Source organism: uncultured Dechloromonas sp., from assembly GCF_945957265.1.
Classification (GTDB): Bacteria; Pseudomonadota; Gammaproteobacteria; order Burkholderiales; family Rhodocyclaceae; genus Azonexus.
The window spans coordinates 1-111,586 of sequence record NZ_CAMFKO010000008.1; the positions used below are offsets into that span (position 1 = coordinate 1).

102 protein-coding genes are annotated in these 111,586 nt (G+C 63.2%); 58 read left to right on the forward strand and 44 right to left on the reverse strand.

The features are described from left to right. Positions 1-723: MFS transporter (locus Q0P59_RS06125; RefSeq protein ID WP_295004663.1), on the reverse strand; the 723-nt coding region annotated here is incomplete at its 3' end. Between the two features lie 98 nt (positions 724-821). Here Q0P59_RS06125 and Q0P59_RS06130 point away from each other — a divergent pair. Then, positions 822-1,760, forward strand: a complete 939-nt coding sequence (locus tag Q0P59_RS06130; RefSeq protein ID WP_295004665.1) for a LysR family transcriptional regulator — start codon at positions 822-824, stop codon at positions 1,758-1,760. On the opposite strand, the gene dgt is transcribed toward Q0P59_RS06130, so the two are convergent. Continuing rightward, positions 1,735-3,087, reverse strand: coding sequence for a dGTP triphosphohydrolase (gene dgt, locus Q0P59_RS06135; RefSeq protein ID WP_295004667.1), 1,353 nt, complete (start codon positions 3,085-3,087; stop codon positions 1,735-1,737). The two genes, Q0P59_RS06130 and dgt, sit on opposite strands and share 26 nt — an antisense overlap. Positions 3,088-3,122: 35 nt before the next feature. Beyond that, positions 3,123-3,533 carry a thioesterase family protein gene (locus tag Q0P59_RS06140; RefSeq protein WP_295004669.1) on the reverse strand — a complete coding sequence of 137 codons (411 nt, stop codon included), beginning with the start codon at positions 3,531-3,533 and terminating at the stop codon, positions 3,123-3,125. Between the two features lie 87 nt (positions 3,534-3,620). On the opposite strand from Q0P59_RS06140, the gene Q0P59_RS06145 reads away from it, so the two are divergent. Together Q0P59_RS06145 and fabI are read left to right on the forward strand one after the other, a co-directional pair. Then, entirely contained in the window at positions 3,621-5,264 is a 1,644-nt protein-coding gene (locus tag Q0P59_RS06145) for an electron transfer flavoprotein-ubiquinone oxidoreductase (protein WP_295004671.1), read from the forward strand. A gap of 102 nt (positions 5,265-5,366) precedes the next feature. Next, positions 5,367-6,167, forward strand: coding sequence for an enoyl-ACP reductase FabI (fabI, locus tag Q0P59_RS06150; protein WP_295004673.1), 801 nt, complete (start codon positions 5,367-5,369; stop codon positions 6,165-6,167). Between the two features lie 119 nt (positions 6,168-6,286). Here fabI and Q0P59_RS06155 read toward each other — a convergent pair whose 3' ends face one another. Both Q0P59_RS06155 and Q0P59_RS06160 read right to left on the reverse strand, forming a co-directional pair. Further along, on the reverse strand, positions 6,287-8,173 hold the full coding sequence (locus Q0P59_RS06155) for a SurA N-terminal domain-containing protein (RefSeq protein WP_295004675.1): 1,887 nt from the start codon (positions 8,171-8,173) through the stop codon (positions 6,287-6,289). Between the two features lie 86 nt (positions 8,174-8,259). Then, complete coding sequence (locus Q0P59_RS06160) at positions 8,260-9,690, reverse strand: PLP-dependent aminotransferase family protein (RefSeq protein ID WP_295004677.1); 1,431 nt, start codon at positions 9,688-9,690, stop codon at positions 8,260-8,262. Positions 9,691-9,834: 144 nt separating this feature from the next. Here Q0P59_RS06160 and Q0P59_RS06165 point away from each other — a divergent pair, with 144 nt between their 5' ends. Further along, entirely contained in the window at positions 9,835-10,194 is a 360-nt protein-coding gene (locus Q0P59_RS06165) for a DUF2917 domain-containing protein (RefSeq protein WP_295004679.1), read from the forward strand. On the opposite strand, the gene Q0P59_RS06170 is transcribed toward Q0P59_RS06165, so the two are convergent. After that, positions 10,148-10,360, reverse strand: coding sequence for a hypothetical protein (locus Q0P59_RS06170; protein WP_295004681.1), 213 nt, complete (start codon positions 10,358-10,360; stop codon positions 10,148-10,150). The genes Q0P59_RS06165 and Q0P59_RS06170 overlap by 47 nt on opposite strands. 157 nt (positions 10,361-10,517) lie before the next feature. On the opposite strand from Q0P59_RS06170, the gene Q0P59_RS06175 reads away from it, so the two are divergent. From Q0P59_RS06175 to Q0P59_RS06185, 3 genes are all read left to right on the forward strand, one after another. Further along, a complete protein-coding gene (locus Q0P59_RS06175; RefSeq protein ID WP_295004683.1) occupies positions 10,518-10,679 on the forward strand; it encodes a hypothetical protein in 162 nt (53 codons plus the stop codon). Between the two features lie 128 nt (positions 10,680-10,807). Beyond that, positions 10,808-11,359, forward strand: coding sequence for an O-acetyl-ADP-ribose deacetylase (locus tag Q0P59_RS06180; RefSeq protein ID WP_295004684.1), 552 nt, complete (start codon positions 10,808-10,810; stop codon positions 11,357-11,359). Between the two features lie 110 nt (positions 11,360-11,469). Further along, a complete protein-coding gene (locus tag Q0P59_RS06185; RefSeq protein ID WP_295004687.1) occupies positions 11,470-11,817 on the forward strand; it encodes a CZB domain-containing protein in 348 nt (115 codons plus the stop codon). A gap of 131 nt (positions 11,818-11,948) precedes the next feature. Here Q0P59_RS06185 and Q0P59_RS06190 read toward each other — a convergent pair whose 3' ends face one another. Next, positions 11,949-12,764, reverse strand: a complete 816-nt coding sequence (locus tag Q0P59_RS06190; protein ID WP_295004689.1) for an AraC family transcriptional regulator — start codon at positions 12,762-12,764, stop codon at positions 11,949-11,951. Positions 12,765-12,872: 108 nt separating this feature from the next. Between Q0P59_RS06190 and Q0P59_RS06195 the strand changes: the two genes are divergently transcribed. Together Q0P59_RS06195 and Q0P59_RS06200 are read left to right on the forward strand one after the other, a co-directional pair. Next, on the forward strand, positions 12,873-13,406 hold the full coding sequence (locus Q0P59_RS06195; protein ID WP_295004691.1) for a carboxymuconolactone decarboxylase family protein: 534 nt from the start codon (positions 12,873-12,875) through the stop codon (positions 13,404-13,406). 42 nt (positions 13,407-13,448) lie between these two features. Next, the gene (locus tag Q0P59_RS06200; RefSeq protein WP_295004693.1) at positions 13,449-13,991 is read left to right on the forward strand and encodes a cytochrome P460 family protein; all 543 of its coding nucleotides are present in this window, start codon (positions 13,449-13,451) and stop codon (positions 13,989-13,991) included. Positions 13,992-14,057: 66 nt separating this feature from the next. Here Q0P59_RS06200 and purL read toward each other — a convergent pair whose 3' ends face one another. Together purL and Q0P59_RS06210 are read right to left on the reverse strand one after the other, a co-directional pair. Next, complete coding sequence (gene purL / locus Q0P59_RS06205) at positions 14,058-17,987, reverse strand: phosphoribosylformylglycinamidine synthase (protein WP_295004695.1); 3,930 nt, start codon at positions 17,985-17,987, stop codon at positions 14,058-14,060. A 64-nt stretch (positions 17,988-18,051) separates the two neighbouring features. Beyond that, positions 18,052-18,651 carry a DUF4202 domain-containing protein gene (locus Q0P59_RS06210; RefSeq protein WP_295004697.1) on the reverse strand — a complete coding sequence of 200 codons (600 nt, stop codon included), beginning with the start codon at positions 18,649-18,651 and terminating at the stop codon, positions 18,052-18,054. A 248-nt stretch (positions 18,652-18,899) separates the two neighbouring features. On the opposite strand from Q0P59_RS06210, the gene Q0P59_RS06215 reads away from it, so the two are divergent. The 6 genes from Q0P59_RS06215 to Q0P59_RS06240 are packed head-to-tail and all read left to right on the forward strand — an operon-like array spanning position 18,900 to position 24,881. Further along, entirely contained in the window at positions 18,900-19,667 is a 768-nt protein-coding gene (locus Q0P59_RS06215) for a DUF3348 domain-containing protein (protein WP_295004699.1), read from the forward strand. Next, positions 19,664-22,144: a DUF802 domain-containing protein gene (locus tag Q0P59_RS06220; protein ID WP_295004701.1), complete on the forward strand. Its 2,481-nt coding sequence runs from the start codon at positions 19,664-19,666 to the stop codon at positions 22,142-22,144. Before Q0P59_RS06215 ends, Q0P59_RS06220 begins: the two co-directional genes overlap by 4 nt. A 2-nt stretch (positions 22,145-22,146) precedes the next feature. After that, the gene (locus Q0P59_RS06225) at positions 22,147-22,791 is read left to right on the forward strand and encodes an OmpA family protein (protein ID WP_295004703.1); all 645 of its coding nucleotides are present in this window, start codon (positions 22,147-22,149) and stop codon (positions 22,789-22,791) included. Beyond that, positions 22,784-23,437 (forward strand): DUF2894 domain-containing protein, encoded by a 654-nt coding sequence (locus Q0P59_RS06230; RefSeq protein WP_295004705.1) that lies wholly within the window; start codon positions 22,784-22,786, stop codon positions 23,435-23,437. The genes Q0P59_RS06225 and Q0P59_RS06230 overlap by 8 nt, the downstream gene beginning before the upstream one ends. 20 nt (positions 23,438-23,457) lie before the next feature. Next, complete coding sequence (locus Q0P59_RS06235; RefSeq protein WP_295004707.1) at positions 23,458-24,252, forward strand: hypothetical protein; 795 nt, start codon at positions 23,458-23,460, stop codon at positions 24,250-24,252. Positions 24,253-24,299: 47 nt separating this feature from the next. Further along, a complete protein-coding gene (locus tag Q0P59_RS06240) occupies positions 24,300-24,881 on the forward strand; it encodes an HD domain-containing protein (protein WP_295004708.1) in 582 nt (193 codons plus the stop codon). A 41-nt stretch (positions 24,882-24,922) separates the two neighbouring features. Here the strand turns inward: Q0P59_RS06240 and Q0P59_RS06245 are convergent, their stop codons facing one another. From Q0P59_RS06245 to Q0P59_RS06275, 7 genes are all read right to left on the reverse strand, one after another. Beyond that, positions 24,923-25,360, reverse strand: a complete 438-nt coding sequence (locus Q0P59_RS06245; RefSeq protein ID WP_295004710.1) for a DoxX family protein — start codon at positions 25,358-25,360, stop codon at positions 24,923-24,925. Positions 25,361-25,373: 13 nt separating this feature from the next. Further along, positions 25,374-26,027 (reverse strand): 3-oxoacid CoA-transferase subunit B, encoded by a 654-nt coding sequence (locus tag Q0P59_RS06250; RefSeq protein WP_295004711.1) that lies wholly within the window; start codon positions 26,025-26,027, stop codon positions 25,374-25,376. A gap of 3 nt (positions 26,028-26,030) precedes the next feature. Further along, positions 26,031-26,687 (reverse strand): acetate CoA-transferase subunit alpha, encoded by a 657-nt coding sequence (atoD, locus tag Q0P59_RS06255; protein WP_295004712.1) that lies wholly within the window; start codon positions 26,685-26,687, stop codon positions 26,031-26,033. A 32-nt stretch (positions 26,688-26,719) separates the two neighbouring features. Further along, a complete protein-coding gene (gene maiA, locus Q0P59_RS06260) occupies positions 26,720-27,367 on the reverse strand; it encodes a maleylacetoacetate isomerase (protein WP_295004713.1) in 648 nt (215 codons plus the stop codon). 59 nt (positions 27,368-27,426) lie between these two features. After that, positions 27,427-28,443 (reverse strand): fumarylacetoacetate hydrolase family protein, encoded by a 1,017-nt coding sequence (locus tag Q0P59_RS06265; protein WP_295004714.1) that lies wholly within the window; start codon positions 28,441-28,443, stop codon positions 27,427-27,429. Between the two features lie 71 nt (positions 28,444-28,514). Then, entirely contained in the window at positions 28,515-29,861 is a 1,347-nt protein-coding gene (locus Q0P59_RS06270; RefSeq protein ID WP_295004715.1) for an MFS transporter, read from the reverse strand. A 141-nt stretch (positions 29,862-30,002) separates the two neighbouring features. Further along, positions 30,003-30,542, reverse strand: coding sequence for a VOC family protein (locus Q0P59_RS06275; RefSeq protein ID WP_295004716.1), 540 nt, complete (start codon positions 30,540-30,542; stop codon positions 30,003-30,005). A gap of 130 nt (positions 30,543-30,672) precedes the next feature. Here Q0P59_RS06275 and Q0P59_RS06280 point away from each other — a divergent pair, with 130 nt between their 5' ends. The 6 genes from Q0P59_RS06280 (at position 30,673) to Q0P59_RS06305 (ending at position 38,177) form a co-directional block, all read left to right on the forward strand. Beyond that, a complete protein-coding gene (locus Q0P59_RS06280; RefSeq protein ID WP_295004717.1) occupies positions 30,673-31,578 on the forward strand; it encodes a LysR family transcriptional regulator in 906 nt (301 codons plus the stop codon). A 109-nt stretch (positions 31,579-31,687) separates the two neighbouring features. Next, positions 31,688-33,172 (forward strand): protein adenylyltransferase SelO, encoded by a 1,485-nt coding sequence (locus Q0P59_RS06285; protein ID WP_295004718.1) that lies wholly within the window; start codon positions 31,688-31,690, stop codon positions 33,170-33,172. A 554-nt stretch (positions 33,173-33,726) separates the two neighbouring features. Continuing rightward, positions 33,727-34,140 (forward strand): peptide-methionine (R)-S-oxide reductase MsrB, encoded by a 414-nt coding sequence (gene msrB / locus Q0P59_RS06290; protein ID WP_366090380.1) that lies wholly within the window; start codon positions 33,727-33,729, stop codon positions 34,138-34,140. Between the two features lie 61 nt (positions 34,141-34,201). Continuing rightward, positions 34,202-35,710 (forward strand): glycerol kinase GlpK, encoded by a 1,509-nt coding sequence (glpK, locus tag Q0P59_RS06295; protein WP_295004719.1) that lies wholly within the window; start codon positions 34,202-34,204, stop codon positions 35,708-35,710. Continuing rightward, on the forward strand, positions 35,707-37,275 hold the full coding sequence (locus Q0P59_RS06300) for a glycerol-3-phosphate dehydrogenase/oxidase (RefSeq protein WP_295004720.1): 1,569 nt from the start codon (positions 35,707-35,709) through the stop codon (positions 37,273-37,275). The genes glpK and Q0P59_RS06300 overlap by 4 nt, the downstream gene beginning before the upstream one ends. Before the next feature lie 92 nt (positions 37,276-37,367). Then, positions 37,368-38,177: a hypothetical protein gene (locus Q0P59_RS06305; protein WP_295004721.1), complete on the forward strand. Its 810-nt coding sequence runs from the start codon at positions 37,368-37,370 to the stop codon at positions 38,175-38,177. Between the two features lie 6 nt (positions 38,178-38,183). Here Q0P59_RS06305 and nudC read toward each other — a convergent pair whose 3' ends face one another. After that, on the reverse strand, positions 38,184-38,987 hold the full coding sequence (nudC, locus tag Q0P59_RS06310; RefSeq protein ID WP_295004722.1) for an NAD(+) diphosphatase: 804 nt from the start codon (positions 38,985-38,987) through the stop codon (positions 38,184-38,186). A 54-nt stretch (positions 38,988-39,041) separates the two neighbouring features. Between nudC and Q0P59_RS06315 the strand changes: the two genes are divergently transcribed. From Q0P59_RS06315 to Q0P59_RS06325, 3 genes are all read left to right on the forward strand, one after another. Then, positions 39,042-40,421 carry a 3'-5' exonuclease family protein gene (locus tag Q0P59_RS06315; RefSeq protein WP_295004723.1) on the forward strand — a complete coding sequence of 460 codons (1,380 nt, stop codon included), beginning with the start codon at positions 39,042-39,044 and terminating at the stop codon, positions 40,419-40,421. 88 nt (positions 40,422-40,509) lie between these two features. After that, the gene (locus tag Q0P59_RS06320) at positions 40,510-41,529 is read left to right on the forward strand and encodes a patatin-like phospholipase family protein (protein WP_295004724.1); all 1,020 of its coding nucleotides are present in this window, start codon (positions 40,510-40,512) and stop codon (positions 41,527-41,529) included. Further along, a complete protein-coding gene (locus tag Q0P59_RS06325) occupies positions 41,526-42,008 on the forward strand; it encodes a CreA family protein (RefSeq protein WP_295004725.1) in 483 nt (160 codons plus the stop codon). Before Q0P59_RS06320 ends, Q0P59_RS06325 begins: the two co-directional genes overlap by 4 nt. Before the next feature lie 11 nt (positions 42,009-42,019). Here the strand turns inward: Q0P59_RS06325 and Q0P59_RS06330 are convergent, their stop codons facing one another. Next, positions 42,020-42,502 (reverse strand): nucleoside 2-deoxyribosyltransferase, encoded by a 483-nt coding sequence (locus Q0P59_RS06330; RefSeq protein ID WP_295004726.1) that lies wholly within the window; start codon positions 42,500-42,502, stop codon positions 42,020-42,022. Between the two features lie 169 nt (positions 42,503-42,671). Here Q0P59_RS06330 and Q0P59_RS06335 point away from each other — a divergent pair, with 169 nt between their 5' ends. Beyond that, positions 42,672-43,028 carry a hypothetical protein gene (locus tag Q0P59_RS06335; protein WP_295004727.1) on the forward strand — a complete coding sequence of 119 codons (357 nt, stop codon included), beginning with the start codon at positions 42,672-42,674 and terminating at the stop codon, positions 43,026-43,028. 168 nt (positions 43,029-43,196) lie between these two features. Next, a complete protein-coding gene (locus Q0P59_RS06340) occupies positions 43,197-44,813 on the forward strand; it encodes a hypothetical protein (protein WP_295004728.1) in 1,617 nt (538 codons plus the stop codon). A gap of 218 nt (positions 44,814-45,031) precedes the next feature. On the opposite strand, the gene Q0P59_RS06345 is transcribed toward Q0P59_RS06340, so the two are convergent. Then, the gene (locus Q0P59_RS06345; protein WP_295004729.1) at positions 45,032-45,724 is read right to left on the reverse strand and encodes a UPF0149 family protein; all 693 of its coding nucleotides are present in this window, start codon (positions 45,722-45,724) and stop codon (positions 45,032-45,034) included. Between the two features lie 72 nt (positions 45,725-45,796). Next, on the reverse strand, positions 45,797-46,633 hold the full coding sequence (locus tag Q0P59_RS06350; protein WP_295004731.1) for a helix-turn-helix transcriptional regulator: 837 nt from the start codon (positions 46,631-46,633) through the stop codon (positions 45,797-45,799). An 83-nt stretch (positions 46,634-46,716) separates the two neighbouring features. Here Q0P59_RS06350 and Q0P59_RS06355 point away from each other — a divergent pair, with 83 nt between their 5' ends. After that, positions 46,717-47,925, forward strand: coding sequence for an MFS transporter (locus Q0P59_RS06355; RefSeq protein WP_295004733.1), 1,209 nt, complete (start codon positions 46,717-46,719; stop codon positions 47,923-47,925). Here the strand turns inward: Q0P59_RS06355 and Q0P59_RS06360 are convergent. The 3 genes from Q0P59_RS06360 to Q0P59_RS06370 form a co-directional block, all read right to left on the reverse strand. Next, complete coding sequence (locus Q0P59_RS06360; RefSeq protein ID WP_295004735.1) at positions 47,922-50,585, reverse strand: ATP-binding protein; 2,664 nt, start codon at positions 50,583-50,585, stop codon at positions 47,922-47,924. The genes Q0P59_RS06355 and Q0P59_RS06360 overlap by 4 nt on opposite strands. A gap of 104 nt (positions 50,586-50,689) precedes the next feature. Further along, positions 50,690-51,580: a radical SAM protein gene (locus Q0P59_RS06365; RefSeq protein ID WP_295004737.1), complete on the reverse strand. Its 891-nt coding sequence runs from the start codon at positions 51,578-51,580 to the stop codon at positions 50,690-50,692. Next, positions 51,577-52,005, reverse strand: coding sequence for a thioesterase family protein (locus Q0P59_RS06370; RefSeq protein WP_295004739.1), 429 nt, complete (start codon positions 52,003-52,005; stop codon positions 51,577-51,579). The genes Q0P59_RS06365 and Q0P59_RS06370 overlap by 4 nt, the downstream gene beginning before the upstream one ends. 74 nt (positions 52,006-52,079) lie before the next feature. On the opposite strand from Q0P59_RS06370, the gene Q0P59_RS06375 reads away from it, so the two are divergent. The 5 genes from Q0P59_RS06375 to Q0P59_RS06395 all read left to right on the forward strand — a co-directional run bounded on the left by Q0P59_RS06375 (position 52,080) and on the right by Q0P59_RS06395 (position 58,176). Continuing rightward, positions 52,080-52,517 (forward strand): YajD family HNH nuclease, encoded by a 438-nt coding sequence (locus Q0P59_RS06375; RefSeq protein ID WP_295004741.1) that lies wholly within the window; start codon positions 52,080-52,082, stop codon positions 52,515-52,517. Positions 52,518-52,760: 243 nt separating this feature from the next. Next, positions 52,761-54,023, forward strand: coding sequence for a hypothetical protein (locus Q0P59_RS06380; RefSeq protein WP_295004743.1), 1,263 nt, complete (start codon positions 52,761-52,763; stop codon positions 54,021-54,023). Then, positions 54,016-55,737: a hypothetical protein gene (locus Q0P59_RS06385; protein ID WP_295004745.1), complete on the forward strand. Its 1,722-nt coding sequence runs from the start codon at positions 54,016-54,018 to the stop codon at positions 55,735-55,737. The genes Q0P59_RS06380 and Q0P59_RS06385 overlap by 8 nt, the downstream gene beginning before the upstream one ends. Next, a complete protein-coding gene (locus tag Q0P59_RS06390; RefSeq protein ID WP_295004747.1) occupies positions 55,734-57,767 on the forward strand; it encodes a hypothetical protein in 2,034 nt (677 codons plus the stop codon). Before Q0P59_RS06385 ends, Q0P59_RS06390 begins: the two co-directional genes overlap by 4 nt. Further along, the gene (locus tag Q0P59_RS06395) at positions 57,751-58,176 is read left to right on the forward strand and encodes a hypothetical protein (protein WP_295004750.1); all 426 of its coding nucleotides are present in this window, start codon (positions 57,751-57,753) and stop codon (positions 58,174-58,176) included. The genes Q0P59_RS06390 and Q0P59_RS06395 overlap by 17 nt, the downstream gene beginning before the upstream one ends. Positions 58,177-58,345: 169 nt before the next feature. Here Q0P59_RS06395 and Q0P59_RS06400 read toward each other — a convergent pair whose 3' ends face one another. The 3 genes from Q0P59_RS06400 to Q0P59_RS06410 all read right to left on the reverse strand — a co-directional run bounded on the left by Q0P59_RS06400 (position 58,346) and on the right by Q0P59_RS06410 (position 62,621). Continuing rightward, positions 58,346-60,697, reverse strand: a complete 2,352-nt coding sequence (locus Q0P59_RS06400) for a hypothetical protein (protein ID WP_295004752.1) — start codon at positions 60,695-60,697, stop codon at positions 58,346-58,348. A 512-nt stretch (positions 60,698-61,209) separates the two neighbouring features. Continuing rightward, positions 61,210-61,887, reverse strand: coding sequence for a restriction endonuclease (locus tag Q0P59_RS06405; RefSeq protein ID WP_295004754.1), 678 nt, complete (start codon positions 61,885-61,887; stop codon positions 61,210-61,212). Positions 61,888-62,195: 308 nt separating this feature from the next. Further along, on the reverse strand, positions 62,196-62,621 hold the full coding sequence (locus tag Q0P59_RS06410) for a hypothetical protein (protein ID WP_295004756.1): 426 nt from the start codon (positions 62,619-62,621) through the stop codon (positions 62,196-62,198). A 144-nt stretch (positions 62,622-62,765) separates the two neighbouring features. On the opposite strand from Q0P59_RS06410, the gene Q0P59_RS19670 reads away from it, so the two are divergent. After that, positions 62,766-62,993 (forward strand): helix-turn-helix transcriptional regulator, encoded by a 228-nt coding sequence (locus tag Q0P59_RS19670; protein ID WP_366090367.1) that lies wholly within the window; start codon positions 62,766-62,768, stop codon positions 62,991-62,993. A gap of 11 nt (positions 62,994-63,004) precedes the next feature. Here Q0P59_RS19670 and Q0P59_RS06415 read toward each other — a convergent pair whose 3' ends face one another. Beyond that, the gene (locus tag Q0P59_RS06415) at positions 63,005-63,385 is read right to left on the reverse strand and encodes a YajD family HNH nuclease (protein WP_295004758.1); all 381 of its coding nucleotides are present in this window, start codon (positions 63,383-63,385) and stop codon (positions 63,005-63,007) included. A 198-nt stretch (positions 63,386-63,583) separates the two neighbouring features. Here Q0P59_RS06415 and Q0P59_RS06420 point away from each other — a divergent pair, with 198 nt between their 5' ends. Beyond that, complete coding sequence (locus Q0P59_RS06420; protein ID WP_295004760.1) at positions 63,584-63,712, forward strand: hypothetical protein; 129 nt, start codon at positions 63,584-63,586, stop codon at positions 63,710-63,712. Between the two features lie 15 nt (positions 63,713-63,727). Here the strand turns inward: Q0P59_RS06420 and Q0P59_RS06425 are convergent, their stop codons facing one another. Both Q0P59_RS06425 and Q0P59_RS06430 read right to left on the reverse strand, forming a co-directional pair. Further along, entirely contained in the window at positions 63,728-65,113 is a 1,386-nt protein-coding gene (locus tag Q0P59_RS06425; RefSeq protein ID WP_295004762.1) for a sensor histidine kinase, read from the reverse strand. Then, on the reverse strand, positions 65,100-65,780 hold the full coding sequence (locus Q0P59_RS06430; RefSeq protein ID WP_295004764.1) for a response regulator transcription factor: 681 nt from the start codon (positions 65,778-65,780) through the stop codon (positions 65,100-65,102). Before Q0P59_RS06430 ends, Q0P59_RS06425 begins: the two co-directional genes overlap by 14 nt. A 124-nt stretch (positions 65,781-65,904) precedes the next feature. On the opposite strand from Q0P59_RS06430, the gene Q0P59_RS06435 reads away from it, so the two are divergent. From Q0P59_RS06435 to Q0P59_RS06450, 4 genes are read left to right on the forward strand one after another with little or no spacing between them, the layout of a single operon-like run. After that, entirely contained in the window at positions 65,905-67,086 is a 1,182-nt protein-coding gene (locus Q0P59_RS06435) for a TolC family protein (protein WP_295004766.1), read from the forward strand. Then, positions 67,083-68,210, forward strand: a complete 1,128-nt coding sequence (locus Q0P59_RS06440; RefSeq protein WP_295004768.1) for an efflux RND transporter periplasmic adaptor subunit — start codon at positions 67,083-67,085, stop codon at positions 68,208-68,210. Before Q0P59_RS06435 ends, Q0P59_RS06440 begins: the two co-directional genes overlap by 4 nt. Continuing rightward, positions 68,207-71,296 carry a CusA/CzcA family heavy metal efflux RND transporter gene (locus tag Q0P59_RS06445; RefSeq protein ID WP_295004770.1) on the forward strand — a complete coding sequence of 1,030 codons (3,090 nt, stop codon included), beginning with the start codon at positions 68,207-68,209 and terminating at the stop codon, positions 71,294-71,296. Before Q0P59_RS06440 ends, Q0P59_RS06445 begins: the two co-directional genes overlap by 4 nt. A 7-nt stretch (positions 71,297-71,303) precedes the next feature. After that, the gene (locus tag Q0P59_RS06450) at positions 71,304-71,864 is read left to right on the forward strand and encodes an SRPBCC family protein (protein WP_295004772.1); all 561 of its coding nucleotides are present in this window, start codon (positions 71,304-71,306) and stop codon (positions 71,862-71,864) included. On the opposite strand, the gene Q0P59_RS06455 is transcribed toward Q0P59_RS06450, so the two are convergent. Next, positions 71,854-72,816 carry an RtcB family protein gene (locus tag Q0P59_RS06455; protein WP_295004774.1) on the reverse strand — a complete coding sequence of 321 codons (963 nt, stop codon included), beginning with the start codon at positions 72,814-72,816 and terminating at the stop codon, positions 71,854-71,856. The two genes, Q0P59_RS06450 and Q0P59_RS06455, sit on opposite strands and share 11 nt — an antisense overlap. Before the next feature lie 316 nt (positions 72,817-73,132). Next, complete coding sequence (locus tag Q0P59_RS06460; RefSeq protein ID WP_295004776.1) at positions 73,133-75,421, reverse strand: ATP-binding protein; 2,289 nt, start codon at positions 75,419-75,421, stop codon at positions 73,133-73,135. Positions 75,422-75,595: 174 nt separating this feature from the next. Between Q0P59_RS06460 and Q0P59_RS06465 the strand changes: the two genes are divergently transcribed. Further along, complete coding sequence (locus tag Q0P59_RS06465) at positions 75,596-77,893, forward strand: response regulator (protein ID WP_295004778.1); 2,298 nt, start codon at positions 75,596-75,598, stop codon at positions 77,891-77,893. 148 nt (positions 77,894-78,041) lie between these two features. Here Q0P59_RS06465 and Q0P59_RS06470 read toward each other — a convergent pair whose 3' ends face one another. The 5 genes from Q0P59_RS06470 to nfsB all read right to left on the reverse strand — a co-directional run bounded on the left by Q0P59_RS06470 (position 78,042) and on the right by nfsB (position 83,122). Further along, a complete protein-coding gene (locus tag Q0P59_RS06470) occupies positions 78,042-78,461 on the reverse strand; it encodes a hypothetical protein (RefSeq protein WP_295004780.1) in 420 nt (139 codons plus the stop codon). Beyond that, positions 78,458-80,341 (reverse strand): tyrosine-type recombinase/integrase, encoded by a 1,884-nt coding sequence (locus tag Q0P59_RS06475; RefSeq protein WP_295004783.1) that lies wholly within the window; start codon positions 80,339-80,341, stop codon positions 78,458-78,460. The genes Q0P59_RS06470 and Q0P59_RS06475 overlap by 4 nt, the downstream gene beginning before the upstream one ends. Further along, positions 80,338-81,720 (reverse strand): hypothetical protein, encoded by a 1,383-nt coding sequence (locus Q0P59_RS06480; protein WP_295004785.1) that lies wholly within the window; start codon positions 81,718-81,720, stop codon positions 80,338-80,340. The genes Q0P59_RS06475 and Q0P59_RS06480 overlap by 4 nt, the downstream gene beginning before the upstream one ends. A 239-nt stretch (positions 81,721-81,959) precedes the next feature. After that, positions 81,960-82,562, reverse strand: a complete 603-nt coding sequence (locus Q0P59_RS06485) for a tyrosine-type recombinase/integrase (RefSeq protein ID WP_366090382.1) — start codon at positions 82,560-82,562, stop codon at positions 81,960-81,962. Then, the gene (gene nfsB / locus Q0P59_RS06490; RefSeq protein WP_295004787.1) at positions 82,520-83,122 is read right to left on the reverse strand and encodes an oxygen-insensitive NAD(P)H nitroreductase; all 603 of its coding nucleotides are present in this window, start codon (positions 83,120-83,122) and stop codon (positions 82,520-82,522) included. The genes Q0P59_RS06485 and nfsB overlap by 43 nt, the downstream gene beginning before the upstream one ends. Positions 83,123-83,244: 122 nt before the next feature. Between nfsB and parE the strand changes: the two genes are divergently transcribed. The 7 genes from parE (at position 83,245) to argC (ending at position 90,345) form a co-directional block, all read left to right on the forward strand. Then, positions 83,245-85,194: a DNA topoisomerase IV subunit B gene (parE, locus tag Q0P59_RS06495; protein ID WP_295004789.1), complete on the forward strand. Its 1,950-nt coding sequence runs from the start codon at positions 83,245-83,247 to the stop codon at positions 85,192-85,194. A gap of 113 nt (positions 85,195-85,307) precedes the next feature. After that, positions 85,308-85,817, forward strand: coding sequence for a Spy/CpxP family protein refolding chaperone (locus Q0P59_RS06500; RefSeq protein ID WP_295004791.1), 510 nt, complete (start codon positions 85,308-85,310; stop codon positions 85,815-85,817). Positions 85,818-86,090: 273 nt separating this feature from the next. Next, the gene (locus tag Q0P59_RS06505; RefSeq protein ID WP_295004793.1) at positions 86,091-86,639 is read left to right on the forward strand and encodes a sigma-70 family RNA polymerase sigma factor; all 549 of its coding nucleotides are present in this window, start codon (positions 86,091-86,093) and stop codon (positions 86,637-86,639) included. A 13-nt stretch (positions 86,640-86,652) separates the two neighbouring features. After that, a complete protein-coding gene (locus tag Q0P59_RS06510) occupies positions 86,653-87,036 on the forward strand; it encodes a hypothetical protein (RefSeq protein WP_295004795.1) in 384 nt (127 codons plus the stop codon). A 108-nt stretch (positions 87,037-87,144) separates the two neighbouring features. Then, entirely contained in the window at positions 87,145-88,323 is a 1,179-nt protein-coding gene (locus tag Q0P59_RS06515; RefSeq protein WP_295004797.1) for a metallophosphoesterase, read from the forward strand. A gap of 112 nt (positions 88,324-88,435) precedes the next feature. Next, positions 88,436-89,323 carry a patatin-like phospholipase family protein gene (locus tag Q0P59_RS06520; RefSeq protein WP_295004799.1) on the forward strand — a complete coding sequence of 296 codons (888 nt, stop codon included), beginning with the start codon at positions 88,436-88,438 and terminating at the stop codon, positions 89,321-89,323. A gap of 71 nt (positions 89,324-89,394) precedes the next feature. Further along, positions 89,395-90,345: an N-acetyl-gamma-glutamyl-phosphate reductase gene (gene argC, locus Q0P59_RS06525; RefSeq protein WP_295004801.1), complete on the forward strand. Its 951-nt coding sequence runs from the start codon at positions 89,395-89,397 to the stop codon at positions 90,343-90,345. Between the two features lie 65 nt (positions 90,346-90,410). On the opposite strand, the gene Q0P59_RS06530 is transcribed toward argC, so the two are convergent. After that, entirely contained in the window at positions 90,411-91,271 is an 861-nt protein-coding gene (locus Q0P59_RS06530; RefSeq protein ID WP_295004803.1) for a type IV pili methyl-accepting chemotaxis transducer N-terminal domain-containing protein, read from the reverse strand. 121 nt (positions 91,272-91,392) lie between these two features. Here Q0P59_RS06530 and Q0P59_RS06535 point away from each other — a divergent pair, with 121 nt between their 5' ends. From Q0P59_RS06535 to Q0P59_RS06555, 5 genes are all read left to right on the forward strand, one after another. After that, positions 91,393-91,848 (forward strand): hypothetical protein, encoded by a 456-nt coding sequence (locus Q0P59_RS06535; RefSeq protein ID WP_295004805.1) that lies wholly within the window; start codon positions 91,393-91,395, stop codon positions 91,846-91,848. A gap of 2 nt (positions 91,849-91,850) precedes the next feature. Next, a complete protein-coding gene (locus tag Q0P59_RS06540) occupies positions 91,851-92,135 on the forward strand; it encodes a DUF1330 domain-containing protein (RefSeq protein WP_366090375.1) in 285 nt (94 codons plus the stop codon). A gap of 70 nt (positions 92,136-92,205) precedes the next feature. Further along, positions 92,206-93,240, forward strand: coding sequence for a patatin-like phospholipase family protein (locus Q0P59_RS06545; protein ID WP_295004809.1), 1,035 nt, complete (start codon positions 92,206-92,208; stop codon positions 93,238-93,240). Positions 93,241-93,281: 41 nt separating this feature from the next. Continuing rightward, on the forward strand, positions 93,282-95,195 hold the full coding sequence (locus Q0P59_RS06550; RefSeq protein ID WP_295004811.1) for a radical SAM protein: 1,914 nt from the start codon (positions 93,282-93,284) through the stop codon (positions 95,193-95,195). Between the two features lie 2 nt (positions 95,196-95,197). Continuing rightward, a complete protein-coding gene (locus Q0P59_RS06555; RefSeq protein ID WP_295004813.1) occupies positions 95,198-95,566 on the forward strand; it encodes a hypothetical protein in 369 nt (122 codons plus the stop codon). 103 nt (positions 95,567-95,669) lie between these two features. On the opposite strand, the gene Q0P59_RS06560 is transcribed toward Q0P59_RS06555, so the two are convergent. Then, a complete protein-coding gene (locus tag Q0P59_RS06560; protein WP_295004815.1) occupies positions 95,670-96,041 on the reverse strand; it encodes a DUF3597 domain-containing protein in 372 nt (123 codons plus the stop codon). Positions 96,042-96,273: 232 nt separating this feature from the next. Here Q0P59_RS06560 and Q0P59_RS06565 point away from each other — a divergent pair, with 232 nt between their 5' ends. Together Q0P59_RS06565 and parC are read left to right on the forward strand one after the other, a co-directional pair. Continuing rightward, positions 96,274-96,771 (forward strand): hypothetical protein, encoded by a 498-nt coding sequence (locus tag Q0P59_RS06565; protein WP_295004817.1) that lies wholly within the window; start codon positions 96,274-96,276, stop codon positions 96,769-96,771. A gap of 78 nt (positions 96,772-96,849) precedes the next feature. After that, a complete protein-coding gene (gene parC, locus Q0P59_RS06570) occupies positions 96,850-99,279 on the forward strand; it encodes a DNA topoisomerase IV subunit A (protein WP_295004819.1) in 2,430 nt (809 codons plus the stop codon). Positions 99,280-99,326: 47 nt separating this feature from the next. On the opposite strand, the gene Q0P59_RS06575 is transcribed toward parC, so the two are convergent. From Q0P59_RS06575 to Q0P59_RS06600, 6 genes are all read right to left on the reverse strand, one after another. Beyond that, positions 99,327-99,506 (reverse strand): hypothetical protein, encoded by a 180-nt coding sequence (locus Q0P59_RS06575; RefSeq protein WP_295004821.1) that lies wholly within the window; start codon positions 99,504-99,506, stop codon positions 99,327-99,329. A gap of 102 nt (positions 99,507-99,608) precedes the next feature. Continuing rightward, positions 99,609-100,163: a phasin family protein gene (locus Q0P59_RS06580; protein WP_295004823.1), complete on the reverse strand. Its 555-nt coding sequence runs from the start codon at positions 100,161-100,163 to the stop codon at positions 99,609-99,611. Between the two features lie 149 nt (positions 100,164-100,312). Beyond that, positions 100,313-101,104: an NAD-dependent deacylase gene (locus Q0P59_RS06585; RefSeq protein WP_295004825.1), complete on the reverse strand. Its 792-nt coding sequence runs from the start codon at positions 101,102-101,104 to the stop codon at positions 100,313-100,315. A gap of 16 nt (positions 101,105-101,120) precedes the next feature. Continuing rightward, positions 101,121-101,522, reverse strand: a complete 402-nt coding sequence (locus Q0P59_RS06590; protein ID WP_295004827.1) for a flagellar basal body-associated FliL family protein — start codon at positions 101,520-101,522, stop codon at positions 101,121-101,123. Between the two features lie 83 nt (positions 101,523-101,605). Further along, a complete protein-coding gene (locus Q0P59_RS06595; RefSeq protein WP_295004829.1) occupies positions 101,606-103,618 on the reverse strand; it encodes a cache domain-containing protein in 2,013 nt (670 codons plus the stop codon). Further along, positions 103,597-104,961, reverse strand: coding sequence for a sigma-54 dependent transcriptional regulator (locus Q0P59_RS06600; protein ID WP_295004831.1), 1,365 nt, complete (start codon positions 104,959-104,961; stop codon positions 103,597-103,599). Before Q0P59_RS06600 ends, Q0P59_RS06595 begins: the two co-directional genes overlap by 22 nt. Positions 104,962-105,270: 309 nt before the next feature. On the opposite strand from Q0P59_RS06600, the gene Q0P59_RS06605 reads away from it, so the two are divergent. From Q0P59_RS06605 to phnE, 5 genes are all read left to right on the forward strand, one after another. Beyond that, complete coding sequence (locus Q0P59_RS06605; RefSeq protein WP_295004833.1) at positions 105,271-106,146, forward strand: putative selenate ABC transporter substrate-binding protein; 876 nt, start codon at positions 105,271-105,273, stop codon at positions 106,144-106,146. A 55-nt stretch (positions 106,147-106,201) separates the two neighbouring features. Continuing rightward, on the forward strand, positions 106,202-106,861 hold the full coding sequence (locus Q0P59_RS06610; RefSeq protein ID WP_295004835.1) for a 4Fe-4S dicluster domain-containing protein: 660 nt from the start codon (positions 106,202-106,204) through the stop codon (positions 106,859-106,861). Further along, positions 106,858-109,431 carry a molybdopterin-dependent oxidoreductase gene (locus Q0P59_RS06615; RefSeq protein ID WP_295004837.1) on the forward strand — a complete coding sequence of 858 codons (2,574 nt, stop codon included), beginning with the start codon at positions 106,858-106,860 and terminating at the stop codon, positions 109,429-109,431. The genes Q0P59_RS06610 and Q0P59_RS06615 overlap by 4 nt, the downstream gene beginning before the upstream one ends. Continuing rightward, positions 109,428-110,252, forward strand: coding sequence for a phosphonate ABC transporter ATP-binding protein (locus tag Q0P59_RS06620; protein WP_295004839.1), 825 nt, complete (start codon positions 109,428-109,430; stop codon positions 110,250-110,252). Before Q0P59_RS06615 ends, Q0P59_RS06620 begins: the two co-directional genes overlap by 4 nt. Next, positions 110,243-111,586, forward strand: a 1,344-nt coding sequence (phnE, locus tag Q0P59_RS06625; RefSeq protein ID WP_295004841.1) for a phosphonate ABC transporter, permease protein PhnE, incomplete at its 3' end; no start/stop codon positions are given. The genes Q0P59_RS06620 and phnE, both read left to right, overlap by 10 nt.

The following is a 111,586-nucleotide window of genomic DNA, read 5'->3' on the forward strand; positions in this document are numbered from 1 at the left end:
TTCGCCCGGTAGGTGGGTGACGAGGAAGGCGATGTGGAAGCCGCAGGTGAAGAAACCGGCATGCAGCAACAGGTAGCTGCGGTCCTGCATGGCCGTGCCGAGCGCCTTCAGCACCCCGCCATCGTCGTCCTGGATGTGCGCGGCATGCGTCGATTGCGTCAGCTTGCCGACCAACGGCAAGGCCAGCAGGGCCGTGGCCGCCATCGCCCACATGGCATTCACCCAGCCCAGGCCCTGGATCAGCTTCTGCAGGATGGGGGCAAAGACGAACTGGCCGAAGGAGCCGCCGGCGTTGATCAAGCCGGAGGCGGCACCGCGCGCCTCGGCCGGCATGCGCTGGGCGGCAGCACCGAGCAGTACGGAGAAACTGCTGGCGCCCGAACCCATCGCGCAGAACAGGCCGAGCGACACGGCCAGCCCGAAGCCGCTGCCCATGTACGGCGTCAGCGCGCAGCCGACGGCGAGCATGACGATGCCGGCGATCAGCACGACACGCGGCCCGTGACGGTCGGCGATGGCCCCCGCCAGCGGCTGGATGGCGCCCCAGGTGAATTGCCCGATGGCCAGCGCGAAGCTGATGGTGGCGATGCCCAGGCCGGTCGTGTCGTTGAGCGGCGCCACGAACAGACCTTGCGATTGACGGATGCCCATCGAGATCATCATGATCCCGGCGGCGGCCAGGGCGGTGATAAGAATGTCGGGACGGTTCAGTGCGCGAAACATGTTGTTATGCCTGTTGGTTGTTAGCCCGAACTATAGTCGCCAAATCAGCGACCAAATAGCCCATAATTCGCACCATATCGTCAACGGAAAATTGACAAATGAACTGGCTCAGCAGTTGGGAAAGCTTTGTCCGGGTGGTCGAAACCGGCAGCATGGCCGGCGCCGCCCGCCGGCTGGATTGTACGCGGGCGCAAGTGAGCAAGCAGATCGCCGAACTGGAGCGTAATTTCGGCGTCCGGCTGTTCGAGCGCTCGACGCGCAAGCTGGCCCTGACGCCTTCCGGCGAAGTCTTCTACCAGCATGCGCTACGCGCCCTGGATGCCGTGGCCAGCACCGAAATCGCCGTGCGCAACCTCGGCGATACGCCTTGCGGCCTGCTGCGCATCAGCGCTTCGCTGGCCTTCGGCCGCCTGTACATCGCCCCGCTGCTGCCGCGCATCACGGCGCAGTACCCGGAACTGGAGTGCGAACTGATTCTGTCCGACCAGCTGGTCGACCTGTTCGACGACAACATCGATCTCGCCCTGCGCCATACCAAGGCGCCCCCCGAGGATGCCGTCGCCCGCCGGCTGTTTGCCCTCAAGCGCGTCATCTGCGCGACGCCGGACTACCTGGCGACGCACGGCAGGCCGGAACACCCGGGCGACCTGGCCTGGCATGCCTGTTTCGGATACCTGCAGGCCGAAGCCAGCAACACCCTCGACCTGCTCGGGCGCAATGGCGAGCAGGCCAGCATACCGATTTCCAGCCGCTTTCGTTTCAACAACCTGGATTGCATCTTCGATGCCGTCATGGCCGGACACGGGCTGGCCATCCTGCCCACCTACATGGCCGGCCCCGAGATCCGGCGCGGCCACCTGGAAACCGTGCTCGACGATTACGAGCCCCTGACCGGCTTCGGCCGCGATCTTTACGCCTGCTACACCCCGAGCCGGGTACGCCTGCCGAAAGTCCGCGTTTTCCTGGAGGAGCTGGAGCGCCAGTTCTCCCCGGTACCGCCCTGGGAAAACTTCAGGTCGGCAGATCGAAACCCTTGAGCTTTCGGTACATGTCGACCGCGTAGGAGTCGGTCATCCCGGCAACGAAATCGGCCACCTGCAGAAGGCGGATGTAGGGGTCGGGGTCCGGCTCGCCGTCGTGCCCCAGGAACTGGATCGGCAGCAGTTTCATCAGCATGCGTTCGCGGGTCGTGTAGCGGGCACCCGGCGCTCCGGCCCGGGCTTCGACGGCGTTGGTGAATAGCCCGAGCAAGGCCCCCAGTACCTCGAAGCCGGCGGTTTCGATCTCCAGCGCCGGGCGCGCCGTGTAGATGGTTTCCTTGGCCAGCCTGAGGACAGCCTGCAAGGGACGGGCAACCGGCGAGTTTTCCAGCAGCTCGTCATCGAACTCGCCGCTCAGGATCGCCGATTCATTGGCGAGGAAAACCGCCGCCGCGCCATTGATCAGGCAGCCGATGGCCTTGGCGCGCAGGTATTCCAGGCGCTCCTTCGGGTCGTGCAGATGCGCCAGGCGCCCGCCATTGACGGCATTGCCGGCGAGGTCGCCGAGCAGGCATTCGGCGTCCTTGTAGGGCACGAAGCCGAGACGCGCCGCATCCTCGAGATCGACGATCAGGTAGCAGGTATCGTCCGCCACCTCGACCAGCGAGGCCAGCGGGTGGCGGCGCCAGGCCCGGCCCGGAATGCGTTCGACCATGCCGGTCGAGCGGGCCACCTGGGCAAAGTTATCCGCATCCTGCTGGAAAAAGCCGAATTTCTTGCTGCTCTTGCCGTCCAGTTCGCAGTCGATGTGGGAGGGGCGCGGATACTTGGTGAAGGTGGCGAGCACCGCGCTGGTCAGCTGCAGCCCACCGGGGTTGGCCGGGCTTTGCAGGCGGCTGACGATACGGAAGCCCTGGGCGTTGCCCTCGTAGCGCTCGAAATCGGCCCGCTGCGCGGGCGTGAAGGCGTGCCGTTCGAGCAGACCGGAATTGCGGAACCACTCGCGAATGGCATCCTCGCCGGCGTGGCCGAAAGGCGGATTGCCGATATCGTGAGCCAGACAGGCGGCGGCGATAATCGCGCCGAAATCGCCGGATTCGACATCCTTCAAGCCATGGCGGGCAATGATTTCGCGGCCGATCACCGCGCCCAGCGAGCGGCCGACGCAACTCGCCTCCAGGCTGTGCGTCAGGCGGGTGCGCACGTAATCGCTTTTGGACAGCGGGAAAACCTGCGTCTTGTCCTTCAGGCGGCGAAATGCCGAGGTGAAGACAATGCGGTCGTAGTCCTGCTGGAAAGCCGTGCGCTCAGCCGACTCCGGCGCCTTGCCGGCACCGAGGCGTTCGCTCGACAGCAGTTTTTCCCAGATTTTTCGTTGGCCCATGCGCGTCGGATTCGTGGATGCAATGGGCTGCGAGTTTACTCTGCTTCGAGCAGTGCCCGCACGTGATCCGGCAGGGGAACCGATTTACCGTTCTGGGTATTCATCCACACCACCTTGGCCGCGCCTTCGGCATAGACCCTGTCGTCGCCTTCGATGCGCATCTCGACATAGGTCTGGCAGCTGGAGCGGCCGATGGAGCCGACATAGGTCCGCACTTCCACGGTGCCCGGGTAGTTCATCGGGATCAGGAAGGTGCAGCTGGCGTTGATGATCACCGGGCCGTCGCCGCCGGGGCGGACCTGGACCTTCATGTCCTCGATCCACTCCACCCGCGCCTGCTCCATGAAGCGAAAATAGACGGTGTTGTTGACGTGCCCGTAGGCATCCATGTCGCCCCAGCGGATGGGCAAACGGGTGACATGAATCAGCTTTTTCTTGTGTTCCATGAGTGCGAATACTAGAGTGGGGTTGATCAAAAATTTTCCATACTGTACCGTATTGAAAATAAGCTCACAATAAATCTAGGAGACATCATGGAACGGGAATCCATGGAATTCGACGTCGTCATCGTTGGCGGCGGTCCCGCGGGTCTGGCCTCGGCCATTCGACTCAAGCAACTGGCAGCAGAAAAAGGTACGGACGTGAACGTCTGCCTGATCGAGAAAGGTGCCGAAATCGGCGCCCACATCCTGTCCGGCGCCGTCATGGACCCGCGCGCCCTCACCGAACTGCTGCCCAACTGGCAGGCGGACGGCGCCCCGCTCAACGCACCGGTTTCCGAAGACCGCTTCTTCATCCTGTCGGAAACCGGGGCCACCCAGGTGCCGAACAGCATCCTGCCCGGCTGCTTCCACAACGAGGGCAATTACGTCATCTCGCTCGGCAACGTCTGCCGCTGGCTGGGCGAACAGGCCGAGGCGCTCGGCGTCGAGATCTACCCCGGCTTTGCCGGCGCCGAGGTGCTGTTCGACGAGCAAGGCGCGGTCAAGGGCGTCGCCACCGGCGACATGGGCCGCCTGCACGATGGCTCGGAAGGCCCGAACTTCCAGATGGGCATGGCCCTGCTCGGCAAATACACCTTTTTCGCCGAAGGCTGCCGCGGCCATCTCGGCAAGCAGCTGATCGAGAAATTCAACCTGAATGCCGACGCCGATCCGCAAACCTATGGCATCGGTCTCAAGGAACTGTGGGAAATCCCGCCGGAAAAGCACCAGCTCGGCCTGGTCGTGCATAGCGGCGGCTGGCCGATGCAGCCGGACACCTACGGCGGCGGCTTCCTCTATCACCTGGAGAACAACCAGGTCGCCGTCGGCTTCGTGGTCGGCCTCGGTTACGAAAACCCCCACCTGTCGCCCTACGAGGAATTCCAGCGCTACAAGACGCATCCGGAAATCCGCAAGTTCCTCGAAGGCGGCAAGCGCATCGCCTATGGCGCCCGCGCGCTGACCGCCGGCGGCCTGCAATCGCTGCCCAAGCTGACTTTCCCGGGCGGCGTGCTGGTCGGCGACGATGCCGGCTTCCTCAACGCGGCACGCATCAAGGGCTCGCACTGCGCGATCAAGACCGGTTCCCTGGCCGCCGAGGCCTGCTTCGACGCACTGGCGGCCGAGCGCCAGAATGACGAGCTGACCGCCTATCCTGAATCTTTCAAAAACAGCTGGTTATACGACGAACTTCACAAATCACGTAACTTCAAGCCGTGGATGTCCAAGGGCCTGAAACTGGGTTCGCTGATGTTCGGCATCGACCAGATCGTCTTCGGCGGCAAGGCGCCGTGGACCCTGCGCAACAAGACGGCCGACCACCTCAAGCTGAAGCCGGCCAGCGAGTGCCCGAAGATCGACTATCCGAAGCCGGACGGCGTGCTCACCTTCGACCGGCTGTCCTCGGTCTTCCTGTCGAGCACCAACCATGAGGAAGACCAGCCCTGCCACCTGCAGCTGAAGGATGCCGGCGTGCCGATCAGCGTCAACCTGGCCAAATACGACGCTCCGGAGCAGCGCTTCTGCCCGGCTGGCGTCTATGAAATCCTCGGCCAGGACGAAGGCCGGCCGCGCCTGCAGATCAACGCGCAAAACTGCGTCCACTGCAAGACCTGCGACATCAAGGACCCGACCCAGAACATCAACTGGGTCGTCCCGCAGGGCGGCGAAGGACCGACCTACCCCAATATGTAACCACCAACCCCCGGCATGCCACAGTTCTCGTCCGCAATGGGCGCGAATTGTGGCTTATCGGTTTATAATCCTCGGGCTTAACCCCCCTAGGGAGAACAACACATGGGCTTTCTCGCCGACAAGAAGATTCTGATCACCGGTCTGCTCTCCAAGCATTCCATCGCCTATGGCATCGCCAAGGCCTGCCATCGTGAAGGCGCCCAGCTGGCCTTCACCTACCAGAACGAGCGCTTCGAAGACCGCATCAAGAAGTTCGCCGCCGAATTCGGCAGCGACATCACCATTCCGGTCGACGTCAGCAGCGACGAGCAGATCGACAACCTGTTCGTCGAACTCGCCAAGCGCTGGGACGGTCTCGACGGCCTGGTCCATTCCATTGCCTACGCCCCGACCGAAGCCATCGAAGGCGACTTCCTGAACGGCATCACCCGCGACGCCTTCCGCATTGCCCACGACATCTCGTCGTACAGCTATGCCGCGCTGGCCAAGGGCGCCCGCCCGCTGATGCAGGGCCGTCCGAACGCCTCGATGCTCGCCCTGTCCTACCTCGGCGCCGAGCGCACCATGCCCAACTACAACACCATGGGCCTGGCCAAGGCCAGCCTGGAAGCGGCAACCCGCTACCTCGCCTTCTGCCTCGGCCCCGAAGGCATCCGTGCCAACGCCATCTCCGCCGGCCCGATCAAGACGCTGGCCGCCTCCGGCATCGGCAACTTCGGCAAGCTGCTCGCCTACAACTCGCACAACGCCCCGCTGCGCCGCAACGTGACCATCGAGGAAGTCGGCAACGCCGCCGCCTTCATGCTCTCCGACCTGGCCAGCGGCATCACCGGCGAAATCATGTACGTCGATGGCGGCATGAACACCGTCGCCCTGGGCAACGCGGACCCGCTGCCGGCCTGATCCATCCGGTCCTGCGCAGCAAAAACGCCGATCGGTTCGATCGGCGTTTTTTTTGGTCCGGATTTCGGCAACAAAAAAGCGGGCCGCAGCCCGCTTCCTGAAGATTGCCTCGAGGAGGCCTACTTGTCCTTGGCTTCCAGCGCCGCCTGGTTGATGTCGACCTTGTAGCGGGCGCGCAGGGCCGCCAGGTAGAGCTGGATTTCTTCCTTGGCCATCAGGTTGCCCAGTTGCTGGGTCATGCCCTTGCGGGTGGCGTCGTCGATCTTGTCGCCCGGAACGACCTTGTTCAGCCTGACCAGCGCGTAGCCGGAACCGGGCAGCTCGACGCCGGTGTAGGCCGGCAGCTTGGCGGTTTCGAGGCGGAACACTGCTTGCGCCTCGACCGGCGAAATGGCGCGGAAATCGAGGCGGGATACGGTCTTGGCGGCACCCCAGTTGAGCTTGTCTTCGCCCTTGTTCAGCGCAGCCAGACGCTCGGCGCCGTCCTTGGCGGCCAGCGTTTGCGCTTCCTGGCGCTTGAGCAGGGTTTCGATGCTGGCCTTGACGCCTTCGAGCGGCTGCAGAGCGGCCGGCTTGTAGTCGATGATGCGGGCCGCAACCAGGGTATTGGCGGCAACCTCCACCGCTTCCGTGTTGCGCTTGTTCTTGACCGAATCGCCGGAGAACAGCGCGGCAAGGATCTTTTCGTTACCCATCACGCCGTTGGCGGGGGAAGCCTGGCGGCCCAGCCAGTCGGTCTGCTTGACGCCCAGCTTGAACTTTTCGGCGACCGGCCCGAGGCTGTCGGCCTGTTCGTAAACCATGTTGCTGAAGGCTTCGGCGGCTTCGGCAAACTTGCGCGAGGCGGCGGTTTTCTTCAGTTCGGCTTCGATTTCGCCGCGGACTTCGGCCAGCGGCTTTTCCTTGGCGGCGTGGATGCCGGTGAGCTTGATGATGTGGAAGCCGAAATCGGATTCGACGACGCCGGAGATCTCGCCTTCCTTGAGGCCGAAGGCGCTGTCCTCGAAGGACTTGACCATCATGCCGCGACCGAAGAAACCGAGGTCGCCGCCCTTGGCAGCGGAGCCCGGGTCGTCGGAGTTCTTTTTGGCCAGGTCGGCAAAGGCGGACGGTGTCTTGCGGATCTCGGCCAGCAACTGGTCGGCCCTGGCTTTGGCCTTGTCCTTGCCGAGCTTTTCGGAGGCCACCAGGATGTGGCTGGCGCGGCGCTCCTCGGGCTGCTGGAAGCGATCCTTGCGGCTGTCGTAGGCGGCCTTGATCTCGGCTTCGCCGACGGTCAGCTGGGCGCCGATGGTTTCCATCGACAGGACGACGTATTCGGCCTTGGCCAGTTCCGGCGTCTGGAACTGCTTGCTGTTCTCGTCGTAGAACTTCTTGGCGGCATCGTCGGCCAGCTTGACCTTGTCGAGATAGGCATCGACATTCAGGCGGTATTCGACGATTTCGCGCTTTTCGGTTTGCAGGGCCAGCAGGCGATCGCTGACCGAGTGGGCGACCAGGCCGGATTGGCCGAGGGCGCCGGCCAGTTGCTGGACGGTCAGATCCTGGCGCAGCTGGGCTTCGAAGCCTTGCGGCGACATGCCCTGCCCGCGCAGCGCGGCTTCGTAACGTTCGACCGAGAACTTGCCGTCGACCTTGAAGGCCTCGACCGAGCCGACCATCTGGCGCACCGCGTCGTCGCTGGCGAACATCCGGTTCTTGCCGGCTTCGATGAGCAGCAGGCGCTGGTTGATCAGGTCGTCGAGAATGGCCTTGCGGGCCTCGGGGTTGTCCAGCATCTTGGGATCGAACTGCGCGCCGAGCTGGGTGCGCAGGCGTTCCTGCTGCTCGCGCAGGGTTTGCTGGAACTGTTGCTGGGTGATCTTGACGTCGCCGATGGCGGCCACGTCGCTGCCGGCCCCGGAGTTGCGGACGTAGGAATCCACGCCGAAAAAGGCGAACGGCAGGGCGATCAGCGCAAGGAAAACCTGGACGATTCTTTTGTTGTTGCGGACTGCGTCGAACATGAGCAGAAAAATCCTTCGGATGCGTTCAGAAAGGCAAAAAGCAGCTTGCCCAAAAAGGGGCAATCATACCGTAGTTTGCCCCCGCCCTATTTGATTTGGGCGCTGGAAAACAGGAGGCCGAGGCGCCGCACGGCATCCTCGATTTCCGGCGTGTGCGGATTGCCGCAATTCAGGCGCAGGCAATTGCGGTACATGCCGCTGGCAGAAAACAGCTCACCCGGCACGTAGGCGAGGTTGGCGGCGACGGCTTGCTCGTACAGCGCCGTCGTATCGACGCCCTCGGGCAACTCGATCCACAGCACATACCCGCCCTGCGGCCGCGAAATCCGGGTGCCGGGCGGAAAGTGAAGGGAGACGGCCAGGCTCATCGCATCGACCTGCGACTGGTAGCAACGCCGCAGGGTACGCAGGTGACGTTCGTAGGCACCCGATTCGAGGTATTCGGCCAGCACGCGCTGGGTGATCGGGTTGGTCGCGCCGCTGCTGATGGTTTTCTGCAAGGCGATGGCGCTCCGGCGATGCCCGGCGGCGACGTAACCGATGCGCAACGACGGCGACAGGCTCTTCGAAAACGACGCGCACAGCATGACGTTGCCGCTGGTGTCGAAAGCCTTGATCGGCCACGGACGCACCTCGGCGAGGTGGAGATCGCCGTAGATGTCGTCCTCGATGACGGCCACGCCGCGCTCGGCGGTCAGCTGGGCCAAGGCCCGCTTGCGCTCGTCGGGCATCTGGGAGCCCAGCGGATTGCTGCCGTTCGAGACCAGCAGGCAGGCGGCGACGCCGCCGTTGCGCGTGGCCAGGTCGAGCGCCTCGACCGACATGCCGGTGCGCGGATCGGTCGGGATCTCCAGCGCGCGCAGCCCCAGCTTTTCCAGCAATTGCAGCATCAGGTAATAGGCCGGCGATTCGACGGCCACCGTGTCGCCGGGCTTGGTGACGGCGCGCAGGCAGAGGGCAAGCGCCTCGGTACAGGAATTGGTGATGACGAATTCCTCGGCCGCCAACGGTCCGCCCCAGGCCAGGGAACGCCTGACCAGCTGCCGGACCAGCAGCGGATCGTCCATGTTGATGTGGCTGCCGCTGCACAGCAGGTCGGGATGGCGGCGGGCCACGCCGGCGTAGAGACGGTGCAGCGCCGCGACCGGCATCAGTTCCGAGGCCGGCAATGCCGCCGCCAGCGGCGCCACGCCGGGCCGGACGCCGGCCTGCATCACGCGCACCAGGCGCTGCGAGATATCGACCGCCAGCGGCATGTCGGGCGTCGTCCGGAGCAAGGGCTCGGCATGCGCCATCCTGGTCCGGCGGACGTAGAAGCCGGATTGCGGGCGGGCCTCGATCAGCCCCCGGTTTTCGAGCTGGCGCATGGCCTGCACGACGGTGCTGACCGATACGCGCCGCTCTTCGGCAAGCCGGCGTACAGAGGGCAGCCGGTCACCGTGCTTGAGCACGCCGCCGGCCATCATCCCGGCCAGTTCGTCGGCCAGCTTTTCATATCGCAGGAAGTCTTCGGACATGGCGCACCAATACAATAAAGGTCAAAAACAAGCAGTACAGTTCAGTTTTTCAATGACTGTATCGATCACAATTTAATTTTATTGTGACTGTATCAGTTATTGCCGGCCGCCTACACTCTTCACAAACAAAGCGTGGAGAGCGAAATGAACATCGAATGGCTGAACAGCGAACTTTTCCTGAGCGAAAACAGGCCGCTACGGGTCACCGGCGCGCACGGCATACGTGTCTGCTGCCTGCAGGGGACGGTGTGGATCACGACGGCCGGCCGGGCCGAGGACGTCTTCCTTCGCAGCGGCCAATGGCATGAAATCGACAGCGGCGCGCTGACGCTGATCGAAGGCGTCGGCCAGGCGCAGATTCGCTTTGAACGCCCGGCGCTCGTTCGCGTTGCCTCGAGACGGTGGCGGCGCCTGGGCGACGAACTGGCGACGGGGCTGCGCGAAGGCGCGGCGCGGATCAGTCGAACAGGCAGGGTTGCATCGGGGCGAGATTCTCCCGCTTGACGGTCAGCCGGACGGGAACCCCCTGGCGACCGATCGCCTCGACCACCATCCGTCCGCCCGAAGCCTCGGCGATCACCCGGACATTGCGCTCCGCCTTGCTGCTGCGCCCGCGGTAGGCCACAAACGTACCGGCAGCGGGAAACGAGGAGAATTTGTCACGGGGCATCTTGGCTTGTCCTGTCGATCTAGACAGCCAGAGGCTACCTCCGAACAGGATTTTAACGAATACTGTACATCCATACAGTTATCGTTTAATGTGCACCCATGGCCAAACAACTGGCTATCCATACAGTCAATCGCACATCCTTCCGGAGGTCCCCATCATGGAACGCATTCAGAAACTCTTTGAACTGCTGGCCGGCATTTCCGCCGAAGAAGACGCACGCCTCGCCCGCGCCAAGGCCATCTTCGCCGACAACCGCTGGGACGTGACGGCGCTGCACATCCCGGCCTGCTGGCGACGCCGGCAGCGGAGCGGCATGTAACGACAAGGCGGGGGCTGCCGGTTGCCATGGCACGGCATGGGAAGCCCTCTTCCCTGCCCCTCTCCGGCGTGATAGCTTTCTTTCGCTGAACCGGACGGCCATTCGCGCCTCCTCAATCGAGAGAACCGATGCCACAAGCTGCACACAGCTATCTGGAAGGTCGCGTCAGGCTTTGCGTGGGCGATCTGACCGAGCAAGCGGTGGACGCCATCGTCAATGCCGCCAACAGCACCCTGCTCGGCGGCGGCGGGGTGGACGGCGCCATACACCGCCGGGGCGGCCCCGCGATCCTCGACGCCTGCCGCGCACTCCGCGCGAGCGCCTGGCCGAATGGATTGCCGACCGGCCAGGTCGCGCTGACCGAAGGCGGCAGGCTCCCGGCGCGCTATGTCATCCATGCAGTTGGTCCGATCCATGGACGGCACGGCGGCAAGGAAGCGGCGTTGCTGGCCGCCTGCTACGGCAATGCCCTGTCGCTGGCCGCCGGCCTGGTGCTCCGAACGATCGCCTTCCCGGCGATCTCCACCGGGGTGTACGGCTACCCGCCCGACGAAGCCGCCGTCGTCGTATCGACGACCTTGCGCGAGCAACTGCCCCGTCACGCAGCCATTGACGAGGTTCGCCTGGTGTTTTTCGACAGCGGGCAACTTGAGATATTTGCAGCAAACCAGCGCTTCTAGGCACAATCGTCGCCTTCCCCCATTTGCCCCGGCGCCACGCTGCGGCATAATCCGGCCTACTACCGGACTTGCTTAGCTTTCCGGTCATTTTTACCCGGAGAAAACGACGCATGAAGCGTATCGACATCGACAGCGCCATACGCTTGCACAACCAGTGGCGACGACAGTTCCTCAACGCCTTTGCCGGCGGGGATTATGCCGACATGCCCCTGTCGGAGCACCGTTGCTGCTCGCTCGAGCAGGAACTGTCGCCACGTGTCGCCAATGGCAACAACAGCGTGCTGGCTGCCCTGCTCGCCGCCGACCGGCATTTCCACGCCCTGGCCAACGAGATCATCGACTTGAGCAACAACGGCCTGGGCGACTCGGCCGACCTGCTGCTTCCCGACCTGAACGAAGCCGCGCATCGCCTGATCGCCCACCTCGACGATGCACGCGCCGTCCTCGCCGACGGATAGGCGATCGGCTCAACGGCCCTCGTTCGCACTCACCGAAAAAGCAGCTTGAAGGCTGCTTTTTTTATTGCCCAGGCTGATCGCTGAGGTGCATCGCCATGATGCGCACCGCTTCCCGTGCGCTCAATGCGGCACTATTCAGCCGTCTTCAGCCATTGCCCCGGCGCTAGTCCTTTGTTGACGCGGAAAGCCCGCGCCAGGGCCGCTGCGCTACCGTACCCGACGGCATCGGCGGTCCATGCCACCGATTTTCCCTGACGCAGGTGCTTGCCTGCCAGATTGATCCGCCATGCCGCGAGATAAGCGCCAGGGGTACAGCCGATAGTTTCCCGGAATACGGTTGCAAAGCGCGCCCGCGACATCCCGGCGACATCGGCCAATCCCTCCAGCGTCCAGGCATCCGCCGGTTGTTCGTGCATCGCCGTGATTGCCTTGGACAAACGCTTGTCGGCCAGGCCGGCAAGCAATCCCGTCGACATCGATACGCTGTTCATCAGGTAGCGCAAGAGATGAATCAGGAGCAGTTCGGACAAGCGGTTCATCGCGGCCTGGCGTCCGCACAACGAAGCGTTGGATTCCTGAACCAGCAAATCCAGCGTCGCCTTCATGTCCGGCACCTTGGCCAACGGAACATGGAGGACATCCGGCAGGGCGTGCGCAATCGGACTTCCCGCCACCGAGCCGAGATCGATCCGGGAACAAATCAGATCCGCTGCTTCCCCTTCCGGCGCGATGAAGACATGACGTGCCTGGCGTGGATATAGCAACAAACACGACTCGTTCAAATGCAATGGCGGGTGCCGGTCGGAAGTCACCCGGACAGCCCCGCTCCGCAATAGATGCAGAAAACCATGCGTACCGTCGTAAACCGCCTGGCCGCAGAACTGGCCGGTATGAAAGACCTCGGTGCTCAGGGTGTAGTGCTGCAGCAGTACCGCAAGCCTGTCCATGAATGATACTCCTAGTATGTATTTCGATACGAATCGATTCATATCGTATCAAAAAAATACCGATCATCCATCCCATGCATTTTTGCATGACAGCACAAGGAGATCGAAATGCCTTTTATTCACCCCATCAATCCGGCAAATGCCAATTCCGAAGTCGCCGGCACGCTTTCCGCCGTCAAAGGTAAATTGGGCATGCTTCCCAATCTCTTTGCCACGCTTGCCCAGGCACCGACGGTGCTGAAGGGCTATCTGGGTCTCGCCGAGACGCTCAGCGGAGGGCGCCTGACGCCGGCACAACGGGAAATCATTGCGCTGGCCGTCGGCCAGGCCAATGCCTGCCAATATTGCCTGAGCGCGCATATCTTGCTCGCTCAGGGCGCCGGCCTCGATTCAAACGATATCGTCCTGGCTCGCAGCGGCAATGCCGCAACCCGGCTGGATGCGGCGCTTGCCGGACTGGCCAGGAAGCTGACGGAACAGCGTGGCAAGCTGGACTCGTCCGACCTGGAAGCGTATCGCCATGCCGGCGTCGATGACGGACTGATGCTGGAAGTGGTGGCGGCAGTCGCCCTGAACACGCTGACCAACTACGTCAATCACGTCGCGGGCACCGAGGTCGATTTCCCGGCCGTCCAGCTCTAATTCATCAGCATTGCCGGATACCGAGGCAAAAGGAGCCTAACCATGAAAACAAAACTCGCCATCGCAGCAATCGCATCGACACTCGCCATGCCGCTGCTGGCAGCGGACCCATTCTCACCCTACGTCGATGACAAGGGGCAGATCAGTCTGCCCAAGAATTTCCGCAGCGACTTCGTTCACCTTGGCTCGTGGGCCGTGACCGATGACAAATCGGCTGCTCGCGGCTTCCACGATGTCTACACCGAACGCAAATCGCTGGATCACTATCGCAAGACCGGGAGATTCCCGGACGGTGCGACCCTGGTCAAGGAAATCCGCCAACTTGAAACCGGCCCCCTGACCACGGGCAACCCGGTTCATTGGGCTGGAAAGCCGGCGGTGTGGTTCGTGATGATCAAGGACTGGAAAGGCCGCTTTCCGGGCAACCCCCTCTGGGAAGACGGCTGGGGCTGGGCCATGTACAAGGCCGACAAGCCCTTGGAAAACGCCGCCGCCAGCTACAAGGCGGACTGCCAGGCTTGTCACGTTCCGGCTACCCGGACCGACCGTGTGTTCACGCAGGGCTACCCCCTGCTGAAACACTGAATCGGCTTTGGCTGAACGCTAAAAAAAAGGAACGCCTCGGCGTTCCTTTGATCAGTCCAGTCGGACTCACCCCACCCAGCGGCGGGCGTTGCGGAACATGCGCATCCACGGCGAATCCTCGCCCCAGTTTTCCGGGTGCCAAGACATCTGCACGGTACGGAAGACGCGCTCCGGGTGCGGCATCATGATGGTGAAGCGGCCGTCGGCCGTGGTCACCGCCGTCAGGCCGCCCGGCGAACCGTTCGGGTTGTACGGATAGGATTCGGTCGGCTCGCCCTTGTTGTCGACGTAGCGCACGGCCGACAGGACCTTGCCCTGGTCTTCGGTATTGTCGAACACCGCCCTGCCCTCGCCGTGCGACACGACGATAGGCACTTGCGAGCCTTCCATGCCGGCGAAGAAGATCGACGGCGAATCCAGCACCTCGGCCATCACGAAGCGGGCTTCGAACTGCTCGACCTTGTTGCGGCGGAAGGCCGGCCAGTGCTCGGCGCCCGGGATGATGGACTTCAGCGCGCTCATCATCTGGCAGCCGTTGCAGACGCCCAGCGCGAAGGTGTCCGGACGCTTGAAGAAGGCGGCGAACTCGTCGCGGCAGCCGTCGTGCATCAGGATGGTCCGCGCCCAGCCGAGGCCGGCGCCGAGCACGTCGCCATACGAGAAGCCGCCGCAGGCGACCAGGCCCTTGAAGTCCTTGAGGCTGACGCGGCCGGCCAGGATGTCGCTCATATGCACATCGACCGAGGCGAAACCGGCGCGGTCGAAGGCGGCGGCCATTTCGTAATGGCTGTTGACGCCCTGCTCGCGCAGGATGGCGACGCGCGGGCGGCCGCTGATGTCCTGATAGACCTTGGTGAAATCTTCCTGCGGATCGAAAGTCAGCTTCGGCGTCAGGCCGGGATCGGCGACGTCGAGGATGCGGTCGAATTCCTGCTGGGCGCAGCTCGGGTTGTCGCGCATGGCCTGCATCTGGTAGCTGGTCTCGGACCAGGCACGCTGCAGGTCGACGCGCTTCTCGCGCAGCACGCGCTTGGCGTTGCGGGTGACGCGGATTTCGTCCCACTCGTTCAGGGTGCCGACGAAGTGGTACGGCACGCCGCAGGCACGCAGGATGGGCGTGACCTTCTCGCGGTCGGCGCGGCGAATCTGGATCAGGGCGCCAAGTTCCTCGTTGAACAGGGCGCGGACGATGTGTTCGAAATCGCGGCCGGCCAGCAGGTCAGGACGCTTCTCGGCGCCGTCGACATCGAGCGCGGCGGCATCGAAGCACAGGCCGTCGAGGTCGAGCGACACGCCACGGCGGCTGGCGAAGGCCATTTCGCAGGCGGCGACGAACAGGCCGCCGTCGGAACGGTCGTGATAGGCGAGCAGCATGCCTTCGCGATTGAGGCGCTGCACGGCGTCGAACAGACCCTTCAGCTTGGCCGGATCGTCGACGTCCGGCGCATCGCTGCCGGTGGCGTTGTATACCTGGGCCAGGGCCGAGCCGCCGAGGCGGTTCTGGCCGAGGTCGAGCAGCAGCAGCTCGGTCTCGCCCTGGTCGACAGCCAGTTGCGGCGTCTTCGTCTTGCGCACGTCGTCGACGGCGGCGAACGAGGTGACAACCAGCGACAGCGGCGACACGACCTGCTTCTTCTCGCCGTTCTCGTCCCAGGCGGTACGCATCGACAGCGAATCCTTGCCGACCGGGATCGACACGCCGATGGCCTTGCACAGGTCGGACACGGCCTCGACGGTGTCGAACAGGCGGGCATCCTCACCCGGCACGCCACACGGCGCCATCCAGTTGGCCGACAGCTTGACCTTGCCGAGTTCGCCGATGTCGGCGGCGGCCAGGTTGGTCAGCGCCTCGCCGATGGCCATGCGGCCGGATGCCGGGGCGTCGAACACGGCGAGCGGGGTGCGCTCGCCCATGGCGAAGGCTTCGCCGAGGTAGCCCTGGTAGCCCATCGTGGTGACGGCAACGTCGGCTACCGGCACCTGCCACGGGCCGACCATCTGGTCGCGGGCGGTCATGCCGCCCACGGAACGGTCGCCGATGGAGATCAGGAAGGTCTTGTCGGCGATGGTCGGCAGACGCATCAGGCGATAGGCGGCGTCCTTCAGTTCGATGGACGTGGCGTCGAAGGAAACGAAGGTTTCCGGCTGGTGCGTCACGTCGCGCGTCATGCGCGGCGGCTTGCCGAGCAGCGCTTCCATTTCCATGTCGACCGGATTGACGCCGAAATGGGCGTCGGTGACGGTCAGGTGGCCGTCGCCGGTCGCTTCGCCGACCACGGCAAACGGGCAGCGCTCGCGCTCGCACATGGCCTGGAATTCGGCGATGCGGTCGGCCGGGATGGCCAGGACGTAGCGTTCCTGCGATTCGTTGGACCAGATTTCGGCCGGCGACATGCCCGGCTCCTCGGTCGGCACCTTGCGCAGGTCGAACACGGCGCCGACGCCGCCCGAGTGGGCCAGTTCCGGCAGGGCATTGGAGACGCCGCCGGCACCGACGTCATGCACCGACAGGATGGGGTTGTTGGCGCCCATCTGCCAGCAGCGGTCAATGACTTCCTGCGCGCGACGCTGGATTTCCGGGTTGCCGCGCTGGACCGAGGCGAAGTCGAGGTCTTCGGCATTGACGCCGGCGGTCATCGACGAGGCGGCACCGCCGCCGAGGCCGATCAGCATGCCGGGGCCGCCCAGTTGCACGAACTTGGTGCCGACCGGGAAGGTTTCTTCCTTGAACGACTGCTGTGCCTGGATGCTGCCCAGGCCGCCGGCGATCATGATCGGCTTGTGGTAGCCGCGCACCGTGCCGGCCACGTCCTGCTCATAGGTGCGGAAATAGCCGGTCAGGTTCGGGCGGCCGAATTCGTTGTTGAAGGCGGCGGCGCCGATCGGGCCTTCGATCATGATGTCGAGCGCCGAAGCGATGCGCGACGGGCGGCCGTAGGCCTTTTCCCAGGGCTGTGGCGCATCCGGCAGGTTCAGGTTGGAGACCGAGAAGCCGCACAGGCCGGCCTTGGGCTTGGAGCCCTTGCCGGTCGCGCCCTCGTCGCGGATTTCGCCGCCGCTGCCGGTCGATGCGCCCGGGAAGGGGGAAATGGCGGTCGGGTGGTTGTGCGTCTCGACCTTGGTCAGGATGTGGGTCAGCTCTTCCTTGTAGCTGTAGCCGCGGTCGGCGTCCGGGTAGAAGCGCTGGATGGTGGCGCCTTCGATGATCGAGGCGTTGTCGGCATAGGCCATCACCGTGCCCTGCGGGTGGGCCTGGTGCGTTTCGCGGATCATGCCGAACAGCGTCTTGTCCTTGGCCTGCCCGTCGATCACCCACGAGGCGTTGAAGATCTTGTGGCGGCAGTGCTCGGAGTTGGCCTGGGCGAACATCATCAGTTCGACGTCGGTCGGGTTGCGCTTGGCCGTCGTGAAGATGTCCAGCAGGTAGTCGATTTCGTCGTCGGACAGCGCCAGGCCGAGCGAACCGTTGGCCTCGACCAGCGCCGCCTTGCCGCCAGCCAGCACATCGACGGTATTCAGCGGCTTCGGCTCGAAATGGCGGAACAGCTCGCCGGCATCGGCGAAGCCGGCGAGAACCGAATCGGTCATGCGGTCGTGCAGCAGCGCGGCAACCGTCTTCTTCTCTTCCGCGCTCAGCGCCCGGCCGCCGCGCACCGCCACGTGGTAGGCGATGACGCGCTCGATGCGCTCGATGCCGTCGAGATCGCAGTTCCAGGCGATGTCGGTCGCCTTCGAAGACCACGGCGAGATGGTGCCGATACGCGGCGCGACCAGGAAGAGCTCGCCGCTTTCCTCGGCGGCCGGCTTTTCTTCCAGCAATTGCGCCAGCTTGGACCGCTCGTCGGCGGTCAGCGCCCGGCGCAGCGCCGTGACGTGCCAGAAATCAGCAGCCACCGATTCGATGTCGGAAACGGCGGCGGTCAGGCGGGCTTGCAGGCGTTGCAGGCGGAAAGCGGAAAGAGCGTTGTCGCCCTTGAGGCAAAGAATATCGGCCATGGGGTGTGATGTCGGGTTAGGCGGAGAGGCCGGCATTATACCCGAGGGCGGGGCGACCCCGGGCTCAGGCGCCGGCAATCGCCTTCCGGATCAGCGGCAGCAGCGCTTCCGGCAACTCGATGCCGCCGCTCGTGGCGAAGGCCCGGGCGGCTTCGGACATCTTTTTCCAGGTCTTGCGGATGATGCCGAGCCACTTCTCTTCGCTGTATTCGGCATGCTGGCCGGCGAAGCCCAGCATGTAGTGCTCGATGAAAACGAGGCTGGAAACGTCTTCCAGCAACTGCGTATCGGGATTGGTCTTGAGGCCCTCCTTGCCGACCGCCGCCTTGACCTGCGCGACGGTCGCCGCGTCGTAGCCGGCCTGGATCATCAACTCGCCGGCCGTTTCGGCATGAAAGCGATACAGGCCGGTTCGCCAGGCGAAGTAACCCGGCTTGCCGAGCGGATAGTTGCCGCGCGGCACCGTCCACCGCCGGATATGCTGGGCGCGCACGGCCAGTTGCGCGACTTCGCCGGCCTGCGGCGCGAAGCGGCCGATCATGTCGGTCATGCGCCGGGCGTACAGCAACTCCTTGGGCTGCCCGTCCTCCTGGTTGGGGTCCTCGGCGTTGGCGGCATCGAACAGGGCGATGCAGCGGTTGAAGCGTTCGTGGCTGGCAGTCATTCGGATTCTCGGGAGCGTTTGCGGTTTGGATGTTGGATACGACAGGCGCAAGGGTAGCCTTGCCCCGAGGCGCAGGCAATCGCCGAACGAATCGGCGGACGCTTGCGGCCACCCAGCGCCGATTCGCGGCCATCTTCCGCCGACGCCTTCCGAATTGCCGGTGGCGCCTGGCTTCGGACAAAGCGCTGACCGTGACACGACTTTGGTGTAGCCTTGCGCCCTTTTTCGAGTTCCGCACCGCCCCGGCCATGACGCCAGGATTACAGCGCACCACCTTCAACCGCTCCGGCCTGGTCCGCATCCTCTCCGAAATCACGCCTGAACCCGTTGATCCGAAATACGATTTCGGTGAGCGACTGGGGCAATGGCTGGATTTTTCGGATGCCCTCGCCCTCTTTTCGGCCCTCAACGCCGATGCCGCCCGCCATGCGCCATCGCCGGCGAGCGGCGCGGCGGCGCACGCCAGCCCGCTGGCGGAGCAACTGGACCGCGTCCGCGAGACCCTCGGCGCGTCGATCCGGAACGACGGGGTGTTCACCGAAGGCAGCGCCCGCATCCGCTTTCCCACGCCCCTGCCGCAGGCGACGGCCAAGGAAGCGGCCGATTTCTCGCCCTACCATCGCTACTACCTGGCTCACCAGCGCGACATGGCGAGCGCCATTGCGGCGCTGCGCGGCAATGCCCGCAAGGCACTCGCCGCGCGCTCGCCGGCCCACCGCCAGCTGGCCGAACTCGACGCCAACTTCGACAACATCCTGATCGCCCGCGAGCGCAACCTGCTCGGCAATATTCCTATCCTGCTCGCCCGGCGCTTCGCCCAGCGCCACCAGGAACACCAGGCCACCTTGCCGCCGGATGCGAACGATGACCCGGCCCACTGGACTGAGCCGGGCAGCTGGCTCGAAGCCTTCTGCCAAGACACCCAGGCCATGCTGCTGGCCGAACTCGATCTGCGCCTGAAACCGGCCGCCGGGCTGATTGCCGCCCTCGGCCAGGAGGACAACACCCCGCCATGAACCGCAACTTCTGTATTTCCGCCTTCATCCTCGGCCTGCTCGCCGTTCTCTGGGTCGCCGCCAGCTATGTCGGCGGCAGCCACCTGGCGCTGGCCGTCACCCTGGTCATCGCCGCGGTCTATATCGCCGGCGGACTCGAACTGCGCCGCTTCCATCTCAATACCCAGGGCCTCGCCAACGCCCTGCGCGCCATTCCGGACGACCTCGCCCACCTTGGCGAATGGCTGCAACAGGTGCCGGCGCCGCTGCAAAACACCGTCCGCCTGCGCATCGAGGGCGAACGCGCCGCCCTGCCCGGCCCGGGCCTGACGCCCTATCTGGTCGGCCTGCTGGTCCTGCTCGGCATGCTCGGCACCTTCCTCGGCATGGTCGTCACGCTCAATGGCGCCGTGCTGGCGCTGGAAAGCACCACTGACCTGCACACCATCCGCGCCGCGCTGGCCGCGCCGGTCAAGGGCCTCGGCGTCGCCTTCGGCACGTCGGTGGCCGGCGTCGCCACCTCGGCCATGCTAGGCCTGATGTCGGCGCTCTGCCGGCGCGACCGCCTGCGTATCGGCCAGTTGCTCGACAGCAAGATCGCCAGCGCCCTGCGCGACTTCTCGCTCGCCCACCAGCGCCAGGAAACCTTCAAGGCCCTGCAGTCGCAATCGCAGGCCCTGCCCGAGCTGGTCACCACGCTGCAGGCGATGATGAACCGGATGGCCGAACAGAACCGCGAACTCGGCGCCAGCCTGCTCGCCGGCCAGCAGCAGTTCCACGCCGAAGCCCGGGCGCTGTATACCGACCTCGCCCAGTCCGTCGACCAGTCGCTCAAGGCCAGCCTGAAGGACAGCGCCACCGTCGCCGCCGAAACCATCCAGCCGGTGGTCACCACGACCATGGAAGGCATTGCCGGCCACACCCGCGACCTGCACGACAAGCTGTTCGGCAGCGTGCACAGCCGTCTCGACGACGTGGCCGGCCGTTTCGCCCAGACCCTGGGCACCGTCGGCGACACCTGGACGCAGGCCGTCGCCCGCCACGAACAGGCCACCGACACCCAGCACCGCAACCTGCAAGCCGCGCTGCAAGGCTACGCCGACAGTTTCGAGCAGCGCTCGGGCACGCTGCTGGCCTCGGTCGAAAGCCTGCACGCCAAGCTGCAGGGCGACGCCGAACAACGCAACGCCGCGCTGCTCGCCGTCACCCGCGACAGCCACCAGCAACTGGCCGACACCGTCGCCCGCCAGCTCGACGGCGTCGCCAGCCGCTTCGACCAGGCCGTCGGGCAGGTATCCGACACCTGGCGCGGCGCGGTCGACCAGCAAGCGCAGGCCGGCGACACGCTGCAGCGCACCCTGCAAGGCGCGCTCACCGCCTTCGCCGATACCTTCGCCGAGCGGGCCAATGCCCTGCTGGCGGCGGTCGACGGCAACCAGGCAGCCATCCGAGGCGAGATCACCGCCGTGCATGCCGAACTGGCCGCGGCCACCCGCGCCGAACAGAGCGCCCTGACGCAACAGGTCGCCACCCAGCTCGACGGCCTGGCCCAACGCTTCGACGGCGCCGTCGGCACCGTGTCCGACACCTGGACGCGCGCCCTGGCCAGCCACGAACAGGCCAGCGAACGCCTGACCGCCGCGCTCGACAAGACCCAGAGCGGGCTGGTCGACACCTTCGCCGAACGCAGCGCCGGCCTGCTCGCCGAACTGCGCGCCCAGCAGGCCGCCTGGCAAGGCGAATGGAACGCCGGCGAAGCGGACCGCCAGCGCGCCTACACCGACGCCCTGCAGACCCTGGCCGGCCGCCTGGAAAGCCAGTGGCAGAGCGCCGGGGCGGCGACGCTGGCGCAGCAGGAACAGATCACCCGCAGCCTGGCCGACACCGCCCGCGACGTCGTCGCCACCACCCAGGCCCAGGCGCAGACGACCATCGACGAAGTCACCCGCCTGATGCAGACCGCCGCCGAAGCGCCCCGGGCCGCCGCCGAGGTCATCGGCCAGTTGCGCCACGAGCTGTCGGCCAGCATCGCCCGCGACAACAGCCTGCTCGAGGAACGCAGCCGCATCATGGAAACCCTGGCCGCCCTGCTCGACGCCATCAACCATGCCTCCACCGAGCAGCGCAGCGCCATCGACGCGCTGGTCGCTTCGTCGTCCGAGCTGCTCGAGCGCGTCGGCGGCCAGTTCGCCAGCAAGGTCGACAGCGAAGCCGGCAAGCTGGTCGAAGCCGGCGCCAGCGTGGCCGGCAGCGCCATCGAGGTGGCCAGCCTGGGCGAGGCGTTCGGCGCGGCGGTCCAGCTGTTCACCGAGGCCAACGACAAGATGATGGGCGCCCTGCAGCGCATCGAGGGCGGCCTCGCCAAGGCGCTCACCCGCAGCGACGAGCAGCTCGCCTACTACGTCGCCCAGGCGCGTGAGCTGATCGACCTCAGCATCCTGTCGCAAAAGAAGATGGTGGACGACATGCAGCGCGTCGCCAACGCCAGCGAGGCCTGAGCATGGAACACATCGACGCCGGCGTCGAACACGACACGCCGATCTGGGCCGTCTTCGGCGACCTGATGTCCGGCCTGCTCGGCGCCTTCGTGCTGATCCTGGTCGGCGTGCTCGGCGTGCAGCTCGAACTGGTGAGCAGCCTGGAAGCCGAAATCCAGAAGCGCCAGCAGGAAGAACAGCGCCGCATGGCCCTCGAGAAGGCACTCGCCGGCCCGCTCGCCTCCGGCCGCGTGACGCTCAACAACGGCAAGATCGGCATCAGCGGCAACGTCCTCTTCGCCCTCAATTCCGACCACCTGCAGCCGGAAGGCAAGCAGCTCCTGAAGAGCCTCGCCCAGCCCATCGCCGCCTACCTCTCGGTCGGCGAGCAGATGCTGATGGTCAGCGGCTTCACCGACGACATGCCGGTGCGCGGCAGCAACCGCCAGTTCGCCGACAACTGGGAACTCTCCGCCCAGCGCGCCCTCACCGTCACCCGCACATTGATCGACGAAGGCGTGCCGTCCGACGCCATCTTCGCCGCCGCCTTCGGCGCGCAGCAGCCGGTGGCCTCCAATGCCGACGCCGAGGGCCGCGCCCGCAACCGCCGCGTCGAAATGGCCCCGGTGCCCAAGTCCAGTCCTGCCGCCAAGGAAGGCAATGGCTGACACGCCCGGCCACGCGGCCGATCCGCAAGCTCGCCTGGCGGCCCTGCGGGCCAGCGGCACCGATCGCCGCGACCCGGTGCGTTTCGCCTACCTCGACGCCCTCAACCGCCGCGCCGCCGCGCAACCCGAAGCCGTCCGCCTGGCCTTGCTCGGCAAGCTGAACGCCGCCGCCGACGAACTGGCCGCCGGCCCGGCCCCTGCTGCCGAAACCGCCGCCGCATGCGCAGCCCCCAGCCCGCTCGCCGACCTGCTCGCCTACATCGGCCAGCACGCCCACGCGCAGCCGGGAACGCCGCAATCGAGCGCCAACCCGGCTGGCGAACCCGGAAAGGCCAAGCTCCGCACCCGGCAGGCGCCGGAGCTCAAATCCGTCGCCTATTTCCGCAACACCTGGTCCAAGCTCAGCACCGAGCAACAGCTGACCCAGACCCTCGCCCAGGCCCCGGAAAACGCCGGCCCGATGAACTCCCAGCACCTCGTGCTGCGCAGCCTGCAAGTCATGCGCGACGTGGCGCCGGCCTATCTGCAGGGCTTCATGTCCTATGTCGACACCCTGATCTGGCTGGAGCACGCCGACCCGACCCGGCCGCCCGCCGGCGGCGACAGGAAAGCCGGCACCCCGCGCCGCAAGAGCGGCAACCGTTGACCCCAACCGCCAGGACGCCCATGCGCTACACCTACCAATACCTCGCCATCGAACACGACGGGCGCGTCACCACGGACAAGGAACAGATCGATTCCGCCACCTGGCTGGACTACCTGCGCGCCAACCGGGACCGTTACGGCAACCTGCATGAATACATCGCCGCCGCGCTGGCCAGCCTGCCCGCGGAAACCCCGCTGGTCGCCGCCGACATCGCCGGGCAAATCGACGAAATCTTCCACGCCCAGGAGCCCACCGCCGTCTTCCAGTTCGCCATGTATTGCTGGGACGCCTTCAACGCCGGCCGACTTTCCGCCGCCGCCTGGGGCGCCGTCCTGGGCACGGCCTGGCGATGCGGCGAACGGGCCATGCTCGACCATGTGCCGTTGAGCGGCGCGCTGATCGTTCGCATGTTCAAGGCTGCCGACCAGGCCACGCTGTTCCGTGTCGGCACCGGCCGCGCGGACTGGGACGACTACCTGGCCGCCCTGCCCGAGCGGATTCCCGTCTATCGCGGCGTCACGACCGCGACGAAACACGGCGAAACCGGCCTGTGCTGGACCACGCAAGCGGAAAAGGCGAAGCAGTTCAGCGGCCAGAACGTCCGCAACCTGACCGACATTCCCGGCGTCCTCCATGCCCTCGTCCCGAGGACGGCGCTTCTCGCGGCATTCGGCCAGGGCGACGAACTCGTCCTCGATCCGGCAGTACCCAAGGAAGCCGTGCACAGCAGCTACCTGAGCGGCCCCGGCCTGAGCAAGTTCCGCCAGAACTGGAAAAAATGGAAGGCCGAGGTAAAGAAGCGCCAGGATCAGTAAGCCGCGCCAACGCCGCCCATCCCTCAACCCGACACGAGACCAGCCCCATGACCCCGCCCGAGCTCGAACGACAACTCGCCTTCCTGCGCGAAATCGACCGCCTCAAGAGCGTCGTCCGCCTGTCGCCGCTGATCGACCGCTCGCGGCGCGAAAACAGCGCCGAGCACTCCTGGCACCTTGCCATGTATGCGCTGGTGCTCTCCGGGCATGCCGCCGGCACGATCGACATCCTGCGCGTCGTCAAGATGCTGCTCATCCACGACATCGTCGAGATCGACGCCGGCGACGTTCCTTTCCATGATCCGGCGACGCACGTCGGGCAGGCCGAACGCGAACAACGTGCCGCCGAACGTCTCTTCGGCCTGCTGCCGGAAGCCCAGGCCGTCGAGTTCCGCGACCTGTGGCACGAATTCGAGGCCGCCGCGAGCGACGACGCGAAATTCGCCAAGGCCCTCGACCGCTTCCAGCCCATGCTGCACAACGCCGCCACCGACGGCGGCAGCTGGGTGGAATGCGCGGTGACGCTGGAGCAGATCAAGGCCCGCTGCCAGCCCCCGATCGAACGTGGCGCGCCCGCGCTGTGGGCAGCGGCTTCCGAAATGGCCGAAGCGCATTATCGGAAGCCGTAACGACAAGGCATGGCGGGCAGTCCGCCATGCCCGATGCGCCGTCAATCGGCGATGACCGCCCGCGTCCTCGCATCGCCGTGGTCGACGCTGAACCTTCCGGCGCCCAGCAGCACGAGATAAAGCATGCCCCCCATGATCGCCAGGTTCTTCAGGAAGTGGTTCAGCTGATTCTGGTAGCTTGCCGGGTCGGCATTCCAGAAGGGATGGAAGATCAGGGTGGTGGGTATCAGGAAGAGAAAGATGGCGGCGGCCGCCCAGCGCGCTTTCCAGCCCAGGATGATGGCCAGTCCGCCCAGTATCTCGAGGGCAATCGTGGCGACCAGGAGCAGTTCGCTCATCGGCATCCCCTTCGCACTCATGAAGCCGGCGACGGTGGCGAATTTCCCGATTTTGCCGATGCCCGAAACCACGAAGATGAGGCCCAGCAGAATCCGCCCCATGAGCAGCCCCGCTGCCTGTCTGTTTTGCATGCCAATCATGATGAACTCCTGTTTATGCGTTAAACGACATCAGCTTGATGTCTTGTGAAACCTCGAAATCCGCCTCGGTCCGCTCGCGAACCGTCTCGACCGAAACGCCCGGCGCCGTCTCGAGCAGGACAAAGCCGGCGGGCGAAACCAGGAAGACCGCCAGTTCGGTAATCACCCGCGACACCCGGGATCTCGCCGTCAGCGGCAGGCTGCACCGGCGCAACAGGCGTGCTTCGCCGTCCTTGGTGCAATGCTCCATCGCGACGATGACCTTTTTCGCGCCGCTGACCAGGTCCATCGCCCCGCCCATACCCGGCACCATCTTTCCCGGCACCATCCAGTTGGCCAGGTTGCCGGCCGCATCGACCTGCAAGCCCCCGAGCACGGTGACATCGACGTGGCCGCCGCGGATCAGCGCGAACGAAAAGGCACTGTCGAAGAAAGCGGCTCCCTGCTGGATGCCGCAGGGGACGCCGCCGGCATTGACGATCCCGGGAATCGGTTCGCCTTCCATCGGCGCCATGCCGAGAAAGCCGTTCTCCGATTGCAGGGTGATCGGGATGTCCGTCGGCAGAAAATGCGGGACCATCGTCGGCAGCCCTATCCCCAGGTTCACGACATCCCCCGGGCTCAACTCCTGGGCGACCCGGCGGGCGATAATTTCCTTGGCTTCCATGTTTCAGCCTCCCGTGCTGAGTACGATTTTGTCGACGAGAGCCCCCGGGGTCATCACGTGATCGGGGTCGATCGTGCCGACATCGACGATCTCATCCACCTCGGCGATCACCAGGTCGGCGGCCAGCGCGATTACCGGATTGAAGTTCCGGGCGGCCCGCTCGTAAACCAGGTTGCCCGCGGTGTCGGCCTGCTTCGCCTTGATGATCGCGACATCCGCGCGCAGCGGGGTTTCAAGCAGGTATTCGCGGCCCTGGACGGTCATTTTCTGCTTGCCTTCCTCGACCACGGTGCCGACCCCGGTCGGGGTCAGGAAGCCGCCCAGGCCGCTGCCGCCGGCGCGAATACGCTCGATCAGGGTGCCCTGGGGCACCAGTTCGACCTCGATTTCGCCGGCGATCATTTTCTTCCCAGTCTCCGGATTGGTCCCGATGTGGGAGACGATGACCTTGCCGGCCTGTCCGTTACCGATCAGCGGCCCGATCCCGGTTTCCGGCGCGGCGGTGTCGTTGCCGATCAAGGTGAGCCTTTGCACCTTGCTGGCCATCAGTGCGGAAACGATGCCCAGTGGCGTCCCGACGCCCATGAAGCCGCCGAACATGACATGCATCCCGTCGGCGAACAGGGGGCCGATATCGGCCCACTCCACGATTTTTTTCATTGTCTGGTCACTTCTTCAAGTTGAGGGTTGGCCTACTCGGCGTCCGGCTGGTTCACCGGAGAAGCCGCCTGGAACGGCGCCAGCGCCTCGCACGCCCGGTAGATGCGCCGGATGGTCGGCATCTGCTCCAGCGAGCAGTTGAAACGCTGCGCGTTGAAGACTTGCGGCACCAGGCAGCAGTCGGCCAGTCCGGGGCTGTCGCCGTGACAGAAACGACCGGTGCGCGGATCGTCGGCGAGCATTTTTTCGACGGCCAGCAGGCCTTCGTTGACCCAGTGCCGATACCAGTCCTCCCGTCCCTCGGGCGATACCTGGAACTGCTCGCCGAGAAAGTTCAGGACCCTCAGGTTGTTGATCGGATGGATGTCGCAGGCAATCGTCTGGGCGATGCTGCGCACCCGGGCGCGGTCCGCCGGACGAGCGGGCAAGAGCGGCACCTCGGGATGGACTTCGTCCAGGTACTCGATGATGGCCAGGGACTGGGTCAGATGGCCGCCGTCGTCGGCCTCCAGGCAGGGCACCGTGCCCAGCGGACTGAGCGCGCGATAGCCGGCCGAATTCTGCTGGCCGCCATCCTTCAACAAATGCACCAGCTCGGTGTCGTATTGCAGCCCCTTGAGATTGAGCGCGATACGCACCCGGTAGGCGGCCGAACTTCTGAAATAGGTATAGAGCTTCATGACGTTTCTTGTCCAAACCGGGCTGCGAGCATCGCCGATGCCTCGCCAGCCCTTGTTGCTCAGGCAGGGTATTCCTGGACTCGCTGCGCAATCGCGCCGAACAGGCTCTCGCCGTCGCGACCGAACATTTCAATCCGTACGCTGTCGCCAAACTTCAGGAAGGAGGTCTGCGGCTTGCCCGTCGCTATCGTTTCGTACATCCGGACCTCGGCCAGGCAGCAGTAGCCGACCCCGCCGTTGGTGATCGACGAGCCGTGCAAATCGCCCTGCTTGTTGGAGACGGTTCCCGAGCCGATGACGGAACCCGCTTCCAGCTCGCGGGTCTTGGCGACATGGGCGATCAGCTGCGGGAAATTGAAGGTCATGTCCTGGCCCGCATCGGGATTGCCGAAGAGACTGTCGTTGATGTGTACGGTCAGCGGACGGTGCACTTTGCCGTCTCGCCAGTCATCGCCCAGCTCGTCCGGCGTAATGGCGACCGGGCTGAACGCCGACGCCGGCTTCGACTGGAAAAACCCGAAACCCTTGGCCAGTTCGGCTGGGATCAGGTTGCGCAAGGAAACGTCGTTCACCAGCATGATCAGGCGAATGCTGTCCGCGGCCTGGGCCAGCGTGGCGCCCATGCGCACGTCGCCGGTGATCACCGCGACCTCGGCTTCGAGATCGACGCCCCAGTCCTCCGTGCGCACGGCGATCGGATCGCGCGGCCCGACGAAGGAATCGGAGCCTCCCTGGTACATCAGGGGATCGCTCCAGAACTCCGGCGGCAATTCGGCCCCGCGGGCGCGGCGCACCAGTTCGACGTGATTGACGTAGGCCGAGCCGTCGGCCCACTGGTAGGCGCGCGGCAACGGAGAGTGGCAAAGCGCCGGATCGAACACCTGCGCGTTCTGGACCAGCCCCTGGTTCAACGCGTCGTAGACTGCGCGCAGCTTGCCCTCGACGATATCCCAGTTGTCCAGGGCTTCCTGCAGGCTGCGGGCGATGGCGGGAACCGCCTGGCAATGGGTCAGGGCGCGATTGACGACGACCAGTGCGCCGTCACGGTTGGCGCTTTTCAAAGTGGCCAGTTTCATGTTCTTGCTCCAAGTTCGATGGATGGGGAGGTAAAGCGCCGCTGCCGGGGGAGTCGGCGCCCTGCCCTCGTTCAGTGGGCGACGGCGGCCTTGACGGGCATGGCCTGCTCGGTGCGGGCACCGAACAGCAGGACCAGGACGATCACTACCGACGGTATGGCAACCAGGTGGAACAGGCTGTCCTGCCCCCAGTTCAGGCCGATCAGCTGGCCGCCGACGACCGGACCGATCACCGAGCCGATACGACCGACACCCAGGCTCCAGCCGACGCCGGTCGTCCGCAGCGCGGTCGGGTAGTAGTTGGCGGCCATGGCATTGATCGCCGGCTGGCCGCCGACCACGGCAAAGCCGGTGACGAAGACGACAGCAAAGAGCAGGCCGACCGCACCCACGGAATGACCGATCAGGGCGATGAACACGGCGGCGGTCGCGAAACACGGCACCAGGACCCGCCGGAACCCGATACGGTCGATCAGCCCGCCCATCGCAACCGTGCCGATGGTCCCGCCCAGTTGCAGCGCGGCGCCGACCAGAACGGCTTTCTCGAGGCTCAGGCCGGCCAGCTTGGCGATCGTCGGCAGCCAGTTGGACAGGAAATAGAGGGCGATCATGTTGAGGAAGCTGATGCCCCAGATGGCCAGCGTTCCGACGGTCCGGCCGTCCTGGAAGAGCGCCATGACGGGAACGCCACCGCCGTTCCGCTCGGCGACCGCCAGTTCGGCGTCGTCGGGAATGCGCTGGGCCGGCATGGCTTTCTTGAGGACAGCCAGCGTAGCAGCCGAGCTTTTTCCGGAAAGCACCTGGAACTGGATCGATTCCGGCAGGCAGACGACCATCAGGGATGCGATGAGCAGGGGCAATGCGCCGCCCAGATAGAACACCGCTTGCCAGCCGTACAGCGGGATCAGTGCCGCCGAGATGACCCCGCCGAGCATGGCGCCAACCGTGAAACCGCAGGAAATCAGCATCATGATCGAGATCCGCTTGCGTTTCGGGCTGAATTCGCCGCACAGCGCCATGGCGTTGGGCATGATGGCGCCCAGCCCCAGCCCGGTGACGAAGCGAATGAAGATCAGTTCCTGGATCGAGCTGGAAAACGGCGTGACCAGCATGCACAAGCCGAAGAAGAAGGTAGAGGCGATCAGCACGGGACGTCGCCCGAGCTTGTCGGCCACCACGCTGAATACCAGCGAACCGACGAGCAGGCCGAACAGGCCGGCGCCGAATACCGGCCCGAGGGAGGACTTGTCGATATGCCAGTCCTGGAGCAGTGCGGGGGCTACATAGCCCATCGCCTGGACGTCGAAGCCGTCGAGCACCATGCACACGCCGCACAGGATGAAAATCCACCACTGGAACCTGCCGATGGGGCTTTCATCGATCAGCCTGACGACGTCGATTTTTGTAGTTGAGGTCATTTTATGTCTCCTTGCCACCCGGGGCCGCTTTCGGACAAAGCGGCCCCGACGATCCGAAATCGCTTCGATGTGGCTCAATTCGGTTGATCTGTCGCATGCCCCGGGGCGCAGCCTGGCGCCCGGGGCATGGCTCGGGCCTGCTTACGCCGTATAGCTGCCGTCGTGCATCCAGCGGGCATGCTGCGGGGCGCGCTTGGTCCTGGCCCATTCGTTGAGCATTTCCCACTTCACGTCGTCGAGCATCTTGGCCATCTTCGGCGTGCCGGTATTCGCTGCCAGCTCGAGGCGATGCCCGCTCGGGTCGAAGAAATAGATGGATTTGAAAATGGTGTGGTCGGTCGGGCCGACGACCGAAATGCCGTCGGCCTCGAGCTTGGCCTTCACCGCCATCATGACGTCGAGCGACTCGACTTCGAGCGCCAGGTGCTGGGTCCACACCGGCGTATTCGGATCGCGCCCCATTTCCGGCTTGGTCGGCAATTCGAAAAAGGCCAGGACGCTGCCGTTACCCGCATCGAGAAAGATGTGCATGTAGGGGTCCGGCTCCTTGGTCGAGGGCACCTGGTCCTCGGCGATGGCCAGGATGAAGTTCATGCCCAGGTATTTCTGGTACCACTCGACCGTTTCCTTGGCATCCTTGCAGCGGTACGCCACGTGGTGAATTCTCTTGATCGGTTGCATTGTTTGTCTCCAATATCCGTATAAGCACTTCGGCTGGTTGTGGTGTGTCCCGCGCAGGATTGAGTGCATTAAACGCTTTTGATTTATACAATTCCAACCGTTTTTAACGATGGATTAATCGGTTTACCCTATGAATATCACCCTGCGCCAACTCCGTGCCTTCGTCGCCGTCGCCCGCACCGGGAGCTTCACCCTGGCCGCCGAAAGCCTGTACATCACGCAGTCGGCGCTTTCCGGGCTGGTCAAGGAACTCGAGCAGGCCCTGGGTATCCGCGTCTTCGACCGCAGCACCCGGCGCATCCATCTGTCGGACATGGGGCGGGAACTATTACCCCTGGTCGAAAAAATCCTCAACGACCTCGATCGGGTACTGAGCGACGTAGCCGAGCGGAAGTCCCTGAAATCGGGGCTGGTCAGAGTGGCCGCCCCGCAGCTGATGGCGTCCACCTTGCTGCCCGAGATCATCGCCGCCTACAACATCGAGCACCCCGACATCCATGTGAAACTGGTCGATTCCGTGGTCGAAAGCATCGTGTCGCGCGTGTTTTCCAGCGAAGTCGACTTCGGCATCGGTCCGGAACGCGACCCGAACTCCGACATCACCGCCGAAAGCCTGTTCGAAGGGCGTTTCGTCGCGGTTTTCCCCCGGAATCACCCGCTCTCCGACATGCCCGAAGTCAACTGGGCCGATCTGGTCGCCTACCCCTTCATCTCGCTGCAGGGGCAATTCACCGAGCGCCTGATGCTCGATTTGCGGGAAGCGGCGGGCGACATCAAGTTCGCGCCGACCAACGAGGTCGCCTTCATGTCCACGGCGCTGGCGATGGTCAATGCCGGGCTCGGCGTGACCGCCTGCATCACCTACGCCTCGTCGCTGATCACGCTGTACCAGCTTGAAATGCGCCCCCTCGTCATGCCCGTCGTGCATCGCCGATTCTTCACCTTCACCCAGAACAACCGTTCGCTGACCCCGGCCGCCGAAAGCTTCAAGGCCTTCGTCCGCGCCTACCTCAGCGAGCATTCGGGCCGCTACTAGGCCGCCCGAGGGAACCAAACCAGGCCTCCGGCATCGAAAAGCCGACCGTGAGCGGGTTTGGCAACCCGACATCGGCTTCAGCCCGCCACCAATCTCCCCTTTCGCTGCGATGAACGCCCCTGCCCCCCGTCTTTTTGCCTTCGACAACACCTATGTCCGCGACCTGGAAAACTTCTACGTTCGCTGGAAACCGACGCCGGCCAGCAAGCCGAGCCTGATCCGCCTGAATGCCGGGCTGGCCCGCGAACTGGGCGCCGACCCGGCGCTGCTGGCGGCGCCGGAAGGTGTCGAGGCCCTGGCCGGCAACCGCATTCCGGAAGGCGCCGAGCCGATTGCCCAAGCTTATGCCGGGCATCAGTTCGGCGGCTTTTCGCCGCAGCTCGGCGATGGGCGCGCCTTGCTGCTGGGCGAGGTGATCGACAGCCACGGCCGGCGGCGCGACATCGCTTTCAAGGGTTCCGGGCGGACGCCCTTTTCCCGCAACGGCGACGGCAAGTGCGCGCTCGGGCCGGCCTTGCGCGAATATCTCGTCAGCGAGGCGATGCACGCGCTGGGCATTCCGACGACGCGCTCGCTGGCCGTGGTCGCCACCGGCGACATGGTGCGCCGCGAGCGCGCCCTGCCCGGCGCGGTGCTGACGCGGGTGGCGGCCAGCCATGTGCGGGTCGGCACGTTCGAATACTTTGCCGCCCACCAGGGGCCGGAACAGGTCAGGCGCCTGGCCGATTACGTCATTGCCCGCCACTACCCCGAGCTGGCCGCCAGCGCGCAGCCCTATCTCGACCTGCTGGCCGGCATCGCCGAGCGGCAGGCGGAGCTGATTGCCCGCTGGCTGGGCGTCGGCTTCATCCACGGCGTGATGAATACCGACAACATGACCATCTCCGGCGAAACCATCGACTACGGCCCGTGCGCCTTCATGGAGGCCTACGACCCGGCGACGGTGTTCAGCTCCATCGACCACAACGGCCGCTACGCCTACGGCAACCAGGCGGATATCGCGCAGTGGAACCTGGCGCGCCTCGCCGAGTCGCTGCTCGCCCTGATCGACGCCGACACCGACCGGGCCGTGGCGCGCGCCACCGAGCTGCTGACGGCGTTCCCGGAGCGGGTGGCGGTGCATTGGCTGGCCGTCATGCGCGGCAAGCTCGGCCTCGACGACTCGGGCCAGGCCGGCGAAGACAGCCAACTGGCCGAGGATTTCCTCGCCCTGCTGCAAGCGGGCAAGCTCGATTTCACCAACGCCTTCCGCGCCCTCTACGACGTGGCCGCCGGCAATCCCGCCCCGCTGCAGGCGCTGTTCGGCGACGCAGCCGGATTCGCCGCCTGGCGCGCCCGCTGGCAGGCCCGCCAGCCGCATCGCCCGGACGCCTTGCTGACCGCCATGCAACGCGCCAATCCCTGGGTCATCGCCCGCAATCATCGCGTCGAGGAAGCGCTGGCGGCGGCGGTCGACCGGATGGACCTGGCGCCCTTCGAGCGCCTGCTGGCCGTGCTGCAAAACCCCTACGCCGCGCGCCCCGGCGACATCGCCTACACCGAACCGGCACCGGCCGAGGTAACGGCCTGCTACCAGACTTTCTGCGGCACCTGACGGAGACCGACATGGCCACCAACGACTACGGCATCGCCCACCAACTCGCCCCGGAACTGGGCGTCGACGCATGGCGCGACGCCGCCGGACAGCCCCTGGCCGCCTACGGTCTGGCGCACATGCCCGGGCGCTACAAGCTGATTTTCTGCTTTCAGGACAACTGCCCGGGCTGCCACCGCAGCGGCTTTCCCACCCTGATCAAGCTTGTCGAGGCTTTCCGCCGCTCGCCGACGGTGAGCTTTGCCGCCGTCCAGACCGCCTTCGAGGAATTCGAGCACAACACGCCCGAGCGCGGCTTCGCCAACCAGCAGCGCTACGCCCTGCCCATCCCCTTCGGCCACGACGCCGGCCCGGACGGTGCAGGTTCCGTGCTGATGCGGCGCTACCGCAGCGGCGGCACGCCCTGGTTCATCCTGATCGACCCCGAGGGCGTGGTGCTCTTCAACCACTACCACGTCGACGCCGACCGTCTGATCGATTACCTGCGCGAGGCCGAGAGCAGGCATGCCGCCCCGGCGCCGGCCGGCATCCTGACCTGGGCCGGGGTGCTGCGCCTGGCGCGCGACGGCAATCCCCAGCCGCCGCGCCGCGTCGAACTGAAGGATGCCGAGTGGCGCGCCCGCCTGACGCCGGAGCAGTTCCGCGTCACCCGGCAGAAAGGCACCGAACCCGCCCACAGTTCGGCCATGTGCGCCCTCTTCGAACCCGGCCGCTATGCCTGCGCCTGCTGCGCCACCGAATTGTTCGATGCCGGCAGCAAGTTCGACAGCCATAGCGGCTGGCCAAGCTTCACCCAGGCCGTGGCGCCCGATGTCGTGGCCTACCACGACGATTCCAGCCACGGCATGACGCGCATCGAAACCACCTGCAACGTCTGCGACGCCCATCTCGGCCATGTATTCCCCGATGGCCCGGCGCCGAGCGGCCTGCGCTACTGCATCAACGCCCTGTCGCTGACCAAGTGCTGATCGCCGGGTAGCCCGGGCCGGCGGCGCTATACTGCTGGCATCGCCCCTGCAGGAGCCTGCCATGCCCAGCGCTACGGAACGTTTCATCCTGGCCCTCGACCAGGGAACGACGAGCAGTCGCGCCATCCTTTTCGACCGCGCCGGCAGCATCCGCGGCGTCGCCCAGCAGGAGATCGCCCAGCACTACCCGCAGCCCGGCTGGGTCGAGCACGACGCCGGCGAAATCTGGGAATCGCAGCTCGCCGTGGCCCGTGCCGTCCTCCGCGACAGCGGCATCCCGGCCGGGCAGCTGGCCGCCGTCGGCATCGCCAACCAGCGCGAAACGACCGTCCTCTGGGATCGCGCCACCGGCCAGCCGCTGCACCGCGCCATCGTCTGGCAGGACCGGCGCACCGCCGGCATCTGCGACGAGCTGCGCGCGGCCGGCCATGCGCCCCTGTTCGCCGAACGGACCGGCCTGGTGCTCGACGCCTACTTTTCGGGCACCAAGCTGAAATGGCTGCTCGACCACATCCCCGGCGCCCGCGGCCGCGCCGAACGCGGCGAACTGGCCTTCGGCACCATCGACAGCTGGCTGGCCTGGCATTTGTCAGGCTGCCGGGAGCACGTCACCGACCCGTCGAACGCCGCGCGCACCCTGTTGTTCGACATCCACCGCCGGTGCTGGGACGACGAACTGCTCGCCCTGCTCGACATCCCGCCGCAACTGCTGCCGCGCATCGTCGACAGCAGCGGCGGCTTGGCCACGGTGGACGCCCGATGGCTGGGCTGTGCCGTGCCGCTGGCCGGCATCGCCGGCGACCAGCAGGCCGCCACCTTCGGCCAGGCCTGCCTCGAACACGGCATGGCGAAGAATACCTACGGCACCGGCTGCTTCCTGCTCATGAATACCGGCGAGCGCCCGATGACCTCGCGCCACCGCCTGTTGAGCACGGTCGGCTGGCAACGCCGGGGAAAAACCACCTACCTGCTCGAAGGCAGCGTGTTCATGGGCGGCGCCACGGTGCAATGGCTGCGCGACGGGCTGGGGCTGATTTCCAGCTCGGCCGAAGTCGAAACCCTGGCCGCCAGCGTGCCCGACAACGGCGGCGTCTACCTGGTGCCCGCCCATGCCGGCCTCGGCGCGCCGCACTGGGACCCGCAGGCCCGCGGCGCCCTGTTCGGCCTGACGCGCGGCTCGACCAAGGCTCACATCGCCCGCGCCGCGCTGGAGGCCATCGCCTTCCAGAGCGCCGACCTGCTGGCCGCCATGGAAAAGGATGCCGGCCAGCCCCTGAGCGAATTGCGCGTCGATGGCGGCGCGGCACGCAACGACCTGCTGATGCAGTTCCAGGCCGATCTCCTCGGCGTGCCGGTGGTGCGCCCGCGCGTCACCGAAACCACCGCGCTCGGCGCCGCCTGCCTGGCCGGCCTGGCGGTCGGCTTCTGGCAGGACGAAGCCGAACTGGTGGCGCTGTGGCAGGCCGAGCGCCGCTTCGAACCGGGCATGCCCGAAACCCGCCGCGCCGCGCTGTTCGGCGAATGGCAGCGCGCCGTCGAGCGCTCGCTGCAGTGGGCGACCCCGGCATGACGACCGCGCCGCCCGCCCGCCACGACAGCCTCTCCGCGCTGCTCGACGTGGATGCCTGGGACGTGCTGGTCATCGGCGGCGGTGCCAGCGGCCTGGGCGCCGCCGTCGATGCCGCCGCCCGCGGTTACCGGACGCTGCTGCTCGAAGCCCGCGACTTCGCCTCGGGTACCTCGTCGTGCAGCACCAAGCTGATCCACGGCGGCGTGCGCTACCTGCGCCAGGGCGACATCGGCCTGGTCCGCCACGCGCTGCACGAGCGGACCCACCTGCTCGCCAACGCAGCGCACCTCGTCCATCCGCTCGCCTTCGTCATTCCCGCCAGGAGCCAGTTCGACCGCCTGTTCTATGGCGCCGGCCTCAAGCTCTACGACCTGCTGGCCGGCGCCCACGGCCTGGCGGCGTCGGGCAGCCTCGACCGGGCCGAGCTGCGCGCCGCCCTGCCCGGCCTCAAGCCGGATGGCCTGTGCGGCGGCATCCGCTACTGGGACGGCCAGTTCGACGACGCCCGCCTGGCTGTCACCCTGATGCGTACCGCCATCGACCACGGCGCCACCTGCCTGAACTACCTGCCGGTCGTCGGCCTGCTCAAGGCGGGTGGCCGCATCGCCGGCGCCCTGGCTCGCGACGCCGAGACCGGCGAGGAGTTCGAGATCAGGGCCAGGGCGGTGATCAACGCCACGGGCGTCCATGGCGACCGGATACGCCGCCTCGACCGGCCGGAGAGCGCACCGCTGCTGACGCCCAGCCAGGGCATCCATCTTGTCGTCGATGCCGATTTCCTGCCCGGCAAGCAGGCCCTGCTGATCCCCGAAACCGAGGACGGCCGGGTGATGTTCGCCATTCCCTGGCAAGGCAAGGTGCTGCTCGGCACTACCGACACGCCGCGTCCGGAACTCCGGCAACTCGACGACCCGCAGCCGCTGGCGGAAGAAATCGACTTCCTGCTGCGCACCGCCGCCGGCGCCCTGGCCCGGCCGCCGACCCGCGCCGACATCCGCAGCGCCTTCGCCGGCCTGCGCCCGCTGATCCACCCGGAACACGACAGCGACCGCCAGACCACCGCCGCCCTGTCGCGCGAACACGCCATCCTGGTCAGCGACAGCGGCCTGATCACCGTCGCCGGCGGCAAATGGACCACCTACCGCCTGATGGGCGAGCAGGTCATCGACCGCGCCGCCGCGCTGGCCGGCCTGCCCGCCGTCCCCTGCCCGACCCGCGGGCTGAAGCTGCACGGCAGCCCGCCACAGCCGTGCGACGACGTGCTCGGTACCGACACCGCACTGCTCGCAGGGCTGCCCGGCCACGACCGCCGCTTGCATCCCGCGCTGCCGTACAGCGAGGCGATGGTCCGCTTCGCCATCCGCTACGAGCAGGCGCGGACGGTGGAGGACATCCTGGCCCGCCGCACCCGCGCCTTCTTCCTCGACGCAGCGGCGGGCGAGGCCTGCATCCAACAGGTGGCCGGCCTGTTGGCCGATGAGCTGAATCCATCCGACGAGCGATTGCAGGGCGTCACGGAACAGGCTTTCCAGAGCGCCAGGCGCTTTCAACCGGCAACGGGTTAGCGGACGGGTTTTCGCGAAAGATTTACCAGGCGTTACGACTTCACCCGGGATTTTGTGCCATCGACCGGCCCTGGCCGCATAAAATGCCGCCGATGACGAATTTCGACCAATCCCGCGAACAACGATTGCTGCTGCTGGCCTTCGCCGTTTCGCTGGCGATCCACCTGGCGGTGCTGCTGGTGCCGCGCACCGAGCGCAGCGGCGAGCAGCATGCCGCATCGCGCCTGGAGGCCCGGCTGGCGCCCAGCCGCAAGCAGGTCGAGCCGGTCGTCGAAAGCCCGCCCACGCCAGCCGCCGCCAAGACCGCCAAGGCAAAGCCCAAGACGCGCATCATGACGGCCGACAAATCGCGCAGCGCGACGCCGCAATGGAGCGTGGCGCAGAAGGCGGAAATGGACGGCTTCCTCAACGAACTGGCCGATCAGGCCAAGGCGGCGCCGAAGCCGACGCTGGCGCAACGCTCGATGGCCATGGCCCGCGAAGCCGGCCGGCAGATGGCGCGCGAGGATGCGGCTGGCGACGCGCTGCTCGAATTGCGCCCGAACGGGCCGCCGGCCAATCCCTTCAGCCTGGAAATGTATCTCGACGGGCTGGTGCGCCGCCTGAACCGCAGCGCCGGCTTCGTGAACAACGAACGCCGGCACCGCGGCGTGCAGACAGCCGCCGTCCAGTTCCGGCTGAATCCGGACGGTTCGCTGAAGTCCTTCGTCGTGCTCAATGCGGCCGATCAGGGCGAGGAAGTGGCTTTCATCAAGGCGGTCATCGAGCGCTCGGTGCCGTTTTCGCCCTTCCCGCCCGATATCGACCGGGCGGCCCGTTCGCTGGGCGTCACCATCTGCATCCGCCCCGGCCAGAACAGCGAACCGGGGTTCAGCCGGATGAGCGGCAGCCGCTGCGTTTAGTGGAGTTCAGCCGCGCAGCTCGGCCAGCGCGGCGTCGATCAATTGCCGCGAGATGCTGATCGGCTCCGGCAGCAAGGGCAGCGCATCAGGCGAGAACCATTCCGCCGCCTCGATTTCCCCGGGCTGGGGCACGATCTCGCCGCCGGCGTAATCGGCGAAGAAGGCGATCATCAGCGAATTGGGAAAGGGCCACGGCTGGCTGGCGTAGTAGCGCAGGTTGGCGACCTCGATGCCGACTTCCTCGCGCACCTCGCGCGTCACGCACTGCTCCAGCGTTTCGCCCGGCTCGACGAAGCCGGCCAGCGCGCTGTAGACGCCCGGCTTGAAGCGCGGGCTGCGCGCCAGCAGCAAGCGGTCGCCGTCGCGCACCAGCACCATGACCGCCGGCGAAATGCGCGGATAGACCAGCAGGCCGCAGGCCGGGCAATGCATGGCGTGTTCGTCCGCCCGCATCCCGGTCGGCGTGCCGCAAGCGCCGCAAAAACGATGCTGCGCCTGCCAGTCGAGGAGTTGCACGGCCCGCCCGGCCAGCGCGAAGGCCTCGCTGCCTGCCAGCTGAAAGACGGCGCGCAGGGGTATCGGCTCGCTTCCGGCAATCTCGGGCAGCTCGGCCACATCGGCGGCATAGCAGCTGGCGCCCTGCCAGTCGCCAACGCACAGCGCGCCATCGGGCAGCGCGCCATCGGGCAGCGCGCCATCGGGCAGCGCACCGAGATGCCGGCCGCTCGGGAACGGGGAGTCTGCGCCCTCGTCGACGACGATCAGCAGGCGGTTGTCGCTGCGCAGTATCCAGTAAGCGGTATCGGTCATGTCGGGGTTCCGGGCGCCGCGGCCAAAGGGGCCATTATCTGCGAAAATGCCGGCATGCCTGCACTTGCCTTTGTCGACCTCGAAACCACCGGCGCCACCGCCACCCATGACCGCATCACCGAAATCGGGATTGTCGAGGTGGATGACGACGGCTCCGTCCGCGAATGGCAGCAGCTGGTCAATCCCGGCACGCGGATTCCGCCCTTCATCGAACAGCTGACCGGCATCACCAACGACATGGTGGCCGACGCGCCGCCGTTCGAAGCGATTGCCGCCGAAACCCTGCGCCGCCTCGAGGGGCGGCTGTTCATCGCGCACAACGCCCGGTTCGACTACAGCTTCCTGAAAACCGAATTCAAGCGCCTGGGCATCGACTTCCGCAGCACCGTCACCTGCACCGTCAAGCTGTCGCGGGCCTTGTACCCCGAACACCACCGGCACAACCTCGACAGCCTGATCGAACGCCACGGACTGCAGGCCGAAGCCCGCCACCGGGCGCTGGCCGATGCGCAGCTGATCCACCAGTTCTGGCAGAAAATCCACGTCGACCGCAGCAGCGAGGCCATCGAGGCGGCCTTGCGCAAGCAGAACACCCGCCCCAGTCTGCCGCCGAACCTCGATGCCGCCAACCTCGAAGACCTGCCCGATACCCCGGGCGTCTATCTGTTTTACGGCGAAAACGATCTGCCCATCTACATCGGCAAGGCCAAGGACCTGCGCAAGCGGGTGCTGGCGCATTTCTCGGCCGATCTCCGTTCGGCGAAGGAAATGGCGCTCGCCCAGCAGGTGCGGCGCATCGACTGGATCGTCACCGCCGGCGAGATCGGCGCCCTGCTCCGGGAGTCGGCGCTGGTCAAGGAGCTGCTGCCGACGCAGAACCGCCAGCTGCGCAAGAACGAGGAAGTCTGCACCTGGACGCTGGTCGATGAAGGCGAAGGCTGGCTGCGCCCGCGACTGACGCTGGCCGACGATCTCGATTTCGGCCTCTCGACCTCGTGCTACGGCCTGTTCAAGAACAGCAAGGAAGCCAACACCGTGCTGCGCCAGCTGGTCGAAAGCCACCACCTGTGCGACATGCTGACCGGCCAGCAGCCGATCAAGGCCGGCAAGCCCTGCTTCGGCCACCAGATCCGCCGCTGCAAGGGCGCCTGCGTCGGCAAGGAGCCGCTGGCCAGGCACACCATGCGCCTGATGACGGCATTGACCGGCCTCAAGCTGGTGTCCTGGCCCTTCCCCGGCCCGGCCATCATCCGCGAGGACGACGAGGCGCACGTCATCGACGGCTGGCGCTACCTGGGTACGGCGAAGTCGGACGACGACATCCGGCAACTGCTCGACGGCGGCCGCCCGCCCTTCGACCGCGACACCTACAAGATACTGGCCAAGTACGTGGCGAAAATGAAACCGCTGGCCACGCTCAATGGCGGATTTTGAGCCGCGGGCTCGGGATTGAGATGATGCCGGCTGGCACCCGCCTGTCATGACTGTGGCACACTGGCGGCCTGTCGAACGAGGAGCCGCCATGCCTGCCGCCAAACCAGCCAAAGCCAACCCGCCCGTGAAACGCGTGGCCATCGCCTGCCAGGGCGGCGGCAGCCATACCGCCTTTACCGCCGGCGTGCTGCAAGCCCTGCTGCACGGCATCGACGCGAAAAAACACCATGTCCTGGGCCTCTCCGGCACCTCCGGCGGCGCCCTGTGCGCGGCCTTGGCGTGGACCGGGCTGCTCGAGGGCGACCCGCAGCGCGGCGCAGCCCTGCTGGAGAGCTTCTGGCAAAAGATGAGCGCCAGCCAGCTGCCCGACTTCTGGAGCAACCAGTGGATGCTCTTGCAGCAGCGCAGCCGTTCGGTACTCGGCCTGCCCGAAATCAGCCCCTATCTGCTGCCGACGAGCGGGCAGGATTTCATGGCCGACCTGCTCCGCGAACATATCCCGTTCGAGCGCCTGCCCTCGCTGATGACGCCGCATTCGCCCTGCCTGATGATCGGCGCCGTGGAGGTGCGTTCCGGCGACTTCACCGTCTTCCACTCGCACCCCTGCTCCGGGCAGCCGGGCATCACGGTCGAGGCGCTGCTCGCCTCGGCGGCGATTCCGGAAATGTTCCGCGCCGTCCATATCGGCAAGGGCATCTACTGGGACGGCCTGTTCTCGCAGAATCCGCCGATCCGCGGCTTCCTGTCCGGCAAGGAAAGCCGGGACGCCAAGCCGGATGAAATCTGGGTCATCCAGATCAACCCGGAGCGCCGCGCCGGCGAACCCATGACCGCGAACGACATCGACGACCGCCGCAACGAACTGGCCGGCAACCTGTCGCTGCACCAGGAGCTGTTCTTCGTCGACCAGACCAACGACTGGCTCCGCAAGAAATGGCTCGACGCCGCCCACATGAAGCACGTTGATGTCCGTTTCATCCGCCTCGAACTCGATCTCGACTACGCCTCCAAGCTCGACCGCAGCCCGGCCTTCATCGAACGCCTGATGGACGAAGGGCGCGACAAGGGGGCAGAATTCATCGCCCGACTGAACAAGGAAACAGCATGAGCCTTTCGTTTGCCAACCTCCGCCCGACCGGCCTCGCCGCCGCGCTGGCCCTCGCCGCCGCCCTGCCCGCCCAGGCGGAGGAAATCGACTGCGTCACCACCACCTGGAAGCTGATCGGCGCCAACCATCGCATCTGCGTCAACGCCTACGACGACCCGAAGATTCCCGGCGTCACCTGCCACGTCAGCCAGGCGCGCACCGGCGGCGTCAAGGGCAGCCTCGGCCTGGCCGAAGACCCGTCGCAGTTTTCCATCGCCTGCCGCCAGGTCGGGCCTATCGTGCTGCCGGCCAAGCTGCCGGACGACGAAGTCGTGTTCAGCGAGGACACCTCGCTGCTGTTCAAGGAAACGAAGATCCACCGCTTCCTCGACCAGAAGCGCAACGTGCTGATCTACCTGGCGATCAGCCGCCGGGTCATCGAGGGCGCGCCGGCCAATGCCATTTCGACGGTCCCCATCCAGCCCTGGGCCGGAAAGTAGTCGGGCGCCAATCAGCCTGGAGAGCCGAGCGCGGCCAGCGCCTCGGCCAGGCCGCCGGCGACCAACTTCACCGGAACGGCCAGCATCAGGTTGAGCGGCAGGCCGAAATCCTCGACATGCATGCCATCGCCGTCGACCGGGCGGCCATCAAGCAGCCCGACCGCGCCTTGCCGACGCCGCACCCGCTCGACCGTTGATTCCAGCGTATCGACATAGCCGACGACCGGCTTGCCCAGCGCCAGCGCATAACCGACCTCGACACAGGTTCCCGAATCCGGCTCGCAGCCGCGAAACGGGTTGAGATTGGCGAGCAGCGCATCGGCCTGGCGAATCAGCTCGATATTGGCGTGAAAGATGCCCGCCGCGGTGGTTTCCATCCCGTCGAGGGGAATCAGTGCGGCATGCCCGGCCTGCCGGCAGAGCGCACGCGCAGCGTCGGCCCAGCGCAGGGCATCCGGCCGAAAAACATCGGGACCGGCGAGATAAAGTTTCATGCGTCCTTGCCTCGAATAAGCGAATGTCGTCGTTGAAAATACCCTGCCGTGCAAGCACAGGTTGGCAAACAGGGCCCTCAGGGTGTATTTTCGACGTTTTTCACCCGCGAATCATCGTCCATCGGTGACGGCACATCCCGACTCACCGCATCGACCTGTCGAAAGAACCATGAAAGCCAGCTCCCTTATTCTCGCCGCCGCCCTGAGCATCCCCGCCCTCGCCAGCGCTGCCGACCCGGTCAAGTTCCAGGTCTTCCTCGATGGCGAACTGAAACACTCCGTATCGCTGGCCGGCCCCCATTCCCAATTCAAGTTCTCGCCGGAAGGCCTGGCCGACACGACGCTGGAATTCCGGCTGATCGCGCCCGAACCCCTGATCCTGGAAATGAAGGAAATCACCGCCAACGGCGCACCGCCCGAGGCCGTCGGCCGGGTTTCGCTGATCAAGCCGGGCAGCTCGGCCAGCGCTTCGGACATCAAGGGCGCCAAGTTCAAGCACGCCTACGTGGTCGTCCGCCAGGAGTAGCAAGCCGCCGCACAAGGCAAGCCAATGAAAACAGGCCGTTCGTTTGAACGGCCTGTTTGTTTTGGGATGCAGTAATCTGAGATGTCAGCCCGTCGGCCAAAGCGGGCATTGGAGTTCTCTGATTAAATCGGCCGGTATCATGGTTCAAGCAGACGCAGTAAGCTACTTATGATTAGCATTGATCTATTGATTAAACCCATGAAAGCAGTAGTGATGAGAGATTTAGGGCAAATGGGGGAAAGCACCTTCAATCTATGGTGTGCCCAAGCCGGACTCACGGCTAACGGATCGAAAGTTGATAAGACAGGTTGGGATTTTTTCGTCGAATTTCCATTTGCTGAGCGTGTCGCTCTAACTCAAATTCATGCTCCTGCACTTGAGTGCAAAGTACAGGTCAAAGCCACAGACAAAACCGACAGGAAACTGTCAATCAAGCTATCGAACTTACGCCGCCTCATCACGGCCCCAATGCCTGCATTTTTCGTGTTCATCGAATTTGACAAGAAGGATGTAGCCCAGCGTGCTTTCTTAGTGCACGTTGATGAGAGCCTGATCTCTAAGACATTAAAGCGAATTCACGAGTTGGAAAACGTCTCTGGGTGTTTTAACCACCACAAACGCTCTCTGACTATTAACTATGGCCCAGAGAATGAAATCCCCACCCTCAGAGGTGAATCCCTAAAGCGAAAGATTGAAGAGTATGTGCCCTCTGGCATGAGCGCGTACGTGGCAAACAAAAGCCAACATCTCGAATCTACAGGCTTCGAGAACGGATTCGCACAGATCACATTTAGCACCAAGGGAGAGACAAATCTGACCGATTTTATTGATGTCTCAATCGGCCTAAAGCAATCGGTCCAGATATCGAAATTCGAAAGTTTCCACACTCGATTTGGACTCAAGAGCAAAGATCCAATGATTGAAAGAGTAGATGGCATGCTCGAAATGCCGGATCTCAAGCCGACAGCTACAGGCACGATTCGATTTCGAGAAGACAGACTATCCCCTGGCCTGGTCTTTCCCTGCCGTTTTTACTCCTCCTCCCTAAATCCAATACTTCCACAGGAGCTAGTGAAATTCCGGATCGAGGCCGATTGCTTCGACATCACGATGAATCCATTCACCGGGGCCGCAAATTACAAAATGAACGCAGGGGCAGGAGTTAGGCTCCCGATCAAACAACTCAGGGACGCCATTTGCTTGATGCGAACTATTACGTCATCGGCGAAAACAATCCTGGTTGATTTTTCCCTTACAGGGATGAACACGGTGGATTTTTCTCTCAACGCAAAAGATCAACCATTTGAATATAACAAAGTGCTCGAAGCTCTCAATGCTGCTCAGAAAATTGTCAATTTCTTTGAAGTCAATGAATCAATTGATGTCTCACTTGAAGAAATTGCAACCCACGCTGACTCGATCACTCGTTTCAATTCAGTAATCGATGCTAATCCAACCCTATTTAAGTGTGACTTCTCAGTTCAAGAAGGAGGGTATGACCCCACAAAGCCCACTGCTTGTGTGTCGATGATTACAACAAAGCTTGGACGCCGTGTATTTGGTTTTATCTTCGTTATTTCTGGATCCGTGCATACGCTCGAAGACGGATGCTATTCGTTGCTAGCGAGCAACGCAAAGATAGAGCAGAGAGTAATTTCAGACGACCAAGGAATAATTCGAGCGGAGGATTTGATTCAAGCTTTTGAGGCTGTTGAGAAGATATATGACGACAATTTTGAGGTGATTACGTTGTTCGACAAGAAAAGCGGCAAGCCAACGACTTAATAACCGGTTTGGGGGGGCGACACGCTGGCGGGCTGCTTACCGGCACATTGCCGCCCGAGTAAGGCCGCTGGAGGTAGTGCCGCCTTGGCCGAACTACGGACATCTCAAACCAGCACCAAAAAAAGGCCCAAGTTGAATCCTTGGGCCTTTTTGCCATAACGCATTGGTTTATCGAGATCAGGCCAACAGCGGCCTGATACCCGTTCGCTTGATGCGGCTCAGTTCAGTTTTTCCGGGCTGCCGCAGCATTGCTTGAACTTCTTGCCGCTGCCGCACGGACACGGGTCGTTGCGGCCGATCTTGTCTTCGCTGCGCTGCACGGTGCCGCCCGAACGTTTGTTGCGCCAGAAGTTGTACAGGGTCTGCACGACGACCGGCAGGTTTTCCTGGATATCAGCCACCAGACGGGCCTCTTCGGCCGGCGGGAACCAGCGTTCGCCGTTCTTTTCGGCGTCTTCCTTGAGCATGCCGTTGAGCAGGAACATCGGCTCGAGCAGTTCGGAGAGGTCGTCGGCGTACTTGCCGGCCAGTTCGTACCAGTCGCCGGCCAGGCCGGCGCCGAAGACGTAGGAATCGGCCCAGGCCTCGAAATCGTAGTTTTCGCAGCTTTCGTCCACCGGGTAGAGGATGGGCGAGATCGTTTCGTCGGCCAGCAGCGCGGCGGCGATGTCGTTGTTCAGGCGCATCAGCAGTTCGACTGTCTCGCCCACCGCCGGATCGCCCGATTCCATGCCGTTGCCCAGCACCTCGGGCAGCCAGACGGTCGGCGGAACAGGCTCCGGGGCGCTGACGACGGCGCAGATGACCGCCTGCGCTTCATCCAGGCGCATGGCGTCGCCCTTGAATACCTCGTGTTCCAGCAGTTCTTCGAGCCGGTCGAGATCGGCATCGTTCAAAGGGTTGGGGTTCATTTGCTTTATCCTCCGGAATCCTTGAATTCTAGCCCAGTTTCCGCCTCTCCCCGGCGAATTCACCGCCCTGCGTTACGCAATCGACTCGCCATCGCGTGCGGCTGAGGCTGCCCCGCCACCCTGCCGGGACTGCATGAAACGCCCCGGCGGCACGCCGAAGGCCCGCTTGAACATGGCCGAGAAGGCTGCCTGGCTGGCATAGCCCAACTCGGCCGCGACATCGCCGAGCGGCCGGCCGCGCCCGATCATATCCAGCGCGCAGGCCAGCCTGAGCTGCTGGCGCCAGGCACCGAAACTCATCTGCAGTTCATCCCGGAACAGCCGGGCCAGGGTCCGCTCGCTGGCGCCGACCCGGACGGCCCACCCGCCCAGTGCCAGCGCCGATGCCGGCTCCGCCATCAGGGCCTCGCACAGCGCCTGCAGGCGGCGATCCCGGGGCAGCGGCAGGCCCAGCGACAAGGTCGGTGCCTGCCGCATTTCGGTGAGCAGCAGGCGGATCATCAGGTCGCGGCGTTCCGCGTCGCCGGGCGTCGCGCGCCCCACCCGGCTGAGCGACTCGATCAGGCTGCGCATGAGGTCGGAGACTTCGATGACGGTACAGGCGCCCAGGGGCAAGGGCGCGACTTCCCGCGCCACATAGACGGTGCGCAGCTCGACCTGCCCGAGCATGGCGACTTCGTGCTCGATGCCCGGCGGAATCCACACCGCCCGGAACGCCGGCGTCAGCCAGCTCGTGCCGGCCGCCGACACGCGGATCGCGCCGCGCAGCGGATAGGCCAGTTGCGCCCAGTCGTGGCTGTGCCAGGGAACGACCACATCCGGCGGCGGCTGGCGGAGATTGACCGTCAGCGGCTCGTCGAGGGTGGGCGCCCGGCGCGGTAGCGGGTCGAAGGGAAGCGATGTCAGCATTGCGATAATTTTTGTCCGACTATCGCAATACGGTCAAGGCGAAGTTTCCTACACTCGTCCTACCCAACCGAGCGCCACGCAACATGACCACCGCCACCCTGCCCCCCGCCACGCACAGCGACATCGAAACGATCAGCCTGATCGGCTTCGTGCATGCCGTCTCGCACTTCTTCCACCTCCTGCTGCCGCCGCTGTTTCCGTGGCTGATGCCGGAATTCGGCCTGAGCTTCACGGCCATCGGCGTGACGATGACGGTTTTCTTCATCGTTTCGGGCATCGGGCAGGCGACGGCGGGCTTCCTGGTCGACCGCTTCGGCGCCGCCCGCGTCCTCGGCTGCGGCATCGCCTGTTTCGCGCTGGCCGGGGTCGTGCTCCACTTCGCCACCGGCCTGCCCATGCTGATTGCCGTCGCCGCGCTGGCCGGCCTGGGCAACAGCGTCTTTCACCCGGCCGATTTCACCGTCCTCAACCGTCACGTTTCCCAGCCCCGCCTCGGCCATGCCTTCTCGGTGCACGGCCTCTCCGGCAACCTCGGCTGGGCGGCGGCGCCGATTTTCATGACCGGCATCGCCAGCGCCGCCGGCTGGCGCACGGCGGCGCTGGCGGCCAGCCTCGTCGCCCTGTGCGCCATCGCGCTGCTCTTCTGGCGCCGCGCGGCGATCACCGACACCGCGGCGCACCATGCGGAAAAAGCCCGTGAAAACGCCGGCCCGACCTTCGCCTTCCTGGGCTCGCGGGCGGTCTGGCTGTGCTTCCTGTTCTTCCTGCTCATCACCGCCGCCTTCGGCACCATCCAGAACTTCGCCAGCCCCATCCTGCAGGCCATGTACGGCCTGTCGCTGACCACGGCGGCCTTCGCCCTGTCGACCTACCTGGTCGGCAGCGCCTGCGGCATCGTCCTCGGCGGCTTTCTCGCCGAGAAGGGCGAACACGACCTGCTGATCGCCGGCGCGCTGGGCCTGGCCGCCCTGCTGGCGATCCTCCTCGCCAGCGCCATCCTGCCTGCCGGGCTGATCCTGCCGCTGATGGCCGGCATCGGCTTTTGCACCGGCATCGCCGGCCCGTCGCGCGACCTGCTGGTGCGCAAGGCGGCCACCGCCCGCTTCGGCAAGGCGGCCTACGGGCGGGTCTACGGCTTCGTCTATTCCGGCCTCGACCTCGGCCTGGCGACCGCTCCGCTGATCTTCGGCGGCCTGATGGATGCCGGGAGATTCGGCGCCGTGCTGGTCGGCATCGCCATCCTGCAAACGCTGGCCATCTTCAGCGCCCTACGCGTCGGCAAGACGGTCTAAACGACGCCGGAACGGAAGGACAGGCTGTGGGTACGCTCAATCCAGAGCAATAGTTTGGTAAAGAGCACATCGGGATCGACCGGCTTGGCGATATGGTCGTCCATTCCGGCCGCAACGCAGGTCTGGCGGTCTTCCTCGAAGGCATTCGCGGTCATGGCGAGAATGGGCGTGCTCATGTTGAGGGAGTCCTGGCGAACGGCCCTGGTGGCTTCGACACCGTTCATGTTCGGCATTTGCATGTCCATCAGGATGACCGCGTAGCGCGTGTTTTTCGCCATGCTTAGCGCCTCGGCACCATCCCTGGCGAGGCTGACCCGAAGCCCGATATCTTCCAGAAGCGCGGAAGACACTTCCTGGTTGATCGGTTCGTCCTCCACCAGGAGTATATGGGCCCCGCCGTAGTTGGCCTGCAGCCTGGCCTCGGCCGATAGATCGCAGCCCGTTTCGCTTCGTTCCGTTTCGCTGCCTTTGTCGATGTCCACGTAGAACCGGAAAGTGCTGCCTGTGCCATGCGTGCTCTCGACCTGAATTTCTCCGCCCATCATTTCCACGAGCCGCTTGCAAATGGCCAGCCCCAGCCCCGTTCCGCCATATTTCCGGGTCATCGAGCTGTCGGCCTGTTCAAAGGCCAGAAACAACCGTTTCTGCTGCTCCGCCTGAATGCCGATGCCGGTATCCCTGACCTCGCAAAGCAAACGGACGTGATTGGCCTGTTCTTCAAGAATGCGTGCCGAAACGGTGATGGAGCCCTGCTCCGTAAACTTGAGCGCATTTCCGGCAAGGTTGAGGAGCACCTGGCCAAGACGCAACGGGTCTCCCGACAAGGGGAGCGAGCGCAGCGTCTCGGGCACGTCGAAGACCAGCGCCAGGTGCTTTTCCTGCACCTTGCTGGCGATCAGGTTGTGCAGGTTGTGCAGGACATCCCCAAGCTTGAACTCGACCTGTTCGAGCGTCAGGCACCCGGCCTCGATCTTGGAAATGTCGAGGATGTTGTTGATGACGGCAAGAAGGTGCTGGGAAGAACTGTTGACCGTCTCCAGCTGATGGCGCAGCTTGGCATCGGTGGCGTGGCGCAGGGCAATGCGAACCATCCCCATGATGCCGTTCATCGGCGTTCGCAATTCATGCGACATGTTGGACAGGAAGGTGCTCTTTGCCAGGCTGGCTGCTTCCGCCGCCTCTTTGGCGAGGATCAGTCCCTTGTTTGCCTCCACCAGCTCGTGCGTCTGTTCGGCAATGATTTCCTCAAGACGGGACCGATAGTTTTCCAGTTCGGCAATGTTCTGCTTGTTTTCGGTAATGTCCAGGAAGCTTCCGATAATCCCCGCCACCAGTCCGCGCTCGTCGTAGAAGACCGCCTTGCTGTACATGACATTCCGCAACTCCCCCCGACTGTCCCGGATGACGTATTCGTAGCGCTGTGCGCTCGGATTCCGCATCAACTCCAGGTCTTTCTGGTGGTAGGTGGATGCCATTTCGTCGGGCCAGAGTTCCATCACGGTCTTGCCCTGAATGTCAGCCTCGCTAACCCCCAGCGTCTGGCAGAACATGGTGTTGCAGCCCAGATATCGCCCGGCACGGTCCTTGTAGAAAATGGCGATGGGAATGGTGTCGAGCAGCCCCTGCTTGAAGGACAGGGCCCTGAGTTCGGTATCCTGCGCCTGCTGCACGGCATCATTGAGTTCAATGAGCTCCCGCTGCCGCATCGAGCGCAGGATAGCCAGCCCCGCAATCATCATCAGTCCGCCAGCCAATATCACCCAGGCGATTTTTCCCTGCGATGCCCGGAGGATCTCGATGCGGTCGATCTTCGGGATCAGGTACCAGTCGGTGTTCTCGATCTGGCGGACGACGCCGATGATGCTGGCGTTGCGGTAATCGGTGCCGCGAATGACCTCCCCGACCCTGGCTTCGCCGCGCAGCACGCGGGCGCTCGGCAAATTGGGCGCGCTGAGCGGTTGGCGTAGCGTGTCGTTACCGGACAGGTACTTCACGGCATTGAGATAAACCACCTCGTCGCCCTCTTTCCGGAAAATGATCGTTTCCGACGAGGCGCTTGGAACAGGCCAGAAATCCAGGAACGGACCGAAAAAATCGGTGCCATGTATGCGCAGCACGACGATGCTGTCGAGACTTTCCCGGTCGCTGCCAATCGGCGCCACAAAATCCATTTGACCTTTGGTCGATGGATTGTTGCCCCGATAGATTTCGGTGCGCTGAGGGCTTCCCGTTCGAATGGCCAGCTGAATCGCCCGGGATAGTTCCGGTTCGACCGTTTCGGGAAGCTCCCCCACGCCGACAAGCAGCTTGCCCTGTCGATCGAACATCATGGCCGCGCGATATTTTAAGGCCGAGAGATACTGCCCCAGCAAGCCCCGCAACTCGGCCTCGGCGGGCAAGTATCCGTCATCCTTCCAGTGCTGGCGTAGTTCGGCGAATCGCTTGCGGCCGGAAAGAATCGTGGCATCGCCGGTACGCCCTTCCAGCCACTGGGCCAGCTGTCGGGACTTGAGATCCGCCACCGCTTGAAGACGGGCGATGTGCTCGGTCTCCTCGGCATGGAAAGCGCTAAACATGCCTACGCAGGTCAGCGCAAGAACCGTCAACACATGCCCAATTTGCCAGTAATGCCATCGAAGATTGAACTGACCGAGTTGCACAGAAAATTCCGGAAATACAGCGAATTAATTATTTTATTATATTTACAACATAATCCAAAATAACTAGCAAAAATTGGTTTGTCGGTTTTGCAGAATGCCGCGAACTACAGCCCCCGCGCCCAGGCCGGCCGCAGACGGGCCGCTTCGGGCGCGGCGACGGCCTGGCGCACCTGCTGCAACAGCCGCTCCTTGTCGGCGCCCAGTGTCCCCTTGAGAACCAGCCAGTTCGAGGCATGGTCGCTGCGGAAGACCGTTCGCTCCAGTTCCAGGCCGGACAGGAAGCGTTCCATCTCGACGAACAGTTCGTGCTGGCCCAGCGGCTCCCAGCCGGGGAAGCCGGCGCGCAGGCGGCCTTCGCCCGTGGGAAAGCTGACCACCAGCGTCGCCAGGTACTCCGGCTGCGTGGCGTTGGCGAGGCGTGCCGAGTTGTCGGCGTGCTGCGCCGACAGAAGCTTGCCACCCAGGCCGTTGAGGATCATCACCGAACGGGTGATGCCGGCATTGCCCAGCTTGTCCAGCGCAGCGCAGGTGCTGTCGAAAGTTTCGCCCTTCTGGACGGCGGCCAGCACCTGGTCGTCGCCGGATTCGGCCCCGACGTAGACCATCTTCAGGCCGGCGGCGGCCAGCTCGTCGATTTCCTGCTGGCTCTTCTTGCGCAGGTTGCGCGGCAGGCAGTACGACGAAATGCGACGAACGGCCGGCAGGTGCGCGCGAATCGCCTCGAGGATGGCGAGCAGGCGCCGGGTGGGCAGCACCAGCGCATCGCCATCGGCCAGGAACACCCGGCGCACCTGGTCGCCGTAGCGCTCGCCAGTCAGGCGTATGCTCTCCAGCACCTCGTCCGCTTCGCGCGCCTTGAATTTCTTCTGCGGCGCGGTGTACATCTCGCAGAAGGTGCACTGGTTCCACGAACAGCCGTCGGTGACCGGCAGGATCAGCGACTCCGCCTCGCTCGGCGGGCGGAATACCGGCTCGACGTAGCGGATCGGAATCACGCCGCGCCGGCCTTGGCGATGAAGGCCGGCGGGACTGCGGCCGGCTTGCGCTCGCCGTAGTCGAAGAACATGATCCCGTGCTTGCCGCGCGCCACTTCCCGTCCGCTCGCCTTGTCGGCCAGTTGCCAGACCAGGTCGCAGCCGTACTTGTTGAAATCGTTGGCGGCCATGCTGACGACCAGCGTTTCGCCGTGAAAGGCTTCGGAACGATACTGGGCGGCCACGTCGGCGACGATGATGCCGACGCCCTCGACATCGAGTTCGGTATAGCCGAGGAACTTGAAGAAGCGGACCCGCGCTTCGGAAACGAGCGACATCAGCTGGGCGTTGTCGAGGTGATGCCCGTAGTTGATGTGGCCGATGTAGATGGTGATGTCGGTCGAGAACGGGAATGCGTCGGGGAGTTCGATCTTGATGCGGGGCATGGTTCTGGCGCCGGAGAGGAAAAAGGGAATTCTAGGGCTTGCGGCGTAGAATCGGGTAACCATCGGAGATTGCCATGAAACAGATCGACCACAGCCGCCTCGACCAGATCGTCCTCGACGCCCGCAAGGCGGCAGATGCCCGCGCCGAGGGCTACCGCGAAAAGGCGCTCAAGATTTACCCGTGGATCTGCGGCCGTTGCGCCCGCGAATTCACCCACGCCAACCTGCGCGAACTGACCGTGCATCACCGCGACCACAACCACGACAACAACCCGGCGGACGGCAGCAACTGGGAACTGCTATGCCTCTACTGCCACGACACCCACGAACAGGAATATGTGGACATACACCCCTCGTGTTTTATATTGTGGACATGCACGACATCGGGAGTGAGCATTGATGGATACAACAGGCAGTTCGGAAGGCTGCCCAGCAGGGCAGACGACGCACGTCGAAGGGCAGCAGCCCGTAGGCGTGTTGGTCGAGACCGCACGCGACCAAAGTGTTCTTGACTGGCTTATTCGACAAGTCGGGAAGGACGCGATTGCTGAAGCAGTTAGCCGCTTAGTAGGACATCGGCGTCCCTACGTGTCCAATGTTGCCAGGGCGCTTGGCCTTACACCGCCGCCCGACCTAGTGCTTTCCTGTCCCGAGGACGTGCAACGCCATCTTGCGCAATGCAAGGCCATTCTGAGCGGTGGTAAGCAGTAATGCCCCCAACTGTAATGGTTGGCGCCACGTTTTGAGACGCTGCGATGGCCAACCTTGAGTACATTGATTTCAAGCCCCTCAGAGAAGTCATTGATGACTGTTCGCTGACATGGGAATCCGATAGGCTGTCGCGTCCTATTCCACGGTTGCCTCAACTATTCTGGAAAAACGGCGAAGGATGGGCCGAAGCCAACCACTGGGCGTTAGAAAAGGCGACGTCGCTCAAAACTGACATAGAGACGGTGAAGGCGCTCATGAAGCATCTATATGCCTATGCCCGTTTCCTTGAAGAGAAAGCGCTTGATTGGAGGCATTTCCCCGTGCGGCTTGCCGACCGAGCTATCGTGCTTTTCCGCGGCCACCTCATCGAGCAAATAAACCACGGCAGCTTAGCCTCCAGCACTGCTCGAGCACGCATGGCGGCGACCATCCAATTCTATCGCCATGCCGACGCACATGGCTTCGTAAGGCTCGAATCTCCAATGTGGACGGATAGGTCCGTCGTCATTCCATTCTATGACGCTACAGGATTCAAACGTGCCATGGTACGGGCAACTACAGACCTTGCCATTCCGAATAGGAGCCGGCCTGGCATTACACTCGAGGATGGCTTAACTCCATTGCGTACCGAACATATGGAGCAATTACTGTGGTTTACCTCCAATGAGGGGTTGGATGAACTCCACCTAATGCTCCTCACCGGATTCTTTACCGGTGCTCGCATTGGAACCATCACAACTCTAAGTATTGGCAATCTTGAGCGGGCATTGCCCGACCCTTTCATGAAAGGTTTTTTCCTCCTTCGCATAGGTCCGGGCACTGGGGTTGCTACCAAGTTCGATGTCGAGGGAGACCTTCTGATTCCAGATTTTCTGCTCGCCGCACTCAAAGCCTATGCTTACTCTCCGCATCGGTTGCTTCGGGAAAGCAAGGCCTCCCGGAGGCATCGCTCGATATTATTCTTGACGAAATACGGCGCTCCTTACACGCAAGGCTCGATTGGTCGGCTCATGACCAACTTGCGTCGGTCTGCAGTTAGCGCAGGACTAAAGTTCATGGAGCGATTCAAGTTCCATCAAACGCGCGCTACTTACGGCACATGGCTGATGCGCCTCGCATTGAGTGTTACCACAGAGGCCAATGCTATTGAACTGGTCAAAGGTGCAATGCTGCACAAGCACGAGTCGATAACCTTTGGTTATGTTCGTTTTATTGGAGTATCCAAAGGAAAGGCCGAAGCCGCAGAGGCATTCACCAAAGCTTTTACGGGACTAAGCGGCAGAAATTGGAACGCCATTCATGCCTGAAGGCTGGCAACTCCCTGACCTGACATTTCCCATGGTTAAACTTGGCCGAAGGGAGACGCCATGGGACCTCAAGCCATTGCTTTACCGAGGAGGCGCTGCGGCAAATGTCGGAAAAGTAGCAGCATTAGTCAGAACGGGCGAGCTAGGCGTTCCTCAGTTCGAGCGACTTAAACTGGTTCAGTCGCTGCATGAGTCCATTACAGGCAAACTGGTCGGTGGTGGCAGCAAGACAACTCAAGCCAGCACTCTCGATAACTTGCGTGCATTCTTTGCATGGGCCGAGGATGCGAATCATCCTCTGACACTTGAGACTGTGGCTGCAACCTACCTGCACTGGACGGATGCTCTTTTGCGCAGGGTACGAGTTGTCAAAGACATCACTAAAAATTCGGCATACACCGAAGCCCTGCGAGTCAGCGGCATTCTGGACTTGGTATTACTGCGTTCCACACCATTGATTCAATTGTCACGGTTAGACAAACCTCCGAAGTGCAAGACCGTGCATGGTGTGAAAGCCGACAAGCAAAACCTTGAGTGGACGTTTTCATTTGGACACATGCTTCAGGATATTTGCGACAACCTTTCGATTAGTGCGATATGGGGACCCTTACCGGTTGTCATAACTCTTCGCAGTGGCAATGTCTTGGAAGAATGGTCAAAACTAAAACCGGCGGATACCAGAATATCTGCCAAGCGGGATACCGAAAGTCGGCGTAACAATGCAAGAGTATCGGATAAAACTCGGGCCGCCCATGCCAATGACCGGACACTACGCACACGCTACCCCCTAACCAATCTTCGGGTCGAAGCGGAATTGCTGATGTTTATTGGGCAGACCGGCATGAATTTGGGGCAGGCCTACAAACTAAAGCTACGAAATTTCTTTTTTTCATCAGATATTGACGGTTACAAAGTTAAGGACCGAAAAAGTCGACGGGGCGGTGAGGTTCTTTTTGAAATATACAAGGAGTATCGGGCCCATTTCGAACGCTACTTGGACTGGCGCCGAGAGATATTCCCCGAAGATGAGCGACTATTTCCTTTCGTAACTCAAAGCCGAAGTGCTACGAGGGCAACTCCTTTCAGCAGAATTCGAACAACATGCAAAAAGCTCGGACTTTCGTATATAGCACCTTCGGTTCTACGGAAAACCAGGATTAACTGGCTACTGCGTAGAAGTGGGGACCCGGACCTTACGGCGGAGATGGCGCAACACACCAAGGAAACATTGCTCACCGTGTATGAAGAGCCCAGTCTTCAACGTGCCATGGGCGAAATAATGCGTTTCTGGGCTCAGTCAGACCCAGCTTTGGTCCGCACCACTCCTGTCGCTCCAGGGGAATGCAACGGAACCCCTGCACCGGTGAAAAACATACCCAATGATGCGCCTACGCCGGATTGTATTCGGGCCTCAGGGTGCCTATGGTGCGAACATCACCGCGACATTGATACGCAGGACTACGTCTGGTCGCTAGGCTGTTTTCGACATCTCAAAATAATAGAACTGAGCAAGTACCGCGCCCCGGAAATTGGGGCAGAAAAACATCCGGCAGAGCACGCGGTAAATCGCCTTAGCGACAAACTTGGATGGTTCCGGCAATCCAACGAACTTCGTAAAGGCTGGGTCGAAGAGACCTTGGCCCGCATAGAAGAAGGCAACTATCACCCCGATTGGGTGCGTTTGATTGAGGACGAGGAAGGGCGGGCTTCATGACTGTTGCCTTGGAAGAGCTTGGGTTTGGGTTAAATGTGGACTGGATAACCCCCCTCTCCCGTTGTTACCGTCCGTCCTGTTGGCCTCCAGCAAGAGACTGGGTCGTCAGCGAAGATAGGAGCGGTCGTGTCATTTCCCGCTGGGGAGACCATAAATGGGACTTCAGCCATATTGCAGGGAAACCGGTCTCACTCAATTTTGGCGATGGTCCGGTAAAGGCAGCTATGTCTATAGACCCGGCAAATGCCGACTTACTTCGCTTTATCGTCACGTGGTTCCTGTGGGGACATCCATCTGTAAATACGGTGAGCAACTTGGTCCAAGCTTTTCAAAGCATTCGGCCCATCGTTGCGTTATGCAGCAAAAATGGGATATTGGCTAGTAATTTGATGCGCTTTCCGAAGGTGCTTGAACAGGTTCCCAGCATAATTGCACCAAGCGCTTACAGCACCACAATCACTCGTTTGCATAGACTCCTGGATGCTCGAGAAAAGCTTGGATTTCTCTTGTTCGACACCGAAGGTCTACAACGACTCGCGCTAGCATGTCCTGACCATATGTCTGTACAAACAGCATATATCCCGCCACGCATCTGGACATATCAGGTTACTCGCTTACGAGAATGCTTGGATGATTACCTTAAGCATCGCCAGTCTATTGAGGATTGCTTTAATTTTTGCTTGGATGCCTATGCGCACAACAGCGGCTCTCTTCCCAATGCACTGACAACCAAACTTATTCAAAGTCGGCAACCGTTTACGGCCTCAAACGCAGCGCGTATGACCGCAGGGTTGTTTTACGGCCCATTTCAAATAACAGCTAAACGATTTGAAATCCATGAGCTGCTAGGGAAGTGGTTGGATGGCTGTGACAACCGGATTGATTTACGAAAGTTAAGCTCATACCTAACTCTGATTCAATGGGTTGGATTGGCATATATCGCAAACTTCTCGCTGCAACGCGTTGAAGAAGTCGCTACACTTCGAGCAGATTGCCTACGGTTCGAAATTGACGAAAAATTTGGTCAAATTCCCATCATTTGTGGGGAGACCACAAAGACTATTCAAGATAGCGACGCACGTTGGCCAACCAGTCCGAGCGTTCAGATAGCCATCGAGGCTATGAGCCATGTGACTTATCTACGAATGCGCTGTATCAGGGTTCATCCTTGGATTTCGTCGACCGCCGATGAACTTGACAATCCCTATTTATTCATAAAGTCATTCGAGCCCTGGTCCCCTAAACCAAAGACACAGCATTACTCACTCAACAGACCGGTGAGTGACTATCAGGCAGTGGTCAATAAGATGTTCCCCAAGCTATTCGACCTCCAGGAACTCACAATCACCGAAGCTGACCTCAAGGTGGCGCGCATGCTAACGCCAAATCTCCCAGAGGATGAGTTTGTAGTTGGAAAGGTCTGGCCCTTGGCTTGGCACCAACTTCGCCGCACGGGAGCAGTCAATATGTTTGCCTCGGGCATGCTTTCAGACTCTTCCATGCAGTTTTTGATGAAGCATTCGTCACGACTAATGCCGCTCTACTATGGCCGGGGGTACACCAAGCTGCACCTTAACGAAGAAGTCGAAGGTTTGGTTACCACGGCTATGTATGAAGTCATGGCCAAATCAATGCTTGCTGCAATGGGCGAGCGTTTCGTATCCCCTCATTCTGCCGACCAGAAGCAAGCCATCGTCGTGAATCTTATAGGTGATAAAGACGCCAAGGCTCTGGCTAGGGCAGCGCGACGTGGAGAAGTGCATTACCGGGAGACGCGGCTTGGCGCCTGTACAAGCCGGACTCTTTGTAGCTATGGCGGAATCGAATCAGTATCCCGCTGTGCGGGTGGCGACGGCAAGAAACCTTGCGCTGATGTACTGTACGACCGCGCAAAGACACCAACCATCGAGACGGACCTGGAACGTGTTAATCAAGCCCTTGAACGCTTACCTCCGGGCAGTCCTCGGCATAACGCCTTGCTTATGGAACGTCAGGGATTGGAGAATTTCCTAAATGTTGTCAGAAGTTGAACTTACCGCGGAACAACGCTTTCACCAGGCCTTTGAGCGCCTAAAAGCCAATGAACCGCAGGTACTGGTAAGAAATACGCCGGTCAGTCAGAACAACGTGGCCAAGGAAGCGGGGTGTGACCCATCGGCATTGCGAAAGTCTCGGTTTCCATCCCTGGTGCGCGAAATTCAAGCTTACGTTGAGCTACACAAGGATGAACTCCCATCGAAACGTCAGACGCTGCTCAAACAGCGAGCGATTAGGCAGAAGCAGCGGGACCAACTGGCTGACGTTATCCGTCAGCGTGACGCGGCTTTATCCCAAATTGCCAGTGCAAACAGACGCGTGGTCGAGCTTTCGGAGGAGGTTAAGATGTTGAGGCTTCGTCTTGAGGAGTTTAAGCCACCCCCATCCCCAATATGTCGCTGATGGCATTTTGCATTGTGTATGGCCTATTAGCGGCGCCTTTTCCGCTCTCGCCTCGCTTCTTTTTCCGCTTGGTGCCACGCGGCTCTGTTCAATGGAATACTATCTTCGCCAAGGTAGGTGAGCCTAAATCACTAACGCAGAAAGCGTGGTGCCCTGAGCAGTAGCGCCCTCAGCGCGTGACGCGAACGGAGCGAAAGACCTCACTAAGCTGCACAGCCGCCGCGCGCCTATCGCCCATGTCCACGAGTCTGTCTAGTGCTCTCAAGAGCTTCTGCGCCATCGCCAAAGGCATGGGTTGTTGACGCTCACTGAAGCGCTGAATCAGCCCCGACAGCCGCCCTGGCAACTGAGTATTGCGCCATCCCGGAGGAGTTCCTTCTCCGACCAGAAGGTGCTCAAGGTTGTCGACGAAGTGCTGAACTGGGTAGTGCTCGAAGCTGCTTTCGCAGAGGTTCATCCATGCGCGAGCAACGAAAGTAACAGCCCCGTGGGCGCGCAGTATCGGCTCGAAAATTGGAATCACAGCTCCAACTTCGGCCCAGTTTCGATTCGCAAAGCGAACTGCCCCACCTGCATACCCGAGGTCGGCGAAGAACAGGTGCTTCACGATGTCGACGAAGTCCTGCTCCGAGTGCCCGCCGTGACCAGCGTGGCGCCAGTCCCCATAGGCCAGAACGCGCTGCGCGACGACAGAGAGTAACTGCAGAGCGTTCTGGGGAATCTCTGGGCTGTCCATCACCTGGGCAATCAGATGCCCTGTAAACCACTCACCGAGGCTAGCGAAGGTCTCGTCGTTGGTGGCCATGGCCGGTTGGAGGAATCGCCGTGTGCCTTCCTCTACGGGCAGTTTCAGCGAGACCCGCGCCAGGAATCGGTAGAGATGACTACGCCACTCGAAGTAATCTGGGCCGTAAGTATCATCAAGGTCTCGCCGGCTTCTCGCCCAATCAGGTGCGATTCGCTCAATGGTCCACTTGGCCAAGCCCTCACACCAGTCTAGGAGTAGCGCGGCGTGCGCTTGGTCCGCCAATGAGCCTTCTATGGGGATGACCTGCAGAACCTTCTCGAGAAATGAGGTGTCCACGTGCACAGGGTTGACCCGCCACTCGGCATCGACAGTGCGACCACGTCGCCTGCGAGCTTGAACAGCCTCGCCGTCAGTAACCAGCACCCAGGGCTCAGGCCACGTGGGTAGGGGGCCAGCCACAGGCGCTCCATCTTGAAGACGTTGAAGTTCCTCGGTGACGACCCTCTGGATTCGCTCGTAGTGTCGTTCCTCTGCGCCTCCTTCTGGACCATACTGCACCTCGAAGAGCGCTAGCTCCGTAGCCAACCGCATCGCTGCCCACGCGATATCCGGATACCGCGGCCAAGCACCCAGCAAGGCACCGAATGCCGCAATTGCGATTTCCTCGTAGGGATGGGCGCACAGCTCAGAGAGGAAAAACTGCAGCGGCTTGACGTCCTCGTCGTCATCAGCAACCGCAAACAATGCGCCCATCCCCTTGGTGGCGTAGAGCACAGGATGGTGCATGAGCTTCACGCTGCGGGTGAAAAACGGTTGCGGCACCTCAGGCGTCTGCGCAGCACGAGCGCACACTTCACCTGCCCATTCCAGGTGCGCTTCAGCCTTCTCAAGCAAGAGGATTGCAGCTACACCAGCAACAGCCGATTGCCGATGGTGTGCCAGCTCCGTGTGTTCATGTCCGGTGGCGAAAAGGTCTTCGAAGTCGAGCTCCTTTGCCGCTCTTGCAGCAGCTTCGAGCGTAAGTGACTCCTTAAGCATTCCGTCATCAAAGTAGGAGTAGGCCCAGTTTAGAAGAGTGAGATAGCGCCCCATCTCGCTGTGCCGGGCTTGTATCGTCTGAATGTCCTCACCTGTCGCCTTGGGATTCTCATGGGAGATGACAACCTTGGATTCATCCGGGCTAAGCTCCGCACGATAGTTCTCTGGCTTGCCAAGCTCCGCCCATATCTCTGCCGTTCTGGCGAGGTCCGAACGCACTTCAGCGCTTTTACGTTGCTCAGCGTAGTCAAAGGGCAGGTCCCCCGAGAAGCCTCGGATAGCCGCAGCAGCTTGTGCCCCTAGCTCACCTCCCCTGAGCACCATGAGAGTAGCGAGCGAGCGGATGTCTGCGCGGCGAACCGGCCGTTCGTTGCCTTCCTTCACCGCCAAGCCGTGAGGTATATCCTGCGGCTTGATAAACCCGATAAGGTTCGCTGTCTGCGTCATGTCCTGCACCTGGCGCCGAATATCCCAGTGCCAAAGCCGTTGATTCGTCGCGATGGGCAGAGTAATTGCTGACGTGCGTTGCGCCTCCAGGGCGATGGCAGCGGCAACAGCGAGGGCACCTACGGACCTGTGCCCTTCCAAGACTGCCTTGAGGATGTCGTCAACTGGAGTGCCTTTCTCAAGCTCACGGAACGCCCACGCTTCAAGAGCCATCCAGCCTGAGTTGACGGAAGATGGCCCGAAGCTTCCACGTGCCCCCAAGTAGAGGCGGCTGTCGCCCCAGAACACTTGCCTGCCCCAAGGGAACTGCATAATGAGTGGGATAGGTGTTCCATCCTTTTCGTGGGAGAGCCGATGCAGCTGTCGCCATGACCGAATGGCATGGTTGGCAACCTCACGAACCAGTCTCCTACCCTGGTCCGGTGCTTGCTGCAGCAGCGAGTGGAAGGGCTCCCTCGTGGGAGCCGCAGGGAAGAAGGAGAAGTGGTCGTCGATGGAGAGATGGTTCCATTCGAAGTGGCCGAAGCTGTCCGAACGAACCTTGCTGCACGGAGACATGTCTGACGACGCGGCCCGGCAGGCCAGGGGCAGTCGTCTCGCAGAGCAGCGCTGCTGCATATACCGAAGAAACAGCATCCTCGAAGCTGTAGCCTTGGCCGCCGGTCAGTTCGGGCGAAGTACCACTTGGCGCTGCTTGCGTTGTTGCCGGGGTCTGCTGACCATCACTGGCTTGGATTGTCGTCATTTCCTGTCACTTCGCTTCTTTGTATCGTGATGCCACAGTCGATACAAATTCCCTCTCATGTATGCAAATCCCCGGCTCCAGGCGGCATGGCCAAAAACTCACAGGCGAAATCAACCCAAATGTCGCACTTTCCTCGAGATTCGTTTTTCGCATGAACCATTACTCCAATTGCGCCTGGCTGCACTTGGTATCGAAGTATCTGTAGGTACTCTTTGGGAAAAACCAAATACCTGCTGGAACTCATTGGCACAGCATAGACCTCCACGCCATTCACAGTGGCATACAGGCCGCGCTCTTTACGTTCTGGTGGACGAATGGAAAAACCCGACGGTACATCGCCGTCTTCAGGCAACCGGTATGGAGACAGATAATCCGCACGTCGCCCCGAGGCGACCAATATGACCGGGGTCCAGCCTGCGGCAATGACGGCGGAAATCCTTGCATCTAGGTCATCAGGGTCGTGCCCCTTGTCGTGGACTCGTTTACAGTCGCTTGCTAGCTTGACGCGCCAGTCTGACCGAACTGTATAGGCAAAACCTATCTTTCGCCCAGTCTCATCACTCCGAATAATGGCATCACGCCCTTCGTCGCCTGTTCCACCCAGTGGGTCAATATCAGGGTAGCCAGCATTAGCCAGCAAGGCCGAACAGAGCCGTTCAAAGTCACGATAGTCGGAGAGCCGTTCGAGGCAATAAATAATGGAGTCAGCGGACATGATGTAATGATACGTCATGAAAATTCATGTCGGACCGACTATCGACATATACATCAGTTTTCCGTTAGGTCTCCTCCCTGCTAGCCAAATGGTCAGCAAAAGGACTCGGTTGCGAGAACTCGCATGTCACTACTCTTGAACCGACACGACGGTTACTCTTCTCTGGTTCAACGAAGATGACCTGCCAGAGGTTGAGCCGAGCCGCTTCAACGCTCGAGAAATAAACGATGCGGGTCTGGCTGAGTTAACGGGACTGCTTCTCTGGCCCAGTGGAAAACGAAGGCACTAGTGCTCGCAAGCAGAGCCCGCCACTCTAAGCAGAATGGTTATGAGTTCTGCTCCCTCGAGTAAGCCAGCATCGCTCTCAATGCAGCTTCACCATACGAGCCGCCAGCTTGGGAGACACCACAGATATTGCAAATAACTTGCGCACCGTGAACTATAAAGCTTGCTCCCATCTCCTGAGCTACCTCCATCGCATGGGTAGTCATAATTGAATTGAGGGAAACGCGCTGTACGTTCTTATCGCTCTCGCTCACCACTACAAGAGTATTGGAATTGCTAACGAAGTAAGCGAAGCCCGCCGTAGGGCTTCCAATCACATATCCCCCCTCCTCAGAATAAACCGCATGAACTAGTTCCATTCCGGAAAGCATCTCTGGCGAAACCGGACCATCGCTCATTCCATTCGACTGTTTGATGGTAGCGGCGCCGCTCTGCCGTCCTAGGCTACCAGAAATCAGAATATCCAAAGCTCTAGCTAAGTGCCCCATAGAACGTCATCTCAATTGACACGTTATTCAGTTGCCGCAAGTTATCCGGCGGAAATGTATACTTTAGTATAAAGACGAAGACATGCCCATCCCCTAACGTCACCCTCCATTCAGGAGGGGTGAGTGGAACCAGGCGAAGCATTCGGAAAAGTATTACGCGAACGGCGGAAGGCTTCCTCATTGAGCCAGGAAAAGCTCGCCCTAGAAGCTGACCTGGAGCGTGTTTACGTCTCGTTACTTGAGAATGGTCACAAGCAGCCGACATTCCAGACAATGCTCAAGCTGGCCCGAGCCCTGAACTGTACAGCGAGCGATTTAGTAGTGGCAGCCGAGAAACTGTTGGCTGGTTAGCCAAAGAAAGATTACGGCTTATCCCTGCGATTCATCATCGTTCTTAAACCAGCGAATGGAGAATGCGAGGCAACACTACTGGCGGTTTTTTCCATGGATTGCCTGTTCGCCGCTTCCAAGTGACGTTGATGCTCATTGTCGTGACAATAGACGCATAAAAGCTCCCAATTGCTGCCATCAGCCGGATTGTTCTGATGGTCGTGGTCACGGTGATGGACCGTCAATTCACGCAAGTTTTTGCGTGTAAACTCGCGCCCACATCGGCCACATACCCACGGATAGATTTTCAGCGCTTGTTCTCGATAGCCCAGCGCGCGCTTCTCAGCCGTAGTTATCGCCTCTTGCACCACGCGGTCAAGCTTAGCTGTATCGGGAACCTTGTAAGCGCGCATTAGAAATAACAATGAAGTGATTAAATCAAATACAGAGTTGGATTAGAGTACCTCAGGTTTCGGCTAGCGCATCTATGGACTGATTTGCAATATTAAGCACAATCTTCGAGATAACCTATGGACATGAACCGTTCAACTAGATTCACTGAGCATCGCGCATATTTTTTGGATGTCCACGACCATTCTGTTCATGGGTGCATGACCAACGAGCACCAGAAGCAGATCGAGGCCGACCGCGGCCGTACCGATGCCCGCACCGGGCGCGGCGGCGGCGCGACGCACAATCCCTTTGCCGCGCTGCAATCGATGCTCAAGCAGAAGGAGTAGCCGCTCCCCGGGCGGCTAGTTGCCACCCACGGTTGGCGACGGCAGATCGACCTGCAGCATCGCGCCGCCCAGCCGGCCCGACTCGCCGACCTGCAGCTTGCCGTGGTGCTGGCGGGCGATTTCCCGCACGATGGCCAACCCCAGGCCGCAGCCGTCGCCCGTCTGACCGGCCGGCCGATAGAAACGCTCGCCGATGCGCGGCCTCTCGCTTTCGGCGATGCCCGGCCCGCTGTCCTCCACCCGCAACCAGGCCATTGCCGCCTCCTGGGCGCAGCTGACGGTAACCACCCCGCCCACGGGGGTGTGGCGCAGCGCGTTGTCGAGCAGGTTGGCCAGCAGCTCCTGCAGCAGCAGCTCGTTGCCGGCGACCAACGCCGGGGAAAGCTCGAATCCGAGATCGATATCTTTGGCGATGGCCTTGGGCAGCCAGTTTTCGGCCACCGACCTGACCAGGTCGGCGAGCGGGATGACCGCCGATGTCTGCGGCAGGCTCGGCTCGGCCCGGGCCAGCGCCAACAGCTGCTCGACGAGATGCCCCAGGCGCCCGGCTGCCGCATGGATCCCCGATAAAGCGCCCTGGCCGGCGTGGCCGGACTCCTGCTGGGCCGCCTCGACCTGCGCCAGCAAGGCCGCGATGGGCGTCCGCAGCTGGTGGGCCGCATCCGAAACGAAATTGCGCTGGCTCGACAGGGCCTGGTCGAGGCGACGCAACAGGCCGTTGATTTCGGTCACCACCTGCTGCATTTCCTCCGGCACGTCGGCGGTGACCGGCCGGAGATCGGCGGGGGAACGGTCGGCCAGCTCGGACTGCAGGTCGTCGAGCGGGCGCAGGCCGGAACGGACCCCGGACCAGATGACCAGGCAAGCGACCACGACGAGCAGGATTTCCGGCACCACCATGGCGAGCAGGATGTCGCGAACCAGCTCCTGGCGCTTGACCAGGGTTTCCGCGGCGACGATCGTCACCAGCTGATCGCCCATGCGCCGCTGATAGGCGGCAAGGCGGATCGACTCGTCGTCGAGCGTACCGTCGTAGTACCAACGCCCGTCGCTGCCCAGCTGTCGCCAGTTCTCCCTGGGCGGCATGGGCAAATCCGGGTTTCCGTCGAGCAGCTCGCCTTCCGCGCCATGAACGGCGTAGAAAATCCGGTCGAACTTGTCAGTCAGCAACACCGCCCGCGCCTGTTGCGACAAGGGCAGCTGCAGGCGCCCATCGACCACCTGCAACTGCTCGGCGATGGTGAATGCGGTATCCAGCAGGCCCCGGTCGTAGGCCTTGGTTGCGGCGCGCAAGGCCACCCAGTAGGCGGCCAGCGCTCCCAGCAGCAAGAGCAGCAACATCGCCGGCAGCAGCCGGTCGATGAGCATCATGCGCAGGCTGACGGCGCTACGCGGCCGCATCGTCGGGTTTTTCGAGGAAATAGCCCAAACCGCGCACGGTACGGATGGTGATGCCGGCCACTTCGATCTTGCTGCGCAGCCGGGACATCAGCTTTTCGATGGCATTGGTCGAAATGTCGTCCTGCCAGCCGTACAGGGCCTGCATCAGCTGTTCCTTGCTGACGATGCGATTGACGCGCCCGGCCAGGAATTCCAGCGCCGCCCATTCCCGCGCGTTGAGGTCGAGCGGCGAGTCGTCGAGCCAGGCACGCTTGCCGACGGTATCCAGGCGCAGGCGGCCGAGCATGAGATCGGGCACGGCACCGCCCTGCCCGCGTCGGATCAGCGCCCTGACGCGGGCCTCCAGCTCGTCCAGGCGCACCGGCTTGACCACGTAGTCATCGGCGCCGAGGTCGAGCAGGCGGACCCGCTCCTCGACGGCAAGCCGCGCCGAGAGGACCAGGACGGGGGTTTGCTGCCGCCGCGCGCGCAGGCGCTGCAGGACTTCGCTGCCATCCAGCCCGGGCAGGCCGAGGTCGAGGATGGCCAGGTCGTAGCCGTCGCTGGTCAGCAGCTGGTCGGCGGCTCTCCCGTCCGCGGCGGTGTCGACAAGATAGCCGGAATGGCGCAGTGCACGCGCCAAGCCGTCGGCGAGCAGGGCGTCGTCTTCAATCAAAAGGATACGCATAAATCAGTCAGAATTCGGTCAGGCTAGCTCCATACGATAGCACGCTGACTTTTGGTTTGATGCGATGCGACGCCTACTGATTCTCCTGTTTCCCATTTCTGGCCTTGCTTTCGCTGGCCCGGGCATGCCCCTGACGCTATCCGATGCCGAGAACCAGTGGCGCGAACACAGCCGTGAACTCAAGCTGGCCGAAACCCTCGTCGCCGGCGCCGCCGCCGATGTCCGCACCGCGGCCCAGCGCCCGAACCCCGACCTGACCATCAACGCCCTGTCGATCAGCCCGCAGTCCGGTTACGGCGGCGGTCCGCTCAAGGACAAGAAGATGGACACGCAGTTCCGCCTGGACCAGCTGATCGAGCGCGGCGGCAAACGCGACCTGCGCGTCAAGGGCGCCGAAGCGCGCGTCGATGCCGCGAAATTCGAGCGCGACGACACCGCCCGCCAGCAGCTCGGCGACCTGCGCCAGGCCTACTACAACCTGCGCCTGGCCCAGGAAAAGCTGGTTCTCGCCCGCGAATCGGCGGCCCTCTACGAAAAGAGCACGCAGGCCGGCCGCCTGCGCCAGAAGGCCGGCGATCTCGCGCCGGTCGACGTTTCCCGCCTGCAGATCGACCAGGCGCGCGCCGAAGCCGACGCCCGCCAGGCCCAGGCCGACCTGGCCGTGGCGCAACAGGCGCTGGCCTACCTGATCGGCCGCGACGGCGAAGCGGAACGACTCGTCGCCAGCGACGGCTGGCCGCAGCTCGAAACCCTCGCCCTCAACGCGCATCCGCTCGACCAGCGGCCCGACCTGGAAGCGGCCAGGAAGCGCATGGCCGCCGCCGAGGCCGACCGCGACCTGGCGCGCGCCAAGCGCAACCGCGACGTCACGGTCGGCGTGCAATACGAACGCAACCTGCAGAATGCGCCGACCAACAGCTATGGTGTCGGCGTCAGCGTGCCGCTGTTCGTCTGGCACGAATACGAAGGCGAGATCGGTCGCGCCGAGGCCGACTACAACGCGGCCCGCCTGCAATACGACCAGCAGCAGGCGATCGCCATCGGCCAGGTGGCCCAGGCCCGCAACGCCCTGCTCGCCTCGCGCGACCGCATGCAGCGGCTCGAAGGCGGCCTGCTGGCCGACGCCGAGCGCGTCGCCAGGGCGGCCGAACTCGCCTACGGCAAGGGCGCGATGGGCCTGATGGATCTGCTCGACGCCCGGCGCACCCTGCGCCAGATACAGATCGAGGCCGCCAGCGCGCGTGCCGATTACGCCAAAGCCTTGTCGGACTGGCAGGTCCAGGCCGAATTCAGGAAAACCCCATGAAGCTGACCCCCCTTCTCATCACCCTGCTGCTGGCGCTGGCCGGCTGTTCCGCCGAACCCGAGACGCCCAAGGCGGCCGCGGTCAGGGTCGACGGCGAACTCGCGCTGCTGGCCGAGCCGGACAAGGCCACCTTTCTGAAACTCGCCGCCATCGAGCGGGACAAGGGCGGCCTGCTGCGCCTCCCCGGCCGCCTGGTGTGGAACGAGGAAAAGACCGTGCGCGTCTTTCCGCAGGTTGGCGGCCGGGTGCAGAGCATCGCCGTCGATGTCGGGCAAGGCGTCAGGATCGGCCAGGCCCTGGCTGTCCTGAGTTCCCCCGATTATGGGCAGGCGCTGGCCGAAGCGCGCAAGGCGCGGGCCGATGCGCAAGTCGCCGCGCAGGCCCTGGAGCGCAACCGGGTGCTGCGGGAAGCCGGTGTCGTCGCCGAAAAGGACTGGCAACAGGCCGAAGCCGCAGCCATCGCCGCGAGGGCCGAAGCCGAACGGGCCGGCCGGCGGGTCGCCGGACTGGGCGGCGAAGGCGACGGCAGCTATGCGCTGCGCAGCCCCCTGGCCGGCACCGTGGTCGAACGCAATCTCAACCCCGGCCAGGAATTCCGCCCCGACCAGTCCGCCGCGCCGCTGTTCGTGGTGACCGACCCGGCCAACCTGTGGATCCAGGTCGATGCCGGCGAAGCCGACCTCGCCCGGCTCAGGAAGGGCGAGCCGCTGCTGATCGAGTCGAAGCAATATCCCGGCGAGCGCTTCAAGGGCGTGATTCGCCACGTCGCCGATTTCGTCGACCCGACGACCCGTACCATCAAGGTGCGCGGCGAGGTGCCCAACGCCGACCGCCGCCTCAAGGGCGAGATGTTCGTCAATGCGCTGGTCGAACTGGAGCCGACGGCTGCCCTGCGGGCGCCAGCGGCGGCGGTTTTCCTGTTCGGCAAGCAACGCTACGTTTTCGTCGAGGAAGCCCCGGGCCGCTATCGCCGCCAGGCCGTCGAGGCCGGCGCCGAGCGCGACGGCCTGATCGACATCACGGCGGGCGTCAGGGAAGGCGACAAGGTCGTCGTCGAGGGCAGCCTGCACCTGCTCAAGTACTTCAAGCCGGCCGCACTCGTCGATAAACAGGCGGCCAAATGATCAAGCGCATCGTCCATTTCGCGCTCAATCAGCCGCTGTTCATCATCCTCGGCGTCCTGCTCTTCGTCGGCATCGGCACCGCCTCCTTCCGTTCCCTGCCGATCGAGGCCTTCCCGGACGTCACCGACACCCAGGTGACGATCATCTCGCTCTACCCCGGCCGGGCACCGCAGGAAGTCGAGAAGCAGGTCACCATTCCGCTCGAGATCGCCCTGTCCGGCGTACCGAACTCGATCCGCATGTTCTCGCACACGCAGTTCGGCCTGTCCTTCATCGTCGTCACCTTCGACGAGAAGCCCAGCCTGTTCATGGCCCGGCAACTGATCCAGGAGCGCCTGCGCGGCCTCGACCTGCCGCCCGGCGTCGAGCCGGAGCTGGCGCCGCCGGCCACCGCCACCGGCGAAATCTTCCGCTACCGCCTCGAAGCGCCCGGTCTGAAGCCGAGCGAGATCCGCGCCATCCAGGACTGGACGGTCGTCCGCCAGATCAAGCAGGTGTCCGGCATTGCCGACGTGGTGTCGCTGGGCGGGCCGATCCGCCAGTACGAGGTGCGCCCCAACCTGCCCAAGCTGCGCGACTACAAGATCACCCTCGGCCAGCTGTTCAACGCGCTGCAGCGGGCCAACGCCAATGCCGGCGGCGGCTCGGTGGCCCAGGGCCGCCAGCAGTTCCTGATCCGCTCGCTCGGCCTCTTGCGCTCGTCGGCCGACATCGGCCAGGTCGTCGTCGCCGAGAACAACGGCACGCCCATCCTCGTCCGCGACATCGCCGACGTCGTCGAGTCGCGCGTGCCGGAACAGGGCATCGTCGGCATCAGCGACGCCAACGGCGACCAGGACGACGTGGTCTCCGGCATCGTGCTGCTGCGCAAGGACGAGAACCCGTCCATGGTCCTCGATGCGCTGAAGGCCAAGGTCGATGCGCTCAATGCCGGCGGCCTGCCGCACGGCGTGCAGATCGTGCCCTTCTACGACCGCTCGTGGCTGATCAGCAAGACGCTGAAGACCGTCTTCATGAACCTGCTCGAAGGCGCCCTGCTCGTCACGCTGGTGCTCTACCTCTTCCTCGCCGACCTGCGCGCCGCCGGCATCGTCGCCTCGATCATCCCGCTGGCCCTGCTCGGCACCTTCACCGGGCTGTCGCTGGTCGGCATCCCGGCCAACCTGCTGTCGCTGGGCGCCATGGACTTCGGCATCATCGTCGATGGCGCGGTGATCGTCATCGAGAACATTTTCCGGCGCCTCGGCGAGGCGAAACGCGACGACGACCACCGGCCGCACACCCGGACCATCCAGGAGGCCGTCGTCGAAATCGGCCGGCCGACGGTGTTCTCGATGATCATCATCATCGTCGCCCACCTGCCGATCTTCACCATGCAGCGCCACGAAGGGAAAATCTTCGCGCCGATGGCCTACTCGGTGGTCGCCGCCCTGATCACCTCGCTGATCCTGTCGCTGACCCTGGTTCCCTTCCTGTCCAAGATCGCCTTCAAGAACAATGTGCCGCACGAGGAAACCAAGCTGATGCACTGGTTCATGAACCGCTACGAACCGGCGCTCAAATGGGTGCTCGCCCACGCCAAGCGCGTACTGGCCATCGCCCTCGCCGCCCTGGCGATCACCGCCGCGCTGGTGCCGCAGCTGGGCACCGAGTTCCTGCCCGAGCTGAACGAAGGCTCGATCTGGATCAACATCACGCTGCCGACCTCGGTTTCCATCGACGAGGCGAAGGGCGAGCTGCGCAAGCTGCGGCGGATCATCGCCGACTTCCCCGAGGTCAATGCGGTGATTTCCAAGGGCGGCCGCCCGGAGGACGGCACCGATCCGAAGAACATCAACATGACCGAGATGCTGGTCGACCTCAAGCCCGACAACCAGTGGCGCAAGGGCATGACCAAGGACCAGCTGGTGCGCGAGATGGAGGACAGGCTGAACGACATGCCGGGCATCGAGCCGACCTTCAGCCAGCCGGTACGCGACCAGATTCTCGAATCCATTTCGCAGATCGACGGCCAGATCGTCATCAAGCTCTTCGGCGACGATACCGCCACGCTGAAGCTGCATGCCAACCAGCTGCTCGACAAGATCGGCAACGTGCCGGGCGTGGCCCGCGCCTTCATCGACCGCGACGGCGACCTGCCGCAATACCGGCTGGAGATCGACCGCGCCGCCGCCGCCCGCTACGGCCTGAACGTCATGGACGTGCAGGATGTCGTCGAAACGGCGCTCGCCGGCAAGGCGGCCACCGAACTGTGGGAGGGCGACCGCCACTTCAGCGTCGTCGTCCGCCTGGCCGAGCCGGCGCGCCAGCTCGACAAGCTGAAGGACGTGCTGGTGCCGACGCCGAGCGGCGCGCAGGTGCCGCTGTCGGCGCTGGTCGATTTCAAGATGGCCAGCGGCGCCATGAACATCGCCCGCGAATCCGGCCAGCGCGTCGTCGCCATCGGCGTCTTCATCCGCGACCGCGACATGGGCAGCGTCGTCGCCGACATGCAGGAACACGCCAAGGAGATCAAGCTGCCGGAAGGCTACTCGATCACCTGGTCCGGCGAGTTCGAGAACCAGGAACGCGCCATGAAGCGCCTGATGCTGGTCGTGCCGCTGTCGATCCTGATGATCTTCCTGCTCCTCTTCGACGCCTTCGAGTCCTTCAAGGACGCGCTGATCATCATCTGCAACATCCCCTTCGCGCTGATCGGCGGCATCTTCGCCCTGCTCATTTCCGGCATACCGCTGTCGGTCTCCGCCGCCATCGGCTTCATCGCGCTGTTCGGGCAGGCGGTGCTCAACGGCGTGGTCATGGTCAGCTACATCAACCAGCTCAAGCAGCAGAAGCTCGACGACTACCAGGCCGTTTTCCAGGGCGCCCTGTCGCGCCTGCGCACGGTGCTGATGACCGCCCTGCTCGCCATGCTCGGCCTGCTGCCGATGGCGCTGTCGCACGGCATCGGCTCGGAAACCCAGCGCCCGCTGGCCCTGGTCGTCATCGGCGGCCTGATCTCGGCGACGGTGCTGACGCTGTTCGTGTTGCCGGCCCTGTACTACTTCGTCGCCACGCATCCCCGGCTGTCGCGCGCGCTGCATTGAGGCATCGATGAACGCTCCCTGGCTGCGCTGGCTGATGCTGCTGGCAATGACCTGCCTGGCGCCGCCCGGGCAGGCCATCACCGACGACGATGTCCAGGTCGACTACCGCAACGGGCTCTATGTCGCCACCCTGCATCTCAGGACACCCGCTCCGCCGGCCGTCGTCCTGGCCGTGCTCACCGATTTCGACCACATGGCCGAGTTCATGCCCGGCGTGCTCACCAGCCGCATCGTTTCCCGCCACCGCAACGTCTATGAAGTGGCGCAACGCGGCAAGGTCAGCTTCGGCCCGTTCTCCATGCCCTTCGAAAGCCTGCGCCGCATCGAGGTCATCGACGACACGCGCATCCTCTCTCGCTCGCTCTCCGGGTCAGCCAAACGCATGCAGAGCGAGATGAAGATCCGGCCGCAGGAACACGGAACGCTGATCGACTACCACGTCGAAATCGAACCCGACAGCTGGATACCCTCGTCGCTGGGCAGCAACTTCATGCAGCACGAGCTGGCCGAGCAATTCAACGCCCTCGACCGGGAAATGCTGCGCCGCCGGGGAAGCCTCAACCCTTGACGCAGACGACCTGCTTCAGGGTGTGCAGAATCTCGGTCAGGTCGTGCTGGTTGGCCATCACGGCATCGATGTCCTTGTAGGCGCCGGGAATCTCGTCGATCACACCCTTGTCCTTGCGGCACACCACGCCCTCGGTCTGCCGTCGCAGGTCGGCCTCGGTGAAGGCCCGCGCCGCCGCGTTGCGGCTCATCCGTCGCCCCGCGCCGTGGGCGCTTGAATCGAAACTCTCGGCATTGCCCTTGCCGCGCACCACGTAGCTGCGCGCGCCCATGCTGCCGGGAACGATCCCCAGGTCGCCGGCCCCCGCCCGGATGGCACCCTTGCGCGTGACCCAGACATCGGCGCCGTAGTGGTGCTCGCGGGCCACATAGTTGTGATGGCAATTGACCACCTCGCCGGTCACCGCGAAGGCCGGCAGATGCCGTTTCAGCCCGGCCAGCACGAGGTCCATCATGCATTCCCGGTTGGCGTAGGCGTATTCCTGCGCCCAATGCACGGCGCCGACGTAATCCTCGAAATGCGCGCTGCCTTCCCGGAAATAGGCCAGGTCGCGGTCCGGCAACTGCACCTGCTGGCGCGTCATGTCGTTGCGCGCCAGTTCGATGAAATAGCTGGCCAGCGCATTACCGATGCCGCGGCTGCCGGAATGCAGCATGACCCAGACCTGGTCCGCCTCGTCGACGCACACCTCGATGAAATGGTTGCCGCCGCCCAGCGTGCCGAGCTGATTGACCCACTTCGAAAACTTGCCGAAAGCCTTGAGCAGTTGCGGATGGCGCCCGGTCATCGCCTTCAGGCGCGGCTCGAACGGGCGTGCCACGGCGACCAGCGCCTGGTCGTCTTCGTGCTGCGCCTTGCCCACCGGCACGTCGCGGCTGATCTGGTCGAACACCTTGCGCAAGGCCTTTTCGTCGAGCTGCCGGGCGTTCAGCGACAGCCGGCAGGCCACCATGCCGCAACCGTTCTTACTACATGGTAACAGTTACCATGCCAGAACCCTTTGCCCTATACGGCTGGCCATACGGTAACAAAATCTGGTCAAAAAGTTTCGACCACCAAGCCTTTGCCAAGCTAATGTGCTCGGCGAACGGCAGTTACCGACCCTAAGCAGCCTCTAGAGACCCTAACTTCAAACGACCGCAATGTGACAATCAATCGACATCCAGTTACCCCAGACCTCATTTGCATCTCGAACTTACCAAGGGGCCATGGCTAGCAAATCGACAATCAGCGTTGGCTTCGTCGATTGCGCTGTACCGAATCATAAATTATCTCTCAAGCCACTTTAGTAACGTGCTGTATAGCCTGTCAGGGTCAACAGGCTTCGATACAAAGTCATTCATGCCAGCTGCAATACAGCGTTCCTCATCTTCGTTGAAGGCGTTAGCAGTCATTGCCACAATAGGAATGTCCTTACCTGTTTCCAATTGTCGAATGAGCTTGGTTGCCGTCAAGCCGTCCATTTTCGGCATCTGCATATCCATGAAGATTAAGGCATGCGTTCCCGGTTGAGCTGTGCGAATCATTAGTACGGCCTCTTCTCCATCATTGGCTAAATCGCAAACAAGGCCGACATCCTCGAGAATTTCCTGGGCGACTATCTGGTTAATCTCGTTGTCTTCAACCACCAGTATCCGGGTGCCGACGTAGTTCGCCTTCAACTGCGCAACGACGTCACTGCCCGAGGTAAGCGCAGTATCGATGTTGACTCCGTCTATCTTCTTCAAACGCACTATTATCCAAAAGGTGCTCCCTGTGCCTAGAACGCTTTCGACACCAGCATCTCCACCCATCAGTTGAGCCAGGCGGCGGGTAATCGCCAAGCCGAGCCCCGTACCGCCAAAGCTGCGGACAGTTGAGGAATCGGCCTGTTCGAAAGGATTAAACAGTCGGTTCATCGCTTCTGGGGAAATACCGATGCCGGTATCGATAACCTCGAAACGAATCGAGACTGAATCGGCATCTTCTCCCACTTTGTTGGCTCGTACAGTCACCGAACCCGTTTGGGTAAATTTGACCGCATTGCTGACGAGGTTGAGTAACGCTTGCGTGAGACGCGTCCTATCTCCCAGCAAGTGAGGTGGCAGAAAATCAACTTCGGTCTTGAGCTGAATCCCTTTGGAACTGGCCGACTCGGCCACCATGGAACATACATTTACCGGCAACACGCGAACATCGACCTTGTCTTCCGACAACTGAAGCTTCCCTGCCTCGATTTTTGAGAAGTCGAGGATGTCGTTGATGATGCCCAATAGATGTTTGCCGGCAGTGCGAATTTTTCCGAGTTTGTCTGCCGTATCTGGCTCTTGGTGCTTTCTGAGCAACAGTTCAGACAGTCCAAGAACGGCATTCATGGGGGTCCGGATTTCGTGGCTCATGTTGGCTAAGAAGCTTCCCTTGGCCACATTGGCAGCTTCAGCAGCCTGCTTTGCGTCCATCAAGGCGGTGGTTCGTTCATCGACCATCGCCTCCAAATGATTTCGATGACGCTGCAGTTCGGCTTCAGTCTCCTTGAGTTTCGTAACGTCTACTGCGACTCCAGCCCAGACTGGCTCGCCATTGGGCCCCTGCATCGGGGCTGAGCGCACATGCAACCAGACCTTCTCGCCGCTGACCGAGTTGAATTGCAACACACCTGAATACTGGCTCTGCTCTCGAAAGCATCGTGCTTCGTCCTGAATATATTGGGCGTATGACTCGGGTGCCATCAGGGCAAATAATGGCTGCGCATCGGTCATAAGGTCCGACGCTTTCAGCCCCAGCATCTTCTCGACCCCGGCACTGATATAGCTGAAGCCACGCTTGTTCTCGCCCAATTCAAACTGATACACGAAGCCATCTGGCAGGTTGTCTCCCATGGCACGTAACTGCCCCTCGCGCTCCCGCAGGTGGGATTCACTGACCCGGTATTCGTATTCGATACGTTGCGAATTCATGCTGATGAGCGTCAGTGTCATTAACTGCACTGTCAGTATCTGGGCTAAGGCGTAATAGCTGCCAAAACCGCTTAATGCCTCGAACGCTGTAATGACATTTGGGTCACTGAGTTCATGTGCGATGCGGAAAAAATTGAGCGCCCCATATATCAGCAACCACAACGCCAGCATGACGTCGTTCGAGCCAAAATACGGTGCTCGGTTCCGTAACGTGACAACGGCTGTAATGAAACTGAGGATGCCGGCAAGTGCGCAGTAGATGACGATGCGTGTAGTCAGCTGGGCGGTGTCCAAGCTGTAGTAGCCAAATACGAGAAGGAAAGTAATTGCAAACAGTGCATCCCAGCGGTAGCTGACACGTAACCCGCGAAAAACCAGCACTCCGCGTAGCAGGAGTAAGAGACCGCCGAGCAGCAAGCCATTGCGTAATACCGCCACAAACCAAATTTTTGGGAGTGCTCCTGGGACAAGCATCGCTGCTCCCAAAGCAAGGAAAGCGATACTTACTGTCCAAAAACCAAATCCCGGGTAGGTCTTGCGTGTGCGCAGGACCACCAACATGATGAGCGCCGCCGCTGACGAGAGGAGTGCATTGGTGCTTAGCAGGGTGGTCGTATCCATGTCATGCACCTCTGTTCAAGTTGGGAGCCGGCAAGCCTATGTTAATCCTAAAGCCATTTCGGCTGATGCTAGACGCCCGCTGCGGAACATGGTCATTCGTTGTTTAACATGCTATTTTCAAGTAGTCTGGCTCCGTCACAATTAGCCTGCTCGTCAGAAGCAGGGGGAAGCACCGTGGAGAAACAAACCAACTTTTTATCTGGCGACAGCTGGAGGAAGAAATTCCTAGGGGGCTTTGCACTTTGTGCAGTTCTAACTGGGTTAGCTTGGGTCGCAAGTTCGACCTACACAGAAAAGATGTTGCACTCTGCTTACGAGCAGCAACTCAAGCAGGGTGAGGAGCAACTTGAAAGTCTTAGCGAGAGTATCGAAGATGCTTTAGCCGCTATTTCCGGTATACCTGTGGTTCTGGCTCACGATGAAATGGTCCGGCGTGAACTTGCGGCGTTTGGTCCTGGTCGGCGCCCCTCTTCATCTTCGCGAGAACAAAATAAAGAGCGCTGGGAAAGCACTCCCTCACTCAAGCAATTAAGCCAGCGCTTTCATATCGCCGCCAAAAATCTAAGAGCGGATGTCGTATGGGTGCTGAATTCGGCGGGTGAATGTATTGCTGCCAGTAATCTTGGAACCCCCCTGAGTTTTATTGGTGGCAACTATTCCGACCGTCAGTATTTCCGGGACACGATAGAAGGGGGAGCGGGTCGCCAGTATGTCGTTGGTCGGCTAAGTCGGGTTCCCGGCCTGTACTTTGCGTCCCCAGTCATGCTCGAGGGGAAATTTGCCGGCTCCGTCATCGTAAAACGCGACTTAACCCATTTTGAACGCTGGACCCGGCAAATTGATGCCTTTATTACGGATGAACAAGGCGTCATCGTCCTGGCTCGGGAAAAAGGTCTTGAATTTCGAACACTCCCCTCGGCAAATCTGAATCACATTCCAAAAGACGTATTGGAGAAAACCTATCTCCGTTCGGAATTCAAGCCTTTGAACATTGAGAAGCGGCCGGAGAAGGCGTTGGCCAATCTTGTTTATTTGGATGGCGACCGGAAGATGCCGTACCTGTTCATCAGTGGAAAAGCATCGGAACATAGGTTTGCAGTTCACCTGCTCCAGCCCGTTCCAGAAATTGCACGCCTTGAGGAGCAGAAGCTACCCTTCTTCGCTCTGCTGGCCATTTCGAGCAGCCTGCTGGTGCTGGCCATTATTGCCTTGAAGCTGCATAACGCATCGCTTAAATGGGCAGAGCAAGAGGCTCAGCGAGTCAATCGCGAGCTTGAGGCTTTGGTAGAGCAGAGAACCAAGGACCTGGTATTAGCCAAAGAGCAGGCTGAAACCGCCAATCAATCCAAGAGCTCGTTCCTGGCCAACATGAGCCATGAAATTCGGACCCCGATGAACGCCATCATCGGTCTGTCGAATATCCTGCGCCGTAAGGAACAGGCACCAGATACCGCTGACAAGCTGACCAAAATCGAAGCTGCTGGAAGACATCTTCTTGCCATCATCAACGATATTCTCGACCTTTCTAAAATCGAGGCCGGCAAACTGGAATTGGCCGATGAAGCTATCCATATTCCAGCACTTGTAGCCAATGTCTGCTCGATGCTGGGGGAGTCCGCCGATTCCAAAGGAATCCAGCTCAGACACGAAATCGACACCCTCCCACCGTTACGAGGTGATTTGACCAGGGTGACACAGTCACTGCTCAATTTGGCAAGCAACGCAGTCAAGTTCACAAAAGTGGGTTCTGTTACCGTGAGAGCGCGTCGTATCACCGAAGATGACGACTCTGCCTTGGTTCGATTTGAGGTGGTGGATACTGGCATCGGTGTCGCCCCTGATATGCTGAATAAGCTCTTTTCACCCTTCCAGCAAGCAGATGCTTCGACTTCCCGTCAGTTTGGTGGAACAGGTTTGGGCCTGGTTATAACGAAACGCCTCGCGGAGTTGATGGATGGCGAAGCGGGTGTCGATAGTGTCCTGGGACAAGGCAGTACCTTCTGGTTTTCGGCATGCCTGAAAAAGGCATCAAAGGATGAGGCGACCCAGAATCAAGTCAATGAAGGGGAGGCTGCCAAGGCACTCAAGGAGCAGTTTTCCGGAGCTCGTGTATTGCTTGTCGAGGACGAGACGATTAACCAGCTTATCGCTCAAGAAAACCTGGACGATGTCGGCTTGCAGGTTGATGTGGCTTCAAATGGTCTCGAGGCAGTCGAGCGAATCCGACAAGCACCGTCAGGCACATATGCCGCCGTTTTGATGGACATGCAAATGCCCAAGATGGATGGCCTGGATGCCACGAGAGCCATACGCCAACTGCCTGCCACACAGAATTTACCCATTATCGCGATGACGGCAAATGCGTTTGACGAAGACCGTGAGCGTTGCCTGGCTGTGGGTATGAATGATTTTGTGGCCAAGCCGGTAGAGCCAGATAAGCTGTACGCCACTTTGCTGAAGTGGCTCAGGTAACTGCGTTCATTTCAGAGCATCAAAGCGCCAAATTAAGCAGTTGACCTATTCTGCAATTGCCCAACGGTTTGCCATGACTGGATTGGGCTTCAAAGCTGTCCTCGCCAAATGGAACATTAAACGGCAACTTCTGGCCGATTACCGTCTGTTACGGTTTCAACCCTTGGCCAATGATGGGTACGTTTGCCTTTGCCACCATTATTTCAGACTGAAGATTTAGTACGAGTAATGTAAGCCGGGAATTTTCACTCGCTAAGCCACGGTTCTCCGCTCGCAACGATTCCAAGTCCTTTCGTAGTTCAGCGATACGCCCCTTCGCAGTAACCAAAGCCGTATGCTTTTTCTGGCGCTGTATTAACAGGGTGCTCCCCACCGCTGCCCGGATTCGTTCAGCTACATCGGGATACTTTGTATGGATGAGGGTATGACTTACCCCAGCTGCTTTGGCCACCGCGCTGATTGAAATTCTTGGTGGTTTGGAGCCGGCGACTTCTGCCTTGGAGGCATCACGCTGAAGCTGTTTCAGGACGAGAAACAGGCGCTTTCGAGTCTCGTCAGATTGGCTCATTGTGGGACCTCCTCAGATTCAGGTTCTAACAGCCCATCCAGAACCGCATCAGCCCGCTTTAACGCGGCAAGCGCCTTGGTTCTGCCTCCTGGGCCAATATCATCCATTTCCAATAGTTCAAGTTGCTGGGCACGGATGCATTCCCAGATAGGGAGTTGGTTTTCGTCAATAACTGAGTTGCCACAATCGCCACAGCGGAAGGCCTCGAATAATCCCTGGCCACCACAGTCGTCGTTCTCTGCCAAGCACCAACTATGGCCAGTACCACGGATTTTCATGCCGTCACGAACGACTTCAAGAAATTCCTTTCTGGATTTGAAGACGATAGGCTCGTGATGCTTGCCAGCGTAGGCTTTGATTTTTGCGCCCAGGCCACCAGCTAGTCGGGCGCCAGGTTCTAACCAATCTTCGACCAGGGCCATATCGAAAATGTCATTTTCCTCTTCGAGCAATTCCAACAATTCTAAGTCTGCGTCGGAAAGCCCAGCATACCATTCGGTCATCAGGAGACTTGAATGCTTGAAATGGTGGCGCAGCGTAATCAGGTCAACACGAACCCCTTTGTTTAGGCGGACGACGATTACGGCATACGTTCTCCGGAAGCGGTGGGTGTGCAGCCGAGAACTTAACTGGATTCCCATCCTTTTCGCAAAGGCATTCAACTGCTTGTTGTGTGCGTAGGTTGCAGTCGAGCTAACTTGATTACCAGCGGTAAGGCTCAGGAAAAGGCGGTCAACGTTTCTTTCGAGTTCGAGGATTTCCAAGGCCAATTCGGCACGGCGTTCATCATGTGGAGGTAAGGCACAATAAGCAGCTTGGCTAAGCTTGAGCTGCTCACAGACTATTTTTCGTAGTGGCGCAGAGTGCCACTCAAGAATCTTTGCCGCCTGCTGGGCCACTTCGGGAGCCAGCCACTTAACGGGGCCGTCGCCAATTTTTCGAGTGGAGGACTTCAGCCAGTAGTACCGGATTCCGTCTTCAACCTTGTCATAGACGCAGCCAACTCTTGCATCTCCCAGTTCGTGGACCCTGCATCCCGTCGATTGAGCGAGCACGATGTAGGCGGCGGTTCGGATGTCATTTAGGCGGGATTCAAATGCATAGACATCCTCGAAACCAGCTTTCCTGACCTCTGGATGTTTTACTGACGCGCCCCAGTGCTGCCTACCGACCTCCACTTGCTGAGCATTCCAGTCATCTTCCAAGGCATCCCTCAGGGCAAGTACCCGACTTGCATCCTCCAGGACCTTCAGGGAGGCAGAGAATAAGGCTGCTGCTTCAGGCAAAGGGATTAGTTCGGTGCGTCGGGCCTCATCGGCTTCCGGTTCCCACAGCGGCCCAAGGGCTTTACTGGAAAGCTCTCTGGCGGCCTGGGCCGAGAAGCAATCATTCAGGTATTCGCGCATTTCGTAAACGCGCCGAAGAAGGGATACGTGATTCCCAATTGTTCGGTCATAGTTTCCTTCCGAACGCAGCTTCTCAATATAGCGAACAACATCGAATGGGGAGACGCTGGCGAAGTTGCCAATTCCTTGAGCATCGCACCATTTTGCAAAAGCATTCAGTGTCACGAAGCGTTTGGGAAGTGTGGCCGGTTCGAGACTAATACCCCCTGGCCGGGCAAACATCATGAATGCATGTAGAGCCCCTTTGAGCGAAGCCCTCCATGAGGCAGGTGCGCGCTCCCACAAAATAAACTTGTCGGCTTTTCCTCGCGCCGCATGTGGAAAGAGTGGGCGGAAGTCCCAAATCATGTCCCCGTACTTGGAGACCGTATGTTTAGAGCCGTCTGGCCCTGGCAAGTAGGTAATAACGAACGCGTTGCGAACGGCTGTCGGCAACGCTCGGATGTTTATCGTCGTCGCAGAATTCTTGCTCATTGCACAGAACCAATGGCCAAAGTTACTTCAGGGACGCGCCACATAGGGTGCGGAGTTTGCCTTGCTCTCGCCTTTTCACGGGCCACCAGTTCTGCGTCAAACCTGGGCGAAATGTCGCGGTCGATAATGCGCAGTATCCAGGCAAAGACTTTTTTCCAAATCTTACTGCCTATGCGGTCACGCTCTCCCAAAATGGCCCAGTAAAAGCTGAACAGTCGATATAGGTCATCACCAGTAATGACTTGTGACTTACAGCGGAAGCATGAAAGGAAGTCCACGCAAGGCTTACCATTCTTTGGCGCCAACTCTCCCTGGTAGGGGTCCCGGCAACCGGCTACGGGAGTGTGAGAGATAGTTTTGCCGGCAGCATCCAGCAGTGTTTCGACCAAGACTTCGCCTGCAAGTCGATGCTCTTCGAGCATATCCGGTGTTACTGCAAGATAACGCTCTGCAACGGCTGGGGTGTTCCCTGCCGAATGCGCCGTCGCCAGTAAGTCACCCCTTGAAGCCCGCCAGATACGATTCAGCTTCGTGTTTCTGAACAGTTGGCTGGTCATTTTCAGTGGGGAACCATCATCTCGACGGAGAGCATGCCGCACGGTGAACGACTGCGAAACTTGGCTCAAGTCCTCGACGCTTATGCCTCGAATGCCTCCCTCCTGGGTTTCAACAATCCAAAGTCTCTGGGCAATGTTCGGGTCGTCCGCTAGCGCCACAAGATGTGCCGTCTTATCCCGAAGTCTTTCGCAGATGCGGTAGACATCTAGGGACACCACTCTGGATTCCGTCGCCTCAAGGGGGGTGGCGATGTCTTTAGAGGCTCGACGCTTGGTAGTAATGAGTATCTTGCGATTCGTCCTGGGATGGTCAATGAATGCCTTCGAAAGGTCCCTAGGAATTTCAAGTAACGGGGTGGGATTCAGGCCAGTCTTCAGGAGGATTGCGAACGCACACAGACAAAGCTGAACTCTGAAGCTTCCAGGATGGGTTCCATCAAAGATTTCGCCGATTTCAGGTGCAAGCGCCTTGATGATGGCTTCACGCTCCCCGTCAGAGAGAGGTTGGATGTATCCCCGTCGGTTTTCTAGGGCAGTAGCCCGGGGAAAGGGATTCACCGGAAACAATTGTTCTGGAGGGGGGAGAAGCTTGCGGACACTTAAATCCTCGAGGATGACCTTCATCTTCGAATAAGTCGTTCTAGCGGTATTCAGCGACCATTTATCTCCATTGGGTTTCAAACGCAGCCTCAGCCAACCGACGAATGCCTCCACGAACCGCTTATCAATTGAAGCAGCAGTAACCTCTTTACCACTGACCGTTACTTGTTCCTGGCAGAACAGAAGCCAGTTCCGGAGCCCAGATTCAATCGTGCTTTTCATCGAATCCGGCTCTGGTCGCCCAGCTTTAATTAGCTGTCGCGTTGATTGGAGGCAGAGGGAAAGTATTTCGTCATAACCCAATCCAGCGTGGGATTCGAACGAGTAGACCCGCTCAATTCCATGGGGGAGCGAAAGAGTGATAGCCCAGATGACTTCCCGTCTTGTATCAACGGCGGGTAGAACAATAACTGGCATAGGGAGGTTGCCTCCCTGCGTAAAATCTTTCTTTCGAGCCATTATTAAGACGCCTTTTTGTTTTCCGGCTTATCGAGAAGTGCCAATGCAATAGCATCAATTTCTGCTTGGTACTTGGTCCCGTATTCGTCTTCTATCTCATCAATAAAATGCAGGTATCTGGAAGTCTGAGTGATTGATGAGTGGCCTAATAACCCCTTCAATAGAATGAGCGGCGAGCCTCGCAATTTTCCTGCTCGTTTCAGGTCTTCCAATGCTGCCAAGGTATGGGTAGCAAAGGTGTGCCTTAGCAGGTGTGGGTGGACATGGAAACCAAGCCGTTGGCCGAGTCGCTCCAAGGGCTTTCCGAACCCATCTGCCGTGAATCGTACGCCGTAACGGTTTAGAAAGAGCGCGGTGTCATCCATTGATGAATGCAGGCGCAGCATTTCCCGTGTTGTTTCTCGGTATTGCCACAACAAGTTCATACAGCTCACGGAGACACGCACAGTCCGGGCCTTGTTGTACTTTATGTCCATCTCTTTGGGATTAAGTCGAACTCGGACCGAGCGGAGATTGGGTGACAATTTCGAGCAATCGACAACGTAATGAGCCGGAAAGGAGGCTAGCTCCTCTGCTCTAAGGCCAGCCGAGAGACCCAGGTGAATGACCGCACGGTGAGTCGGGTTTCCGGCAGGCCGAGCGCCTTGTCCAGCGCCAGGACATCGATGCCTTCCATCGGGCAGGCGTCGACGCCGAGCGCGGCGGCAGCCTGCATCAGGTTGCCGAGGGCGATGTAGATCTGGCGGTCGGCCCAGGCGTCGGCATCGTTCAACTGGTCGCGATGCAGGCCGACATAGAAATTGCGCGAGTTGGCTTGCCCCGCCCTGGCCTCCGGCGTGGCGAAGCGGCCATCGGCGTCTTCCTGGGCGAGCAGGCCGTCCAGGTGCGCCGCGTCGAGCGCGGTACGGGCGCAGAAGACCACGACGTGCGAGGCGGCACGCACCTTGCCGGCGTTGTAGGCCAAAGCGCCGTCGAGCGTCGCGGCCAGCGTCTCCTTGCCGGCGTCGCTGCCGGCGATGACGAAGTGCCAGGGCTGGCTGTTCACCGACGACGGCGCGAAGCGCAGCACGGTCTTCAGGTCGCCCAGCACGCTGTCGGGAATCTTGCGGGCCGGGTCGAAAGCCTTGCAGGTGCGGCGTGTCGTGGCGATGTGGGCAACGTTCATGGGAGGCGTCCTTTTTATCGATATCTGTGTTGGAGGATTACGGCTGGCGCTGCGGCAGGTAGAATCGCGCTCCGCGCCACTTCGGTGGTCGACCGCCATTATCACCCAAGATTCCGAAACGCATGTCCGACTACTCAGCCTCTTCCATCCGCGTCCTCAAGGACCTCGAACCCGTCAAGGAACGTCCCGGGATGTACACCCGGACGACCTGCCCGACCCACATCGTGCAGGAAGTCATCGACAACGCGGCCGACGAGGCGCTGGCCGGCTACGCCAAGAAGATTTCCGTCGCCATCCGCGCCGACGGCGTCATCGAGGTCTCCGACAACGGCCGCGGCATCCCGGTCGAAATCCATCCGGAAGAAGGCAAGCCGGCGGTCGAGCTGGTCTTCTGCAAGCTGCACGCCGGCGGCAAGTTCAACAAGAAGGAATCGGGCAACGCCTACCGCTTCTCGGGCGGCCTGCACGGCGTCGGCGTGTCGGTGACCAATGCGCTGTCCACCCGGCTGGAGGTCGAGATCAAGCGCGGCGGCGGCGTCCATCGCATCGCCTTCGGCGACGGTTTCGTCGTCGAGCCGCTGGCCCGCATCGGCGAGGTCGGCCCGCGCACGACCGGCACGACGGTGCGCATCTCGCCGGACCCCAAGTATTTCGATTCGCCCAAGGTCAATCTCGGCCAGCTGGAGCACCTGCTGCGCTCCAAGGCCGTGCTGATGCCCAATGTCACGGTCGAACTGGAGATCGAGGGCCAGGAGAAAAAAACCTGGTGCTACCAGAACGGCATGGCCGACTACCTGGCCGAAATGATGGTCGGCTCGCCGGTGGCGCCGATTTTCGTTGGCGAGAAATACGTCGAAACGGAGAACGGCTTCTCGGTCGGCGAAGGCGCCACCTGGGCGCTGGCCTGGTTCGAGGAAGGCGGTGGCAAGCCGGAGAGCTACGTCAACCTGATTCCGACGCTCGATGGCGGCACGCATGAAGCCGGCCTGAAAGCCGGCGTCTTCGACGCGGTGAAGGCCTTCGCCGAGCACCACGCCATCCTGCCGGCCAAGGTCAAGCTGGCGCAGGAAGACGTCTGCGGCCGCATGACCTACCTACTCTCGGCCAAGGTGCTCGACCCGCAGTTCCAGGGCCAGACCAAGGAAAAGCTGACCAGCCGCGACGCCTACAAGCTGGTTTCGCAGATGGTGCGCGACCCCTTCGAGCTGTGGCTGAACAGCCATGCCGATTTCGGCAAGAAGATCGCCGAACTGGCGGTCAAGGCGGCGCAGAACCGCATGAAATCGACGCAGAAGGTCGAGAAGAAGAAGTCTTCCGGCATCGCCACCCTGCCCGGCAAGCTGACCGACTGCGAATCGGACGACATCTCGCGCAACGAAATCTTCCTGGTCGAGGGCGACTCGGCCGGCGGTTCCGCCAAGCAGGGCCGCGACAAGGAAACCCAGGCCGTGCTGCCGCTGCGCGGCAAGGTGCTCAACACCTGGGAAGTCGATCGCGACCAGCTGTTCAAGAACAACGAAGTGCATGACATCTCGGTCGCCGTCGGCGTCGACCCGCACGGCATCGACCAGATCGACACCGTCGACGTCTCCGGCCTGCGCTACGGCCGCATCATCGTCATGTCCGATGCCGACGTCGATGGCTCTCACATCCAGGTGCTGCTGTTCACGCTGTTCCTCAAGCACTTCCCGGCCCTGGTCGAGCGCGGCCACATCCACGTCGCGCAGCCGCCGCTGTTCCGCGTCGATGTCGAGGCGCGCGGCCATACGCGCAAGGTCTATTGCCTGGACGAAGCCGAAAAGGAGCAGACCCTGCACAAGCTGCGCGAGGAAGGCGTCAACGACAACAAGATCTCGGTCTCCCGCTTCAAGGGCCTCGGCGAAATGAACCCCGACCAGCTGTGGGAAACCACGCTGTGCCCGGATACCCGCCGCCTCGTGCCCTTCCAGGCCGAGCGCGAGACCATCAAACAGATGCACCGCACCTTCACGCTGCTCATGGGCAAGGGCGAAGCCTCCGGCCGCCGGGCCTGGATGGAGAAGGACGGCGGCATGGTCGAGGCCGACGTCTGAGCGGAAACAGCTTGCAACACTTTCAGCCGTAGCGGAAATAGCTGGATTACATGTTTGCGCTTTAATGGTTTCCAGAGCGGAATGTTCCGCCGGAAACGATCAAGGAGTGCATCATGTTGAAGAATAAAAAACTGCGTTTTGTCGCCGCCCTGGTACTGGGCGCCGGTGTTGCCGCCCTCTCGGCCCCGAGCTTCGCCCAACGCGGCGGTTGCATGGGTGATGGCCCGATGGGCGCCAGGGCTGCCGACGGCCGCTTTGCCGACCGCATGCAGCAGCACCAGCAACGCCTGCACGACGCGCTGAAGCTGACACCGCAACAGGAAGGCGCGTGGAGCAAGTTCCAGGAATCCCACCCTTTCGCCGGCAAAGCCAATCGCCCCGACCCGGCCGACATGGCCAAGCTGACCGCGCCGGAACGTGCCGAAAAGATGCTGGAGATGCAAAAGCAGCATCAGGACGCCATGGGCAAGCACGTGGTCGCGATGAAGGACTTCTACGCCCAGCTGACGCCTGAACAGAAGAAGGTTTTCGACGAGCATGGCCAGATGGGCAAGCGCGGCCAACGCGGCGGCATGCGCGGTCCCGGCCCGCAAGGCCCGGCCACCCCGCCGCCGGCGAACTGATGCCCGACATCGGGCGGGCGTTCCGGCCCTGGTCCTGATTCGCTGCCGATCGAACCGGCCGGCCATGCCGCGAGGCATGGCCGGCCTTTTCGTTTCCGGCGTCCGGCTGGAACCGCCGCCCGTCGCCCATTGCCAAACTGAAACCCCGGGCAGACAGCTCGCGTCAATATCGACTATTTTCGTGCCACCCCACAATATCCGCGCCGCTCGTTCGTCTACCCAGGCATGGATACGTCGCTTTCCTTTCCTCCGCCCTACGCAAAGACCATCCCCATGGCCGAACAGAACCGGCGCCTGACCGAAACCGTTGCCCGCGAAAGCGGGCGGCTGGGGAGCTTCATCCGTCGGCGGGTGCCCGATCCGGGTGAGGCTGAGGACATCCTGCAGGACGTCTTCTTCGAGCTGGTCGAGGCCTGGCGCCTGCCGGAGCCGATCGAGCAGGTCGGCGCCTGGCTGTTCCGGGTGGCGCGCAACCGTATCGTCGACCGCTTTCGCAAGCGGCGCGAGGAGCCCTTGCCGACCGCCGGGCCGGATGCCGACGACGAGACTGCGCCCTGGCTGGAGAACGCCCTGCCGGCCAACGACGGCGGCCCCGAGGCGGCGCACCTGCGGCGCCTGTGGCTGGAGGCCATCGCCGAGGCGCTCGACGAGTTGCCGCCGGGGCCGCGCGACACCTTCATCGCCCACGAGCTGGACGGGCGCAGCTTCAAGGAAATGGCCGCCGACAGCGGCACGCCCGTGAATACCCTGCTCGGCTGGAAACGGCAGGCAGTCCTCCATTTGCGCGACCGCCTGCGGCCGCTTTACGACGAACAATCCTGAACGAGGTATCACCATGATGAAATGCTCCACCGACAAATCCGGCTGCGTGTCGCGCTGCCTCAAGATCGGCGCGATGGTCGCGGCCGGCATCGCCGCCGTCACCTGGGTCGTCATGCAGTTGTGGAACTGCCTGCTGCCCGATCTGTTTTCCGGCGTGTCGCCCATCGGCTACTGGCAGGCGCTCGGCGTCCTGGCGCTCAGCCGGATACTCTTCGGCGGGCTGCGCGGCGGCTGCCACGGCCACTGGCGCGAACGCCGCGCCCGCTGGGAAGGCATGACGCCCGAGGAACGCCAGCAGCTCAAGGGGCGCTTCGGAAGCCGCTGGCGCGACTGCTGCTCATCGGGCAAGACCGAAGCTGCATCCGGCTCCGCTGACAAGCCGTCTGAAAACACCTGAGCCATAGCCCTTGCCGCCGTCCGGTTGCCACCGGGCGGCGACTGAGCGAGCCAGCCTCCCCAAAACAGCGACCGGCCCGGCCGGTACGCCCACAACGAACCGAAACCCATGTCCATGCCCCAAGCCCTGCCTCGATCCTCGAGCGCCCCGCCGGCCCTGCCGGGCCATTTGCGCCGCGCGCTGTGGCGCATCCTGCCGCTGATCGCCGCCCTCCATGCCTACATCGGCTGGCGCCTGCTGCCGCCGCTCGATCCCGATGCCGCGGGCTGGGCGCTGGCCATCGGCGGCCTGGCCGTCTCCACCTGCCTCGTGCCGCTCGGCCTGCTCGCCCGCTTCGTGATCGAGCGCCAGGCCTTGGCCGACCGGCTGGCATGGGCGGGCAGCCTGGCCATGGGATTTTTCTCGTCGCTGCTGGTGTTGACGCTACTGCGCGATCTCGCGCTGTTCTTCGCCGCTGCCCCCGCCCTGGGCGCAGCGACGGCGCTAGCCGTCCCTGGCCTGGCCTGCTTGTTTACGCTGGTCGGCTACATCAACGCCCGGCAGGTGGCGCGCATCGTCGAGATCGACATTCCGCTGGCCAACTTGCCGCCGGAACTGGCGGGATTCACCATCGTCCAGCTCAGCGACATCCATGTCGGGCCGACCATCAAGCAGGACTACGTGCAGGCCATCGTCGACCGGGTCAATCGGCTCGATGCCGACCTGGTCGCCATCACCGGCGACGTGGTCGATGGCGACGTCCGGCAGCTGCGCCCGCACACCGCGCCGCTCGGCGGCCTGCGCAGCCGGCATGGCAGCTATTGGGTGACCGGCAACCACGAGTACTATTCCGGCGCCGCTGCCTGGATGCGCGAGTTCGAGCGGATCGGATTGCGCGGCCTGCACAACCGGCACGTGGTCATCGAGCATCGCGGCGCCCGTTTCGTGCTGGCCGGCGTCACCGACTATTCCGCCGGCGCCTTCGATGCCGGCCAGGCCAGCGACCCGGCCGCCGCCCTGGCCGGCAGCCCGCCCGACCTGCCGCGCATCCTGCTCGCCCACCAGCCGCGTTCGGCAACGGCCGCCGCAGCAGCCGGCTTCGACCTGCAGCTGTCCGGCCACACGCACGGCGGCCAGTTCTGGCCCTGGAACCACTTCGTGCCCATGCAGCAACCATTTACCGCCGGCCTGCACCGGCTCGGCCGGCTGGCGGTCTATACCAGCCGCGGCACCGGCTACTGGGGGCCGCCCAAGCGCTTCGGCGCGCCGTCGGAAATCACAGTGCTGCGCCTGGTCGCCGCCAGCTGAACCCCGGGGTACACAAGCACGCAACACAGATACGATCCGTCACCATCCGATCTCGCAGGCATCCGGCGGCAGGCGCTAGAATGGCGCCTTTCGCCATTTGCCCGGGTTCATCGTGTCTATTCGCCCCTTCTGGAAACGCTCCCTGCCCTTTGCCGCGCTGATTGGCGGCCTGCTGATGCTGGCGGGCTGCGCCAGCCTGGGTGGCAAACCGCAGGCCCAGCCGGCTCCGGCGGCCAAACCGAAAATCGGCCTGGCCCTCGGCGGCGGCGCGGCACGCGGCTTTGCCCATATCGGGGTGATCAAGATGCTGGAATCGCATGGCATCTACCCGGACTACGTGGTCGGCACCAGCGCCGGCGCCGTCGTCGGTTCGCTCTACGCGGCCGGCTACGATGCCTACGCCATGCAGAAGATCGCCCAGCAGCTCGACGAGAAGGTGTTCGCCGACTGGACCCTGGGCGGACGCGGCCTGCTCAAGGGCGAGGCGCTGCAGGAATTCATCAACCAGCACCTCAACAAGCGCCCGATCGAGAAGCTCAACCGCCCCTTCGCCACCGTCGCCACCGACCTCAACAGCGGCGAGCGCGTCGTCTTCCGCACCGGCGATACCGGCATGGCGGTGCGCGCCTCGGCCGCCGTGCCCGGCGTTTTCCAGCCGACGCAGTTCCGCGGCCACAGCTACGTGGACGGCGGCCTGACCAGCCCGGTGCCGGTGCAGGCCGCCCGCGAGATGGGGGCCGACATCGTCATCGCCGTCGACATCTCGGCCAGGCCCGAAGGCCAGCCGACCGACAGCCTGACCGGCATCGTCTGGCAAACCACCACCATCATGGGCGGCGCCATCGCCGCCAACGAGCTGCGCGGCGCCGATGTCGTCATCCGTCCCAAGCTGCCCTACGTCAAGTCCTGGGACTTCACCGCCCGCAACGACGCCATGCTCGAAGGCGAACGCGCCGCCCAGGCCGCGCTGCCCGCCATCAAGCAGAAACTGGCGCACTGACGGCGCCGTGTCCCCAAAGCGTCACGAATTTCTGCCAGAATTCATCCTTTAGACCCAACCGCGGATTCACCATGACCTACAAAGTCTTTGTCGATGGCCAGGAAGGCACCACCGGCCTGCAGATCAACGAATACCTCGCCCAGCGCAGCGATGTCGAAGTCCTCAAGATCGACGCCGACAAGCGCAAGGACCTGGCCGAGCGCAAGCGCCTGATCAACGCCTCCGACGTGACTTTCCTGTGCCTGCCGGACGAGGCGGCCAAGGAGTCGGTGTCGCTGGTCGATAACCCGAACACCTGCGTGATCGACGCGTCGACCGCGCACCGCGTCAACCCGGCGTGGACCTTCGGCCTGCCCGAGCTGGCCAAGGAGCAGCGCGCCAAGATCAAGGCCTCCAAGCGCATCGCCAACCCGGGCTGCCACGCCACCGCCTTCATCCTCGCCCTGCGCCCGCTGGTCGAAGCCGGCCTGCTGCCGGCCGCGACGCAGGTCGCCGCCAACTCGATCACCGGCTATTCCGGCGGCGGCAAGTCCATGATCGCCGATTACGAGAAGGCCAGCCAAAGCCCGACCCAGCTCAAGGCACCCCGTCCCTACGCGCTGGCCCTGGCCCACAAGCACCTGCCGGAAATGCAGGCCTATACCGGCCTGAGCGTGGCGCCGATCTTCCAGCCCATCGTCGGGCCGTTCTACAAGGGCCTGGCCGTCAGCGCCTACCTGCAGCCGCAGCAATTCACCCGCCCGGCTTCGCCGGCCGACGTGCAGAAGATCATCGCCGACTACTACGCCGGCGAGCGCTTCATCAACGTGCTGCCGGTCGATCTGGCCGCCACCACCGACGGTGGCTTCTACAACGTCGAGGCCAACAACGACACCAACCGTGTGGACATCGCCGTCTTCGGCAACGACGAGCGGATGATGATCATTGCCCGCCTCGACAACCTCGGCAAGGGCGCCTCCGGTGCTGCGGTGCAAGCCATGAACGTGCACCTGGGCGTCGAGGAAAGCCTCGGCCTGGTTTGAGCCGGTCTTCCCGGACGAAAAAGGGCGGCCGACCGGCCGCCCTTTTCTTTTGCCGGTACTGACGCCTATCGGCTGCCGCGGAGTCCGTCGGCGTAGTCGCGCACATATTGCAGGCTGGCCTGATCCAGCACCTGGGCGATGCGTTCGCTGCTGGTGGCGACGTGCTGCGCCGACTTGCCCTCGCGACGATCGGCTTTCCCCAGTTCGGCGATGGCGCTCTCGAAGAATATCCACTGATTCCGGGCCAGGCCGATCGCTTCGCGGCTGGCGGGCGAGTTCTCGCGCGCTGCATCCAGTTCCTGCAAACCGCTGGCGAACTCCTTGCGCGCCTGCTCGATATCGACCGCGACACCTTGCGTATGCTTGCCGCCGTAAGCCTGAAGGTAAAGGCGCGCCAGGCGCTGCGACAGCATGTTGAGGCGCGAAGAAAGGTCGAGCAGTCGGCCGACCGGCGTTTCGCTCTCGCCTTCGATCAACATGGCCAGCTTTCCGGCATGCGTCATCAGTTCGTCGGCGAGCAGGCCGACCCCCTCGGCCGATGCAGCATCCGGCGCCTTCTTCAGCGCCACGCGCATTTCCTGCCACAGGGCTTCGCTGCGCGCGTAAGTCCGCTGGATGCCGGACTTGCGCGCCTGGCGTGCCAGCCGTGCGAACTCCGCATCGACATCGCCGATTCCCTGGTCGATCTGCTGCCTCGCCGCCCCGCCATTCAGGCCGATCCCCGACTGCAAGTAAAGCTTGGCCAGCCGCTGCGACTGCATGCGGACCCTGCCGGCGCTGGCGATATCCTGAGCGAGCACGGCCGCATCGGCCTGCTTCACGGCGGCAACCGGCTGGGCGATGGCATGGGTGGCTGGCGCCGCGAGCAGCAACGACGACGACAGGAAAAGAGCACCGGAAAAACGGATGAAGCCAGCTTGGGGCATATTGAAACAATGTAAATGGTTAGCGGGGTGCGCATTGGAACATCCCAATGTTTCACGGCTTTGACATGCATCCCGCATCCCCTATCATGGGACACTCCGCAACTCCTCCTTGGAAGCCCCGGTGCCCACCACTCCGCCCGCATTCCCCTTTGCACTTTGCCTTGCCACGGCCCTGATGCTGTGCGGGGCGAGCGCGTCGGCCCAGTCGGTGCTGATCGACAGCCGCAGTGCAACCTACGGCAACCCATGGCCGGCCAGCAGCACCAAAGGCCCCACCGCCACCACCCTCAACACCCGGACGCTGGTCACCTTCAACAGCCTGCCTGCCCAGGGCGACTACGAAGTGATCGGCCGCATCGAAGTCTATTCACGCTGGTTCGGCAGTACCCGCAAAGCGATGGCCCTGCTCGGCGAAAAAGCACGCAGCATGGGCGCCAACGCCGTGGTCGAGAGCGGCGTCTGGCTGGCGCCGGCCTTCCCCGCCACCGTCGCACCGCACGGCACCGGCATCGCCGTGCGCATCAACGACCATCAACTCCTCGAAAAGCTGGCCGATGCCGCCAGCACATGGGAATGAGCATGCCTTTCGTGATCGGACACATCACCGTCAAAGACCCGGCCAAATGGGCCCAGTACCGCGCCCAGGTGCCGGCCACCCTGGCTCCCTGGCAGGCGGAGCTGGTTTTTCGCGGCGAACGGCTGGCCGTACTCGGCGGCGAGCACCGGCACAGCGATACCGTGGTCATCCGCTTTCCCTCCCCGGAGGCTGTCGATGGCTGGTACAACTCCCCGGCCTACCAGGCGCTGATCCCGCTGCGCCAGGAAGCGGCGGATCTCGATCTGGTCAGTTTTTCGGAAACCTGAAGCAGACCTCGCCCCGTCATCCGTTGATGGCATGATGCCGGGGCCGAGCCAACCGCCACGAGGCCAAACGATGCCGGACCATACACTACCCCCTCCCGTTAGCCTGGCCCTGCAGGGCGGCGGCGCGCATGGCGCCTTTACCTGGGGCGTGCTCGACGCGCTGCTGGAGGACGGGCGCTTTCGCTTCGACGGCGTCAGCGGAACCAGCGCCGGCGCGATGAACGCGCTGTGCCTCGCCCATGGCCTGATGGTCGGCGGGCCGGCAGGCGCCCGCGAGGCGCTGGAACGCTTCTGGCTGGCCGTCGCCGACTCATCTCCCTTCCCGGCGGCCGGCGATGCCGGCATGGAAGTGCCGCAGGCCCTGAAGATGATGCTCAAGTGGACCGACTACCTGACCCCGGAGCAGCTGAATCCGCTCGACCTCAATCCGTTGCGCGACATCATTGCCGGGCAGTTCGATTTCGAGCGTCTGCGCCGCGCCAGCCCGGTGCGGCTATTCATCGCCGCCACCCACGCCAACTCCGGCCAGCTGCGTATCTTCCACAACCACGAACTGACACCCGACGCCCTGCTCGCCTCGGCCTGTCTGCCGACCATCCACCGTAGCGTCATGATCGACGGCGAACCGTACTGGGACGGCGGCTACAGCGCCAACCCGGCCGTTTTTCCGCTGCTTTGGGAATGCTCGGCCTCCGACCTGCTGCTCGTCCTGCTCACCCCGCTGCGTTACGCCGAAACGCCCGATTCCGCCCAGAAAATCCGCGACCGCCTGCGCGAACTGTCGTTCAACGCCACCTTTCTACGCGAAATGCGCACGCTGGCCCACATGCGCCAGCACATCGAACCGAGTCGCCTGCCCGGCTGGCTGCTCGCGCTGTTGCCGCAGGCACGCCTTGAGCGCCGCCTGGCGTCGGTACGTTTCCACGCCATCAGTGCCGACCACGTGCTCGGCGCCCTGCCCGCCGACAGCAAGCTGGCCGTCAACCGGCCCTTCTTCGAGCAATTGCGCGACCAGGGTCGTGACCATGCCAGGCGCTGGCTGGAACTGTCGGCCCCCGATCTTGGCCGCGCATCGACCCTCGACCTGGCCCGGGTGTTTTACTGAACACGACGGATTAAGCGCCGCGGGCAGGTAAACTGTCGGCCATGAGCCTTTCGTCTTCCCCCCGCATTCTCAGCGTCATCCCGCCGATGACGCAGTTGAACACCCCCTACCCGGCCACCGCCTACCTGACCGGATTCCTTCGCGAGCGCGGCTTTCACGCCGAGCAGGCCGACCTGGCGCTGGCCCTGGTGCTCGAACTGCTCTCGAAGCAAGGGCTGCCCGGGATTCGCGACGCCGCCGAGGCGATCCATCCCAAAAAGCGCTCGAAGACGCTGAAGCACTTCCTCAACCAGTTCGACCGCTACCTGACGGCCATCGGCCCGGCCATCGCGCTGCTGCAGGGGCGCGACGGCTCGATCGCCCACCGCATCTGCTCGCGCGCCTTCCTGCCCGAAGGACCGCGTTTCGCCGCACTCGACAACTATGCCGACGACGGGAGCGGCGACCCGCTGGCCTGGGCCTTCGGGGCGCTCGGTGTGCAGGACCGTGCCCGCCACCTCGCCACGCTGTTCCTCAACGACCTGGCCGACGTCCTGCGCGAAGCCGTCGACACCCGCTTCGAGTTCGTCCGCTACGGCGAAACGCTGGCCCAGAGCCAGGCCAGCTTCAACCCGCTGGCGGCCGCCCTGGCCGCCCCGCCCACCCTGGTCGACACCACGCTTGAAAAGCTGACGCTGGACACCGTCGCGCGCAGCCAACCGGACGTCGTGCTGCTCTCCGTTCCCTTCCCCGGCACGGTCTACGCCGCCTTCTGCATTGCCCGGGCCATCAAGGCGCGCTACCCGGCCATCGTCACCGTTCTCGGCGGCGGCTACGTCAACACCGAGCTGCGCGAACTGGCCGAACCGCGCGTCTTCGACCATTTCGACTACGTCACGCTGGACGACGGCGAAAAACCCCTGCTCGCGCTGTTCGAGCACCTCGCCGGCAAGCGCCCGCGCCTCAACCTGGTGCGCACCTTCGCCCGCGTCGACGGCGCCGTGCGCTACTACAACAGCCAGGAGCCGGACATTCCCTTCGAAGAGGTCGGCACGCCGACCTGGGACGGCCTGCCGCTCGACCGCTACCTGTCGCTGCTCGACATGCTCAACCCCATGCACCGCCTGTGGTCGGACGGTCACTGGAACAAGCTCACCGTCGCCCACGGCTGCTACTGGAAGAAATGCAGCTTCTGCGATGTCAGCCTCGACTACATCGGCCGCTACGACGCGGCCAGCGCCAGGACCCTGGTCGACCGCATCGAACGCATCGTCGACGAGACCGGCCACACCGGCTTCCATTTCGTCGACGAGGCCGCCCCGCCCAAGGGCTTGCGCGCCATGGCCGAAGAGCTGCAGCGGCGCAATCTGTCGATTTCCTGGTGGGGCAACATCCGCTTCGAAAAGTCCTTCACCCCGGAGCTCTGCCTGCAACTCGCCGACAGCGGCTGCATCGCCGTCTCGGGCGGCCTCGAGGTCGCCTCCGACCGCCTGCTGGCGCTGATGAAAAAGGGCGTCTCGGTCGACCAGGTCGCCCGCGTCACCCGCGCCTTCACCGATGCCGGGGTATTGGTGCACGCCTACCTGATGTACGGCTTCCCGACCCAGACCTTGCACGACACCGTCGACGCGCTCGAGTACGTCCGCCAGCTGTTCGAAGCCAACTGCATCCAGTCGGGCTTCTTCCACCGCTTCGCCTGTACGGTCCATTCGCCAGTCGGCCGGAATCCGGCCGAATACGGCATCAAGCTGCAGGCGCTGCCGCCGGGCAAGTTCGCCAAAAACGACGTGCAGTTCATCGACCCCACCGGCGTCGACCACGACCGCCTCGGCAAGGCGCTGAACAAGGCGCTCTACAACTACATGCACGGCATCTGCCTCGACCAGGATGTGCGCAGCTGGTTCGACGAACGCACACCCAAACCGCGCGTCAGCCGGCATTTCATTGCCAGGGCGCTCGGCGGCTACGCCGGCTAGGCATGCGCACTCGCGACGACACCCCGCCCAGCCCGCGCGGCCTGCGCATCGCCCTGATGTTCGCGCTGACCGCTCAACGCCTGAGCGATTACTACGAACACGGCCAATGGCTGACCGATGCCCAGGGCGCCACGCTGGCCGCCGACTGGCTGGCGCGCTCGAAAAATACGCTGGCACTCGCCGAGCGCCGCGGCATTTCCGCACTCAGCGACCAGCTGGCCCGCCAGATCGCCGGCGGCCTGTCGCGCGAAGCCGGGCTGTTCGCCGCGCACGAAATGACGGAAGCCCTCGACCCCAACTACCATTCGGAATTCGCCCAGACCATCCTCGCCGAATGCGAACAGCTGCTCGCTGGCGATCCGGCCAGCTGAGCGCCCTGCTGCCGCTCCCGGCGGTGCCTGGATGGCCGCCCGAAAAAAAGACCCGCAGCGAGCGGGTCTTTCCCTGGCTCCGGTTGCCCGGAAAAAGCGAGCTTTACAGCAGTTCGGCCGGAATGTTGCCGCCATTGGCGGCCAGTTTCTGCAGAACGGTCTTGTGCAGCCACATGTTCATCTGCGCCGAATCGCTCATCTTCTCAGCCGGGCAGCCCAACTCGCCGGCCAGTTCCTTGCGGGAAGCCAGGCTGCTGTCCAGGCCCAGCAGCTTGAGCAGATCCACGATCGACACCTTCCAGTTCAGCTTCTCGGGATGGGCGCCCGCCAGGGACTCCATTTTCGCCATGACATCGACCACGCTGATCGCCACCGGAGCGGCCTGGCTTGCGCCTGCCGGCGCGGCCTCAACGGCGGCCGCCTTATCTTCCCCACCAAAACCCAGCTTTGCCAGAATGCTACTGAAGATTCCCATATCGACTCCTGTCGGTGAATGTCGCGCGGCGACACGATGAATGAATATCGATGGTAGCCGGCCCATGTTGCCGAGAGTGTGAATATTCTTTAAGCGATTTTTACAAAACATGCGAAATTCCGTTACCCGGCGCCTCGCCCGCCCTTGCCGAACAACTCCCCGGCTAGCCAGCACTGGCGCTCTGCGCTACAGTCAGCCGCCTCACGCGCCCATCCGCACACGCCCCTCTGCCTTGAACCCGCTTCCGACGCTCCTGCTGGCCGCATTCCTTGCCCTTCCGGCCCCCGCTTTTGCCCTCAGCGATGCGCCGCTCCGGATTCTTACGTCGTACATCGACAGCAACGCCAATTGCTCCGAGCAGATCGCCGACTGGAACCGCAAGAATGGCAAGCGGGCGATCGCCGGCGAGATAAGCCGCGAGTTCTACTATCGCGTGCTGGGCTTCCTCGATTGGGGCGCCTGCGGCCGGCCGTACTTCAAGCCGGTATTCATCGAGTTGCAAAAGGCTTGGACGATCTATTCGAATCGGCGGGTCAGCGAGGCGGAATACACCGCCAAGGAAGCCGAATTGATCAACCTGCTGTTTTCCGCCCTCCAGGCAGGCGATGGAGGCGAAGCGATGGTCAGGCGCTACGAGCAGAGCATTGCCGCGAAGCTGATCCGCCTGGAGCCGGAACGCCAGTTCTTCAATTGCACCTATTTTGGCGACCAGCCGAAATGCATCGACTGAACGACGCGACAATCCCTGCCGACAGCCGGCAGCCGTGATAAATTCGCCCCCGACCAGAAATCGACCCTCAAGCCAGCGATGAACGACCAATTCGACCTTTTTTCCCCCGAGGCCAAGCTGAAAGCCGAAGAACAACAATCCGCCACGGCGGAAGCCCTCGCCCTCCCCCTTGCCGACACCACGGATCAACCGCTGGCCGCGCCGAGCGAAACGACCGGCGAGGACGACATCCTGTCCGGCAACGAGCCGCCCGCCCTGCCGCCGGCCGCCAGCGGCCCGGCCGACGACATTCCGCCGCCCGCCGACTACGCCGCCCGCCGCTATCTCGAATACGCGATGAGCGTCGTCACCGGCCGCGCCCTTCCCTCGGTAGCCGACGGCCAGAAGCCGGTGCAGCGACGCATCCTGTACGCCATGCACCGCATGGGCCTGTACAAGAGCCCCAAGCACGTGAAATCGGCGCGCGTCGTCGGCGACGTGATCGGTAAATATCACCCGCACGGCGATTCGTCGGTGTACGACGCCATGGTCCGTATGGCGCAGGACTGGAGCCTGCGTTACCCCATCGTCGACGGCCAGGGCAACTTCGGCTCTCGCGACGGCGACAACGCCGCCGCCATGCGTTACACGGAAGCCCGCCTGACGCCCATCGCCGAACTGCTGCTGTCCGAACTCGACGAAGGCACGGTGGACTGGAAGCCGAACTACGACGGCGTCAATGACGAGCCCTGCCTGCTCCCCGCCCGCCTGCCCTTCTGCCTGCTCAATGGCGCCTCCGGCATCGCGGTCGGCATGGCCACCGAAATCCCGGCACACAACCTGCGCGAAGTGGCGCATGCCGCCGTCAGCCTGATCCGCAATCCGGAAACCAGCGAAGATGACGTGCTGGCCATGATCCCCGGCCCCGACTATCCGGGCGGCGCACAGATCATCTCGTCGGCCGAGGAAATCGCCGCCACCTATCACAGCGGCCGCGGCAGCCTGCGCGTGCGCGCCAAGTGGAAGATCGAACCGCTGGCCCGCGGCCAGTGGCGTCTGGTCATCACCGAACTGCCGCCGGGCGTGTCCACCGCCACCGTGATGTCGGAAATCGAATCCTGCTCCAACCCGGTGGCCAAGGAAAAAGCCGGCAAGAAGGTGTTCACGCCTGAACAGCTCAACCTGAAGGCCGCCTTCCTGTCCGCCATTTCGGAATCCGGCGTGCGCGACGAATCGGGCAAGGAGCACGACGTCCGCCTGGTCATCGAGCCGGCCTCGTCACGCCAGGGCCAGGACGACCTGGTCCGCCTGCTGCTCGCCCACACCAGCCTGGAAACCAACGCCTCAATCAACCTCACCGTGCTCGGCGTTGCCGGCGCGCCACGCCAGGCCTCGCTGTATTCCATCATCGCCGAGTGGTGCCGCTTCCGGCTGACCACCGTCGAGCGCCGCACGCGGCATCGTTTAACGGCTGCCGAAAAGCGCATCCACATCCTCGAAGGCCGGCAGGCCATCCTGCTCGACATCGACCGCGTCATCAAGGTCATCCGCGAATCGGACGATCCCAAGGCCGACCTGATCGCCCACTTCAAGCTGTCCGACATCCAGGCCGAGGACATCCTGGAAATCCGCCTGCGCCAGTTGGCCCGCCTGGAAGGCATCAAGATCGGAGAGGAACTGGCCAAACTGCGCGAGGAAGCGGCCGGCCTGAACAAGCTGCTCGACTCCGAAGAAGCCCTGCGCGCCTGCGTCGCCGCCGAAATAGAGGCTGACGCCAAGAAATACGGCGACGACCGCCGCACGCTGATCGAAGCCGACGCCAAGGTCACGCTGTCCGACACCAAGAGCCTGTCGATCCCCGACGAGCCGACCACGCTGATCGTCTCGAAGCACGGCTGGCTGCGCTCGCGCTCCGGCCACAACATCGACCCGACGCAGCTTACTTTCCGTTCCGGCGACAGCCTGCTCGCCTGCATCCCGTGCCGTACCGTCGATGCGCTGATCATCCTCGACCACCTCGGCCGCGCCTATTCCATCCCGGCGGCCGACATCCCCGGCGGCAAGGGCGACGGCGTCCCGGCCACCTCGCTGGTCGATTTCCAGGACGGCGGCAAGCTGTGCCTGGCGCTGGCGGTGTCGAACGACAAGCTCTACCTGGTTGCCGGCGACGGCGGTTACGGCTTCCGCGCCAAGGGCGAGGATTTCCTGTCGCGCGGCAAGGCCGGCAAGGGTTTCCTGACCCTCGGCGACGGCGAAGCCCCGGCCATCTTCCAGCCCGCCCCGGCGGCCGGCAACATCGCCTGCCTCACGCGGGATGGACGCGCCCTGGTCTTCGCCATCGACGAAGTCCGCCTGCTGGCCAAAGGGCGCGGTCTCAAGCTGATCGACGCCGACCCCGGCAAGACGGCACTCGAGGAAATCGTTCCGGTCGTCGACGGCGTCGCCGGCAAGCTCAAGGGCGAACGCCTGGAAACCTGCCGCGGCAACCGTGGCGGCAAGGGCAAGCCGGTCAGGGCGGCGCGCAAATAAAAACCGAGGCGCAAGCCTCGGTTGGTCGCTATCGCCGGCGGGGCGAATCAGGCGGTTTTCGTCTCGGCGTGCATCACATCGACCTCCTCGTGCTCCCATTCCTTGATGGTATCGGAGACGAGGCGCGCCTTTTCGTGCGGATCGGGCTGGTGATGATGCTCGGCGGCGAAGGTTTCCAGCGCGTCGTGGATCGCTTCGGCCTTGCTATGGGCGTGATTATGGGGCATGGACAAATCCTTTCCGGGAAAGCAAAAGCCCCTGGCGTTGCCAAGGGCTTTTGGGGGAGCAGCAGCGAGCAAGCCCGGCTGCTTCATGCGACTTCCTGACCCTTAGGCGGCCTTCTTGGCGGCAGCCTTCGGGGCAGCGACGTTGGCAGCCTTCAGGGTGGCGCTGGTGGCGGCGGCAACGCTGGCTTCGGCAACTTCGGCAGCCTGCTTGGCAGCCTTGTTCAGGCCTTCGTAGGCTTCGTTGGCGGTCTTGATCGCGGTCTTGACGGCAGCGACGGCCACTTCGGAGCCGGCCGGAGCGGATTCGAGCGCCTTTTCAACCAGGCCGGAGACCTTGGCGTTCGTTTCGGCAACCTGCGATTCGACTTCCTTGGCGATCTTGTCCTTGGTTTCGGACGCGATGGCGATCACGTTGCGGGAATACTCCATGCCCTTTTCCAGGGACGGGGCGGACAGTTCCTTGTGGATGGAAACGAAGGACTGGACATCCTTGGCGCCCAGCAGGGTGGTCACGTTGGACAGGGTGGCTTCGAAAACCGAACGGGCGGCAGCCAGGTTCAGCAGGGCCAGGCGCTCGATACCGTCGAACGTGGTGTTGGCAAAGAACAGGGCGAAATTGAAGCCGGACTTGGCGAAATCTTCGGGTTTGGTGAACATGGCGCTTCTCCTGGGGTTGGGGTGATTTTGTTGCCACAGTCATTTATGTTGCACTGCAGCATGACTCAATTCTAACCAGCAGAAAGCAAATGTCAACAATTTTGTGCGGCGCAACAATTTCTTAACAAAACCCGAAAAGCCGTTTTCTTTCAAGGCCCCGCGCTATCCAGGCCCAGTTCGCCCAATATCCTTGTCATGGCCTCGGCGGCCCCGAGCGGCAGGTAGTAGTCCACCATGTCGCTCAACTGGGTTCGCGCCGGGTTGATCTCGACCGTCGGGATGCCGTTGCCGACGGCGAAGAGCACCGGCTGGACGATGTAAGGAAAGATGCTCGAGGTGCCGATGGTGAACACGATGTCGAAGCCCTCCTCGAAGGCATCGATGAAGCGGTCGAGTTCATCCTCGGGCAAGGCCTCGCCAAACAGCACAACCTTGGGCCGCAGCACACCGCCGCAGGACGGGCAGCGCGGCGGCACCTCGCGCCGGCTCATGTCGCCCGCCACCTCCTCGTGCTCGCAGGCCGTGCAGGCCAGCTCCTGCAGGTTGCCGTGGATCTCGACGATATCCGTGCTGCCGGCGGCGCGATGCAGCCCGTCGACGTTCTGGGTGAACACCATCGCCCGCTCCAGGTAGCGCTCGAGCCGGGCAATGGCCCGATGCGCCGCGTTGGGCCGGGCGCCGCGACAGTTTTCCTCGATCTGGATCAGGTATTTCCAGGTGATATCCGGGCGTACGGAAAACACCTCGCCGGACAGCGCCTCCTCGATGCGCAGCCCTTCGTCGGTGACCTCGCTGTCGTAGAGCCCCCCCACCCCGCGGTAGGTCGGCAGGCCGGAATCGGCGGAAATGCCCGCCCCGGTGATGAACAAGGCGCGCCTGGCGCCTTCGAGGTGTCGCGCAATGGCCGAGATGGCCGCGTCGATATCGGGGGCGTGACTCATCGATCCGACAACCCGGTCACTGAATCAGGAATCTCGTAAACAGGACTTCCTTGACGCCCGTCTTCTGGTCTTCATGAATGATGTGGTTGGCCAGTTCGATGATTTCCTCGACCAGTTCCTTCTTGCCGGCCAATGTCCGCAGATGCGCCTCGTCCTTGCCGGACATCAGCAAGATGATTTCGTGCTGGATCTTCGGCCGATAGGTGACCAGTTCGTGCGCCGCTTCCGGGGAGCCGGTCTCGAAAATCAATCCGAACTGCACGTAGGCCTTGGTGCCGACATTCATCGTAAACACCATCGGCTCCGGCGCCCCACCGCCGCCATGATCGTTGGCCGATGCGGCGCCGGGGGTCAGGATGGCCAGCATGATGACGCCAAGCGCCAGGAAAGCTCTGCGAACGCGATGTGTAATGAACATGAAAGACTTCAACTCGCCATCAATGACATGGTTTGAAACACTGTTTATACCGCCTGCACATGAAAATTGCTACCGGCAGGCACTCACAATCCCTGCGGCTCCAGCTTCAGCCAGACGGTAAAGCTGGCGCCCTTGCCCGGCGCGCTGTGGGCGGTGATCCGCCCGCCGTAACGCTCGACCAGCGCCTGGCTGACCCACAGCCCCAGGCCGTTGCCGCCCGGTTTCTTGGCCGTGAAGAAGGGCTTGAACAGTTGCGCCAGGTCGGCTTCGCTGATCCCCGGGCCGGAATCGGAAACGATCAGCCGGATACCGAGCGGCATGTCGGCCTCGTCCCAATCCTCGACGCAAATCTTCAGCACGCCGCCGTTCGGCATGACCTGGATGGCGTTGACGAACAGATTGATGACCACCTGCTGCAACTCGTTCTTGTTGCAGACGATGCGCCGGGTCGAATCGATGTGCTGTTCGATCGCGATATCGCCCTTGTTGAGCAGATGGCGCACCAGCAGCAGGCAATCCTGGAGCAGGACCGAGGTGTCGACCGGCTCGAGATAGCCCACATAATCCTGCGGGCGGGCGAACTGCAGCAGCTTGGCGACGATCAGCCGGATACGCTGGACCTGCTCGTGGATCAGCTTGATCTCGTGCGCCACCGGCTCGGTACGCGGGCCGAGCACGTCGCGCAGCACGTCGAGATTGCCTTGGACGACGGCGATCGGGTTGTTGATCTCGTGCGCCACGCCGGCCGTCAGCTGGCCGATGGCGGCCAGTTTCTCATTCATCACCAGTTGCGACTGGGCCGCCTTGAGATCGGCCACCGCCCGCTCCAGCTCCGCCGTCCGCTCGGCGACCTTGATATCGAGCGACTCGCCCCAGCGCTTCAGCGACCCGGCCTGCGCCTGCAGCTGATCGAGCAGACGGTCGAAGTGGGCCGCCATGACCCCCAGTTCGTCGGCACTCTCCACGTTGCCGACCCGGGCATCGTGATCGCCCTGCTCGATGGCCGTCATCGTCGCGTGCATGCGCTCGATGGGCTTGAACACGCGCCGCGCCGAAATCACCGCAAAGGCGCCGGCCAGCACCATGGCCAGCACGAAACACACCGCCACGGCAGCGAAGGCATGCCAGCGCGCCTTGATGAAAGGCTCCTCCAGGAAGCCGACGTAGAGCATGCCGATGCGCTGCTGCCGGCCGTCGAGCAGCGGCTCGTAGGCCGAGACATACCAGTCGCTGACGACGAAGGCGCGGTCCAGCCAGGTACGCCCCTTGTCGAGGACCGCCTCGCGCACCGCGGCCGACACGCGCGTGCCGATCGCCCGGGTGTCGCCGAACAGGCGCACATTGGTCGCCACGCGCACATCGCCGAGGAACAGCGTCGCCGTGCCGGCGCTGCCGAAAGGCAAGGCCCCGTCCGGATAGACGATGGCGTTCAGGTTGTCGATGAAATCCAGGTTCCTGTTGAGCAGCACCCCGCCCTCCAGCACGCCGATCAGGCGCCCGGCGGCGTCGAATACCGGAGCCGCCGAATGAATGACGATGCCGCGATCCTCGGTCTCCCGGCTATCGGGTTTGGCGTTGGTCGTCCTGACGATCGGCGTCCGCGCGAACACGGCCAGCCCCGGCCTGATCGACTCGAGCTGCTCGGCCGAAAACACTTCGGTCACCGTGCGTTCGCTGCCCGCCAGCGCCGAAGCGACGACCGGCCACTGCCCGGCCAGGCGCCGCCCGCCCTCCACGTCCATGAAGCGCAGGAAGTCGAGCTTGCGCTCCCCCTGCATGGCGGCGAGCGTATCGGCAATGGCCGGTGCGGGCGAACCCGCATGGCGCCTCAGCGCGCGCAGCAGACGATCCGAACTGGCCAGGCTGGTGACCGAGCGCCCGACCCCTTCGGTCACCCGTTCGTAATAGCCGTGCGCCACCGCCAGATCGCTGCGCACCTTGGTCGCCAGGAGCTGATCGAAATAGCTGCCGCCCCAATACGCCAGCGCCGCCATGATCAGCGGCAGGACGACCCCGAGCGGGACCAGCGCCAGCAGCAGCAGGCGCGCCCGGATCGAGCGGTCGGGATGAAGGATCAGAGGCCCCAGGCCTGACATTTACGATCCATGGTCTTGCGGGAGATGCCCAGCCGGCGGCTGGCTTCCGACTTGTTGCCGTCGCAGGCCGCGAGCACGGCCAGGATGTGGCGCTTCTCCACCGCTTCCAGCGTTTCGTCGGTACCGGCCGGCGCGTGGATCGCGTTGGCCACCTCCGGCTCTGGGCCGATGTCGAACCAGCCGAGAATCAGCGAGCGCTCGACCAGGTTGCGCAACTCGCGGACATTGCCCGGCCAGTCGTAGTCCGCCATGCGGGCCAGCGTGCGCGGGTCGAGCGCCAGCGGCGGCACGCCCAGGCCCGGCGCCAGCAGGCCGGTGAAGTGTCCGACCAGCAGGGGAATGTCTTCCGGCCGCTCGCGCAGCGGCGGCAGGGTCACCTCGAGCACCTGCAGGCGATAGTAGAGATCCTGGCGAAAATGCTGGGCCGCCACCTCGGCTTTCAGATCCCGGTTGGTCGCGGCGATGACGCGCACGTCCACCGCCACCTCCTGCTCCGAGCCGACCGGGCGGATGCGCCGCTCCTCCAGCACCCGCAGCAGCTTGGCCTGGGCGGCCGGCGGCAACTCCGAAATCTCGTCGAGAAACAAGGTGCCGCCCCGGGCGTAGTAGAACAGGCCCTCACGGCTCTGCTGGGCACCGGTGTACGCGCCCTTGATATGGCCGAACAGCTCGGACTCGATCAGCTCGGCCGAAATGGCCGCGCAATTAACCGGCACGAACGGTCCGTCAGCACGCTTGCTCATGCGGTGCAAGGCGCGGGCGGCCACTTCCTTGCCGGTGCCCGACTCGCCGCTGAGCAGCACCGTGGCGGGGGTCGGCGCGATGCGCTTGAGGCGGTCGCAAACCCTGAGCATGACGTCGGACTGCCCGACCACCCCCTCCACGTCGGCGGCATGGGTGCTGACCTCGCGGCGCAGGACGAAGTTCTCGCGGGCCAGCTGCGAACGCTCGAAACAGCGCTGGATCGCGTTGAGCGCCTGGGCCAGCGAAAACGGCTTGAGCAGGAAATCCGCCGCGCCGGCGCGCAACGCGTCGATGGCCGTGTCGAGATCGGCGTAGGCGGTCATCATCACCACGTCGCCGGCAAAGCCGTCCTGGCGCAGCTCGTGCAGCCAGTCGATGCCTGAAACGCCCGGCAGGGCGATGTCGAGGACGATCAGGTCATAGCGGTTGCGCCGGAAAAGCGATCGCGCCGCCTCGACGCTGTCGGCGCAATCGACCAGACCGCAGCGCGAACTCAGCGCCCGCTGCAGGAAGCTGAGCATTCCCGGCTCGTCGTCGACCACCAGCACCGAATAGTGCAGCCAGGGCGCCTCGTTCATGCCCGCCAAGCTTTCTTCCATGTTTCCGCCATGCATCGTCATCGTTTCCCCCGCCCGGATTTTCGCATGCCTGGCCCCTCGGCGGTTGCGTCACTTTGTCCTGGCGAGCGGGTCAAAAAGTCGCATCCTCCGCGCCGCGCGCGGCCTGTCCGACACAAAACCGGCGCCTCCACACGGCGCATTGCGATGGTCTCGATCTTGCTATGCAGTAAAACGGCTAAAATGCCGGCTTGCGGTCTGCGTACCGCACGTATCAGGTGGCGCCCCGGCGCCTTGTAAGCTGCCGTGACATCCGCACGGCGGCGGTTGTTGTCGAAATCGGAGCTTTACATGAACCATTCCAGCATGCGCCGTCTGGCGCTGAAGGCTGCGGCCGCCTGCGCCGTCGCATCGCTCTTCGCCCTCCCCGCCACCGCCTCCGACGCCGTCCTGCGCGTCTCGGCCATTCCCGACGAAGCGCCCACCGAACTGCAGCGCAAGTTCGCCCCGCTCGGCAAATACCTCGAAGCGCAGACCGGCATGAAGGTCGTCTTCACCCCGGTATCCGACTACGCCGCCGTCGTCGAATCGCTGGCCACCAAGAAGATCGACCTCGCCTGGCTCGGCGGCTTCACCTTCGTGCAGGCCAAGATCCGCACCAACGGCACCGCCATCCCCATCGCCCAGCGCGAGGAGGACGCCAAGTTCACCTCCAAGTTCATCACCGCCGATCCGGCGATCAAGGGCCTGGCCGACCTCAAGGGCAAGACCTTCGCCTTCGGCGCCCCGTCCTCCACCTCGGGCAGCCTGATGCCGCGCTTCTTCCTGCAGCAGGCCGGCCTCAACCCGGAAAAGGACTTCAAGAACGTCGCCTTCTCCGGCGCCCATGACGCCACCGTCGCCTTCGTCGCCGCCGGCAAGGCCGAGGCCGGCGTGCTCAACGCCTCGGTGTGGGACAAGCTGGTCGAGGCCAAGAAGGTCGATACCGACAAGGTGCGCGTCTTCGCCACCACGCCGCCGTACTTCGACTACAACTGGACGGTGCGCGGCGATCTCGACCCGGCGCTCGTCAAGAAGCTGACCGACGCCTTCCTCAAGCTCGATCCGGCCAACCCGGAACACAAGGAAATCCTCGCCCTGCAACGCGCGGCCAAATTCATCCCGACCAAGAAGGAAAACTACGACGGGATCGAGAAGGCTGCCCACGCCGCCGGCCTGCTCAAGTAACCCGCACCGCACAGGGTCGCCCTGCGGGGCGACCCGATCCACGAGGAGACAAACCATGATTCCAGCCCCGCAGTGGCGGCTGGCGGTGGATGTCGAGCGGTGCACCGGGTGCCACGCTTGCTCTGTCGCCTGCAAGGCCGAATTCCGTGTCCCGCTGGGACATTTCCGCACCAAGGTCTATTACCGGGATGTCGGCAGTTTTCCGGCGGTCAAGCGCCATTTCCTGCCCGCCTTCTGCATGCAGTGCGCCGATGCGCCCTGCCTGAAAGCCTGTCCGGCCAAGGCCATCGCGCGCGGGGCCGACGGCATCGTTCGCGTCGACCAGGCCGCCTGCCGCAGCGGGCGCAAGCACTGCGGCGCGCGCTGCGAAAGCGCCTGCCCCTACGGCGCCATCGCCACCGGCCCCGGCAAGGGAACCGCCGACAAGTGCGACCTCTGCTCCGACCGCCTGGCCGCGTCGCTGCTGCCCACCTGCGTCGCCGCCTGCCCGACCGAGGCCCTGGTATTCGGCGATGCGGCCGACCCGGCCAGTTCGCTCAGCCGCTTCCTCGCTTCGTCGCGCGGCCGGGATGCCGTGCCCATCGACCGCGGCGGCTCGCCCCAGGTGCGCTACCGCGCCGCCGATCCGCAGGTCGTCGCCCGCCTGCCGAACGGCCGTCCGCACGATCCGGCATCCTACGAGATCGACACCTGGGCCACGGAGGGTCAGGCATGAAACGCCGTCAATTCATCAAGCAGGGCATTGGCGCCCTGGCCACCCTGGCCCTCGGCGAAGTGATCCTGCTGACCCCCGACGAGGCGGCCGCCGCGACGCGCCGCATGAGCGAACCGGCTGCGCCGCCGCCCGTTCCGGTCGTCGATTACCGGAACCTGAAACAGGTGCCCAGCACCTGCCTCAACTGCTCGACGGTGTGCGGCATCGTCGGCCTGGTGCAAAACGGCGAGCTGGTCGCCATCGAAGGCAACCCGGCCGATCCCAACACCCACGGCACCCTGTGCGCCAAGGGCGTCGGAGCGATCAGCATCAATACCTACCCGGAACGCCTGCTCTACCCGCTGAAGCGCGTCGGCAAGCGCGGCGAGGGCCTGTGGCAGCGCATTTCGTGGGACGAGGCCTACGCCACGCTGGCCCGGCGCATCCAGGCCAACATCGACGCCGGCCACCCGGAACGCGTCGCCCTGCACCAGGGCCGTTCCCGCCTCGGCGCCGAATTCAGCCGCTTCCTCAACGCCATCGGCTCGCCGGTCTCGCTCAACCACCGAGCCCTGTGCTCGTCCAACAAGCGGGCCGCCAACTACGCCACCATCGGCGACACCGACTGGGAAACGCCCAACGCCGACAAGAGCCGCTACATCCTCAATTTCGGCTCGAACTTCATGGAATGCCACCAGGGCTCGATCCACCTCGCCCGCCGCGTCGCCCAGGGGCGCGCCAACAATGGCGCCAAGCTCGTCACCTTCGACGTCCGCCTGTCCAATACCGCCGGCCGCAGCGACGAATGGCATGCCCCCTTCCCGGGCACCGACGGGCTGATCGCCCTGGCCATGGGCCACGTCATTCTCGAAGCGGGGCTGCACGACGCGGCCTTCATCAACGACTGGGTCAATGCCGACCTCGCCGCGCTGCGCGCGTTTTACGCTCCCTACACGCCGGAATGGGCGGAACGCGAAAGCGGCATCAAGACTGCCGACATCCGCCGCATCGCCCGCGAGTTCGCCGCGGCGGCCCCGGCCGCGGTGGCTTTCACCAACCGCGGCAGCCAGGCCCATTACAACGGCTTCAACAACGACCGCGCGGTGATCCTGCTCAACGCCCTGGTCGGCTCCATCGGCCAGGAAGGCGGCTACAACTACATGAAGACCGGGCTCGGCGGCTTTGGCGTCAAACAGCCGGAACCGGTGCCGCCCAGCCCGAAGATCCGCACCGACCTGGAAGACCCGCCCGAATGGCCCCTGGCCAACCGCTGGCAGAAAATGCGGGTCGGCGAAATCGTTTACGACTATCTCAAGGCCGGCCGCGCCAAGCTCGACGTCTATCTGAGCTACACCCTGGCGGCCCCCCTGACCTGGCCGGAAGGACGTTCCCTGGCCGTCGAGGTGCTTTGCGACGAGACGCTGATTCCCTTCCACGCCTGCTCCGACGTGGTGTATTCGGAAATGGCCCACTACGCCGACATGATCCTGCCGGATGCCAGCTATCTCGAGCGCTGGGGCCTGGACAACCGCGACAATTACGAAATGCGGCCCTATATCGCGCTGCGCCAGCCGATCACCCCGCCGCCGGGGGAATGCGTCAGCTTTGCCGACGTCCTGATCAACGTCGGCAAGCGCCTCGGGCCGGAACAGGCGCGCTACTTCCAGTTCGCCAACCACGAGGAGTTCGTGCGCCAGCAGTGCGAGAACATCCGCATTCCCGGCGTCGCCAATGCCTTCGACTACCTCAAGGAACACGGGCTGTGGGTCGACACGGCGAAACCCACGGCCTGGCGCACCTACGAACGGAACATCGCGGACAGCGAGCTGGCCGGCACGCGCAGCGACGAGGCCGGCATCGTCTGGCGCACCAACGCCCAGGGCAAGGCCGTGGCCATCGGCCTGCGCAGCGGCGACCGGGTAAGGCGGGGATTCGATACGCCCTCCCGCAAGTTCGAGGCGTGCAACGCGGAAGTGGCCAAGGCCGCCGCCAAGGTCGGCATCGCCGACGACGGCTGGCCCCACTACGTGCCCATACCTTCCCACCTCAACCTGCCGGCCGACCGCCTGATCCTCACCACCTTCAAGTGGAATGTGCATACCCAGGCCCGTACCGCGCCGCAAAAGCTCCTCAGCGAAATCGTCCACGACAATCCGCTGTGGATCAACAGCGCCACCGCCCGCCGGCATGCGCTGAAAAGCGGCGACTGGGTCGAGGTGACGACCTATCGACCGAAGGGCCATACCCTGCACCCCACCGGCGAGATGCTGGGCCGACAGCGGGTGCGCGTCGTCGTCACCGAGGGCATCCACCCGCGGGTGGTGGCGATCAGCGCCAGCCTCGGGCATGGTTTCAGCGGCCGCGCTTCCGAGGGGCGCAAGGGACGCCGCCGGGCCAACCCCGGCTTTGCTTCCCCGACCGGCAACGCCGCCCGGGAAGACTGGGACCTGGCCGAAAACCTGTGGTGGGACAAGGCCTCCGGCGGTCGCGGCAACGGCTTCAATCTCAATGCCATCATTCCCATCCATCCTTCGCCCGTTACCGGCATGCAAAGCTGGTTCGACACGGTGTGCACGGTAAAAAAAGTATGAGTTTTCATCTCGATTGCGTGGGCCTGACCCACGCCAATGGCTTCACGGCGCTGGCCGATATTTCGCTGCGCGCCGACCAGGGCGAGCGAATCGCCTTGATCGGCCCCTCGGGAGCGGGCAAGACCAGCCTGCTGTCGGTGATCGGCACGGCGCTGGCGCCGACTGCCGGCCAGGGCGCGGTGCTTGATGCCGCCCTGGCCGGGCAGGCCAGCCTGAAAGGCCTGCGCGCCCGCATCGGCACCGTCCATCAGGCGCCGCCGATTCCCGGCCGCCAGCGCGTCGTCACCGCCGTGCTGGCCGGCCGGCTTGGCCAGTGGCCCGCCTGGAAAGCGCTCGCCTCGCTGCTTTACCCGATCGACGTGCCCGGGGCGCAGGCGGCGCTCGAGCGCGTCGACCTCGCCGACAAGCTGTTCTGCCGTTGCGACCAGCTTTCCGGCGGGCAGCTGCAACGCGTCGGCATCGCCCGCGTGCTCTACCAGCGGCCCGACCTGATCCTGGCCGACGAACCGGTTTCGGCCCTCGACCCGGCGCTGGCCCAGGCGACGATACGCCTCCTGGTGGCCGATGCCGAGGCGCGCAAGGCGACGCTGGTCGCCAGCCTGCACGCCGTCGACCTGGCGCTCGCCAACTTCCGGCGCATCGTCGGCGTCAAGGCTGGGCGCATTGCCTTCGACCTGCCCAGCGAACGCGTTAGCGACGCCCTGCTCCACGAGCTCTACGCCGGCGAAGGCGACGAACTGCCGGTACAGGCCCACGAGCCGGCCTTCATGACCCGACAACAGGCTGCCAACGACGCAGCGACGCGCGCCGCATGCTGCTGACGGCCGATCCCGCCGCACGCCCGCGCCTGCTCGGCGCGCTGACCGTGCTCGTCGTCCTCTGGCCGTTGTTCCAGGCCGCCGAGGTCAAGCCCGGCGCCTTGTTCGATGCGGGCAACCTCAAGGTCATCGGCAATTTCCTGGCCGCCTTCCTGCCGCCGGAAACGGGTTCTGAATTTCTCGGCTACCTCGCCAAGGCGACGCTGGAAACGCTGGCCATCGCCAGCGCCGGCATGGCGCTCGCCTTTCTGCTCGCCGTGCCGCTCGGCTACCTGGCGACGGCGGCCGGGCGCGAAAGGCCGACGCTCAACCCGCTGACGCGCAGCCTGCTCACCGTCTTGCGCGGCATACCCGAACTGGTCTGGGCGCTCGTCTTCGTGCGCATTTTCGGCCTCGGCCCGGCGGCCGGCGTGCTGGCGCTCGGCCTCACCTACGGCGGCATGCTCGCCAAGGTCTATGCCGAAATCCTCGAATCGGTCGATCCCGCCCCGGCCAGGGCCTTGCGCCACAGCGGCGCCGGGCGGCCGCTCGCCATCCTCTACGGCCTGCTCCCGCTGGCCGCCAGGGAACTGGCTTCCTACACCGTTTACCGCTGGGAATGCGCCATCCGCGCTTCGGTCGTCATGGGCTTCGTCGGCGCGGGCGGGCTCGGCCAGCTCATGGACCAGGCCATGAAGATGCTCAACGGCGGCGAGGCGGCCAGCATCCTGCTCGCCTTCATGGTCCTGGTCTTCGCCGCCGACGGCCTTTCGCAATGGCTTCGCCGGGCGCTCGATACGCCGCCGGCCGCCCGCCCTTCGCCGTTCGGCCCGCGCAGCGCGCTGCTGGCGCTGGCGCTGGGCGCCGGCACCTTGGCCAGCTTCCGCTTCCTGGACCTCGGCTTCGGCGAGCTGTTCACCGCCGATGCCGCGCGCAGCATGGGCGAATTCGTCGCCGGCTTCTTCCCGCCCGACCTCTCGGCCGAGTGGCTGGCCAAGGTCGCCAAGGGGGTCTGGGAAACCCTGGCCATCTCGGTCGTCGGCACCCTGCTCGCCGCCGTGGCCGGCCTGCTGCTGGCCCTGCCCAAGCCGCATGCGCCCTTCGCCTTCGTGCTCAACGCCCTGCGCTCGGTGCCGGAACTGGTCTGGGCCACCATCACCGCGCTCGCCGTCGGCCTCGGCCCCTTCGCCGGCGCCCTGGCGCTGGCCCTGCACACCGCCGGCGTGCTCGGCCGCCTGTACGCCGAAGCCCTCGACAACGCGCCGCCCGCCCCGGCCCGGGCGCTGCGCCTGGCCGGCGCGCCGGCCGGCGTGCGCTTTCTCTACGGCACGCTGCCCGGCGCCGCGCCGCAGGCCGGC

Excerpts from the sequence above, each read along its gene's own strand:
- Q0P59_RS06185 (WP_295004687.1), top strand. The coding sequence starts at position 11,470 with ATGAAGCGTATCGACATCGACAGCGCCATACGCTTGCACAACCAGTGG.
- Q0P59_RS06225 (WP_295004703.1), top strand. The coding sequence starts at position 22,147 with ATGGAACACATCGACGCCGGCGTCGAACACGACACGCCGATCTGGGCC.
- Q0P59_RS06285 (WP_295004718.1), top strand. The coding sequence starts at position 31,688 with ATGAACGCCCCTGCCCCCCGTCTTTTTGCCTTCGACAACACCTATGTC.
- Q0P59_RS06325 (WP_295004725.1), top strand. The coding sequence starts at position 41,526 with ATGAGCCTTTCGTTTGCCAACCTCCGCCCGACCGGCCTCGCCGCCGCG.
- fabI (WP_295004673.1), top strand. The coding sequence starts at position 5,367 with ATGGGCTTTCTCGCCGACAAGAAGATTCTGATCACCGGTCTGCTCTCC.
- glpK (WP_295004719.1), top strand. The coding sequence starts at position 34,202 with ATGCCCAGCGCTACGGAACGTTTCATCCTGGCCCTCGACCAGGGAACG.
- Q0P59_RS06265 (WP_295004714.1), bottom strand. The coding sequence starts at position 28,443 with ATGAAACTGGCCACTTTGAAAAGCGCCAACCGTGACGGCGCACTGGTC.
- Q0P59_RS06580 (WP_295004823.1), bottom strand. The coding sequence starts at position 100,163 with ATGTTCACCAAACCCGAAGATTTCGCCAAGTCCGGCTTCAATTTCGCC.
- Q0P59_RS06195 (WP_295004691.1), top strand. The coding sequence starts at position 12,873 with ATGCCTTTTATTCACCCCATCAATCCGGCAAATGCCAATTCCGAAGTC.
- Q0P59_RS06515 (WP_295004797.1), top strand. The coding sequence starts at position 87,145 with ATGTCCATGCCCCAAGCCCTGCCTCGATCCTCGAGCGCCCCGCCGGCC.
- Q0P59_RS06160 (WP_295004677.1), bottom strand. The coding sequence starts at position 9,690 with ATGTCCGAAGACTTCCTGCGATATGAAAAGCTGGCCGACGAACTGGCC.
- Q0P59_RS06305 (WP_295004721.1), top strand. The coding sequence starts at position 37,368 with ATGACGAATTTCGACCAATCCCGCGAACAACGATTGCTGCTGCTGGCC.
- Q0P59_RS06430 (WP_295004764.1), bottom strand. The coding sequence starts at position 65,780 with ATGCGTATCCTTTTGATTGAAGACGACGCCCTGCTCGCCGACGGCTTG.
- Q0P59_RS06220 (WP_295004701.1), top strand. The coding sequence starts at position 19,664 with ATGAACCGCAACTTCTGTATTTCCGCCTTCATCCTCGGCCTGCTCGCC.
- Q0P59_RS06480 (WP_295004785.1), bottom strand. The coding sequence starts at position 81,720 with ATGAAAAGCACGATTGAATCTGGGCTCCGGAACTGGCTTCTGTTCTGC.
- Q0P59_RS06245 (WP_295004710.1), bottom strand. The coding sequence starts at position 25,360 with ATGATTGGCATGCAAAACAGACAGGCAGCGGGGCTGCTCATGGGGCGG.
- Q0P59_RS06155 (WP_295004675.1), bottom strand. The coding sequence starts at position 8,173 with ATGTTCGACGCAGTCCGCAACAACAAAAGAATCGTCCAGGTTTTCCTT.
- Q0P59_RS06140 (WP_295004669.1), bottom strand. The coding sequence starts at position 3,533 with ATGGAACACAAGAAAAAGCTGATTCATGTCACCCGTTTGCCCATCCGC.
- Q0P59_RS06450 (WP_295004772.1), top strand. The coding sequence starts at position 71,304 with ATGAACGCTCCCTGGCTGCGCTGGCTGATGCTGCTGGCAATGACCTGC.
- Q0P59_RS06500 (WP_295004791.1), top strand. The coding sequence starts at position 85,308 with ATGTTGAAGAATAAAAAACTGCGTTTTGTCGCCGCCCTGGTACTGGGC.
- Q0P59_RS06165 (WP_295004679.1), top strand. The coding sequence starts at position 9,835 with ATGAACATCGAATGGCTGAACAGCGAACTTTTCCTGAGCGAAAACAGG.
- Q0P59_RS06175 (WP_295004683.1), top strand. The coding sequence starts at position 10,518 with ATGGAACGCATTCAGAAACTCTTTGAACTGCTGGCCGGCATTTCCGCC.
- Q0P59_RS06440 (WP_295004768.1), top strand. The coding sequence starts at position 67,083 with ATGAAGCTGACCCCCCTTCTCATCACCCTGCTGCTGGCGCTGGCCGGC.
- Q0P59_RS06460 (WP_295004776.1), bottom strand. The coding sequence starts at position 75,421 with ATGGATACGACCACCCTGCTAAGCACCAATGCACTCCTCTCGTCAGCG.
- Q0P59_RS06275 (WP_295004716.1), bottom strand. The coding sequence starts at position 30,542 with ATGCAACCGATCAAGAGAATTCACCACGTGGCGTACCGCTGCAAGGAT.
- Q0P59_RS06510 (WP_295004795.1), top strand. The coding sequence starts at position 86,653 with ATGATGAAATGCTCCACCGACAAATCCGGCTGCGTGTCGCGCTGCCTC.
- maiA (WP_295004713.1), bottom strand. The coding sequence starts at position 27,367 with ATGAAGCTCTATACCTATTTCAGAAGTTCGGCCGCCTACCGGGTGCGT.
- Q0P59_RS06380 (WP_295004743.1), top strand. The coding sequence starts at position 52,761 with ATGGCCAACCTTGAGTACATTGATTTCAAGCCCCTCAGAGAAGTCATT.
- Q0P59_RS06555 (WP_295004813.1), top strand. The coding sequence starts at position 95,198 with ATGCGCACTCGCGACGACACCCCGCCCAGCCCGCGCGGCCTGCGCATC.
- nudC (WP_295004722.1), bottom strand. The coding sequence starts at position 38,987 with ATGACCGATACCGCTTACTGGATACTGCGCAGCGACAACCGCCTGCTG.
- Q0P59_RS06235 (WP_295004707.1), top strand. The coding sequence starts at position 23,458 with ATGCGCTACACCTACCAATACCTCGCCATCGAACACGACGGGCGCGTC.
- Q0P59_RS06550 (WP_295004811.1), top strand. The coding sequence starts at position 93,282 with ATGAGCCTTTCGTCTTCCCCCCGCATTCTCAGCGTCATCCCGCCGATG.
- Q0P59_RS06375 (WP_295004741.1), top strand. The coding sequence starts at position 52,080 with ATGAAACAGATCGACCACAGCCGCCTCGACCAGATCGTCCTCGACGCC.
- Q0P59_RS06620 (WP_295004839.1), top strand. The coding sequence starts at position 109,428 with ATGAGTTTTCATCTCGATTGCGTGGGCCTGACCCACGCCAATGGCTTC.
- Q0P59_RS06505 (WP_295004793.1), top strand. The coding sequence starts at position 86,091 with ATGGCCGAACAGAACCGGCGCCTGACCGAAACCGTTGCCCGCGAAAGC.
- Q0P59_RS06320 (WP_295004724.1), top strand. The coding sequence starts at position 40,510 with ATGCCTGCCGCCAAACCAGCCAAAGCCAACCCGCCCGTGAAACGCGTG.
- Q0P59_RS06395 (WP_295004750.1), top strand. The coding sequence starts at position 57,751 with ATGTTGTCAGAAGTTGAACTTACCGCGGAACAACGCTTTCACCAGGCC.
- Q0P59_RS06335 (WP_295004727.1), top strand. The coding sequence starts at position 42,672 with ATGAAAGCCAGCTCCCTTATTCTCGCCGCCGCCCTGAGCATCCCCGCC.
- Q0P59_RS06250 (WP_295004711.1), bottom strand. The coding sequence starts at position 26,027 with ATGGAAGCCAAGGAAATTATCGCCCGCCGGGTCGCCCAGGAGTTGAGC.
- Q0P59_RS06475 (WP_295004783.1), bottom strand. The coding sequence starts at position 80,341 with ATGAGCAAGAATTCTGCGACGACGATAAACATCCGAGCGTTGCCGACA.
- Q0P59_RS06405 (WP_295004754.1), bottom strand. The coding sequence starts at position 61,887 with ATGACGTATCATTACATCATGTCCGCTGACTCCATTATTTATTGCCTC.
- purL (WP_295004695.1), bottom strand. The coding sequence starts at position 17,987 with ATGGCCGATATTCTTTGCCTCAAGGGCGACAACGCTCTTTCCGCTTTC.
- Q0P59_RS06445 (WP_295004770.1), top strand. The coding sequence starts at position 68,207 with ATGATCAAGCGCATCGTCCATTTCGCGCTCAATCAGCCGCTGTTCATC.
- Q0P59_RS06230 (WP_295004705.1), top strand. The coding sequence starts at position 22,784 with ATGGCTGACACGCCCGGCCACGCGGCCGATCCGCAAGCTCGCCTGGCG.
- parC (WP_295004819.1), top strand. The coding sequence starts at position 96,850 with ATGAACGACCAATTCGACCTTTTTTCCCCCGAGGCCAAGCTGAAAGCC.
- Q0P59_RS06600 (WP_295004831.1), bottom strand. The coding sequence starts at position 104,961 with ATGGAAGAAAGCTTGGCGGGCATGAACGAGGCGCCCTGGCTGCACTAT.
- Q0P59_RS06215 (WP_295004699.1), top strand. The coding sequence starts at position 18,900 with ATGACGCCAGGATTACAGCGCACCACCTTCAACCGCTCCGGCCTGGTC.
- dgt (WP_295004667.1), bottom strand. The coding sequence starts at position 3,087 with ATGGGCCAACGAAAAATCTGGGAAAAACTGCTGTCGAGCGAACGCCTC.
- Q0P59_RS06615 (WP_295004837.1), top strand. The coding sequence starts at position 106,858 with ATGAAACGCCGTCAATTCATCAAGCAGGGCATTGGCGCCCTGGCCACC.
- Q0P59_RS06610 (WP_295004835.1), top strand. The coding sequence starts at position 106,202 with ATGATTCCAGCCCCGCAGTGGCGGCTGGCGGTGGATGTCGAGCGGTGC.
- argC (WP_295004801.1), top strand. The coding sequence starts at position 89,395 with ATGACCTACAAAGTCTTTGTCGATGGCCAGGAAGGCACCACCGGCCTG.
- Q0P59_RS06370 (WP_295004739.1), bottom strand. The coding sequence starts at position 52,005 with ATGCCCCGCATCAAGATCGAACTCCCCGACGCATTCCCGTTCTCGACC.
- parE (WP_295004789.1), top strand. The coding sequence starts at position 83,245 with ATGTCCGACTACTCAGCCTCTTCCATCCGCGTCCTCAAGGACCTCGAA.
- atoD (WP_295004712.1), bottom strand. The coding sequence starts at position 26,687 with ATGAAAAAAATCGTGGAGTGGGCCGATATCGGCCCCCTGTTCGCCGAC.
- Q0P59_RS06585 (WP_295004825.1), bottom strand. The coding sequence starts at position 101,104 with ATGAGTCACGCCCCCGATATCGACGCGGCCATCTCGGCCATTGCGCGA.
- Q0P59_RS06605 (WP_295004833.1), top strand. The coding sequence starts at position 105,271 with ATGAACCATTCCAGCATGCGCCGTCTGGCGCTGAAGGCTGCGGCCGCC.
- Q0P59_RS06130 (WP_295004665.1), top strand. The coding sequence starts at position 822 with ATGAACTGGCTCAGCAGTTGGGAAAGCTTTGTCCGGGTGGTCGAAACC.
- Q0P59_RS06530 (WP_295004803.1), bottom strand. The coding sequence starts at position 91,271 with ATGCCCCAAGCTGGCTTCATCCGTTTTTCCGGTGCTCTTTTCCTGTCG.
- Q0P59_RS06345 (WP_295004729.1), bottom strand. The coding sequence starts at position 45,724 with ATGAACCCCAACCCTTTGAACGATGCCGATCTCGACCGGCTCGAAGAA.
- Q0P59_RS06425 (WP_295004762.1), bottom strand. The coding sequence starts at position 65,113 with ATGCGGCCGCGTAGCGCCGTCAGCCTGCGCATGATGCTCATCGACCGG.
- Q0P59_RS06340 (WP_295004728.1), top strand. The coding sequence starts at position 43,197 with ATGATTAGCATTGATCTATTGATTAAACCCATGAAAGCAGTAGTGATG.
- nfsB (WP_295004787.1), bottom strand. The coding sequence starts at position 83,122 with ATGAACGTTGCCCACATCGCCACGACACGCCGCACCTGCAAGGCTTTC.
- Q0P59_RS06145 (WP_295004671.1), top strand. The coding sequence starts at position 3,621 with ATGGAACGGGAATCCATGGAATTCGACGTCGTCATCGTTGGCGGCGGT.
- Q0P59_RS06190 (WP_295004689.1), bottom strand. The coding sequence starts at position 12,764 with ATGGACAGGCTTGCGGTACTGCTGCAGCACTACACCCTGAGCACCGAG.
- Q0P59_RS06315 (WP_295004723.1), top strand. The coding sequence starts at position 39,042 with ATGCCTGCACTTGCCTTTGTCGACCTCGAAACCACCGGCGCCACCGCC.
- Q0P59_RS06270 (WP_295004715.1), bottom strand. The coding sequence starts at position 29,861 with ATGACCTCAACTACAAAAATCGACGTCGTCAGGCTGATCGATGAAAGC.
- Q0P59_RS06180 (WP_295004684.1), top strand. The coding sequence starts at position 10,808 with ATGCCACAAGCTGCACACAGCTATCTGGAAGGTCGCGTCAGGCTTTGC.
- Q0P59_RS06545 (WP_295004809.1), top strand. The coding sequence starts at position 92,206 with ATGCCGGACCATACACTACCCCCTCCCGTTAGCCTGGCCCTGCAGGGC.
- Q0P59_RS06540 (WP_366090375.1), top strand. The coding sequence starts at position 91,851 with ATGCCTTTCGTGATCGGACACATCACCGTCAAAGACCCGGCCAAATGG.
- Q0P59_RS06595 (WP_295004829.1), bottom strand. The coding sequence starts at position 103,618 with ATGTCAGGCCTGGGGCCTCTGATCCTTCATCCCGACCGCTCGATCCGG.
- Q0P59_RS06420 (WP_295004760.1), top strand. The coding sequence starts at position 63,584 with ATGACCAACGAGCACCAGAAGCAGATCGAGGCCGACCGCGGCCGTACC.
- Q0P59_RS06590 (WP_295004827.1), bottom strand. The coding sequence starts at position 101,522 with ATGTTCATTACACATCGCGTTCGCAGAGCTTTCCTGGCGCTTGGCGTC.
- Q0P59_RS06455 (WP_295004774.1), bottom strand. The coding sequence starts at position 72,816 with ATGGTGGCCTGCCGGCTGTCGCTGAACGCCCGGCAGCTCGACGAAAAG.
- Q0P59_RS06470 (WP_295004780.1), bottom strand. The coding sequence starts at position 78,461 with ATGAGCCAATCTGACGAGACTCGAAAGCGCCTGTTTCTCGTCCTGAAA.
- Q0P59_RS06575 (WP_295004821.1), bottom strand. The coding sequence starts at position 99,506 with ATGCCCCATAATCACGCCCATAGCAAGGCCGAAGCGATCCACGACGCG.
- Q0P59_RS06200 (WP_295004693.1), top strand. The coding sequence starts at position 13,449 with ATGAAAACAAAACTCGCCATCGCAGCAATCGCATCGACACTCGCCATG.
- Q0P59_RS06390 (WP_295004747.1), top strand. The coding sequence starts at position 55,734 with ATGACTGTTGCCTTGGAAGAGCTTGGGTTTGGGTTAAATGTGGACTGG.
- Q0P59_RS06560 (WP_295004815.1), bottom strand. The coding sequence starts at position 96,041 with ATGGGAATCTTCAGTAGCATTCTGGCAAAGCTGGGTTTTGGTGGGGAA.
- Q0P59_RS06330 (WP_295004726.1), bottom strand. The coding sequence starts at position 42,502 with ATGAAACTTTATCTCGCCGGTCCCGATGTTTTTCGGCCGGATGCCCTG.
- Q0P59_RS06355 (WP_295004733.1), top strand. The coding sequence starts at position 46,717 with ATGACCACCGCCACCCTGCCCCCCGCCACGCACAGCGACATCGAAACG.
- Q0P59_RS06280 (WP_295004717.1), top strand. The coding sequence starts at position 30,673 with ATGAATATCACCCTGCGCCAACTCCGTGCCTTCGTCGCCGTCGCCCGC.
- Q0P59_RS06210 (WP_295004697.1), bottom strand. The coding sequence starts at position 18,651 with ATGACTGCCAGCCACGAACGCTTCAACCGCTGCATCGCCCTGTTCGAT.
- Q0P59_RS06435 (WP_295004766.1), top strand. The coding sequence starts at position 65,905 with ATGCCCCTGACGCTATCCGATGCCGAGAACCAGTGGCGCGAACACAGC.
- Q0P59_RS06350 (WP_295004731.1), bottom strand. The coding sequence starts at position 46,633 with ATGCTGACATCGCTTCCCTTCGACCCGCTACCGCGCCGGGCGCCCACC.
- Q0P59_RS06415 (WP_295004758.1), bottom strand. The coding sequence starts at position 63,385 with ATGCGCGCTTACAAGGTTCCCGATACAGCTAAGCTTGACCGCGTGGTG.
- Q0P59_RS06240 (WP_295004708.1), top strand. The coding sequence starts at position 24,300 with ATGACCCCGCCCGAGCTCGAACGACAACTCGCCTTCCTGCGCGAAATC.
- Q0P59_RS06385 (WP_295004745.1), top strand. The coding sequence starts at position 54,016 with ATGCCTGAAGGCTGGCAACTCCCTGACCTGACATTTCCCATGGTTAAA.
- Q0P59_RS06300 (WP_295004720.1), top strand. The coding sequence starts at position 35,707 with ATGACGACCGCGCCGCCCGCCCGCCACGACAGCCTCTCCGCGCTGCTC.
- Q0P59_RS06170 (WP_295004681.1), bottom strand. The coding sequence starts at position 10,360 with ATGCCCCGTGACAAATTCTCCTCGTTTCCCGCTGCCGGTACGTTTGTG.